Source organism: Pantoea sp. NSTU24 (genome assembly GCF_050157905.1).
In the GTDB taxonomy this organism is placed as follows: Bacteria; Pseudomonadota; Gammaproteobacteria; order Enterobacterales; family Enterobacteriaceae; genus Pantoea.
The window spans coordinates 1-115343 of sequence record NZ_JBKIWZ010000002.1; the positions used below are offsets into that span (position 1 = coordinate 1).

Sequence of the window (115343 nt, forward strand, 5' to 3'; positions counted from 1 at the left end):
TTTAACCAACAGCACAGAGTCATCAGATAATAGGGATTTGAAGTGTAATTTATTAGTGTGTTGTAACTAATAAACTGTCCGGCTGGATGGCTGGAAGACAAGAGGATACGGTCCTGTGAAAGAACTCTGTATCAGCCGCAGCCAGGCGTTCTGGTGTCGGATAGCAGGCCCACCTTATGCCGTGAGAAAGCAATTGTTATAAAGTCCGGTTAACTGATTCCTTTCCTCGTCTTATTCCAGCAACAGATTATAAAACGCTCAGAAGAAGATCCTAAGCGCCGGTTGACATGCCCCTAGCAGAAAATAACGATGAGCACAGCGCGATTAACGGCGGGCAGTCTTTCACGCGATAAATGCACCTGAAGACAGGCGCATAAAGACGCCCCTATCGGCTGCCTGACCCGGAATGTAAGGGTGGACCAGCGCAAAATCTGGCTCAGCAACTTCATGTCTACAGAAGGGAGACTACAGACAGCGGTCCGGCCTTACTCCCCGGCCTGAGCGGTTCAGGCTTTGCTCCGGACTAAACAATTCCTTATCAGGTATCCGGCTCCGCTGATAACCCGTTCTCTCTCTGCGAAGGATTGCGCTGTCGTCGGCAACGTTCCGAGCAGTACATCACTTCGTCCCAGCACCGTTCCCATTTTTTTCGCCATGTCATCGGTTTTTTGCACGTTTTACAGTAGCGAACCGGTAACGACTTTTTATTACCTTTAAACACGTCAGCTTCCCCGTAATAGCCTCTTTACTGCACATTTTCTGTAAGTGTAGCTCATCGCCTGTTGCGGTAAGCGAAAAGGAGGATAAAACAAAGCCAGCTTCAGAATCTCTGTGTCGGCGTTCGCAGATGGCACTTTTAACAGGCCCCGGTACGCTGAGATAAAAAACATAATGCGGAATCCTCAGGACAGAATGAATAAACAGCGACAATACCGATGACGCAGACGCTTTAAGATTGTTACCCTCTCTGAGAGGATTACTTATGGTCTTCACAGCTGAGAATTTAAACGCAGCAGGATGACACTTGTCAGCGAAATGTTGTCAGAAAGATTGTCCTGCTACCGTCACATAATCCATGCAGCAGCCTCAGGGCTTGTACCTCAATGTCGAGAGATAAGTTCATCCATCTGGTCTGCAAAGTAACAGGTGTCCTCATTTGCTCACTATGGTTAAAAAATGCATGACATACGTAAATAATTAATCTGAGCATGGAGAAACAGGCCGACAGGGTGACGAGATTCTGTGCATATATTTTTATCCCGGCTCAGCCTGAGCGGCAATTTTCTGAAAGTACAGTACCGTGTACGGATTCCGGATTTTAACCACTGACAAAATAAATAATTATCAGCATGTTACAAATAACCATTATTAATGAGCAACCTGTGAATTATTTTTCCCCATGTAGCCGGTTGCTTTCTTTTTCTCTATTCCCCTCAGCGCAGTGCTCTGCAGACCGGGCACGGTGCGCATGGCGGGCCATTTAACCTGCAGAGTAAAGGAGGCCGGGATTAGCGAAGCGTGGGAGTCAGAAAATCTTCCGCAAGGGACGATAATCCATCACGTGACTAAATTATTCAGCACATCAGGGGAAGCATTCTTTTGACATTTTGAGCGACGACCGTAAAAAAAGAGTAACTTTACTTTTGTTTAAGGTGAATACGTTAATCAGAGTTTAAACTCTCAGAAAAAGAGATTAATATGTCAGCGTTGAACTCCCGGTTCTGTATTATGATTGTTCGAAGGCAAGCATTTAAAACAGCAGGTCTGACGAAAAGCATCAGCGTGAACCCGCTCTTCTGTATTTTATTATCTGAACATGACTATGGTGACTTTGATGAGTGACACTCTCAACAGCTTGAATAATATCCGCACCCTTCGCGCCAATGCTCGCGAGCTTGACCTTGCTGCTCTGGAAGAAATGCTTGAAAAACTGTCGGTTGTCGTCAGTGAGCGTCGTGAAGAAGCACAGGCTTCCGAAGCGGCTAATCGTGAAAAAGCAGAAAAACTGGCGAAATATCGTGAACTGCTGCTGCAGGAAGGTATCGATCCCAATGAACTGTTAAATGGCATGCAGGCTGCACCTACAGAGAAGAAAAAACGCGCACCTCGCCCTGCTAAATATCAGTACACTGATGAAAACGGCGAGGTTAAACAGTGGACTGGCCAGGGCCGTACGCCTTCAGCCATTAAAGCCGCGATTGATTCAGGTAAATCGCTGGACGATTTCCTGATCTAATACCGGCTGCTATGATGACAACCGCCAGCGTTCCTCTCTGGCGGTTTTTTACATTTTTTATTACTCATGCAGACCATTCCTGATTTCAGGACATCCGGTTAACACTGCGCACTGACTTACTCCTGAAGTTTTTCGCTTTTAACCTGATTACGCCCTGCCCGCTTAGCCCGATATAACGCCTCGTCTGCCCGCTCTATCAGCGTTTTTTCTGCCTCTCCTGTTTCAGCGGCGAGATATACGGCGCAGCCTGCACTCAGAGTGACATGCTTTTGTGGCAATTCCGTTGTGAGATGCGGAATTGCAAGCTGACTGACGGCGGCAATGACAGACTCTGCAAGAGTCATCGCCGCAGCGAGGGGCTGCTCCGGCAGAATAATGGCGAACTCTTCACCACCATACCGGGCTGCAAGTTCCTTTTTACGCCGTACTGTATTTTTCAGTACCGTGGCCACTTTTTTCAGACACTCGTCACCAGCAACATGGCCATAGGTGTCGTTGTAACGTTTGAAATAATCGATATCGAACAAAATTAACGACACTGGCTGTCCACGCCGCTCTGCTCGCTTCAGGCTTTCAGCCAGCCTTTCATCGAAATGACGCCGGTTGGCGACGCTCGTCAGCCCATCGTTTTGAGCCATGTTTTCCAGCGCACGATTCGCCGCAGTCAGTTCATCGTGTAACCGGGTCAGCTCCAGCTGATAACGCAGCGTATGACGAGCCTGGCGCAGTACAAATGAGCCCAGTACGAGAATCATCAGCAGCAGTGCCGCATTCAGAATCAGATCATGTACCCAGCTTTTCAGCCTGTGAGTGAAAAGTGCATGCCTGTCATAGCCCGCAGCAACCACCAGAGGATAACGCTGTGAGCGGACAAAACCGAAGATGCGTTTTTTGCCATCCAGCGCGGCGGTCCACTGGCCGCTGCCTTTATCCGAGTTCGCCAGCATTCTGAGAAACAGCGGACTGACTGAAAGATTTTTACCGATGTAACTCTGCGACATCGGACGGGCATAAAGTACCGTACTGTCGGCCAGCATCAGTACCAGCACATCGCCATCGCTGAGTTCATAATAGCTGTAGAAGCGGCGAAAATAGTCCACTTTGATAGTGGCCAGTAAAACACCCCGGAAGCTGTTAAAGGCATCGTTCACCCGAAGCGTAACCGGGATGACCAGCTCGTGAGTCGTGCGGCTGCGCAGCACAGGACCAACGTGAAGATTATCGCGCGGACTGGCGCGATGATAATCGAAATACTCGCGGTCGGAATTATCAATGCCTGGCGGTACGCTGCTCATGGAGGTCGCGACCCAGGTTCCCTGAGCATCATAGTAAAACAGACCGTGAAGCTGCGGCAGGCGGCTCTGCAACAGACGCATCGTCTGGCTGAGCGCCTCACCATCCACCTCAGTCGCGGCCATCTGCTTTTCCAGCTCGCGCTGAACTTCGCGTAACGCGATTTCAGTCTGCAGGAACGTATCATCCGCCTGACGCGCCTGAGATAACGACAGATTAACGGCCATATCTTCAGCTTTACCCACGGTTTCATACCAGTCTTCACGCAGCATCCACAAATTCAGGCTGACGACCGTTGCAGTGAGCACTACCCCTGAGAGTATGATGCTTCTCAGCAAGGGTGAGATAACAGACGGCGGACTATCGTTTTTATGGCGGAACTTCATGCCAGTCCTTAATAAACTCTTTGCACGATTTAAACACAGTCAGCCAGAAGTAAAAGTGCTCCCGCTTTGATCGCGTGTCTGTCGCGCTGATTTTCATTCAGCCAGCATATTTCGCTCAAATCGCGTCCCTGGCTGGCCTATTCAGTATCTCGCATGAAACTATAGTAGCGAATAAAGTTGTGCCGACGCTTCAAATTTCAGGCAGGGTAATGTTACCCTTGCCTGCTGAATAATTTGCACTTGATTGATTGGCTTGAGTATTTGAGGAATTTTATGAGTAAGAACCTGAACAACCTGAACAATATCCGCACCCTCCGTGCTGAGGCGCGCAATATTGAGCTGGCTGTGCTGGAAGAATTACACCAGAAATTTAAGACCGTGGTAACCGAACGCCGTGAAGAAGAGAGTGCGCGGGAAGCCGAAGCACATAAAAAAGCAGAAAAGCTGGCGTTTTACCAGGAGCTGTTAATGGAAGAGGGAATTAACCCTGCGGAACTGGTCAATAGCCTCTCTCCTGCCGGGACCGCGAAAAAGAAACGTGCGAAGCGTCCGGCAAAATATCGCTACAGTGATGAGAACGGTCAGGTGCATGAATGGACCGGTCAGGGGCGTACCCCATCCGTGATTAAAGCCGCCATCGATAACGGCGGATCGCTGGATGATTTCCTGATTCCGGTGCCATAAGTTTCTGCCGGGCGGGTAATACGCGACACCCATGTGACAGTGGATACGCCGGGAACGAATCTGCTGGCTGAAAAGGAAAAAAATGCCGCAGCGTGCTGCGGCATTTTATGTCCCAGGGTCGTCAGAAATCGGCTTTCAATACCACACGGTAATTCGCTTTACCGGCACGGACATGATCCAGCGCGTTATTGATGTCTGACATCGGGAAGAACTCAACCTGCGGCGCAATATCCGCGCGAGCAGCAAGTTTCAGCAGCGACCGCAGCTGACCCGGTGAGCCGGTTGATGAACCGGTCACGGCTTTATCGCCCATGATCAGTTCAAACGCACTGACTTCAATCGGCTTGAGCACTGCACCCACCGTGTGGAATTTACCGTGCGGAGCCAGCGCCGCAAAATAAGGTTTCCAGTCCAGATTGACTGCGACGGTGCTCAGGATCAGATCAAAACGGCCCGCCTGCTGCTTCAGCGCTTCAGGATCGCGGCTGTTAACCACTTCATCCGCACCCATGTCCAGAATGGACTGTTTCTTCTCCGGCGTAGAGCTGAATGCCACGACTTCTGCGCCCATTGCGCGCAGAATTTTGATCGCAATATGACCCAGACCACCGATACCGATCACGCCGACGCGGCTGGAGATCGAGATGTTGCTCATCAGCAGCGGTTTGAAGACGGTGATCCCGCCGCAGAGCAGCGGGCCTGCCGTCTCGGCGTCCAGTTTTTCGGGTAACGGAATTACCCACTGCCAGTCTGCGCGCAGCTTCTCGGCGAATCCGCCTTTGTTCATGATAGTAGGGATGCTGCCCTGATGGCAGTTAACGTGCTCACCATTTATACAGGCATCGCAGTGCTGACAGCTTTTCGCCGTCCAGCCAATACCTACACGCTGCCCCACAGAGAGACCTTTGTTTTTAGCCGCTGCGCCCAGCGCAGAAACGCGGCCAATCACTTCATGTCCTGCAATCACCGGGAACTGCGAGATGCCCCACTCGTTGTCGATCATCGACAGATCCGAGTGGCAGACACCACAGTACTCGACCTGGACTTCGACTTCTTCGGCTGCCAGTTCAGCGGCATCGTATTCGTAGAGTTCAAGGGCCTGGCCAGCCTGCATGGCTGCATAACTTTTAATTTTCATTCTTACCTCTGCGTGGTTAATCACCGACAAGTGTAACAACCTGACGACTGCTTTGCCTGGCCGTTACGCTTAGACCGCATTTTTTTGTCACTTTATTCAGTTAAATCAGGCCTTAACCTGTGCGCCGGAAAGCGTTTGTAACACTTTAAGCTGTGCGACGGCCTCCTGCATCGCGTCCATCCCCTGGGTCAGTTCGCGCAGGCTGCCAAGATGTTTCGCGATATCGGCGCGCTCATGGCGGGTCTGCTGACTCATGACAGCCAGCGTATCGGCTGCACTGATGCTGCGTTCTGCCATCTGTGCCGCAGTCTGAGCTGAATCGCTGGCCACCAGCCGGATACGTGAGATGGTTGAAACCGCCTCACCGATATTGCTGGCTGTGGCTTCAGCCTGCTCTTTTGAGGAGTGCGCCAGTCGACGGACTTCCCCTGCCACCACCGCAAATCCCCGCCCCGCTTCACCGGCACGTGCCGCTTCAACAGCGGCGTTCAGCGCCAGAATATTGGTCTGGAAAGCAATGTTACTGATGCCGTGAGTAATCTCGTTAATTCCGTGAGAGATCTTTTCCAGATCGTCCAGTCCGTCATCCAGTCGCCCCTGCGCCTGCTGACTCTCAGTGGCAATGTGGCTGATGTTACGGATGCTGCTTTCGGCCAGGCTCAGCGTTTCCCCCTGGCTCTGAGTTGCCGTTTCCAGCACCGGCAGTGCCTCCATCAGCGGCGTCAGGGCCTGCTGATAGTTAATGACCCGGTCCAGCACGCGTGTCTGAATACTGTTCAGGGCTTCCCAGCGGCGTAACGCGCGCTGCGCATAGTGGGCGGCATAGCCGGCATACTCAACCGGGAATTGACGCATCGCTTTGACATCATGGTTAAAGAACACCAGTGCAGAGAGTGTCTGATTAATCGGCACACCCAGAATTTCGCCAAAACTGGAAAAACCGGCGGCCGCGATCCCCTTAAAAAAATGGGCATTGTGCAGCTGTGCGGCATTTCCAACCCGACGCAGAATACAGTCGTTCATCAGGATGGCCGCCGGTTTGCCATGCTGAGCAGTAAAAGCCTGCCACTCCTGCTGCGTTGTCTGACGGAAATCCTTCTCCTGCATCAGGTAAAGTCGATCGCCAAACTCAAGATCGCAGAAGAAGGTTACGCCGCCTGGCTCAATTTTGGCGATAGAGCGAATAAAGAACTCGCCACCGACTTTCACGCCGAAGGTTAACCCCTTCAGCCGGTCAGTCAGTTGCGCTTCGGTACAGCTAAGATAGTCACACAACGTTGCAACAAACGGTTGCTGCTGCCCCTGGCTGTTAAATACGGAGGTAACACTGCGTGCAACAGGATCGGCCTCCGCAATCAGCCAGCTCTGATCGCGGGGCGTAAAGTTCTGGCTTTTGAAAGGTGCAAATGATTTTCCGGGGGCCATCTGGCAGAAGACAATCACGGCTTTCCCCTGCAGTACCCGGCCACCGGTACCGATCCAGGTCCCATCAAATGTGACTTTTCCGCCCGCTGAACCCCCAATCGCCAGGCAGGGAAAGCGTCCGCTGTTATACCAGGCCTGCATCAGAAAGCCCTCTGAGGCTGACAGTCCATCGCAGTAAATCATCGCGAAGGTGTGCTCGGCCGACAGCGGCATCCGGACCGGCAGTCGCATCAGCTCCTGCTGTATGGCGGTAATGCGCTGACTGGCGGTCTGCGAGTCATTAACGTGCAGATCGACGATATGCATCTCATGACGGGCTATCAGGCTGTCTGGCAGCCAGAGATAGCTTCCTTCCGGACCATTGCCGTCGCAGTAGGTACTCTCCGCGCGGCTGCTGCTCAGCGCACCGTTTGAGGAGAGCGTCAGCACCGTCAGGCTGGTGGAGTTAAAACGCTGCCATGCCTGGCTGACGCGATGGAAATCCGCTTCGGGCGGAACGAACGTCATCAGGATCCCCCCGCGCGTGAGCTTAATCCAATCGCGCTGAGTGAAGCCGGCAAAGCACGGCAATCCCAGGTGCCATTGGCTGGCTGACTGCCCTGCCGGAAAGAGGAAGCAGCCAGAGATCTTTTGATCGTCTTCAGGATGGACATATTATTATTTTCGCTTTTATTTAAGTAATCTGCGCTGAATCAGCGCTTTCTGGTGTGTGTAAAAGGAGGGCTAAAGGCAGGTCCGTTCGCATTCAGAACTCGGCGCTGAAGGTCAGATTCATCAATGATCGACCTGTTCAGCGCCAATGGATTATCGCCAGCAGTGTAAAAATCTTTAGCGATTGCTGTAATGAGTTTACTCCGTTATTTTGTTGCAATTATGTAGCGTAAAATAAGCTGTATCGGCAGTTGTACAGAGTATGATAGTCCATCTGAGTTACACTTTTTTACATCCTGCGTGCCAGACGAAATGTTACCTGTCAGGATTTGCAGAAGCAGATTTGTTGACGGTTTGCTGAGCGCAAGCGGAGGCAGGTGAAGGCTGATTCGGAAAGCGGGCTGAAACCCTTTTTCACTGCGTCAGGATGAGAATCGGAACGGGTATTTGGTGCCGATCCTCTTTGCCACACACCGACGCTTCCGGTGATAACGACAGTGGCAGAAGGGAAAAAAAACGCGTACGGTGGGGGGGTTACCGTATCCGTACGTACGGGCAATCGCGGGCAGATTTAATGCTTATGCTGCTCATGCCAGTGCCTACCGAAGCGCGCGCGCTTCGGCAGCCAGATCACGTAAACCGGGCAACGTATCGCCGGAACCGTAACCCATCGATCTGGTCGCTTTCTGCTGCTCATCCTGCGCAGCAAAGGTAAGCGTCTCCGCCAGCGGCTGCCAGTCACTGCCCTGCTGCCGGTAAATCACCGCATAAGCGGGCGTCTGTGCATCCTCACCATAGATTTCATATTTCTGCTTCTGATTCTCAGAACCCAGCTCTACTGTGTCGATCAAGGTCGCGTCAGCTATAGCCTTCTCCTTTTTCTTCAGGCCTTTGAGCGTAGTTTATCCGTCGCTCTCCTGCCGCAAAGAAACCAGGGCGAGAAATAAATTGCCCGCTTATCAACGATGTCGCGTCCTGTATTTGCATAACCGAAGCGGAGGGCTATGCTTCCTGCTGTGACTAGCTAGTCCTTTTTATCTCACGGAACATTGATATGAGGTCTTCCTATGACACAACAGAAATACAGAGGTGGCGCCGGCAATTTTGCCAACGATCCCGAACGAGCGAGTGAAGCTGGCAGTGCAGGAGGCAAAGTCAGTGGGGGCAATTTCAAAAATGATCATGAAAAAGCCAGGGAAGCCGGTCGGAAAGGAGGCAAAGTCAGTCGACGTCCTTCTAAGTAATTCTGAATAAAGCGCTTTAGGACGTTTTACGCCATGGACAGGCATTTTCCATATTCCCTCTCCTGTTTGTTAACTGAGTGCTTTTCTGGGCAGAATCCATGCCTGTGTATTAATGACCTCGCGATACAGAGTGAATCTGATAATAGGCTGACCAAAATGCCGATACCTGACTATCCTGATATTCAGGACATGAATCAGGAGAGAATAATGAAATTTTTTTACTTCGTTTCGCTTATCGGCTCTGCACTCTATTTATTAATCTTTCTGCCCAAACTGCGTACCCGTCGTGAACCTATAGCCTATTGGGGATCCTGGGTATATCTTGGTGCAAATGCGATTTTCTGGGCTGTGTATGGTGTCCTGCATTATATTTAGCCCGGAGGGTTAAACCGAACCCGCAAAGCCATTCCTGTGTGCCGACGTGCTCCTCAACACAATATAACGCCGTTATAGTGTGTTAGGCGTTATCGCTTCGTTATTTCACCTTCACTATTATGAGCCTCTGCCAGCCGGAGGCATGACGGAAAGCAAAAGGGCATCAGACGTTATGCAGCGGGAAGCAATCATTTCTCCTTCTGTTCCGTTGTGGGATATAGTGGCCGCCTTATCGTAAACATCTTTGCATAACAGGTAACATCAGCAATGGCTCTGATCCCAAAAAACTATTCGCGGCTGGAAAGTGGCTACCGTGAGAAGGCGCTTAAACTCTATCCCTGGGTCTGTGGACGTTGCTCACGCGAGTTTGTCTACTCCAACCTGCGTGAACTGACAGTGCATCATATCGATCACGACCATACTAATAATCCGGAAGATGGCAGTAACTGGGAGTTACTCTGTCTTTACTGTCACGATCATGAGCACTCGAAGTACACCGAGGCCGATCAGTATGGCACCCGCGTAATTGCAGGTGAAGATGCTCAGAAAGATGTCGGTGAAGCAACCTACAACCCTTTCGCTGACCTGAAAGCGATGCTGAATAAAAAGAGATAACGCTGGCACCTGCAGCCTGTCAGAGACGTGAGTGCTTTGTGCCTGGATCCGTCCTCTTCTGAATCGGGGATATCGCATCCTGTGGCTGACATGCTGGCGCGCAACCTTTTTTTCATAACGTCAGCGCGACTCAGGCATCTGACCTGATGAGCAGCCCGGCAAGAAGACAGACTCAACATTCAGCGATAAACACGGAACAGACGCATGATTTCAAAGAAGAATGCAGAACATTATAACTGGGGAGAAGGATGCGACGGCTGGTACCTGATGAACCGTCCGGATATGTTAATTATTCACGAGAAAATGCCACCCGGCACCTGTGAAAAAAGACACTTTCATGCTTCCTCCAGGCAGTTCTTCTTTGTTCTTCAGGGGGTGCTGACGATGGAGCTGGATGGCACATTCCACGATATCGCTGCGCATCAGGGTATCGAAATTCCGCCACAGGCCAGTCATCAGGCGCAGAATAAGCGCGATGAACCTGTCGAGTTTATGGTGATTTCACATCCCACGACGCGGGGAGATCGCACTGACGTTTCATGATCGTTAATCAGCCTGGATCATCCCTCCCGCAGATAATGCCCGGCTCTCTGACCTGAGCGGCTATCCGGTTTCCGGACAGGGGAACAGAAGGGTTAAATGCTATGTCAGATCGGCCGGCTTACTGCCCGATGTGGCAGGTTAACAGAGGCCGGTTTCATCTGCTGTCAGCGCGACTGCACCTCAGCCTTCGTCCATTCCGGTCAAAGCAGGAGTGATGTTGCGCAAAGCCAGTAAGGATAAGGCGAGGTCGGGACAATCAGCTTCATCCGGGAGTGACTTGCTCTGCTGAACAGAATGTGCGGTCATCACCTGCCGTTATTTACGATTAAACTTCTGCATCATCCGGCTTTTGAAACGTTAATGATGCTTTGCGAGTGACCGGCTCACACTGGCCCAGAGACAACAGCAGGCTAACATAAAGGCCGCATTATTTTCCGGGCAAGGTTATTACGCTGACTAAGCTTTAAAAAAGCGGGTTACTTATCTCAGGCCGTCGCATTTGATGACAGCGCATCTGTTTCTGAACCATTTACTGGCTGGCCTTTCCGGCTGTCTTTCCCTTATCCCCCATGCGGTGTTTCTTATTCGGTTCGTTAATCAAGCCAGTCAGGGTGTATCGAAACATTTTGAGAAAGATTTTCAGTAAATACCTGCCAGAACCACCGTCGCTCTGCGTTTTTATGTACCAGGATTATCCCACAACTAAATAGAGACAATGTGGGGCATTATGAAAGAGCAAAATCGCACAAACGGCATCGCACCCTATGACGGTGCGGCTGGCGGCTGGGGCGCCTTAAAGGCCGTTGCCGATGCGATCCGTGGCCAGATGGCGGTAAAACAGGATGTGATCGCCCTGTTCAAAGTCAATCAGCCTCAGGGCTTTGACTGTCCGGGCTGCGCCTGGCCCGATCCGCAACACGCTTCTTCATTTGAATTTTGTGAAAACGGTGCAAAAGCCGTTTCATGGGAAGCTACCAGCAAGCGCACCACACCGGATTTTTTTGCCGCACACACGGTGAGCGAACTGTGGGAACGCAGTGCCCTGCATCTGGAGGGAGAAGGCCGGCTGACCCATCCGATGAAATATGATGCCGCGACCGACACCTATCAGCCCATCGAGTGGGAAACAGCCTTCCGGGAGATCGGTGAGCATCTGCGCAGCTACGATGACCCGGATAGCGTGGAGTTCTATACCTCAGGCCGCGCCTCGAATGAAGCGGCATTTCTGTGGCAGCTCTTCGCCCGCGAGTATGGCACCAACAATTTCCCCGACTGTTCGAACATGTGCCACGAGCCGACCAGCGTCGGACTGCCGGAGTCGATTGGTGTAGGGAAAGGCACGGTCGAACTGGAAGATTTCGATCACTGCGACCTGGTGCTCTGCATTGGCCATAACCCCGGCACCAACCATCCGCGCATGCTTGGCACGCTGCGGGAAGTCTCTAAACGCGGGGCCACTATCGTCGCGATTAACCCGCTGCGGGAACGTGGCCTGGAACGCTTTACCTCACCACAGAGCCCCATCGAGATGCTCTCCATGAGCTCGACCGAGCTGGCTTCGACCTACTACAAAGTGCGGGTCGGTGGTGATGCGGCGATGCTGAAAGGGGTGATGAAGATCCTGCTCAGCATGCATGAAGAGGCGCTGAGCGCGGGCAAACCGGGTGTTATTGATGACGCATTTATCCGTGAACACACGGAAGGCTTCGATGCGCTGAAAGCGGACCTGGAGAGCACCGACTGGGCGCATATTCTGAAAGTCTCCGGCATGGCGCGTGAAGAGATCCAGCATATTGCCCGTCTCTACGCCAGCGCAGAACGCACCATCATCTGCTATGGCATGGGGATTACTCAGCACCAGTACGGCACTCAGAACGTACAGCAGATTGCTAACCTGCTCCTGATGCGCGGCAACATCGGCAAGCCCGGTGCAGGCATCTGTCCGTTACGCGGTCACTCCAACGTGCAGGGCGACCGCACAGTCGGTATCACCGAGATCCCGCCACAGTCGCTGCTGGATAACCTGGAAAAAGTGTTTGGCTTCCGTCCGCCGCAGAAGCATGGCCATGGCGCGATTGAGGCGATCAAGGCGATGCGCGATGGCAAGGCGAAAGCACTGCTCTGCCTCGGCGGTAACCTGGCGGAGGCAATTTCCGATCCGCAGGTGACCTTCCCGGCCATGCGCAGCCTCGACCTGGTCGTGCACATGGCAACCAAGCTGAACCGTTCACATCTGCTGCTCGGTAAGCACAACTATCTGCTGCCGGTACTCGGCCGGACCGAGACTGACATGCAGGCAAGTGGTGCACAGAGCGTTACCGTGGAAGATTCAATGTCGATGGTGCATGCCTCGCGTGGCTCACTGAATCCGGCGTCGCCGCATCTGAAATCTGAACCGGCGCTCGTCGCCTCACTGGCAAAAGCAACCCTGCCGGACAGTGTGGTTGACTGGTCAGCCCTGGTTGCCGACTACAGCCGCATCCGCGACGCAATCGAGGCGGTTTTCCCGGCGTTTGAAAACTTTAACCAGCGTATCCAGCATCCTGGTGGCTTCCGGCTCTATAACGCGGCGTCTGAGCGCGTCTGGCTGACGCCTTCCGGTCGTGCACAGTTCAAAGTGATGCAAGGCATCAATGAAGACCCCCGATCGTTTAAGTGTCATGATCTGGTACTGACCACGCTGCGCAGTCACGATCAGTACAACACCACGCTTTACGGGCTCAATGACCGCTATCGTGGCGTAACGGGCCGTCGCGATGTGCTGTTTATCAATGCCCAAGAGGCAGAAAAACGACAGCTGCAAGTCGGCGATCGCGTCGATCTGGTGGCGCTGGACCCGGAGGGTAATCCCACTTCGCGTCAGATGAAAAACCTGACTATCGCGATTATTGATATGGCACCGGGTTCAGTGGGGACTTACTACCCGGAAGCGAACGTGATGGTTCCGCTTGACAGTCACGATACCAAAAGCGGCATTCCGGCTTACAAAAGCATACCGATCGCCATGACGCGCGTTACTGATAAAACCGAAACCACTTCGGGCGTATTACGGTAACCTGCGGCGTTAACACGGCTGCTTTCAGCATGACCGGCTAACCGGTCATGCTGTTTCAGGTGTCTGCCTTTCGTCTTGTTCTTCCGCTTTCTCTTCCAGCATGCCTCTCATGAAGCACTGCGCGTAAAGCATCACCTGCTCTGGCATCGTATACACTACAAAGCGAAAACCGCTTTCATAAACGATCATCTCTTAACTGCCTGCGCTGACGCTCAGCGCCCTACCGGAAGATTGCCATGTTTCACCTGATTTTCAGCCTACCCAGCTGGTATGTTATTGCGCGCGTTATCATTCCTTTGTCTCTGCCTCTGGCCCTGAAAATCCTGCTCTCCGCCCTGGTACTGCTGGCTTCGCAGTATCTGCTGGTGAGTCGCTTCACGTCGGGCGGCCTCTTTTCCGCTGAAATGCCCCGCATCATCATCATTCTGTTCAACTGGGCCTACAGCACTGTTCTGCTGCTGGCGATATTGCAGATGCTGATGGATGCCGTGATGCTGCTCGCCCTGCTGCTGCGTCATCCGCTGGAGCTGTCACCCGGCGTGCGTTATCTGGCCGCTGGGCTGGCGATGGTGCTGGCGGTGATCGGTGTTCAGCAGGCCATCCGGGTTCCCCCCGTGAAAGAGGTGACGCTGGTGTTGCCCAACCTGCCCGCGGCGTTCGAGGGTTATCAGCTTCTGCAGCTCACGGACCTGCATATCACCCGACTGTTTAATGCTGCCTGGACCCGCGCAACGGTGGCGCGGGCGATGTCCCTGAATGCCGATCTGATCGTGGTGACGGGCGATGTGATCGATGGCAGCCTGGCGCACAGGCGGCAGGATGTTGCGCCGCTGAGCGGGCTTGCCGCCCGTGACGGCGTCTGGGCGATTACCGGCAACCACGAATATTTTTTTCATCAGGCCATCTGGACAGCGCATCTGGCGTCGCTGGGGCTGCAGCCACTGCTTAACAGCCATACGGTTATCCGGCGCGGCAATGCAAAACTGGTCATTGCCGGTCTGCCGGATGTTTCCGCGAACGGCAGAAATGCGACCGGGCCCGATCTGGCGCAAGCGCTGGCTCAGGCGCCGGACGACGCGCCGGTGATCCTGCTGGACCATCAGCCCCGTAATGCCCGACAGAACGCAGCGCAGGGCGTGGATGTTCAGCTCTCCGGCCATACGCATGGCGGCCTGATTATCGGACTGGATCGGCTGTTTGCGAAGCCCAATGGCGGATTTGTCTCCGGGCTTTATCAGGTCGACGGGATGCAGCTCTATGTGAATAACGGCACAGCGCTCTGGCCAGGGATGGCGGTCCGGCTGGGCCGCCCCTCGGAGCTGACACGGATCACCCTGCGTCGTCAGCCTTAGTGGCTCATGTTAAGCGATCGGTGGGCGGTTTTTGCCGGGCGGCATAAGCTTAAGTGAAATAAAGGAGATCTTTATGACGATGTTGTGTACTGCCTGCGGCACCGCCTACCCTCTTCAGGCCACCTATCCGCACTGTAAAATCTGTGAGGATGAGCGTCAGTATATTCCGGCCAGCGGTCAGCACTGGATCGCGCTGGATGCGCTGCGCGCCAGCCATGCCAATCAGTGGAAGGCTCATAGCGATGCGCTGCTGAGCATTAAAACCGTGCCTGCGTTTGCTATTAACCAGCGTGCCTTTCTGCTGCGCACCGCGCACGGTAACGTGCTCTGGGACTGCATTGCTAATCTGGATGACGCCACCTGCACTCTGATTTCGGCGCTGGGCGGCATTGATGCGATCGCGATTTCGCATCCGCATTACTACACCACCATGCAGGAGTGGGCCGAAGCTTTTGACGCGCCCATCCATCTGCACGCCCGCGATCGGCAGTGGATTGTGCGGGAAAGCCCGCATATCCGCTTCTGGGAGGGCGACTCACTGACGCTGATGCCGTCCGTAACGCTGATGCGGCTGGGCGGACATTTCCCTGGTGGCTGCGTCCTGCACTGGGATGAGCATGGCGGAGTCATGCTGGCAGGTGACATTATCCAGGTTACGCCAGGCGCACACGGTGCGTCGTTTATGTGGAGCTACCCCAATATGCTACCGCTGTCGGCCGCGACGGCAGGCAATATTCTGCATCGGCTTGCCGGCGTGACGTTTGATCAGCTCTACGGCGCTTTCGAAGGGCAGGATATGCGTCAGCAGGCTAAAGAGAAGGTCATGCGATCGGGAGCGCGCTATCTGGCCTGTCTGCAGGATCGTCAGGTGTAGCGGGGTATATGGACAGAAAGAGAACAGCCACCTGCGGGTGGCTGTTCGGTACAGTTATGCTGTCTGGAACACGGCAACCATCGTACGTAGCTGCCCTGCCCGCGCGGCCAGTTCCTCCGCCGACGAGGCCGACTCTTCAACCAGCACGGCGTTCTGCTGCGTCACCTGATCCATCTGGTTTACCGCAATATTAACCTGCAGGATGCCACTGCTCTGCTCTTCCGATGAGGAGGAGATATCGCGCATCAGCTGAGAGGTCTGCTCAATGGCGCTGACGCTCTGCTTCACCTTGTCGCCAGCATTCTGCGCCATCGCAATCCCTTCCTGCGCATGACCCACCGACTGTTCAATCAGGCCCTTAATCTCTTTTGCAGCACTGGCTGAACGCTGTGCCAGCGCCCGGACTTCGGAGGCGACGACGGCGAACCCCTTGCCCTGCTCACCGGCTCGCGCTGCTTCAACCGCCGCATTCAGCGCCAGAATATTGGTCTGGAAAGCGATGCTGTCGATGACTGAGGTAATCTCTTCGATTTTACCCGAGCTGCCCCGGATTTTATGCATGGTCTCCATCACGGAATCCATCGCAGCGCCACTGGAAAGTGCCGCCTGCGTCGCGGACTCTGCGCGATCTGAAGCAAAGCGGGTGTTATCCGCATTCTGCTTAATGATGGCCGCCAGCTGCTCCATGCTGGCCGCGGTTTCTGCCAGTGACGCCGCCTGCTCTTCGGTGCGTGACGAGAGATCACCGTTACCGCGCGCGATCTCTTCTGAGGAGTTAGCAATCGTGGCGGCGTTACCTTTGATATCCGATACCAGCTGGGAAAGGCGTTCCTGCATGCGCAGCAGTGCATTCAGCAGTGCCGCCATTTCATTGCTGCCGGAGATAGTCATCTGCGTGGTCAGATCGCCTGCCGCTACGCGGCTGGCCACGTCGACCGCTTCCTTAACCGGACGGGTAACGGACCGGGTGATCATGACGGCCATGCCAACAGCCAGCAGCGCCACTGCCAGCAGTCCTGCCAGCAGCAGATATTGTGAGTATCGCTTCTGATCGATCTGAGCGTCCATCATCTGCTCCAGTCGGATGCTGCTCTGGTTGCCCAGTTCGGCATAGCGGTTAATCGCCTGCGTAAAGACCCTGACATATTCAACCGACGCCACGCTGGCGTGTCCGCTGACAAAAATGCTATCCGCCAGCTGCAGCGCATCCTGAGCCTGCTGACTAGCGTCCTGAGCCAGTCCGGAAAAGGCACTCTTCAGCCTGGGCTCAATGGAAAAAACTTTATCCATGTTTTTGCTGAACTGCGTCAGGGCCGTTTTGCCATTGTCGATCTGGAATGCAAGACGACTGCGATCCGTATCCGATATATTTCCGGCTGCAATCAGCGAGGTGCCATTCGCCCGAATCTGGCCAAGCGTTTCAGTCAGCAGCGGCAGACGACTGTAAATACTGACAATCAGCTGATAGGTATTTAAATCTGCATCCAGCGACAGCTGATAGAAGTCGAGCACATCCTGATTCATATCCAGCACACCCTGAATCAGATGAGCATGGCGCGCCAGACTGGTTGCCAGCGTCAGCTGACCTCCATTGATAGCATTCTGCAGATCTTCCCATTCCTGAGTGATCCGCTGCAGCGACTTCAGCGGAGGCGCCTGCGCATCATCCCTGTGCAGATCGTCCCCGATGGTCCGGGATAACGTGTTGATTTGCGCCACCAGCGCCATACGGGGCGCGTTATCCGCCTTATTAAGGGAGATGGCGATAGCGCTCTCTGCACGATGGCGCTGTAACAGGTTGAGAAGTTTCAGGACTTTTTGCTCTACCGGTATACCGGATAGTTCGACTTTTTTCGTATCGACAAGCTGATTACCCGTCTGAATGAACAGGAAGGTAGGGAGAATAAACAGTATCAACGCAAAAGACCCCAGCAACAGGAACTTCGCAGGTAAATTAATCCGGTCGAGTATTTTCTTCATTCTTTCCGCTCTGATGTGTGTGAGGAGTGCCAGGCACTAAATGTGTCATGTGATTTTATTTTTAACCTTTCTGAGACATAGCCACACGCGCCTCATCCGGCGAAATATCGCTATGAAGAAAGGTTTTCTTTAAAGGTTCAGAAATGTGTATCACAACGAAAAGAAGTATAGTTTGCGCCCTGTTATTTTACAGTGAATAAAATGACAATATTTACTGCAACTTTCGCCTAAGCCAAACCCTTAAATAACATTAAAAATCAATTATATTAATAAGTTTTTCCACTCAGGACCAATGAAGCCGTTAGCCTGGCTTCAGCATAACGGATTTGAAAAAAATAAATTCAAGATAAATAATTCGCTGCCGATAACAGAGCTTCGCGCTGTATCTGATTAATTATTAGTTCGCTATTAATCGCTGCGCTTCTCCCTGGCTGAAATGTTATTCACGCAGGCTATACCTCTAAAGAGGTAATCTATTCCTTCCTTTTTAAAAATGAAATCGTTTTCATCTTTTTTTAAATCATCTGTGTTAATTTTGTCATCCGGCTAAAATAAAAAGCCTCCAGAGTATGGAGGCTGTTATATTACTGCTCAGCTATCAGAAACGTTCCCAGTTTGCCTGCGCCATGTCCATGCTCTGGCGCTCAGGCTGACGGGGCTGGAATGACGGGCGACGCACAGCCGCCGCCTGCGGCTGAGGTACGGCACGCCTGTTGCTCTCCAGCGTAAAGTTGGCGACCAGGCCTGACAGTGTTTCCGCCTGCTCCTGAAGCGATTTTGAAGCAGAAGAGGCTTGTTCTACCAGCGAGGCGTTCTGCTGCGTAACGTCATCCATCTGACCAATCGCCTGATGCACCTGTTCAATGCCTTTGCTCTGCTCGGACGTTGCCGCCGCAATCTCATTGACCAGGTCAGCAACCTGCTGAATCGCCTGACGAACATTTTCACTGTTTGATCCGACACCGTTGGCCTGTTCTGATCCATGTCCGACCTGCGAAACGGAAGTTGAAATCAACTCTTTGATCTCGCGCGCTGCTGAAGAGGAGCGCTGAGCAAGGTTACGGACTTCTGAGGCGACCACCGCAAAGCCGCGGCCATGTTCACCGGCACGCGCTGCTTCAACCGCCGCGTTCAGCGCCAGAATATTGGTCTGAAACGCAATCCCCTCGATCAGGCCGGTAATTTCAGAGATTTTTGCCGAGCTGGCGCGGATATCATCCATCGTCGTCAGCATCTGTTTCACCGCCGCGCCATTCTGGATCGACATCTGATTGGCGTTATTTGCCAGCATACTGGCCTGATTTGCCCCTTCTGCATTCTGTCGCACTGTATCGCTCAGCGTCGCCATACTGGCGGACGTCTGCTCCAGTGAAGCCGCCTGTTCTTCGGTACGGGCTGAAAGATCTTCGTTGCCCGCCGCAATCTGAGTTGAACCGGCACTGACCGACTGTGCTGCGTGACTGACGGAAATAAGCGCGCCGGACACCCGTCCCAGCAGCTGGTTAAAAGCTGACGCCGTTTGACTGATTTCATCCCTACCGCGGACCTCAGCCGTGTGAGTCAGATCAAGAGTCTGGCTCACCTGCGTCATGGTATTAACCATGTGTGTCAGGCTTTTTCTGATGCCGAGAATGACTCTGGCGGAGAACGTGGCCAGTATCAGAATAAGCAGCAGCGAACCGCCCGACATCGCCCACAGTGTCCGGCTGTAAACATGCTGGTTCTCAGCGCGGAGCTGTTCGCCAATATCGATATTGAGCTGAATCTGGCGGGTATAGTCAGCTTCCATCTTACGGGCAGCGGCCCCTATACCCTTCTCACCCTGCAATAGCGGCAGCGTGATGCTGTCATCATGGGCACGCGAGGCAGCCAGAAAAGCCGGAAGTGCACGGCGCACGGCATCCAGGTTTTTTTCAGCCTGCTCAGTTAATACCTTATCTTCTTCATTCGAGATGTCGTTTGCCATGTAATAGTCATTGAGTGACTTGATCTGCTGCAGAATATGCCCGATACGCGCTTCAGCATCCGCAAAATTTTCCGCATCACGCGTGCTGTAATGGCGATAAAGCGCAATACCCAACTGATTGGTCACGCTGATTGATTTGTTCAGGTCGCGAATGCTGGGTATGGCATTTGTCTGGACATATTCGAAACGGGACTGAAATCCCGAAATCACGGACAAAGAGAAAATCACTAATGCAATCAGCGATATCGCAAGTAGTGACAAAATCAGCACAAGACGCTGCGTAATAGTCATGGAGTGGCCCCTGGAAGAAGATAAAACTATAAATGGCTAACATGCCGATCGTTCTTATCGGCGGCTGAATGCGGGGCTTTAACAAATTGCGGGCCCGATATTTTTTTATTTTTTCGTGCATTTATCGCAAAGTGGGCTACGCAAGAATCTGTGCTGGCAATGGATTTTGTCCGACGTCTGTGCCTGCCAGAAAGTCTTTCCCGCCGTGTCACCGGACATCTCACCACTTTTTGCTACAGCGCGGCCCTGCGTATCCAACGTTATTCCGCCCCTGACCATTCCCCTAACGCAGAGCGCACGGTCGATCTTAAACGTGGTCCGCAATTCGGGCTTCACTGATGCAATAACCCGCCGGATTCAGCCAGGACGGGATGAGGCAGCTGAACAGTCACAGAAAACAGACGTATCAGTATGCCGCCAGCCTGCGCATTCTCGCTAAACGGCGGCTTCAGCGGACGGCCTGTTGACCGCGGCCGGTTAAGATTTTAGCCATTTGTGGCAGGACCAGATTAAATCAGTAAATCGACTGGCAGAATGCTGATTCTGGTCTATGCTCACTGGCCCGACCAGGTTTATGCCTGTCAGGTAGCAATAACGCTTAAAATAAAAAAAGGTCGTCGTCATGAATTTAGCTCAATTTGAAACCAGAACCGGTCTTTGGCCACACATGCAATTTACAGACGTTGAATATGAAATATGTAGCAGAGGCGTGGAGATTTATGCCATTGATGTCAGCCGCCAGACCAAGAGCAAGCTGTTCATCTGCCGCGTTACCAGTGAGCAGCAGGCCGCGTCGCTGACAGCACAGTTCAAAGAAGGGTTGCCGAAGATAAAGCTGAAAAAGCGCAAAAACGCAATGAAGCGGGCCGGCATTGCCTGCGAGAAAAGCCCTGTCACCGATGCAGGCTATCAGGATCGCACAGCCCTCAGATCGTCAGCTTCCAGACTCTGATCGTCAAATCAGTCTGCGTTTTCTGCGACGAGCCGCCTGACATGTTGCCTGTGCACGTCAGTTCAATCCTGCAGGGCGTTTAACCGTGCACTGCAGGAACCTGAAACAGACGGCACTCACCCGTTTCAACGGAGATGTCACGAAAGGTGGAGATATGTATTTCAATCCACTGGTTTGCTGCCCACAGTGAATGCGGTACGTTGTGATGCTGAAGGGCAGTCACAAAATCGCGGGTACTGACCGAGTAATCGCCTGCGTCATCGCGCCGTATCGCTTCTCTGAACGCAATCCAGATTTCATCATCCTGCGACATATCATTGACTCCGGAACACCGTCTGAGGGGTACAAAGCTGTATATATAAACAGTATATCTCTTCGCTGGCAGGGTCAAGTCAGGGTACTCAACCGGTAACTGTCGTATAAAAAAAAGCAGATTATGGCCATTCATAGTCGCAGCGGCAGGCTGGAGCAGACTTTAATCCAAATCTTAGAAATCGTTTTCATAAAAATTTAAGTCAATGATTTTATTAAAATTAATCTCTGGTTAGTTGTTTAATGATTTGAATACTCATTAAATAAAAGACTAACCGTAGCGGCATCACATGCTGTTTTGCCCTATCTTTAAGTGGCGCGGTAAAGAAATCCACATCTTTTACAGCGCATTCTGACTCCTACCCTTGCCCCCTTTAAACAGGGGGCACTTTTTAAGACAAAGCAGTAAAAGGCTGTATTGTTTCACCGCTTACTCTTCATACCCTAAGCGTTATGTTAAGACGCTATATGAAAAAATGGCTGATTTGTAACCCGATGATTCACAGGCTTCACCAGCGAAGTCCCGGATGGTGCGTAAACGCATGAATGATAATGAATTTCCTCAATGGCTCAGGAAGTTTAACGCAGCCTGCTTTTCAAGCCAGCCAGAACGCCATGGCAGGGGGCATAAAAAGTGGGTAATAATCAGTTCCTGCCCGATTAACCGGCGCCTCACCAGGGATGCCGTGACGTGACAATAATGAGTTGTATCCACTTTTAGCCCCCGTTTTTACGGGGGCTTTTCTTTATGCCTGCGCTTTTGATCGGCTGTTTTACACCTGGCGACCAGCCTGACTGAATGACTGCGCCAGTTAATGCCGCAAGCAGAATCACATAATGGCCGCAGTTATGCGCTAAGACCGCGATCGTTCTGTGTTATGTTGAGTCGGCCATTATCTGCCACGTGAGTCCGCTTATGCTCTCCACCCTGATCTACCGTAGCCAGCTTGCAGGTTACGTTTCGCCAGCACAGCTAAAGGCGCTGGTGGAGTGCGCCCGTGTTAAAAATGCTAAAGCAGAGGTCACCGGGATTCTGCTCTGCGACGGTCAGCATTTTTTTCAGGTACTGGAAGGCAGTGTCGATAATGTTCAGCAGGTTTACCAGCGCATCAGCGCGGACGATCGTCACTTCAACCTGATTGAGCTGATGTGGGACTACGCACCTGCACGCCGCTTTGGCGATGCCGGTATGGCTTTGTTCAACTTAGGTGATTATCCGGAACATGCTGTGATAGATGCCCTGCTCAAACGGGTTACACTGAATGAAGAGCGGATCAGAGATGACAGAGTCGTGAAGTTCCTGCGATCCTTCATCAAAGGGCGGGACAAAGAGACTTTTATCGAAATCGAACCTGCCAGCGAATGGACGCTGATCACGCCATCACTCATCCCAGCACAGCCTGTCTTTCAACCAGCGGTGGACCAGCACTGCGAATTTGCATTACAGCCTATCGTGGATGCCACAAACCGCCAGATTGTTTCCTGTGAAGCATTAATTCGCGGTCAGCGCGGGGCATCACCCGCAGATTATTTTGCACAATTGCCTGTAGGTGAGCGTTATCAGGCCGATCTCAACGCCAAAAGTTACGCTTTTCAGCTTGCGCAGCATCTGGGACTGGGGGAGCAGACACTTTCCGTTAATCTGCTGCCAATGACACTGGTGATGATTGAAGATGCCGTCGAGCACCTGATCGCTCAGATCAGGCAACATGGTCTGCGGCCAGAGCAGATTGTCGTTGAGGTGACGGAAGATGAGACCATCTCTCGCTTTGACGCCTTTCATCAGGCAGTCAGGCAACTTAAAGCGGCCGGGATCAGTCTGGCGCTTGACGACTTTGGCGCGGGTTTTGCCGGTTTATCTCTGCTGGCCGACTTTCAGCCCGATAAAGTGAAGATTGATCGTAAGCTCATCACCGACATCCATCGCAGCGGCCCGCGTCAGGCCATTGTACTGGCGATTCTGAAATGCTGTCAGGCTCTTGAAATTACCGTAATTGCGGAAGGCGTTGAAAAAATTGAAGAGTGGCTCTGGCTGGAAAGGGCCGGCGTTCGCTATTACCAGGGCTTTCTGTTTGCCCGTCCAGCCCTGAACAGTCTGCCCCAGGTATGCTGGCCAGCACGTCGCTCTGCATAATACAGACAAAGAAACCCCGTCTCTGTTGCACTTTTGTTGAGAGTTTGATGCCGCTCACACCGCTTTGCTGCAAAAAGCAAACCCTGTGCCATGCTTGATCCATCTGACAGCCATCAGGCAATACAGATATTCATCAGGTCCCTGGACTAAAAACGTAATCAGGAGAATCACCATGAACGAAGATCGCATTGGCGGTAACTGGAAGCAGTTCAAAGGTAAGGTGAAGGAAAAATGGGGTGATCTCACGGATGACGACATGACCGTTGTTGAAGGGAAGCGTGACCAGCTGGTCGGCAAAATTCAGGAACGCTACGGCTACGAGAAAGACCGTGCCGAAAAAGAAGTGAAAGACTGGGAAGATTCTAACAAGTACCAGTGGTAATGCGTTTCCTCCCGCCGGGCGTTTGTGTGCCCGGCAACTACTCTGCCCGCCGCTGCTTCTGCCTGCCCATCATCACACCCTGCACCACTTATTTTAATAAAAAATATTTTGGAAATGATGGTTTCTTTATTTAACCCGCGCGCGCATAATTCGCTCATCTTCCCTGGACAGGGGATCGTTAAGTATTCCGGATATCCACTATGCCTCATCACTCTACCGACACAGTTTGTGGTCTCGTCGGTGTTCTGCCTGAAACTCTGCGCCGCTGGCGCAGAGCCGGATTGATAACGCCGCCGGGAGCGAACGGCTATTCCGATCAGCAGCTTACGCGCGCGCTCTGCGTACGCGAAATGACGTCAGGCGGCCATACACTTTTTGATATTCACGCGGCGCTTAACTGGCCTGGTGTGACACTGCCCGGAGGCTGGGCCTGTCGCGAGGAGGATATGTTGCAGCTGCTGGACGCTCATCCGGACGCCGACATCGAACGTGAACTGCAGATGATGAGCACGGACTACTGTGGCGATGATTATGTTAACCGCTATCTGCGGCCGCTCAATCTCTGGCTGCGCAGTGACCTCAGCGAAGGCGCAAATCAGCGTCAGGCGCGCTTTCATCAGGCGGTACTCAGGCAGTGGGAACGTATGGCGCTGGCTGCCCGACGCCGCAGCACTGTTCCGCTGTTTCTTGAGGCAGTCAGCGTTAGAGATGAAACTGAAATCTGGATGGAGGCGATCCGTCTGAATGGGCAGGGATTTCGGGTGGAAGTGGCTGCGGAAGCCTCCGGCATTCCTGCCAAAGCACAATGCCGCTTTGAGCATCATCTGATGTGGTGTGGCGATGGTATCAGCGCATCCATGAAAGCGGCCTTTCACGCCAGTCTTGAGGCGGGCGAGCCGATTATGCTCATCGGCACCAACACCACTTTGCGAACGCGGGTTGAGGTTGAGTCTGCCAGCGCCTGACCGCTGTTTCCCTGTGCCCTTTTTCTGTTTAAAACGGGCGGTAAGGCCCCAGCCGTTTCCGCCCGGACAGGATTAGTGATGTTCAAGCGTACGGGCACCGTCAGTCACAATCGGGATGCGACGCGGTTTTTCGCTCTCCGGGATCTCCTGATACAGGTCAATTTTCAGTAAGCCTTCCGTCAGCGTGGCCCCGGTTACTTTCATGTGCTCGGGAATCGAAAAGCTCAGCTGGAAATCGTGTCGGGCGATGCCGCGATGGAGCCAGCTATGCTCCTCCTGACGAGAATCGCCGGATGTCTCCTGACTTTCTTTCTCTCTGTGTCCCGACACGGAAAGCCGTCCTCCGCGATGCTCAATCTCCAGCTCCTGCTCTTTCCAGCCCGGTACGCTGAGGGTCAGGGCATAACGCTGACGATCAAACCGTTGCAGATCGTAAGCAGGCGCTGCGGTGACCGGGCTGTCGCCAGTCAGCTGACTGAATAATTTATCGATACGGCTGAAGCGGTCTGAGAATACAGAGTCCGCCAGCGAAGGAAATGCTGAGAAAGGTTGTAATGACATAGTGATAATCTCCTGAACAGATTCATCCAAAAGTTCATCCGACCGGTTGATACATGCCGGTCATCACCTTAAATAGGGGCGCGCTGTCAGCTTTCAAGTCAATAAAACGCACTTTTTTGACCAGCAGCTGATAGTCATGATCCTGAGCGCGATTTCAGGCTTTTACACAGCCCTACTTCTTATTCTGCGGCGCCAGAATGTAATGCGGATGACGCCCGGCCAGCAATAGCAACAACTCATATTCACCCTGACTTAATAAGGCCGGATTACCTGCGGCCTCTTTTGTTTGCCAGACGCGCAGACTGAGATCAAAGCGCTCAGCCGCACTCTGCTGAGACAGTCCGGCGGCCAGGCGAAGTTCACGCACATTACTCTGAACAACCACAGGCGGTTGGGGGGGACGGTTAACCAAACAATGCTCCTTCAATAGGGTGAAACCGCCAGCGATCACAGCATCATCATGACGTAAAGCGAAGCGATCCGAAAGCGGGCAGAGAAAAGACCTGTGAATAATTAACTATTTTAAATAATTGTCAAATTTCAGATCCATTATTTATACATAATCCTGACACAAACGAAGCGGTATATTTTGACATAAAGAGGACTTTCCTATTTTTTTGAGTGCGTTATCCCCCGGACCAGGAATTATCCTGTTATTCCCCCTGGACGCCATTCAGGGATTAATCCGCTACCTCGCAGCATCTTTCTTCATCAGGATAAGCGCTTCGCCTGAAGCAATTTTTCCGGCGAATCATTGCAACCTGAGGAGAAAAATAAATGAAACACGCTATCCAGCGTCGGTCGCCCGACGATTTGTCGCAGGTCGACATCCGTGAACAGTGGCAAATCACCTACTGGACACAGGAGCTGGGCACCACACAGGAAAGGCTGACGCGTGCAATTCGTGAAAGCGGGCCGCAGATTGAACAGGTACGTGCGTGGCTGGAGCAGAATCCGCCGCCTCGTCGTCCGGCCCAGCCTGTGAATGGTATGAAACGCTAAACAATCCGCTGACTGATACGCTGTTTGAATGACAGCCTTACTGTGGATTGACCGCTTTCAGCCGGGTTTACGCTGACAGAACGTTTTCGCTTTTCTCTGTCCCTCCCCGGCTTTTTCCTGATATTTTAATAGGTTAACTTTTCAGAACAATACTGTCAGCGTTCTGCGGTCTGACTTACGCAGATGACTGCTGTCTGAACCGGGTTAATATCACTATTAATCTGTCCAAATGTTAAATGTTCATGGAAGAAAATAAATATTCACGATACTGAACGCTTAGTCTGAAATATAAAATCAGCGACGACGCGTCGTAGCTCCGTGCTTCAATTAAATTTTCGAATCGTAAATCCCTTTTTTATGCGTTAAAGAAAATAATAAGAGACACCTGCCGCATAGTCACCTATCATCTGGATGAAAATAAAATATAAGCTTTATTTCCTGCCGCCCGAATGAAATTTTGCTCCGGACAGTTTTCTTTTTCGCTCCGTAATCAGCCGGCGCGGGAGTTTTACACACATGCTCAACCATTTAGACGGCGACAATGAACGCCGAAGCCGTGCCCTGCAAGCGCTGCGTGACCCGGATGAGAGTCGCGATGATGTGCTGCGCAAATTTGTCCGGCTGGCCAGCCAGGCTCTGGGGATCCCGGGCAGTTTTATCTCAGTGCTGGATGATGAGTTTCAGACCATCCGCACGTCACACAATTTTGATCTGCAGCGCTCAACGCGCGCGGATTCACTCTGCCGCCATGTGGTTGACAGCGACAGCGCGGTGATTGTCCCGGATACCTATCACGATGCGCGTTTTGTTACCCACCCGCTGATCACCGGTGCGCCCTTTATCCGCTTTTATGCAGGGGTGCCCCTGAAGACCCGCGACGGAATCATTCTTGGCACACTCTGTGTTACCGATACTGAACCGCATGCCTTCGCTGATGAAAAGATTACCACACTGAGGCTGCTATCGACCCTGGTGATGTCCTTTCTGGAGGCCTGGCACTCGGCAGGCTTTACCGATCCGGTGACCGCATTGCCTAACCGGCAGCGCCTGATCCGCGACTTGCAGTATCTGGCCGTTGCCGGAGATACTGCGCCACGTCGCTTAATTCTGATCGATTGCATTGATCTGTCGAGGGCTTATGAGATGGCCCGCACCATGGGCATGAGCCGGGTCGAGAGCCTGCTGAAAGATATGGCGACGCTGCTGCCGCTGCGCCTGCGGCCGGCAGTAGGAGAAATGATCTATACCGTGGCCACGGGCCGGTTTGCCATCCTCACCCGGGCAGATAGCCGGCTCAGCGCGGCCTGGGTTGCCGGTCGTCTGGAAGGGATCAGCGCAGACATCGATGAAGGGCTCTCTGTCGCCCTGACGCCGCATACCGGGGAAGCCAGCTTTGTAGCTGGCAGCCTGCCAGCGTCTGAAGTATTACGCCGCGCAGGCATGGCGCTTAGCGAGGCAGCAGGCCGGGGAGTGCCTTCACAGCGCTTTGATGAAGAGGCAGAAACACAGCGATCAGCAGATTTCCTGCTGATGACCGATCTTAAAACCGCGCTGCGTGAGAACACCGGTCTTTATATGGTCTATCAGCCGAAAATCTGTCTGATGAAGGGTAAGCCGGTCGGCCTGGAAGCGCTGATCCGCTGGAAGCATCCCTGCAGGGGGGAACTTTCTCCTGGAGCGTTTATCCCACTGGCTGAGCAGACAGATCTGCTTTCTGTATTGACCGTATGGATTATCGATCAGGCCATCGAACGTCTTAGTCGTTTGCGAAACCACTGCATTCAGCTGCCACTGACGATTAACGTCAGCGTCAAGGATTTTGCACGCGAAGGATTTGCCGCCGAGCTGGAAAGTAAGATGCAAAAAGCTAAGCTGCCGACCTCTCTGCTGGGCATAGAATGCCTGGAGACAGAACGTATTCTGGAAAGTCCGACGGCCCTGCGCGGGCTGGAGATGCTCAGAGAACGGGGATTTACGATTTCACTTGACGATTTTGGTTCTGGCTACAGCAATATCAGCTATCTGCACCGCATGCCGCTGGATGTCATTAAGCTGGATCGCTCCCTGATCAGCGAGCTTTCCTCCGATACGGCTTCACGTATCATTGCCCGTAGCATTATCGCCATGCTTAAAGAGCTGGACTATACCGTGGTGGCTGAGGGTGTCGAGTGTACGGATACAGTGACCTCACTAACGGAATATGGCTGCGATCAGGCGCAGGGTTTCTTCTATTCGAAACCGTTAGGTGAAGAGGCTCTGGACCAGTGGCTTCACTGGAAGCTGCGTGATGACTGTTATTAATAAGACCCGCCACCTTTGATTTCCGTAACGCAGTTGATCGCTCTGCGGACGTCGTGACCCTCCTTCCTTTCCTGTTTTACGATCCACTTACCGCCGCCCCGGGTGGTGCAGGCAGTGCGGGTTTTAGTAAAGAGAGATGAAACATTTTTTGAACAATGTTAGCGTGTGCGCAACAACCATTTGAACAGGAGCTGCCCATGTTAACTACCATAATTTATCGCAGCCATATTTCAGATGATTTTCCTGTCAGAACCCTGCCAGAAATGGTCGATAACGCCAGTAAAATCAATACGTCTCACGACGTGACTGGCATTCTGCTTTTTAACGGTACGCACTTCTTCCAGCTGCTTGAGGGCCCGGAAACAGGCATCCTCGCGGTCTATGAGCGAATCTGTGCTGACCGCCGGCATCATAATATTGTGGAACTGATGCGTGACTATGCGCCCTATCGCCGCTTCGGTAATGCAGGCATGTCACTGTTCGACCTGCGTGAACATGATCGCTCATCACTGTTACAGGCGGTGCTGGATAAGGGAACGTCAAAATACCAGCTGACCTATGATGATCGGGCACTTCAATTCCTGCGGACATTCGTCGAATCCCGTGAGAAAGAGAACTATTATGAAGTTCTCCCGCCAGGTTACTGGGAATTTATTTCCGAACACAATGAGGTGCCCGCGTCGTGTCCGGAGACAGAAGGCGTCAGCTTCCGCCCGGTGGTTGACCCACTGGCGCGTCGTGTAACCGCGATTGAAGCGACCCTGATCCGGCCAGCGACGTCTGATGAAGTTTGCGACGATGCGCTCTACATCGAAGATCTGGAAACGCTCAAGCAGACATTCACGCATGCCGGCAAGGTCTGCCCGGACGGCATGACACTTTACGTCAGCCTGCTGCCGATGACGCTGGCTATCGTTCCCAATGCTGTCGGACAGATCCTGACCGCGATTGAGCAGGCAGGACTGGTGCCTGAGCAGGTTGTGATCGGCGTGAGTGAAACTGCTGTGATTTCGCAGCTGGAGGCTTTCTCTGAAGCCGTACGCGCCTTGAAAGCAGTAGGTATCAGCCTGTCCATTGACAATTTTGGTGATGGCTCAGCCGGATTATCTCTGCTCACTCATATTCAGCCTGACCGCATCCGTATCGATGCCGGTATTACACGCGACGTTCACCGCAGTGGCCCCAAGCAGGCAGTGGTTCAGGCGATCATCAAATGCTGTTCAGCGCTTGAAATCACCGTCATCGCGGCGGGCATCGTTCAGCCTGAAGAGTGGATGTGGCTGGAAGCGGCGGGAGTTATTAACTTTCAGGGCACGCTGTTTGCGGCTGCGGGCCGCTATGAAGCGAAATCTGTCGCCTGGCCGGAATACAGGGAAGCGATGTAGACTTCGCTTTGCACATTACAATAAAGCGGCACCTCTGAGTGCCGCTTTTTTTGCTATAGACGTACCGACAGGCTGCCTCACGCACGCCGCTGCCCAGCGATATCGCCCCCATTTGCTGATTCTTTCCTGCGCGATTACAGCGCGAAATTCAGGTGGACCTGTAACTGCAGCACAGCAGCCATTTTGTTGATATCCACTATAGCGAGTAATCCTGCCAGCAGACTACATGGATCCTGAAAGTCTGTTCATGGCTCCATGTTGCATAATGCGCCAGATATCCACTGTAGCGAGTGCGCTTCTGCACTGTTCGTTATTAGCCGAACTGATGCAGAACAGAGGTCAACGCGTATCAACAGGGCTTTGCACCCGTTCTGGCAAGCTGATAGTTCAGCCGTCAGCCTGACTGACTTCTGCGATAACCACTATAGCGAGAAGACAAGCAATAGATACGGTAAAAGCCTGATTAGGCTCGCTGTTCCGCAAACAGTTGTCTGAACGGCGCTAAGCAGAGCCTGTAGTAATGTTGGCAATGATTCAACTGACGTCAGTCCTCTCCCTGCTAACCACTGTAGCGAGTAGTTAACATGCCTAGCAAAAAGGGGATAGCCGGGAAAGAGCCATATCATTAAGGGTTTATAATGATAGTAAGCACTTACATAATAGATTTGATTGGTAATCAAATCATAGCGTGCAAAGGGTGACAACCACTATGGCGAGCAAATTGTTCTTTTTATATTCTCATCTGATAACCACTGTAGCGAGAATGTAAGCTCTTGCAGCATGGAAATGGGTGTATCAGACAGAGAATTGAGAAAAAATTGAACAACTAACCACTATAGCGAGTAGTGAAAAGGTGATAATCAAGCTGGGACAATGGGTGTAGCCGTTCTGAAAAGAGAGAAAACCACTATAGCGAGTAAACACGACTGAACGCAGGCTGAATTGTGACTTCGGAATCTTGCAAAGTAGTGCGCGACCCGGGCCATAACCAGGGTAACGAAAAAATAACCACTGTAGCGAGTAAACATCAGAAGCTCTATGGGCCCTCTGTCTGCTGATGATAGTAAGCAACCACTGTAGCGAGTAAATGTCATTTATCTCTGTCACGATGCTACGCCCCGAACACCGGATGAACTCTCACGTAGTAACAGTGCATCCCGGAGGTAACTTTCACTGATAACCACTGTAGCGAGTAGTGTACTCGCTACAGTGGTTACTGAAGTGTGCCGGTTTCGTTAAACGTTTTCTCAGATAAAAGATAGCAAAAATGCTGCTGCAAACCGGGAAAAAGACGGCATATACGCCTTATGTATCACTGCTTTTTTTGTCTTCGGATTTTATTCAGTAACTCTTTTTCTTCGCGTGAAACCATGACCAGCTCACTGCTCTCCTCATGAATTAACGGTTCCGGCAGGCTGATGTCCATTACGCCGGCATCAATATCCAGATCATCAAATTCATCCATCTCATCATCGATAAGACCTGACTTGCTGATCGGTAGTTCGGCGGGACGCAACTTTGGATGACGATAGTGAACCCAGAAGTAGACAGATGAGCCGCGACGCGTTTCGGTATAATCAAGATAACCAATCTCTTTTAACTGCTCCATAGCCTTTCTGACGGTGGCATTCTGAGTAATTACGCGCGATGTCAGGTTCAGCCGGGCGCGCAGACGGGCCATCGATATCGGAGCTGGCTTTGGCGGCAGACTTTCAATAAAGGTGTAAAGCGCCTGAGCAGACTCTTTGCGTGCCAGTTCATTGATCGCTTTCAGCTGCAGCAGAACCTTTCTGTCAAACTGATAGAGTTCAAAAATTTTAGGATCGGCCTGTAACGTGACCGTATCCTTCTTGATACTGTATTTAGCCGACTGCACCAGATGCGTGGTGTAGTTTTCTCCGCCTTTGCTGGTAAAAGTGAGGGTATTAGAAGCAATACGCGTCAGCGACGCATCCAGACGGCCTCTGAGCTTTGAGGAGAGCCTTGCAGAAGGTATGCCACAGAGTTTGGCAAATTCAACGAATGAGAGCGTTACCGTGTCTCCCAGACACTCATGTGTAGCAAATGCCCGAATGATCCCGACCCAGGTTTTAAAATCATTATCCATATCCAGGCGCGCGCCCAGAATTTTGATGTTGTCATAGCCTTCTGACCTGACAAGGGATAACTGTTTGAGATCCTGGGTCACATCCATGGCATTCATCTGGTTTTTCTGACTGCGTGCGGTGGATTTAAGCGTGGGAACAAACAGGCCGAGTCGCATCAGCGCTACCGGCTGCACAGTGTTATTACTGTTAGGAGTCAGCGTAACAACTTCACCGGTGCGTTTATCCGTTTCGCTAAACGCGTCCGCTATGTTCAGGATATCTGGTTCTTTTCTTGGCATGGTGAAGATCCGTGATGTGAACAGGCAAAAACCGCCGCTACTCGATACAGTGGATACTATCACTCACTATAGCGGTTGATCTACTTACCATAGTGGTTAATTGGCTCGCTACAGTGGATGTTTTACTCGCTATAGTGGTTGGCCACACGGTCCGAAGGCAAGCATACCAGCGTCTCGCAGCATGGTGGGATCTCCCTGGAACTATCAGGGATCTTATGAGGATCTGTTATTGGATCGATTCAGTGGATAACCCAGCATATCTGACTGAAAATTGCGTCACTCTCTGACACACCTGTTTTTATTTTTATCTGTTCCTCTGGCCTGATCCTATAAAAGTACCTGAGTAATACCTGACATAACTTACTCACAGTCTGAAAAGGCATTTACTCGCTACAGTGGTTATCAGTCACTCGCCAGCGCGGTTGCTTAACTCGCTATAGTGGTTGTTATGCTCGCTACAGTGGTTATTTTTCTCGCTATAGTGGTTACTGATCCCCTCTGATGCCTTGTGTGGCAAGGCCTGGAACGCTATGGGGATCTATTTAGGATCTCATTTTGATCTATAAAGGATCGAACGATTGGATCTGGCCTGTGGATAACGGGGATAAGAATGAGACGCTTTGCCTGCGTTACAGGTGCAGCCCATCTCATAGGACCTGCAGAAATCAGTCTGATAAAAGAAGAGCAGGTAGAGTTGAAAATAGGCTAAAAAGGGTGATAACGATGAGAGAATTGGTCATCTGCCACGGCATCCTCGCTAAACTAAAACAAGGCCTCAGTACGCTAAACCAACACTGAGATCTTTAAACTGTTTTCACCGTAAAGAAATTTTAATTAACTAATTGATTATAAATAGTTAAATACTAAAATTTCATAATGAAAACACCATTGGGAAAGTTTCTGTTAGCTTTATTCATGGCGATTAACAAACAAAAACAAACATGTAAGGCACGACATTTCCGACATCACCTTTTACACCTGGCGTAAGAAATATGGCGGTACGGAGATGCCCGGGGTTAAGCACCTGAAATCACCTGAGGAGGAGAACGCAAGACTAAGGAAGCTATTTGCCAAGACCATGCTGGACAGGGAGGCACTTCAGGTGGCTCCGGGGCGAATGTACTGACGACAGACCAGAAGCGGGAAACCGTTGAGTTTATGTGTGATGCGACCGGTCTGTCGCAATGTCGTGCCTGCAGGCTTACAGGTTTGTACCTGCCGACATGCCGCTATAAGGCTCAGCGCCCGGCGGTTGATGCGCAGCTATCTCTAAGCATCACAGAGCTGGCACTGCAGCTCAGGCGTTTTCGCTACCGCCGCATCTGGCAGTTACGGCGTCGTGAAAGCCTTCTGGTTAATCACAAGCGCGTGTACCGCCTTTATCATCTCAGCCGGCTGGGCGTAAAAACACAGACGGCATTGTAAAGGACTGGCAAAGGAACGTCTGCCGCAGCTCTGCCCGATAACGCCCAAGCTGACTTGGTCGATGGATTTTGTCATGGATACACTGGCCAGCGGTCGCAGGATCAAGTGCCTGATCTGTGTGGATGATTTCACGAAGGAGTGTCTGACGATCACCGTTGCTTTCGGCATTGCAGAAGTTCAGGTCACGCGTGTTCTGGACAGCATTGCGCTCTTTAAGGCTATCCGGCGGCAATAAGAGCTGATCAGGGCCCAGAGTTTACCTGCCGCGCGCTCGATCAATGGGCCTTTGAGCATGGTGCGGAGTTAAGACTTATTCAGCCAGGTAAGCCAAAGCAGAACGGATTTGTTGAGCGTTTCAACGGTCGCTTTCGGAATGAATGTCTGAATCAAAACGGGGTCAGCGATAATCTTCATGCCCGGAAAATCATTGATGACTGGCGGCAGAACTATAAGGAGTCCAGACCTCATTCATCGCTGAAATACCAGACGCCGGCTGAATTTATAGCAAGCTGGAGAAATGGAAAATTAGAAGGTAAACAAACCGACATTACTAACTGAGCGTTGTATCTAATACTGGGGACAGGTCACCATTTTGATAAACCTGGACCAAGAAGTCGCAGGACATTTTTGCCATACGTATACAAATGTAAGAGAATAAAAGTTAATGCAAATCAGGCCAATCGCAGAAGGCCGACGCATTGTTTAACTCGATAAGGCAGGAAGCTTAATGGACTTAAACCAGCTGAGAACATTCGTTACCGTCGCTGAGACATCGAGCCTGACCCGGGCGGCCAAGCAACTGTTTCTGAGCCAGCCGGCGGTAAGTGCTCATATCAAGTCACTCGAAACTGAATTTAATGTACGGCTTTTCAAACGTACCCCACGCGGTATGGAACTTACTGCATCCGGTCTGATTATGCGGGACGAAGCCCACATTGCACTTGATGCTGCCAGTAAATTTTTAAGTCGTGCTCGTTCAATTAATACTGTCGGAACCTGTGCACTCGGCACTATTTCCGTTCCTGTAATACTTAATCTACCGCAGGTTCTTTCTCAACTGCGTCGGCGGCATCAGAACGTCAGCTTGACAATCAGGCAGAATATTTCTGGTAATATAATTGATAGCCTTCTTGCGGGAGAGCTTGATGCGGGTTTTATTATCGGAGAAGTACAGGAGAACCGGCTGGGTGTGATCGCGATTTCTCCAATTACTCTATGCATTGTTGGCCCCTATTCCTGGAAAGCTCAGCTTGAGGTTTGCGGTTGGGACACACTTGTGGAATTTCCGTGGATTGCTACACCGGAAAAATGTTCGTTCAGTTCAATAGCTCGTGATTTTCTACAAAGACATGGTGTGAGTGTCCAGCCGGTAATTGTCGCTGATCAGGAAAAAACGCTGGCCGAACTAGTTGCCATAGAGGCCGGCATAACTCTAATGCGTGAAGATATGGCTTTGGTTTACCAGGATAACGAAGAGCTTTATATCTGGCCTGGGGAGAAAGCGGTGAGCCAGCTTTGCTTTGTCTGGGATCGTGAAAAAGAGTCATCTCCCGTAGTGGCAGCACTGATTGATTCGGTGAAAGACATCTGGCAGGTTACGGTCTGATTGTTGAAGCCCCCCCCGTTGGGAAAGGGCTCGGAATATTAACGGCGGACGGTAGAGACTTTCAGCACAGTATCTGGTACGGCCTGCCGTAACATTTTGCGCTGGCTGAGATTGTTGAGCACCAGTGCGGTGGCGGTGAGTGCGGCACCGGCAATCTGTACATGCGTCGGCACCATGCCGTTCAGCGCAGAGACAATAAAAGCTGTGACAGGAACGACATCCATAAAGAGCACGCCATTTGTGGGCGTGATTATACGGTTACCAATGTTCCAGCACAGTACCGCCATCAGGCCTGCAATCAGAGCCATGTACAGCAGATGCGGGATCACTACTGTGACTGCCGCAGCATCCGGTACCGTAATCAGACCAGTTCCTATCAGCACCAGGTCTGTGGCAGACACGCTCGTCATACCCAATAGTGTGGTCAGCGTAGTGTACCGTAGCGGACTCCAGTCGGGAAAATAACTCCCACCGATCGTATAAATAACCCAGCAGAGTGCACCGGCAATCAAAAGAAGGTTTGCAGTTAAACTAGCCGGAGAGTTCAGGATTGCAGACATATCACCGTTTGTGATTACAAGCATCACGCCGCTAAAGGATAACAGAATGAATCCGAATGTACTGGCATGTGGGCGGACTTTTTTGAGCGCCCAAATCGTGAGAAGGCCTAGCATAGGCATGGTGGCCATCATGATGGATGCGGTCAGTGCTCCGCTCGGGCCCGCAAGATGCTGACCAAGGAACACAAGAAAACCGAATCCTGCAAATCCCAGAGTTCCGAACAACCAGGCTAAGCCCCAGCGTTGGTTCTTCAGCTGGAAAGCTGGACGTCCTTCACGGAACAGCAGCAGCAGAGCAAAAGCAATTCCCGCAATACCATAACGGAGTGTGGTAAAGTTAAATGGATCTATTCGGGTCAGTGCATGTGTCATAACTGGGAACATGGCTCCCCATGACAAAGTGGCTAGCAAGCAGCAGAGCAGCCCTTTGATATAAGTATTCATAAGTACATCTTCCTTTTATATTCAAAATGTCATGACAAATAGTGGGCCTTAATAATTTCATGGTCATTGAAAAATGACTATTCGAGAGTATTTATTTTGCTATCAGAAATTCTGATAGGCATGTGTTATGCCGCATCCAGAATTTGTACTATTTCACTGAAGCGCACTTTCCCACTCGGGCTGTAGGGTATTTTATCTACCGGATGTGCTGAGAAATTAATGACGCCTGTTGTGAAAGCCTGCTCATTTATTTTTTCAATCAGACGCATAAATTTTTGTTTGTTGCTCTGGCAAGTGCTAAAAATACATTTGACATGGTTGACCCCTTGAAGCTGCACGGTAACTAGTGCCACATCCCTGATGCAGGGTAGTAAACGAATTTTTTCTTCAATGAGGTAAATATCATGGTTACTGTGGATTTCACCGTTGCGGTTCATCAGAAACAGCCTGCCACTATCATCCAAATAGCCATAATCGGCCATCAGAAAATAACGTTCATCGCCTATCATAATGAACGGCCTGCTTCCGTCACTGTACTCATCCATGAGCATATAGCTTGATATGGCTACTCTTCCTTTGTCACCCGACTTGCGCGGTTCATTGTTCTCATCAAGGATAATTACTCGGTTACCGTCAAAGGGGCGGCCAACACTCTCAGGACAGACTTGCATGTCGTCCGGCTCTGAAAGTACATTTACTCCGGTTTCTGTGCAGCCGTAATACTCACAGAAAATATTACCAAAGGCTGTACATGCGGCGTGTTTGCTTTTGACAGGGAAATAACTGCCTCCGACAAGCACCCAGCGCAGGTGATGGCTGAGGTTGATTCGAGCTGCAAGACCTGTCATTCGGGCGACAAGATTAGGTGTCATTACCGTGGCTTTCACGCACTCCTGGGAAAGCGTTCGCACAAAGGCCTGTTCATCTTCCTGGTCTACCAGATGAAGGGAGGCCCCTAGTCCCATAAACATTCGTGCCCAGCCGTTACCGGCAGCATGATAGAGAGGCAGAATGAGCATGAACCCATCCGCGTTGTTAAAGCCAAACTTTTCGGTAAACCATGCGAAACGGCGTGTATCAAATGACTGGTAGCGCAGGGCTATTTTGGGTATAGAGCTGGTTCCTGATGTCAGGGAAAGACCACGATATGGCGACGGAGTGCGCGTTAATTGCAGGCAGTTCAGTTCCGGGAGGTGACGTTCTCCTATACTGTCGATAACTTGATCCGCTGAGGCATCAACGTCCAGAATGTTTGTGCCAGCTATATTAAGATAGCTGAGTTCATCGCCAGTAAAGAGATCGAAGGAAACCAGCAACAAACCGGGTTTTATCCGTCCTAAAAGCGTGTTGAGTGTTTTCACAGAAAGTGAGTAATCCAGCCCATTGGCTGGAATGCCGAGCGTTATAAACGCAGCAAGCCAACAGACCAGTTCTGAACTATTTTTAGACACATAGCAAACCGAGCGTAGTTGCTCCTCACTGAAAGTGCGACGCAGGAATACTATGCGGGATTCGGTCTGTCGAATAATCTCATTCCATGTATACTGTCCATTATTATCGGTAATACAGGTTTGATTGCCACGTAAGGCAGCAATCTCAGTCATTCTGCTGAGCGTAATCATGATATATATCCGATTAAAAAAGATTAAATTCAGGCTGCAATAATTAGGAAGCCATTTTTGCGGTATTCATTTATTTTATTTCTTATAGCGTCATCAATGATTTCTCCTGGAAAAACAAGCGGCACACCGGGAGGATAAGGGATGATAAAGCTTTCCGAAACTTCCATTTCGGAAGGCGTATTTACAATTTTACTTTGGCTTATTTTATTCAGTGCTGAAAGCAGCGAATTGACTGCCTGATTATTGATGCCTATGTGAAAATTAAAGAGGAGCACGTTATTCAGTAATCGCTTTACATATATATTTTCTTCACAGAGGTACTTTTTAATCTCTGCACCTGTACCGAGTGAAGAGACATTAAGCATCACTTTTGTCGGATCATAATGAATGTGATTGTGTGAGCTGAAAAAATGTGGGCATACTACTTCAATACCAGCAATTTTAAGTGAAGACAGGCCGTTAAAAAAGTTGCTTACCAGATCGCGTGCATGCGCAGCAAGCTCACTCCCGTGCTCGGCCATTACTGCCTGTGCGGCATCGAGTGAGGCTATTATCGGGTAGCTCGGTGAAGTGGTATGGATGCGGTATTTTGCTGTTTCAATTCTGTCCGGCAGACCGGGGGTACCGCGACAGTGGATAATAGAGGCCTGCCGGAGACAGAAAAGGGATTTATGCGCGGAGTGTGTACAGACAACGTCCAGGTCAGGATATTTATCAAGTAGCGGAGCGATATTCATTGTAGTCAGGGGACGGGTGTCTTCGCTGAAATAATTCAGACTCCCCCATGCCTCATCAATAAAAAAACGTCGGGTGCTGATGCCGGCGGCCAGAAGTCGTTCAAGAACACTTGGAATATCATAAATGATCCCTTCATAGGACTGCGCGGTGAGGATAACCATATCACAGGCTTTACCGTTCTGCTGCAGCGTAAGAAGAGTCCGTTCAAGATGTTCATAAGACCAGGCGCTAATTTCACCATCCTCTGTTCGAAGATCCGGGTAGAGATAATGGACTTCAGCATCGCTTGACTGCGTGTGGAAATGAACTGACTGGTGACAGTTGCGGTCAGCCAAAATAATATAATCCTTCTCGCAGAGAGCTGAAATGGCGATCTGATTAGCGGTACTGGTTCCCCCGGTTATGTAGAATGATGCATCCGCATTATAAAGTCCGGCAGTCAATTTCTGTGACTCTGAAATAATACTTGTAGGGAAAAGAAAGTGTCGAAAATTTCGCCTGTAAATGAGGCTTCAGGGCATTCAGAAATATCAGTTGTCAGGTCACCGATAATGTCGCTATCCCCGTAACTGGATATCGGAAGCGCATGGAAGGAAAAGATTTTCCTATTACTAAGAGATTGAAGTCTACTAAGGACTGGTGTGGAACCGGTCATGTTCACTAGTCTGGCGTTCATTTCCTTCCCCGACGTTATGTTGTGTGGGTAAAATATGCGGTCATTATTTTTCAATGAATATTTGTTTTTTTTGATTGTGCTATCAGGATAAGTGATATTGCTTCTTTCACTGTCCTGGTCTGAGGGGGGATATACTGTAAGAGAATTTTTCGAGCAGATGATAAATTACACCACTTGTAGGGTTTCTTTTCTAATCGCGAATTTCTATTTAAGGATTAAAATAATTATCATGATAATTATTTTTCTGCCATCAATTGTATCCTGCTCACTTCTTTACAGTTAATTTCCTAAAGTCTGGAAAGTGTTATGTTAGAAAATTAACAGGCCGATAATTAGTAAATTCTGAAAGGAAGGCACCAGTGATAAAATGCCTGAGGGGTAATGCCCGATATGGGTCAGGCGGTGTTGACAGTAACCGTCAATGGGCTTTGTTGAATAAATCGAACTTTTGCTGAGTTGAAGGATCAGATCACGCATCTTCCCGACAACACAGACCGTTCCATGGCAAAGCAAAAGTGCAAGATCACCAACAGGCCCACCTACAACAAAGCCCTCATCAATCGTGGCTCCCTCACCTTTTGGTTGGATGATGAGGCTATTCAGGCCTGGTATGAGCCAGCAACGCCTTCATCCCGGGGAAGACCTCAGCGTTATTCTGACCTTGCCATCACTATTGCCCTGGTGATTAAACGCGTATTTGGGCTGACCCTGCGGGCTGCTCAGGGTTTTATTGACTCCGTTTTTACCCTAATGGACGTTCCGTTGCGCTGCCCGGATTATACCAGTGTCAGCAAGCGGGCCAGGTCGGTTAATGTCAGCTTCAAAACACCCACCCGGGGTGAAATCGCACACCTGGTGATAGATTCTATCGGGCTGAAGGTTTTTGGTGAAGGCGAGTGGAAAGTCAAAAAGCACGGCCAGGATCGCCGTCGTATCTGGCGAAAGCTGCATCTGGCAGTCGATGGCAAAACACATGAAATCATCTGCGCAGACCTGTCACTGAACAACGTAACGGACTCAGAAGCCTTCCCGGGTCTAATCCGGCAGGCTCACAGAAAAATCAGGGCAGCAGCGGCAGGCGGGGCTTACGACACCCGGCTATGTCACGATGAACTGCGGCGTAAGAAAATCAGCGCTCTTAACCCACCCCGAAAAGGGGCAGGTTACTGGCCCGGTGAGTACGCAGATCGTAATCGTGCAGTAGCGAACCAGCGTCTGAGCGGGAGCATTGCACGGTGGAAATGGGCAACAGATTATAATCGTCGGTTGATAGCGGAAACGGCGATGTACAGAGTAAAGCAACTGTTCGGAGGTTCAATGACGCTACGGGACTATGATGCCCAGGTTGCAGAGGCTTTGGCCATGGTGCGTGCGCTGAAAAAAATAACAAAGGCAGGGATGCCAGAAAGCGTGCGTATTGCCTGACAGCAGCAAACAGCTATAGGTATGTTTACCCCAAATCTGATTTATTCAACAAAGCCGTAGCTATCCTAAAAAATAAAAAAAGTGTTTGAGAACCATGAACTCTGTATTAGAGAGACAACACTGATTGTGGGACATGCAAAAACAATCAAAAGGAATATTTTTACTTATTCAGACAGAGGGTTATTGGAGATCATACCAAACGGGCATCTCAGGGAAATGATGATTACGCCTGCATGCCTGGCAAATCCAATAATATCAAAATGCTAAAGTCTCATGGAGGTAACGGTGAAGTCAGGGACATGCCGCTAAATGAAGCCTAAATTCTGACTCAGAATGTGATTTTAACTGGTAACCTGAAATCAACCCTAACCAAAATCCCAGCTCCTTTCGCGAAGAAAATCAGAGGGCTAAGACTTTGGCGCCCGCGCAAATTGCTGACAGCTTTGCATCAACAGTTTCTCAACTGGATATCGGTCAGTAGCTTAAACAGAGACCGCGGATTTTCCCGACCCGGATGCACCAGCAGAAAACTCCACGAAAGGATATTGAAACATGAAATGGCCATCATACTTGTTCAGCTGTATTGTCCAACTGGCCGCTACGGCGTCCCGCGCCAGCGCTGCGACTTATGAGGAAGCCGCACGTCTGGACGATGCGTATCCACCGGGAAGTACAGCGGTCTGTATTAAGAACCTGCCCGGAGACGGAAAGAACATCCTGCCGACCCGACTTTAAGTCAGGGCGACGATTGTCAGCCGGACGGCAGACCTGACCACAGGACGGGGTGTCGCTACCTGGATAACGCATGGTAGCACCGCACCCGGTCTGACGCTCACATACACGTTCAAGTAAAGGAAAAATGGGACGGGTTACTATTCACGAATCGAACCTGTCAGTATGGCCGTCTTAATGCCCGCTGTCGGGCCGGAAGGGGAGAAAACCGTTCTTGAAGGTTTTCGCAGGCGTCTGCCCGCGGGAGAAGAATTCAGCCTCTATAGCATTGTGGAGATTACAAATTTTCCTTCTTATGTAACTCACAAGCCTGGCGAGCCTCCTTCCTCCTGTCATAAGGAAAATCAGAAATGACCATGACGTTGTCTTCACATTATATCCGGGCACCCGCTCTGCAACTGCCGATTGCGATTTATTATCCGGCTGCGCTTGCATTGCGGCAGATGGCTTCATAGCATGATGAGTATCCGCAGTATTTGCTGGCTCCCGAGGTCAGCGCCTTTCTCCATTACGTGCCGGATCTGCACCGCAAGACGCGGTTCACTACCCTCTGAAATACTGGCGTGCGTTTTAATGAAGCGCTGGCGTTGATGAGAGGAGATTTTAGCCTGGCACCGCCCTACCCTTACGTGCAGCTGGCCACGCTCAAGCAGCGCGGCGAAAAGGCCGCCCGCGGTCCGGGACGCGCTCCCGCCGGTAGTGTGCCCCACCATCTGGTGCCGCGGTCCGATCAGCAGTACGTGGCCCAGCTGGAGATGATGGTCGCCACGCTGAAAATTCCGTTTGAGCGCCGCAATCCGGAAACGGGGCGGACCGAGAAGGTCAGGCTGTGGACCGTGACAGACAGGACGGTGCGTAACTGGCTGAACAAGGCCGTCGCCGCAGCTGCCTGTGACGCATTCACGTTCTCAGTGCCAGTGACGGCGCATACCTTCCGCCACAGCTATGCCATGCACATCCTCTATGCCGGGATACCGCTGAAAGCGCTGCAGAGCCTGATGGGGCACAAAAGCATGAAGTCCACCGAAGTTTACACTAAAGTGTTTGCGCTGGACGTGACAGCCCGGCACAGGGTGCAGTTCCATACGCCGGGCAATGAGGCGTTAGCAATGCTGGTTGGCTTCATTAATAAACATGTTTGTTGGCGTCATGTTCGAAACGAGATAGCCGCGAACTTATTCATTGAAATCTTTTGCTGCGGTAAATACTGAGCAAGTATGAGACACAACATCTGGCTCCATTCGAAAAGGTCTGAGAGGTGAAATGAAGACATCTGCTGCCATCAATTCACTACGCATCTCAGCGCTGTCACGCCCTGCACAATCGGCAATAACAAAGTCGTAAGTTTTATAATGCTCTTTCAGCATTGCTTTTATGTTACCTGTGGCCTGTAAGCCTGCAGGCACGACGTTGCGACAGACCGGTCGCACCACACATAAACTCAACGGCTTCCCGCTTCTGGTCTGTCGTCAGAACTTTCGCCCCGGAGCCACCTGAAGTGCCTCACTGTCCAGCATGGCTTCGGCAGGCAGCTTCCTGAGTCTGGCGTTCTCTTTCTCAGGCGACTCCATGCGCTTGACCCCGGGCACCGCTGTACCGCCATACTTCTGACGCCAGGTCTAAAAAGTGGCGTCATGAATGGCGTGCTTGCGGCAGAGTTCACGGGCAGAAACCCCGGCTTCAGCCTCGCGGAGAATACTGATGATCTGTTCGTTGGAAAAACGCTTCTTTATGGGGGAGTCCTCATGTGACTCATGAAGACATTACTAACATCTCGGTGTGTTAATCAACGGGGAGCGGGTCATAACATCGCTACCACAACTGTTTAAAACGGACTTTTCACCAGAAGATTTCTTTATCAAGCTTATGATTTTAATGTTATTTTTTTATATTTTCAGGCTGAAAACACCATAGGAAAGGCCTGCATGATGTTGACCGGGAACTCAGCCATAGCAACTATAAACGTTTTCTGCATAAAATCAGTCACGCGGTTTAAATAGTCATCTTTTTGCAGCTCTGTCTGTTCAGATTTTAAAAACAAAAAAATCCTCCCACCCTGTTATCCCTGCCTCCATTTCCCTCTCTTCACATCACTCCCTGACGAAAAATCCAGGTTTTTAGCTTTTTTCTAAAAAATTGGCAGGTCCCTGCTTTTTGTGTAGTATGCCAAAAACATTAATAAAGAGGGGCTTATGAAGCGCGATTATGGTGGAGTGCTGGAGATGGCAACCCGTGCCAACTCCATGTTGCATGGACTCAGCGATCATATTGAGCAGCAGCGTCAGGAGTTTAATCAGACCGGCTTTTATCAGACGTTTTCCCGTAACGCGGTCGCTAATATGCCCCTGCTGAGCAAGCATGCTGTGGTTGCTGCAATCAGCGATATGGAAGCCGCAGGCTATCAGTTTGGTAAGAAACAGACAGGCAGTACATCACAGTACGCGCTGACCATTCAGAATGTGGTCGACATTTATCAGCATCGTAAAGTCCCTAAATATCGGGACCGCCACGATGGCCCTTTTGTCGTGTTTGTCGTCAGCCTTAAGGGTGGTGTATCTAAAACCGTAAGTACTGTCACCCTTGCACATGGCATGCGCGCGCACCCTTCTATGCTGCACAATGATCTGCGCATTCTGGTTATTGACCTTGATCCTCAGGCTTCAAGCACCATGTTCCTGAGCCACACTAACAGCGTCGGTTCCGTACTTGAAACTGCCGCGCAGGCAATGCTCAACGATCTGGATGCCGATCAGCTGCGTGAGCAGTTTATTAAGCCGACCGTGATGCCGGGTGTGGACGTCATCCCGGCCTCAATTGACGACGGTTTTGTTGCCAGCGACTGGGAAGAGCTGGTGGCTGAACATCTGCCTGGCGTGGCACCTTCAGAAGTATTACGCCGTAATGTGATCGATCGTCTGGCGGGTGACTATGACTTTATCTTTCTGGACACCGGCCCTCACCTCGATTCCTTTATGCTGAATGCGATTGCAGCCAGTGACGTCCTGCTGACCCCGACACCACCCGCGCAGGTCGACTTCCATTCCACCATGAAGTACCTGACACGTCTGCCTGAAATGCTGGAGCGGATTGAATCGGAAGGCGTCGAGCCTCGCCTTAAGGCGAATATCGGTTTCATGTCCAAGATGACCTCCAAGCACGATCACCTGACTTCCCAGAGCTATGCACGTGAGGTCTTTACCAAGTCGATGCTGGACTGCGGTTTACCGCGCCTGGATGGATTTGAGCGATGCGGCGAATCTTTTGATACCGTCATCAGTGCTAACCCGGCTTCATATCCGGGCAGTGCTGACGCGCTGCGCAAAGCCAAACATGAAGCCGAGCAGTTCTCCAGGGCTGTTTTTGATCGAATCGAATATATCAGGAGTACCCTGTGAGCAAACCTATACAGCGTATCGGCCGAAAATTCGGGGATTCTGCTATTGCCAGCATGATAGACAGCAGCAGCCAGTCACGCACTTTTACGCTGAAGTCGGGAGCAAAGGCCACCTTTGTTCGCCAGCTGATCCCGCATGATGACATTGCAACCCGAACCAGCGTTGACCCCGGGATTAACGGGCGCGACCAGAGCACGCTGACGCCCGAGTCGCTTCAGGAGATCACCCGGACCATTACGCTGCAGCAGTTTTTCCCGGCCATTGGTCGCGTAAACGGAAACCAGATTGAGATCATGGATGGTTCGCGCCGCCGTGCTGCCTGTCTGCTTTCTGGTGCCAGTCTTGAAGTGCTGGTCACGGCTGATGCGCTGAGTCTTAGTGATGCGCGTCAACTGGCTGCAGATATTCAGACGGCTAAAGAACATAACTTGCGTGAACTTGGTCTGCGCTTCAAACTTATGCACGAAAATGGCATGAGTAAAACAGAGATCGCCAAAGCTGAGGGGATCTCGAATGCTAAAGTCTCCCGTGCTTTTCAGGCGGCCGCGGTGCCTGCCGCATTTATCGAGCTCTTCCCGGTCGTTTCTGAGCTGACCCTGCAGGACTATCAGTTGCTGCTCGACATCGGGGAAGAGGCGAAAGCAGAAGCTATAGAGATCAGTGAACTGGTGGATGAGATCCGTCAAAAACTGAATGACGATATGGCGCTGCAAAACGCGGGTATGGATGAGAAGAAAAATGTCATTCTGAACGGGTTTAAAACTGCCCGCCGGCAGTTAAAGAAGCCGGTACCTGCCAGCAAAACGGTCACGGAAAAACTGGCTACGTTCAGCACGGCAAACGCCTATGCGCGTCGTAAAATTAATGATGAAAAGCGTACGATACAATACGAATTCAGTCGCCTGCCAAAAGAAATTGCCGAGCAGATCGATGCTTCAATCAGGCAGATACTCTCCACCCTCAAATAACCTGCCTCTTTCTCTGAATAAAAGAACCGGCCCTGTGTCGGTTTTTTTGTACAGGAAGAGGCTGGCCGTCATATCGTGCTGACCTGATCAGAACAGGTTTCTGCGCAGTTTCTGTTAAGCACGCTCCAGTTCAGGCGGGTTTAGCTTGAAGTCGTCACCATTTAGCGTTATAGCTAAATCGGTTTAGCTTTCCGATTTAATCAGAGGAGTATTCTATGTCTGTTCGCGTATGGTGCCTGGGAGATGCCGTGGTGGATTTGCTGCCCGAAGCGCCAGGCCGGCTGATGCAGTGCCCGGGCGGGGCGCCCGCCAATGTGGCGGTAGGTATCGCCCGCCTTGAGGGAAACAGCGGTTTCATTGGCAGGGTCGGGGCTGATCCCTTTGGTGAGTTTATGCGGCAGACGCTCAGAGAAGAACAGGTTGATACCCGGTACATGGTAGCCGATCCGGCGCACCGCACTTCAACGGTTGTGGTCGGACTGGACGATCAGGGAGAACGCTCTTTTACCTTTATGGTGCGGCCCAGTGCCGATCTGTTTCTGGTGTCTGCGGATTTGCCTGCCTTCCGTTCCGGCGAGTGGCTTCACTGCTGTTCAATTGCCCTGGCTGCTGAGCCTTCACGCACTACGACACTGACAGCGATGCAGCAGATCCGGGCTGCAGGAGGGCACGTCAGCTTCGATGTAAACCTGCGGCAGGATCTCTGGCCCGATACGACGCAGTTGCATGCGGTGGTGAATGAGGCGCTGAACCTTGCTGACGTAGTAAAACTTTCGGATGAGGAGCTCGAGTTCCTCTGTCCGGATCAGGCGCCCTCAGTCAGCATGCCGCAGCTGGCAGCGCAGTTCAGCATTGAATTGCTGCTGGTCACCCGGGGCAGGGAGGGGGTTATCGCCTGTTTTCAGGGCCAGATTAAGCACTACGCTACCTCGCCAGTGAACAGTATCGACACGACAGGCGCAGGTGATGCGTTTGTGGCGGGACTGCTCTGGAAACTGGCACAACACGGTCTGCCAGGCAATGAATCGCAGTTAGCCCTCTGTCTTGCCAGCGCACAACGCTGTGGCGCACTGGCGACCACGGCTAAAGGCGCGATGACGGCGCTTCCCTGGCGCCACCAGCTGGACGATCCCACTGGCTGACGATCCTGCATTCCCCCTGTTTTGCGAGCTGACTCACAATCACTAAACCGGTTTAGCTATTTTCATTGCGAAGGGAAATTACCCATGGCTATGATTTACGCCTAAACCGGTTTAGCAACATCCGGTGATGATAGCCTCTCTCCTCAGGGACATAAAAATGAAAAAAAGCACATTGGCAGTGACCCTCTCTACGCTTTTGCTTTCCACCCCCGCCTGGGCCGATCCCAGCATGAGCAGCATTGAAGCACGTCTGGCAGCGTTGGAGCAGCGGCTTCAGGCGGCCGAGCAGCGGGCAAGTGCCGCTGAAATCCGGGCAGAGAATGCCGAAAAGCAGGCTCAGCAACTGGCGGCGGTGCAGCAGCAGAATCAGGCGGCTGCCGCTCAGATCACAACGAACACCGCAAAAGCGCAGCCGCGACCTGTGGATAACGGCGGCTTCGAATTTCACGGGTATGCCCGCTCCGGCCTGCTGATGAACAGCTCAGCCGCCCGGACGCAGGGCGGGCCAACCGTCACCCCGGCTGGTGAAACCGGCGGTCACGTCGGGCGTCTGGGTAACGAACCAGACACCTATGTCGAACTCAATCTGGAGCATAAACAGACGCTGGAGAACGGGGCGACGACCCGTTTCAAAGCAATGCTGGCGGACGGTCAGCGCACCTACAATGACTGGACCGCTGCCAGCAGCGATCTCAATCTGCGTCAGGCGTTTGTCGAACTCGGACAACTTCCAACCTTCAGTGGCGCCTTCGATAACGCCACGGTCTGGGCGGGTAAGCGCTTTGATCGGGATAACTTTGATATCCACTGGATCGACTCCGACGTGGTGTTTCTGGCGGGAACCGGCGCGGGTATCTACGACATGAAATGGAGCGATCAGGCGCGCAGTAATATCTCACTGTATGGCCGGACCTTCGGCGATATTGAAAACAATGAAAACACCGCACAGAACTACATTCTGTCGCTGAATAACTTCGCCGGACCCGTGCAGCTGATGGTCAGCGGAATGCGGGCGAAAGATAACGACGATCGCCGTGACATTGATGGCTTCAAAGTGAAAAGCGATGCGGCAGAAACCGGCGTTCATGCCCTGCTGGGACTGCACAACGACAGCTTTTACGGGCTGACAGAAGGGACCTCAAAAACCGCGCTGCTTTATGGTCATGGACTGGGTGCGGAAGTCAAATCCATCGGCTCCGATGGGGCGCTGTTACCGGAGGCGAATACCTGGCGTCTGGCGAGTTATGGCATTACGCCGCTGGGCGGCGGCTGGCACATTGCACCTGCGCTGCTGGCACAGCGCAGTGACGATCGGTATGTCAAAGGCGACAGCTATGACTGGGCGACAGCTAACCTGCGTCTGATACAGGAGATCACGCAGAACTTTGAAATGCAGTATGAGGGATCGTATCAGTACATGGATCTGCGCCCGGCGGGCTACAACAACCGTAACGCAGTCAGCGGCAGTTTTACCAAACTCACCGTCGCCCCGACCCTGAAAGCGGGGGATGTGGGGGACTTCCTCAAGCGGCCTGAAATCCGTCTTTTCGCCACCTGGATGGACTGGGATCACCGGCTGGATAACTACGCCAGTGACGACGCATTCGGCAGCAAAGGCTTCGATGCCGGCGGCGAATGGAACTTCGGCGTTCAGATGGAGACCTGGTTCTGAACAGACGGCCCCGGCATACGGGGCCATCACGCCATGCGGATAAAAACATAACAAGACTGAGGTATCTATGGATTACGTAAAAATCGCCCGGGCACTCCTGCCGCTGATGGGAGGCAGGGAGAACATCGCCAGTGCCGCCCACTGCGCCACACGCCTGCGGCTGGTACTGGCAGATGATGAGAAAGCGGACACTGCCGCTATTGGCCGTGTTGAAGGTGTCAAAGGTTGCTTCCGCAACGCCGGTCAGCTGCAGGTTATCTTCGGCACCGGCGTGGTGAACAAGGTGTACGCGGCCTTTATCGCCGAGGCGGGCATGAGTGAATCGAGCAAGTCTGAAGCCGCTGACATTGCCGCCCGTAAGCTCAACCCTTTCCAGCGTATCGCCCGCCTGTTATCCAATATTTTCGTGCCGATTATCCCGGCAATTGTGGCATCAGGCTTGCTGATGGGCCTGCTGGGTATGGTCAAAACTTATGGCTGGGTCAATCCGGAAAACGCGCTCTATATCATGCTGGACATGTGCAGCTCGGCGGCCTTTATTATCCTGCCGATTCTGATTGGTTTCACGGCAGCCCGTGAGTTTGGCGGAAACCCGTTTCTGGGCGCGACCCTGGGGGGCATCCTTACGCATCCGGCACTGACTAACGCCTGGGGCGTTGCTGCCGGATTCCACACTATGAACTTCTTCGGCATCGAAGTGGCGATGATAGGCTATCAGGGCACGGTGTTCCCGGTACTGCTGGCCGTGTGGTTTATGAGCCTGCTGGAAAAGCAACTGCGCCGTTTTATCCCGGATGCGCTGGATCTGATTCTTACGCCGTTCCTGACAGTCATCATCTCCGGGTTTATCGCGCTGCTGATTATCGGTCCTGCCGGACGCATGCTGGGCGATGGGATCTCGTTTGTCCTCAGCACCCTGATTACGCACGCGGGCTGGCTGGCCGGACTGGTCTTTGGCGGACTCTACTCGGTGATAGTGATTACCGGTGTGCATCACAGCTTTCACGCTATCGAAGCGGGGCTGCTGGGCAATCCTTCGATTGGCGTAAACTTCCTGCTGCCGATTTGGGCGATGGCGAACGTCGCCCAGGGCGGCGCCTGTCTGGCCGTGTGGTTTAAAACCCGCGATGCAAAAATCAAAGCGATCTCGCTGCCCTCTGCGTTTTCCGCATTGCTGGGGATCACCGAGGCGGCCATTTTCGGTATCAACCTGCGCTTTATGAAGCCCTTTATCGCCGGATTAGTGGGCGGTGCGCTGGGCGGTGCCTGGGTCGTGTCGGTGCATGTTTATATGACGGCGGTAGGGCTGACCGGTTTGCCAGGCATGGCAATTGTTCAGGCCAGCTCTCTGCTGAACTACATTATCGGTATCGTCATCGCGTTCACGACTGCGTTCGTGATCTCCTATCTGCTGAAATACAAAACGGAGGCAGAATAATGGCCTCATCAACCCATCTGGCCGCTATCCTGCAGGCGGTCATGCAGGGGATGCCAAAGGCGCTCAGTGACAGCCACTATCCTGGCTGGCATCTGGCACCGGTCACGGGGCTGCTCAACGATCCCAATGGCTTCATCCACATCAACGGTGCGTATCATCTCTTCTATCAGTGGAATGCGCTGGGCTGTGCACATCAGCACAAATGCTGGGGGCACTGGCACTCAGCCGATCTGCTGCACTGGGAGCATCAGCCTGTCGCCCTGATGCCGGATGAGGAGTATGACCGCAGCGGCTGCTACTCCGGTAGCGCGGTGGATGACGAAGGCATTCTGACGCTAATCTATACCGGCAACGTGAAGTTTGAGGATGGCTCGCGCACCGCGTGGCAGTGCCTGGCGCAGCAGAATCCCGCAGGCGGCTTTGACAAGCTCGGGCCGGTCATCGCGCTGCCGGAGGGCTACACCGGCCACGTCCGCGACCCGAAAGTCTGGCGGCATGACGATAACTGGTACATGGTCCTGGCCGCGCAGACGATGCAGCGGCAGGGCAGGGTGCTGCTGCTGCGTTCACAGGATCTGCGGAGATGGCAGAATCTCGGTGAGATTGCAGGCAGCGAACGCGGAGGACTGGCTGACGCAGGCTACATGTGGGAATGCCCGGATATGTTCACGCTGGACGACAGCACTTTTCTGATCTGCTGTCCGCAGGGAGTGCCGCGCGAAGAGAAGCGCTATCTCAACAGTCACGCCTGCGCCTGGCTGAGCGGTTCGCTGGATTATGCGCAGCCTGCCTTCCTGCACGGGCCGCTGAACGAGATGGATGCCGGATTTGAATTTTATGCCCCGCAGACTACGCTGACTGCTGACGGCCGGCGTCTGCTGGTGGGCTGGATGGGCACCCCGGACGGGGAAGAGATGGCCCAGCCAACTGTCGCTCAGGGGTGGATCCATCAGATGACCTGCATACGCGAGCTGAGCACGCGCAATGGCCGGCTCTGCCAGCAGCCAGTTGCCGAGCTGCAGGCGTTGCGTGAAAAGGAGCAGCACTATCTGGGACGCGCCGGTGATGCACCAGCAATCTCTGCGCGTCGACTGGAGCTGATACTGGAGAGCGAGGGTGGCATCGAAATCAGTTTCGCAGATACGCTGATCCTGACGTGGCAGCAGGATGAACTGCGGCTGACACGTCGCAGCCTGGTGACGGGCGAGTGGATGACCCGTTACTGGATTGGGGCTGCCCGCCGGTTGCAGATCCTGTGCGACCACTCCAGCGTTGAGATCTTCATTAATGACGGGGAAGGGGTGATGAGCAGTCGCTACTTCCCGGAACATCCGGCGCGGCTGACCCTGCGCGGAGACGCAGAACTGCAGGTGCTCTACTGGTCGTTACGTCGCTGCATGGTAGACTAAGCGTCTGTTTCCTTAACCGATGCCTTGTCGTGCGAAAAACAAAACGCGTTACCATCAGTGACATTGCCGGGCTGGCCGGGGTGTCAAAAGCCACGGCCAGTCTGGTGCTCAATGGTCGGGGTGAAGAGTTACGGGTTGCGAAAGAGACGCGTGAGCGGGTTCTGGCCCTGGCCCGGGAGCACCATTACCAGCCCAGCATCCATGCCCGGATGCTGCATGATGCCCGCAGTCATACGCTGGGACTGGTTGTCCCGGAGATCACGAATCACGGTTTCGCCGCCTTTTCTCACGCGCTGGAAAATCTCTGCCGTGCGGCGGGTCTGCAACTGCTGATCTCCTGCACCGACGAAAATGCCACTCAGGAGCGCGTCGTAGTCAATAATCTGGTATCACGGCAGGTTGACGGGTTAATTGTCGCTTCCAGCATGCTGAACGACAGTGACTATCTTAGCCTCAGTGAACAGATGCCGGTGCTGCTGTTTGACCGGCACATGAATAATACAACGTTGCCCTGGGTAATAACCGATTCCGTCACGCCAACCGCTGATCTGGTCGAAAAGCTGGCACGTGCCTCTCCGGAAGAGATCTATTTTCTGGGCGGTCAGTCAGCGCTCTCGCCAACGCAGGATCGACTGGCCGGATTCAAGAAGGGCCTTGCGCAGGCAGGGGTGACAGCGCGGCCGGAATGGATAATTCAGGGCAATTATCACCCCGGCAGCGGCTATGAGATGTTTGCTGCGCTCTGCAGCCAGCTGGGGCGTCCGCCGAAAGCCATGTTCACCGCCGCCTGCGGCCTGCTGGAGGGGGTGCTGCGCTACATGAGCGAGCATAATCTGCTTAACAGCGACATCCGTATCGCCAGCTTCGACGACCATTATCTCTATGATTCACTCTCTATTCCCATCGATACCGTAGAGCAGAATGTTCCGGAGCTGGCGCAGGCCTGCTTTTCTCTGCTGACCACCATGATTGCGGGTGAGGAACCACCAGCCAGCCAGCTGATACTGCCTGCCACGCTGCGACTGCGCGGATAGTGGCCAGATTGTTTTCCGGCCACCGGCACAACTATGTCTGGCGCTGAATACGGGCAAGTGCGGTCACCAGGCTGGCTTTATCGGCCTCACTGAGGTGAGGCGCTGCCAGCGCCGCGATCAGCCCGCGTCGATCCGACGCCGTCAGCGGGCCTGTCTTCAGGCGCTGGCCGATCGCGGTAAGCAGTTCGGTATCCAGCCGTTCGATCTGTTGCCGGGTTTCTGTCAGGTCGGCGGGCGCGCGGGAACGTTCAGGCGTGGAGAGCCAGTCTGCCAGATAGCGATACTGAATCGCTTTACTGGCGTTCATCAGCGCATGAATGAACGGCGCTACCGACTGCGGTTCAAGCCCTGCCTGCTGCGCGTTGCTCAGCATCTTATCCAGCACGACCTGCTCGCGAGGCAGATCTTCCACAGGCAGATGCTGCCGGGCTTTATAACCGGCAACGGCCTTCATAATCTGCATACGTTCATTCAGCGCTGCTGAGATAGCATTGGATGACACCGATCCCGCGAAAGCGTTGCTGCATATAAACAGTGAAGAGAGAAAAACGGCTACAAATTGTGTCATCTGCCTGCTCCGTTAATGAAAACTGACACTGATTCAGGCATAAAAAAATAACTCAGTGTGATTATTTTTTTTTTCAAAATGTGAACAACCACCCTGATACAACATATTCTTCTATGTCGTTAATCAGGTTGTGTTTTCCTGCCTTTCGTTCATTAAAAATTCATCTGTGAATGCCAGACTGGCAGATTGTTTCAGCGCAGTCTGACGCCGGATCCGGTCGTTTTCCGGGCCGTATGCTTTCTGGTCTTCAATCGCTGCGCAGATAAACAGGTCCGTTGTCAGGAGGGTGGGACGGCCGTTGACCGGAGAGAAAAGGGCAGGAGGAACAAAGCGGGTGAGATCGCGGGCGAAACCGGGGTGCAGTTAAATAGCGCGCCGGGCAGTGCGCAGATCTGCAGGCGTAAAAAAGTGATATTTCAGCAGACAGCGCCGCCCGGCATTCTGCGCGCTGCGAAGAGAGGGAAGATTGCCAGGCAGGATCGTGCCGGTCAGGAGTGCCGCCGGACCGTATCGCTGACTGAGCTGCTGCTGCAGGCAGCGCTGTGCGCGTGCGGCCAGCCCGCGGCCCTGAAACGCAGGCGTAATCACCTCATCCATAATCTGGAATCCCTCCATAAAGGCCAGCCGCCGCGGCACGCAAATCATCAGCCCGGCCACGCGGCCCTGCCAGACGATCAGACAGACATGCCCTCTGGCAATATCGTCACGCAGCTCCTGACTGCTGGATGCCAGCAGCTGGCCGCGCAGGTGAGGCAGCTTGTGCCAGCTGGTGCGATAGGCACGGTTAATCGCCGTCATACAGACCGCATAATCTCTGCGGCTGGCCGTCACCAGCGAAAGCGCCGGATCGTCCGGTCCGCAGGATGATCCGGGATCGCTGACGAAAACCAGCTGATCGGTGACGCCAATATCAGGCGCAGAGGCAGGCAACAGGATACGTAGCTTCAGGGGGCTCAGCGCCTGCCAGGCCTGCATGATGGCGCTGGCAACGGTATGGTCCAGCTCTCCGTCCCGCGCCACGATATCAATAAATGGCTGGGCGAGATCGCCACCCAGATAACGGGGGCCGGTGAGATAACGCTGACCGTTAATCGTCAGTTCACGCTGCAGAAAGGTGTGCTGGGGCAGGCCGGTTTCGCGCCAGGGAAAAGCCGCGGAGAAATGATGATCGTGACATCTTAACGTCTCCTGTGCCAGCCAGCGGGTCAGCCAGTCGCTGAGGCATGCAGAAGAGACCGGAACGGTACGATAGAGCGACACCATATAATTCAGCATAAGGGTCCTTATTTGGCCGCCGTCAGTGATCGCCCGCTTCTCTGCCGCTCAGCCGGAGCGCAGAGGGGCCGATGTGGCTGCTGAGAGTGTAAACGAAGTGCCTGCTTTTTGACCATCACAAACGCATCGGTTCCGCAGGCCGTCCGGTTCACTCCGCCCGTAAGGTTGTGATTAAAATATGAGCAGCGTATCGCAATCAGCGCTCCAGGGTAACCCTGCTGAACCTTACTCCGTCATTCCACGCTGGCGATGGGGGCCGGATTAACCCGGCATGGTCAAATTAATTGATGATATAAGCCAGACTTGCACAAAAATATAAAGAATGTTGGGGTGGAAAAACTTTTACGAAAATATGACGGAATCAGATAATCAGCCAGCAATAAATGGCTTATGCTTTAGGGGCTGTCCGATAATTATAAAGTGTTCTGTTTTTTAACACCCGGGGGTTTTTATGGTTCATATTGATTTATGTACCAAAGAGGGCGTAATGAAAGCTTATGCTTTTCAGACACCTATGCAGGCAATGACTCTGTTAGATAAAATAAAAGATGATGAATTTCAGTGGTTTAATCTGGAGTGGGACGGGCAGCGATTTACCTGTCCCTACCATTTTATTAAAAGACTCAGCAGCCGTTCTTATATCAAGTCGTTCTGGCGTTAACCGCATCCAGATTGATTAGCCGATTGAATCTTTTACCGGCCTGCAGTCCTGCGAATCAGGATCGGTCTTCACTAAAATAATGGAGCGATGTTTGCTCCATTATTTATTTTCAATGCTTACGAAGACAACGCACCCGAATGCGCGAGCCGTCTGCCGCACGCTCTGGTAGTTAAATGCTTAAAGCATTTTATTTGCCGTTTCACTAATAAAAAGTCAGAAGTTATAGTCCGCTGTTTATATCGTTAATCTCTTTTTCTGGTGGAACTCTTATTGTCCTTGCGGATTGAATGAATCAGAGAAAAGCGGCCAGGCAGCATTACCTCACTCTGTCGCTCACATAAAATAAACCAGAATTTAACCGACTGATAATTTCAGATGAGAATATTCACTTTTCATTGTGAAAGAAGCAGTCGTCTGCCTGTGCGGCAGAGTGAGACCGGTATCACGGGTAACCATCCTGTGGTGTTTATGTGTCATCTTAAAAAGTCATTCTATATCAGCTATATGGCGTTAAAATAATCTGTATAAATAAAAGCTGGCACGCTATCCGCAATTACTGCTCCGGAAACCCACATGGAGCAGGTTATATGCGTTATAAAATTCTACTTCCACAGGAAATTATGCAGGAAGGACGAGAATATCTGGAAAGTCGTGGCTATGAACTCATTACGGATTCAGGTAGGGAAGAGGACGATATTATCCGGGATATTCCTGACTGCGATGGCATTATCGTTGGTCTCTCAAAAATGTCGGCGCGCGTGTTCGAGGCGGCCAGCAAGCTTAAGGTCGTTGCCCGCCACGGCGCAGGCTATGACACGGTGAATTTGCAGGCTGCCAGACGTCACGGCGTGACCGTCCTGAACACGCCCCTGGCTAACAGCATGTCAGTGGCGGAACTGGCGATCTTCTTCATGCTGCACTGCTCGCGCAATTTCATGCTGGTCAGGCAGACGATGCTGGAGGATGACTACCACGCAAAACTCCGGACGCCAAAAGTCGAACTGGACGGCAAAACACTGGGGCTGATCGGCGTCGGGAATATTGGTTCACGCGTGGCCCTGAAAGCCCTGCACGGCTTCAATATGAAACTTATTGCTTACGATCCCTATAAAACGGCTAAGCTGATGCCGGAAGGGGTCGAATTAACGCAGGACTTTAACCGGATATTTAAAGAGAGCGATTTTTTTCACTGCATTGTCCGTCAACAGAGGAAACGTTCGATTTTATTGGCGAGAAAGAGTTTTCACTGATGAAGCCAACGGCTTACTTCATTAATACCGCGCGCGGCAAGCTGGTGGATGAAAAGGCGCTTTACCATGCGCTTTCCACGTCACGCATTGCGGGCGCTGGTCTGGATGTCCCGAAAAAAGCCATTCGATCCGGCCGACCCCATTTTTGCACTAAGCAACCTGGTTATTGCGCCTCATATCGGTGCTGCGACGCAGAAAGCGACCGACCGCGCATCGCTGCATTCCGCCATCGGGATTCATGAAGTGTTATCGGGTAAAAAACCATCCTGGCCGGTGCCGGGCTTTTAAGGAGAAAAGTATGGCTATTAGCAATCGAATTTTTATTCTGCGTCCCGCAGGCGATCATAAGGACAGGCCGCGCGCTGACCCCGGCGCGCGGCTGCAAATACAGGTAATGTAATTATGCTTTATCTTAAACTCTTACCCATCATCTTCTTTCCCGTTCTGTTCTGGATCATTCCTCACCCTGAGGCGCTCACAGCCCAGACATGGCATATCGTCGGCATTTATCTGGCGATGCTGTGTGGCTGGTGCTGCGGCCCTTTACCGACGCCGTGATAATGCTGCTTATTCTGGGTTTTACCTCGCTCTGCCATCTCGCCTGTATCACCCGCGAGCCTGACGCCTGCTCTCTTAGCGTGGACGATGAGGTGGATTTATTCAGCAGGCAGAAGCAGAAACTGATTACCGCCGTGATAGAAAAGACCGCGGGCGATCGCGCCAGAGCGGCCGTGATGCTGGGTATCAGCCCGACCACGCTATGGCGCAAAATGAAACGCTATGGCGTCGGCAGTGCCTGACGGTACCAGCCCGTCAGGCCGTACAGCGGCACGAACCGGCGCTCCCTGCGATTGTCATCGTTCATAACGGCAGTGAAATCGCTTTCTGTTTTTGCCTTTGACCCGGGCATCAGCTGTTACACTCAGATTAATCTCAATACGGGTCCCCACTTTAATGTTTCGTGAAAAAATCCGTCTTCGCTCACTGCTGACTTTACTTTCAATTGGCGGGGTTATACTGACCTCGGGTCTGCTGCTGGGCGCGCTGCTGCTGTTTCAGAAGGCCAACATCGAAGAGAGCCTGCTGGAAGGCAACATTGCTTATGCCAGTAAACTGGCAGACACCACCGATCGCTACCTGGCGACAGCACAGCGTGAACTGGCGTGGAGTGCTAACCAGATCAGGGGGCTCAGCGACACGCAACTGCTGAAAGCGGAAACCGAGCGGCTGCGGATGCAGTCAGGCATTTTCAACTCGGTACTGGTGGTCAACAGTCATGCCATCGTGACCGCCATCTCCCCCGAAAGCCTGAATCTGAAGGGGGTCAGACTCGACTCACCCGCCAGTCAGCAGGCCATTGCGACGCAAAAGCCCTTTATCTCCAATCCTTTTACCTCGGCCTCCGGAAATTATGTTGTGTTCCTGTCTCAGCCGCTCTTCAGCCCGGAAGGGCATTATCTCGGCTATGTGGGCGGGACGATCTACCTCAAAAAACACAGCATACTGAGTGAGATCCTGAGCCAGCATTTCTATACCAAAGGGTCGACAGTCAGCGTGGTCAGCAATGACGGGCTGGTTATTTTCAGTCACGATCCGGCGCGCGTGGGCACAAAGATGCCCCTCAGCCCGGCGCTTCAGAAGCAGCTCGCATCGACCGAGAACGGCCATTTCACGCTGGAACGAGACGGACGGGACTTTCTGACCGGTTATGGAACGTTGCGCAGCACGGGCTGGAACATCTTTGTGACCGGCTCCTCTGAAACGGTCAGAACGATTCAGATCAAGTCAGCCGAGAATGCCCTCTGGTTCATTCTGATCATCATCGCCCTGACAGCAGCGATTATTGCGTCACTGGCCGGGCGAATCGCTGCACCCCTCGAAAAGCTGGCGGACCAGGTTCGCAACGAGGACAACGATCCGCAGAGCGGATCTCTCTCGGCGGTGAAAACCTGGTATTACGAGGCCGATCGGCTGAAAGAGGCCGCGGAGGAGTACCGCTATATCGTTGCCCGGCGTCTGGCGGCGCTGAACAACGAGGCGATGACCGACCCGCTGACGGGCTTGTGCAACCGGCGCGGTTTTACGGCGCTGGCGACAGTCTCAGACAGCCAGCATGAGCAGTGCGTAATCGCGATTGATATTGACCATTTTAAAAAGATTAACGATCTCTACGGGCATGATGCCGGCGATGCGGCACTGGTCAGGCTGGCTTCGTTACTGCGTCAGGCTTGTCGCACAGGCGATGTTGTCAGCCGGTTCGGCGGCGAGGAGTTTATTCTTTTGCTGCCACATACCAGCCTGGCTGACGCCGCCGGTATCGCGGAACGTATCCGTGAAACCGTCAGCGCCACGACCTTTCCGTTTGCCGGCACGATGACGATCTCTGCTGGGGTCGCCTCGCTGACTGAGGGGGAGAGTGACCGTGAGTCTCTGATACGGCGTGCCGATGAAGCGCTCTACAAGGCCAAAGCCGCCGGACGTAACAGGGTAGTAATGGCGAGGCCTGAAGGGTTCAGCGCCTTTGCCCCGGCCTGATAACGCTTCAGGGGATGAGGGGGCTCAGCACTTACTGCGTAGTCGCCAGCCAAGCCACTCATCCAGTGCCGTTTCCGGCAGCGGTCGTGCATAGAAAAAGCCCTGCGCCTGATCACAACCAAAGTCGGTCAGTGCCGTTTCGGTTTCTGCATTTTCTACGCCTTCGGCCAGGACTGTGTAATCCAGATCCTTCAGCATGGCAATAATGCTGCGTGCAATAACGCGCGAAGCGGTATCCGATGAAATTTCGCTGATCAGCGAGCGGTCGAGCTTAATCACGTCAAGTGGCATCCGCCGCAGATAGCTGATATTACTGTAACCAGTGCCGAAATCATCCAGCGAAATACCAAATCCACGCAGTTTCAGCATCTCAAGCCCCTGCATCGCCGCCGGGCTCTCCAGGATCCGTTCAGTTTCCAGACACTCAATACCCAGCAGCGAAACCGGCAGCTTCGCTCTGATCATCTGCTCTTCCAGTTCGTCGGCAAAACTGTCGCGGGAAAAATCGCTGCTGCTGACGTTAATGGTGACAGGCAGCTGAATATAACTGTCGCGAAGCCGTGAGAGCCGGGCTATGGCCCGCTCTGTCACCCAGGCTGTCAGCTCACTGAGCAGTTCGGTCTGGCCGGCAAACGGCAGAAACTGAGCTGGCGAGAGCTCGCCGTGCTGCGGATGCTGCCAGCGGATCAGCGCTTCCAGGCCGATGGGTTTGCCGCTATGCAGACAGATTTTAGGCTGATAGGCCAGCCATAGCCCCTTATCCTGACGGATGGCTGCGGCCAGGTCGTGCATCAGGGTGAAATCACGGGTATGGCGGGTATCGGTGTCCTCGCTGAAAAGCATGGAGGCAACATTGCGTGTGATCGCCTCATGCAGGGCACTGACGGCACGTCGCAGGATCTCCTGCGCTGGCAGCTCGCCGGTCCTGAACCCGGCCTCCCCGGTATGCGTCACCAGCGCAACCGACAGCCCGTCGCCGAGGTCGGCGCTGATCCCTGTCAGCTTGTCTGCCACCCAGCTGGCTGTCAGCCTGCTCTCCTGGCGTGTCAGCAGAGCAAAGCGCCCGGTTGCCACAGTGTAGAGCATTTCACCTGGCGCAGGCCGCAGACGCAGCGGCAGCAGGGTCGCCACATCTTTCAGCAGACTTTCGACCGGCCCCATACCCATTGAGCGCGCAAGCTCATAGGCGCGCGGCATATCGATGCAGTCAATCAGGACCAGGCGCCGCAGCGTGGTGTCGCCAGAGGCGGCCAGAAACTGCAAATCGCGAATCAGACGCTGACGGTTAGGCAGACCCGTTACCGGGTCAGCAAAGCCCGCTGAATACCACGCTTCGAGAAATGACATCACCAGCGCCGCCAGCATGGTGAGCATCGCGATTTGCTCACGACTAAAGCGATGAGGCACTACGTCAGTTACGCATAGCGTACCCAGTATCAGACCAGCGCTGCTTTTCAGTGGTACACCCGCATAGAAGCGAATAAAGGGCGCACCGAGAATCAGCGGATGTTCAGCAAAGCGGGTATCGAGCAGCGTATCGGGCACCACCACGATGCTGTCACTGTCTACGGCGTGACGGCAGAGCGAATCCTGCCGGGTGGAGTGCGTCAGCGTGAAATTGTGAGCCGCCCTGACGTGCTGCATCTCATCATCCAGCACGGAGATAAAACTCCCCGGAATACCGAGCGCCTGGCTGGCCAGCCGGACAAACTGCCGCAATACCTGGTCACGACTTTCGTCATAACTCAACAGCGCATTCAGTGTGCGCGCGCGGCAATCGTCGTCGCCGCCAGAACGTGTAAACATGGATCCCTCCGCACCGGCTGGTTACGGAGCGAAATTAAACAGATAACTTTAATAATATGGCGTGATAACTACAGGCAATTTCTGAAAAAGGAAAGAGCCATGACAGTTTATTTTTTTAATTCACTGCGCGCCAGTCCTGACCAGGATAGCAGGGCTTTTTTCTTTGACGAAATAATTTATTAATCACGATTCTATTATTTTGTCGTCAGAAACTTTTAATTTTTGAAATACCCTGCCAGGATAGAAGGCATAAAAATAGTGCGCTATATAATAACGCATTAAAGTAGATGACAAAACTCATTATTGCCTTTTTTAACTACACCAAAACAACATCAGGGAAACCCTCATGAACTCACTCAGGCATTTCACTATCCGCCGCGTTGTGCTGTGGTTGATGATCGTATCCGTCGGCGTGATCGCGCTGGCAGGCGGCTACAGCAATCAGGTCGTGCGTGACATCTTTCGCCAGATAGAACGCTCTGACGTCCTGACGCAGCAGCTGAGCGTGCTGGCGAAGAGTGCTCTTATCATGCAGAGCGGCCGTCCGGCGGATAAAGACGCGCTTATTGCTGCTATTCCCGCCGATCCTGAATGGGATAGCCTGCGTGCCGCCCTCACGGCCGCTCCTGCAGACTTCCCGTCCGCTGCCCGCGAACAGCTGAATCAGCTGACGCAGCAGCTGGCACAACGTCAGGCTCCGCTCAGGGCTGACCGCCGTGAACTGGAAGGCGCACTGCTGGCCGCGCTGCTAATGTCCGTGGCGTTGCTGCTGTTCTGTGACCGCTATCTGGTGGTTCATCTGGTGCGTCCGGTGGGTAAGATCCGCGCGCACCTGAAAGTGATTGCGGACGGCGATCTGACCCGTGAGCCTGAAGATCTGGGGCGTAACTGTGTTGGTCAGCTGGTGCCGCTGGTGAAAGAGATGCAGCACAGTCTGCTGGAAACGGTCAGTGCCATTCACGACAACGCGGCGATTCTCCATCGCGAAGCGGGTGATATTGCCGCAGGTAACGCGGACCTTTCCGACCGGACCTCGACGCAGGCCGCAGCGCTGGAACAGACGGCAGCCAGCATGGAGGAGATCACCGTCACCGTGCGTAACAACGCGCAGAATGCCCGCGAGGCGCGTGAACTGGCCGTCAGCACCACAGATACCACTCGCCAGGGCGTGGCGCTGGTGCAGACAGTTGCAACAGCCATTGCCAGCATTGCGCAGGGCTCAGAGAAAATCCGTCAGTTTACCGCCACCATTAACGGCATCGCGTTTCAGACCAATATCCTGGCGCTGAATGCCGCCGTCGAAGCGGCCCGTGCGGGTGAGCAGGGCCGTGGCTTTGCGGTGGTCGCCAGCGAGGTCCGTTCACTGGCGCAGCGCAGCGCGGCCGCCTCTAAAGAGATTGAAGAGCTTATCACTGAGACGGTTGCGCGTGTCGAAGACGGCAGGCGCGCGGCAGAAAGTGCAGGAACCACGATGGAGGCGGTACTGCACGGCGTCGGCGGTGTCAACGACCGCATCGGACAGATTGCGCTGGCGTCGGATGAGCAGAGCAAAGGGATTGCTCAGGTAACGGTGGCCGTGGCGGAGCTTGACCGCGTGACTCAGCAAAATGCGACTCTGGTTCAGCAGGTTTCTGCGACGGCAGACAGCCTTAGTGGACAGACCGAAACGCTGGGAAGCGTGATTACGCGCTTTACCCTGCCCCAGCAGCCTGCTGTCGCGGTCAGCAAACCTTTAGCGTCAGTGCAACAGCCGGGTGGCTGGGCTGCGTTCAGTCAGGCATAGCGTGTATCACTTTTAATCTGGTTCGTGCTGGCCGTACGCACATCAACAGCGGCCAGCTTTCCCGCTTTAATAACGATGAATAAAAGGGGCATTTATTTTAAGTCATATTGACGCCGATCATCGCAAAGCCCTTTTTACTATTAAGAATGAAAATACTGCTTCAGGCCGGACAGAAATTGTCCGATGAGAGAAAAATATAATTTCACTTAATTGTGGTCTCTTTACTGGCCTTTTACGCTTTTCTGACGCGAATAATACCCGGGGTTTAAAACTTAACTCAAATTTATCGGTTGGTCGTGGACAGGACCTTCTGACTGGCCATCCTGTCGGGGCACCGTATGCGGAGCGTTCAGATGAGAAAACAGATTTTACAGCAGCCGGTCGTTGTGCAGCACAACGTGCGCGAGCTGCGTATGGCAGCCGGACTCTCACAGGAGATTGCGGCAGAACGGTTTGATCTCAGCCAGCGGGTCTGGCAGACCAAAGAAGCGTCAAAAAATCCTGCGCTGCTTAGTCAGGGGGAATATGAGCTGCTGATGCTGCTGGCCGGAGAGCATCCTTACTATCAGCTGGTCCCGAAATCGAAAAAGTAAGGTATTCAGCCTTCATTTTCGCTGAAGTAAAGTTATGTCAGGCCGATATTACTAAGCGAATCGCATTATTCTGCTTGTCTGATATACCCCGGCCAGCTTCAGGCCGGCGCGGTTCGCGAAAAGACGCAGCTGCGATGCGGCCTTTCAGCCGGACAGAACGTATTAACTGGCAATCCGCTTCCAGCGACGCCAGCTTTATCGGGCTCCGTGCAGCAACCTGTTGCTGCCGGGCTCACTGACGGGCCTTTCTTCCGGCAGCGGGGCGGCAGCGTAATCTGTCCGTCCTGTCTGATTGAACGAGTCCTCTTTATGCTGTGTCATGCCGGCCACAGCAGATAACATCAGAGGGGAATAATGTTGAAACGACCCGTTTATCACGATGCCGAGGTGGCTCGCCTCGATGCGCTGAAACAGTATCATCTGATGGATACACCGCCGAATGAAGCGCTGGACCGTCTCACTACGCTGGCCGCACGCCTGTTTAAGGTGCCGGTCGCTTTTGTGTCGCTGATTGATGAGAAGCGGCAATTCTTCGCCTCCCGCTACGGTCTTAATATCTCAGGCACTGCGCGTAACGTCGCCTTCTGCCACCATACGCTGGCGAAGGGCGACATTCTCTGCGTACCCGATACGCTGAAGGATCCGCGCTTCCGTGACAGTCCGCTGGTGCATGGCTATCCGTTCATCCGCTTTTACGTTGGTATCCCACTCTCAACCCCGGATGGCCATCACATTGGCACTGTCTGCCTGACCGACAGTCATCCGCGTGAGCCGCTGACGGCGGTAGATCGGCAGCATCTGGCCGATATCGCTGCCCTGGTGATGGATCGCATGGAAATGCACCGTCTGGAGTTACTGCGTTACACCAGTCAGCAGCGGCTTCAGGCGATCTCATCGACCTCGCCAGACGCCATTATCTGCACCGACCTCCGGCGCGGCATCATCTTCTGGAATCCGGCCGCGACGGCGCTGTTTGGTTACACTGCAGAAGAGATGCAGGGCCAGTATATCAGCGAGCTGATTCCGGCGCGCTGCCAGACGGATTATCGCACTGAACTCGCGCGCATCACTGCTGATGAGGCGGCAATCTCCCTGCCGCGCTCGCTACAGATCTGGGGCGTTACCCGGGATGGTCGCGAGTTTCCGGCAGAAGTCTCATTCTCCGGCTGGTGTGAAGAGGGCGAGCGGCTGGTGGGAATGATTATTCGCGATGTCACGGCTCGTTATGAGAGCGAGGCACGACTTTGTGAACTGGCATCTCTGGATATGCTGACGCGACTCGCCAGCCGCAGCGCCTTTATGGAGCAGGTGGCTCAGCTGACCGAAGCGGGTGTGCCCTATACATTGCTGATGACCGATCTGGATGGATTCAAGGAGGTCAACGACACGCTGGGACATGCTGCCGGGGATGCGCTGCTGTGTCACGTCGCTGAACAGATCCGGGCGGTTTGTAGCAGCGCCGTCACGGCTGCGCGTCTGGGCGGTGATGAATTTGTGATCCTGTTAGCAGGCGGCAGTACCGAAGCAGCAATGATGGCGGAAAAATTGATTGCGGCCATACAGACGCCGTTTCGTTTTCACGACTCACCCGTTGTGGTGGGCGCCAGTACCGGCATCGCCTCTTATCCTGAGCATGGCCGCGATCCCTCTTCGGTGATGTCTGCCGCAGACCTGGCGCTTTATCGCGCCAAGGCTTCCGGCAAAGGCTGCAGCATTCTGTTTATGCCTGCTTTCCGTGATGCGGAACAGCAACGCCGTCGTTTTGAGCGTGAACTGGAAACGGCAGTGCGGCAGCAGCAGTTTACGCTCTACTATCAGCCACGCTACGACGTGGAAAGCGGCAGACTTGTGGGCTGCGAAACGCTGGTACGCTGGCAGCATCCGACGCGGGGGTTGCTGTTACCTGCCGAGTTCATCGGTATGCTGATTAAAAGTCCGCTTTCTGTCACGCTCGGAGAGTGGATCATCCGTAGCGCGCTGGCTCAGGTCCGGCAGTGGCAGGTGCGTTTTCCACAGCTTCGCGTCAGCATTAACCTGTTTCCGCGTCAGCTGACAGGACATACTCTGGAAGCGGTGATTCGTGAAAGTGCGGGAGGCGACGCCAGCTTTGTCGATCTGGAGGTGGATGAGCCGCTACTGGCTGTGCTGGTACAGGATATGCCTGCACAGGTTGAGGCTGTGCGCCGGACGGGCGCCTCCTTCGTGATCGATCACTATGGCCGGACGCTGGGCGCCCTTAATCTGCTGCGTTATAGCTTTGTTTCGGGATTTAAGATTGATAAGTCGCTGACGCTGGAACTGGATTCCAGTGTGCGGGTGCGGATGTTGTTTCGTGCCATGACTGCTCTGGGAAAAAGCCTGGGCATTCAGGTCGCGGCAGAAGGTGTGGAAGAGAAAGATCAGATCGCTTTTGTCACGACTGCCGGCTGCAACGTTATGCAGGGTAATGGTTTGTGTCAGCCACTGACGCCAGATGACTTTGAGGCCATCCTGTGTCAGGAGACCCCTGCACGGCCTGCTGTTGCCAGCGGTTACGGCGTCACGCCACGCTGACTGATTTGGCTTGCCTGGCGGCTGTACACGCTCAGTGACTGCGCGCCAGTCGCTCATCATCGTGATGCTGACCGGTATTCCGCTTTCAGCAAGCCGAAGATCCAGTCATCCTGCCATCTGCCGTTGAGAAAGAAGGTCTGCCGCAGGGTGCCTTCCTGAATAAAACCGGCCGAGAGCAGGGTCTGGCGTGAAGCTACATTACCGGCTGTGACGGTGGCGATCATTTTGCGGTAATGCTGCTGCTCAAAGCAAAAGGCGATCGTGGCTCGCAGCGATTCACTGCCATAACCTTTGCCCTGGGCCCCGGCGGCCAGCAGGAAACCCACTTCCGCAATATCCTCTCCGCGATCGATAAACCCGCAAAGGCCAACAGGATGGCCGGAGGTTTTTTCTTCTATTACCAGACAGAGCCAGTGCGGGCAGCCCCTGTACCAGGCAGGCAGCCGCACATCAAACGACTGTGTTCTGATCTCATCTGCACTGCGCGGGTCACTAATGTATCTCATCACCGTTCGATCCTGACTGACGGCCAGATAGAAGGGCCAGTCCTGCTGGCACAGCGGGCGATAGGTGAGGCGTGGTGAGATTACCTGTGGCGGCGTTTCAGGCGACGCGTCCATTGACATGCTGTCACTCCGTGCGGGTCAGTCAGGGCTATGCGGCAAAAATAGCAGGTGTCGCCGACGAGCGTGAAGCGATTTTTTTTTGCTGTGAGGCTCCCGTGATACCGGGAAATTTGCCTGTTTCCCGCCTCTGTTCGCTGTTTACGCTGTGTATGGCGCTGTTCAGGGGGGGGCTCGCAGGTCATCCTGCCGCTTCGTTGCTACGCTTAGCCGATAACTGAACGTTAAGCAGAGAAATACGCCTATGGATTTAAGATCGTTTGAAGCCGCTGCCTGGTCGGGACTCATGGCTGCGGCCGCCGACCCACACGCCGGATTCCGCTATGTAACGCTCTGCACGGTCGATGCCGCACAGCGGCCTCAGGCGCGCATTGTGGTATTGCGTGAATGTGATGATGCGCGCCGGATGCTGACTTTTCACACCGATGTTCGCAGCCCGAAATGGCAGGAGATGGCGGCAAATCCCCAGGCCACCGTGCTGGGATATTGCCATGAACATCATCTGCAACTGCGCCTGGCCGGGCAGGTTCACTGTTATGCAGCAGGCAGTGAGATCGCCCGGGAAACCTGGCGTGCGCTACCGTCGCATACCCGCCAGACTTACAAGGGTGGCCCGCCTGGCGAGGTGCGGACAACGGCGCCTCTGCCAGATGAATCAACGGGTCCGGAAGCCGCAGAGTCCCGCTTCGGCGTGGTAATCCTGCAGGTCAGCTCGCTGGACGCTTATCAGCTCCAGCGGAACGACAACCAGCGCGCACTGTTCCGCTATACCGCTGACGGGGTATTGCAGGCAAGCGCGTGGATTAATCCGTGATAAGTTGCCCGCTTCTTTCCCTCAGACATCACCTCTTCGCGTTGTCCATACCGGGATCCCTGACTACCCTTGCCAGGGTGCCGGAGCGGGTTGCATCGCCTGAACACCCGCCAGGCCATCACCACTTTCAGCGACTATCGGCAGGCACCCCTTAGCCTGCCGGAGATGATCAAACAGGGACATCATGAGACAACCGAATTCAACCGATACTGACCGCGCTGATGAGCAGATTGACCCTGATATCTCGGTTCAGGGTGCCAGAACACACAATCTCAAAGAGGTGTCGCTGCGGTTCCCCCGGAATGCGCTGGTGGTGTTTACCGGGGTTTCAGGCTCCGGTAAGTCTTCACTCGCTTTTGATACCCTCTACGCGGAAGCGCAGCGCCGGTTTATTGAGTCAGTTTCGCCGCATGCCCGCCGTCTGATCGATCAGGCCGCCGCGCCGGATGTGGACCATATCGACGGGCTTCCGCCCGCAGTGGCGCTTCAGCAGAGCCGCACCGGAGCACAGGAGCGTTCTACGGTAGGCAGCCTGACCCGCATTTCCGTCACGCTGCGCCTGCTGTTTTCCCGTGCGGGCGCAAGGCCAGAGGGCGTGCCCTTTATGACGGCCGACTATTTTTCCCCCAACCATCCCAAAGGCGCCTGTCCGCATTGTCAGGGACTTGGCCGGGTGCACACCGTCAGAACCGAAGCGATGGTGCCGGATGAATCACTCAGCATTCGCGAGGGGGCGATTGCCTCATGGCCCAGAGGCTGGCACAACAAGAACCTGCGCAGCATCCTGGAGGCGCTCGGCTATGACGTCGAAGCGCCCTGGCACACGCTTTCCTTCCGCGATCGGCAGTGGATACTGCTGACCGATGAACAACCTTCAGTGCCGATTTTTGTCGGGCTGAACGCGGTGCAGCGGGAAAAAGCGCTGGCGGCGGGCGAAGAGCCCGCCTATACCGGCACCTACACCAGCGCGGCAAAAATCGTGCTGCAGGGCTATGCGGGTGGCAGCGAAACCACGAAGAAACGGCTGGCGCGCTTTGTGACGGTCGCGCCCTGTCCGGAATGTCACGGTAAAAGGCTTAACCGGGATGCGCTCTCTGTCACTTTTGCCGGTGAGGATATCGCCAGCCTGAGTGAACGCCCGGTCTCTGAACTGAACGAACGGCTGAAACCCTACGCTCAGGGCACATCACCGGACATGCCCGCCGAAGCGGCGCTGCACGAGGCGGTAATCCGGATGGCCTCCGATATCTGCACGCGGCTGGGGCAGCTTGAGACGCTGGGGCTGGGGCATCTCGCGCCGGGGCGCCGTACCACGCTGCTGTCCTCTGGCGAACTGCAGCGCGTGCGGCTGGCCACCCAGCTGATTTCCCGTCTGTTTGGCGTGCTCTACGTGCTGGATGAGCCGTCTGCGGGCCTGCATCCTGACGATGTCCGTTCGCTGCTGGCCTCGCTGAAAAATCTGGTTCGGGCAGGCAATTCGCTGGTTGTCGTCGAGCATAATACAGACCTGATTGCCGAGGCTGACTGGCTGGTGGAAGTCGGGCCTGGTCCGGGCAGTCATGGCGGCACGATCGTCTATAACGGGGAGCCAGCCGGATTGCAGGAGGTCAGTGCCTCTCCGACCGCAGAGTACCTCTTTGCGCGCAGCTACAGCGGGCTGCGTCAGCGTCATCCTGCTGAACAGTGGCTCAGGCTGGCGCAGATCGTCTGTAACAACATCAACGGGATGGATATCGCTATCCCGCTGGCGAGAATGACGGCAGTTACCGGGATTTCCGGCTCAGGGAAATCCACCCTGCTGAATCGCGTATTGCCCGAAATGCTCGGACGTTTTGATACCCCACCTGACAGCGAAGAGGGCGAGGAGGAAGAACCGGTACCGGACGTGACGGGGCAGATTGTCAGTGGCGGTGACGCCATCGGCCGGCTGGTCAGGATCGATCAGCGCCCGATCGGTCGGACCCCACGCTCAAATCTTGCCACCTATACCGGATTTTTCGACATTATCCGCCGACTCTTTGCCGACACGCCTGCCGCCAAAGCCAGAGGGTTCAGCGCCAGCCGGTTTTCATTCAACCTGTCCGCCGGACGCTGTCCGGCGTGTGAAGGTCAGGGACAGATCTCCATTGAGCTGCTCTTTATGCCAAGCGCGACGGCAACCTGCTCGGTCTGTGGGGGAAGCCGTTATAACCCCGAAACGCTTGAGGTGACATGGAATGACCTCACGATCGCCGATGTGCTGGCGCTCACCGTCGATGAAGCCACCGAGCGGTTCCGGGAGTACGACGGCATCCAGCGTTCCCTGAAGGCGCTGACGTCGCTGGGTCTGGGTTATCTGACACTGGGTCAGCCCGCCACTGAACTCTCCGGTGGTGAGTGTCAGCGCATCAAGCTCGCCTGGGAACTGCAGCGCGTGCAGCGCACCGCCACGCTTTATCTGCTGGATGAGCCCTCTACAGGCCTGCATCCAGCGGATATGGATAAGCTGCTGATCGTACTGGATGAGCTGGTGATGCGCGGCCATACCGTGGTGATGGCGGAACACACCATGCGCATTGTGGCTGAGGCGGACTGGGTAATCGATCTGGGCCCCGGTGCTGGTCTGCAGGGCGGGCGGGTTGTCGCTGTCGGTTCACCGGAAGCGGTCAGCCGCGCGGAACAGAGTCTTACCGCCCCCTGGCTTGCTGCGCAGCTGAAAAAGCGGGCGAGCGATCCGGCGTAAGCTGATTGCACGGGATGCCGCTGCGGCTGAGACGTCTGAACACTCAGGGCTCGGGCCTCCGCTTCTGAGCCCGTCACTCAGGCGATGAACACGAGGCCGTCTTGACGGCATAGGTCACCCGGTCACGCTGCCGCCCCGGTCAGGGAAGGGGGATATGTTATCAGCGCAGCGGTGCATTACTCTGCAAGCCAGCCAGTTCGCGCGCGTCGTGACTGCAGAAAAAGGTAATCTCGCCGCCGTGCTGGCAGGAGAGTTCCCGCAGCCGCTGTTGATTATGTCGTCTGGCCGGGTTATCCATTCCCATCATCCACTGATAAAAGCGCAGCCCCGGCGTGCAGTGCCGCGTCAGCTGCCGCATCTCCCCACGATAGAACCAGGCATCGCCGCCGTGCAGCAGCCAGCCATCGGACAGCCGGATGGCGATACCCGCATGTCCCGGCGTATGACCTGCCAGCGGCACCAGCAGAATCTCTGGCGGCAGGGCACGCAGCCGGTTAACGGCCTTAAAACCAAACCAGGTTTCTCCCTGCGGCGGATAGGTCTCCCCCTGGCCGATCCCGCCCCATTGACCGGGGCGGTAACGTTCACGCGACAGCCAGCTATGACGCCGGTGAGAGGTATCGACCTCCTGCTGTAACAGATGGAGGCGCGCCTGCGGAAAATCGGTTAGTCCACCGGCATGGTCAAAATCGAGAGGGGTCAGAATAATATGCCGCACATCTTCCGCCCGGAATCCCAGTGCCGTGATCTGCGCCAGCGCGGTGAGATCATCACGTCGCTGAATGTTGTTCAGTACACGGAAAAAACCGGACAGACGGCTGCCGGGCGTATGAATATCCTGTCACCCGAAGCCGGTATCGACCAGCATTAGCCCATCGCGATCGGTTTCGATCAGCAGGCAGTGGCAGACCAGGTGCACCCTGAGGCCTTTGCTGAATCCATCGTAGAACGCGCCGCTCAGCGGGCACATACAGCCACAGTTAAGATGGTGAATCTTCACCGGGACCCCACAGCGTTAACAGAAAATGACCAGAGGCTGGCACCGTCCGGCACGCAGATCGCAGGCTGGCTATAGAGTGCAGAAAGGGTTGAAACAGTAGGCGGAGCGGTGAAGCGGATAACCGGGCAAATAATCGGTTATCCGCCAGAAGTTGTAAATTAACGATGGAACAGCGGGAAAGCGCCGGTCAGCAGGCCACCGGCCATCAGGACCAGACTGACCAGAATTCCCCACTTGATGGCAAAGCGCTGGTGATCACCGATATCCACCTTCGCCAGACCCACCAGCAGGTAAACGGATGGCACCAGCGGGCTCAGCAGGTGGAACGGCTGGCCGACAATGGAGGCGCGGGCAATCTCTTCTGCGGTAATGCCGTAACTGGCCGCCGTCTGCGCGATAACCGGCAGAATACCAAAGTAAAAGGCGTCATTAGACATAAAGAAGGTGAATGGCAGGCTGATCAATGCGGTAAAGAGCGCCAGGAAAGGCCCGAAACTGTGTGGGATCACCGCCAGCAGGCTCTTTGCCATCGCATCAACCATGCCGGTTCCTGAGAGGATCCCGGTAAAAATACCGGCAGCAAAAATCAGCGAGGTCACCGCCAGCACGTTTCCGGCATGCGCGCTGATGCGGGCTTTCTGCTCCTCCAATGTCGGATAATTGAGCATGACCGCAATCGCAAACGCCAGCATAAACAGGATCTGAATCGGCATTAAGCCAATGACCAGCAGTACCAGCAGCACGGTGGTCAGAATGAAGTTCGGCCAGAACATCTTTGGACGCCGGTTGGCGGCGCACTCTTCAGCATCGCCCAGACCCAGCCCGATATCATCCAGATGATGCTCTTTTATACTCATCACGCCTAAACGCTTGCGCTCACGCAGGCCAAACAGTACCGCCATTGCCACCAGGCTGGCGCACGCCAGCAGCATGGCGGGCAGCATCGGAATAAAAATGTCGAGGGCGTCGATGCGCAGCGCTGCAGCGGCGCGGGCCGTCGGTCCGCCCCAGGGGGAAAGGTTCATGATGCCGCTGGCGAGGTTGACCAGGCAGGTCATCATCAGCACGTTCATGCCCAGCCGGTGATAGAGCGGCAGGAAGGCGGCGATGGCGATCATATAGGTGGTTGAGCTGTCACCATCCAGCGAAACCAGCAGGGTTAAAACTGCGGTGCCGACCAGCACTTTAAGCGGGTCCCCGCGCACCAGGCGCAGAATAAAGCGCACCAGCGGATCAAACAATCCGGCATCAATCATCAGACCGAAATAGAGAATGGAGAAGGTCAGCATCACACCGGTTGGGGCCAGTTTTTTGACGCCATCCAGCATCATGGCACCCAGGCCCGCGTGAAAACCGCCGACCAGCGCAAAGAGGGTGGGGATCAGGATCAGCGCAATCAGAGCGGACATGCGCCTGGTCATGATCAGGTACATGAAGCAGACCACCATGGAAAAACCCAGTATCGTCAGCAAATTAACAGCCCTCACAATGGTGTAAAAGTTATAAAAAAGTTGTTTTCAGGCAGGAGAATTCAGGTAAATACTTAGTCTGGTAACGATTAAGTTCTTGTTTTAATTAACCCCCGCTCAGAAAGCTGATAGTAAAGTGTTGTCCGGATTTAGCATTTATTTAACAAAGAAAGGTGATCGTCGTCATTCTTAAACGGTTCTTAAACGAGAATGTGTGATCGGGATCAAACGGAACGACAGCGTTGTCCGGCATTCAGGGCCAGAACAGCATGGGATCAGAAGAGGTAACGTGGGCGGAAAAAGAGGGCTGAGAGGGAATGCTGAGCCCTTTCAGAAGGTTAACTGCCTAACAATTGGATGATCATCTCCGGCGTTTTATTCGTCATTTTGCTGACGGCCGTCTGGCCCTGCTGAATGATCTGGCTGCGTGCCAGCTGGCTTGCTTCTTCAGCATAATCGGCATCCTGAATACGACTGCGCGCGGCGGCGGTATCCACACCCTGCTGCGCTAACACGTTACGGTTCGACTCGTAGCGATTGATTTTAGCGCCATAAAGGGACTGGTAACCGCTTACTTTCGCCAGCGCGCCATCCAGCGCCTTCATCGTGACAGTGATATCACCACTGCTCAGCAGCGTAGTGTTGTTCAGTCCCAGCGCTTTGGTGTCTGACGGTGTGGCGGGAATGCTATCCGACTGCACCGGCTGACCGTAGTCGGCGCTGGTGATCACCTCCAGCGGGCGGCTCTCATGGGGCGGAGTGGCGAGCACGCCTTTAGGCTCCGGCAGATTTCCCCAGGTCAGATTGGCGGTGAAGGAGCCATTACCGACAACAACCACAATCAGATCTTCCGTAACGGTATCCAGCGAAATGCGCTCCAGCCGGGTACCGGTGTTGGTGCCGTTATTAAAGTCGCCGCTGGCGACATCTTCATAACGATCGCCGTCACCGCTGTAGGTGATGTTCATGCCGTTGTAGCTGCCGCTGTTACTGCCCGCCAGCGCCCAGCTTGCGCCTCCTTCCAGCAGCTGTGAGCTGTCATAGGTCGCGCCGGGGGCGAAACCATTGTTGCTGGTCAGCAGGCGGGCGTCTGCTGTTGCCGCATCATGGATGCCCTTGCTGGTCCAGGTGTAGTCGGGTGCTGTGCCGTCCAGCGGTGTTCCGGCCAGATGCTTCCCGTCACGGGTAAACAGCTGAAGGTCATCATCCTGTCCCAGCGAGTCGATAGTGATGGCGATCCCCGTCGATCCTGCCGGGATATAGGCCAGCGGGATAACGCCCGAGGTAAACGAGTAGTTTTTGCCCGCTACCGGAAATTTTGTATTTATCGGATCGACGTTGCCCAGCTTCGCGGGGGGCAGATCGGGATTATTGGTCGCCAGCGGGTAGCGGCCAAAAATTTCGGTCTGATCGGCGATGTCGTTAATGCCAGCCAGAATCTGCTGATACTGGTCGTTAACGCTCTGTCGATCGGCATCGGAAAGCGTACCGTTCGCGGCCTGAACGGAGAGCGCGCGCGCCTGGACCAGCATATTGACGATGCTGTTCAGGCCGCCATCGGCGGTCTGAGCATAGCTGATGGCGTCATTAAGGCCCCGCGCCACCACCGCATCGGCATTGACGTTAGCTGACATGCGGTTGGCAATCGCCTGGCCCGCCGCGTCATCTTTTGCACTGTTAATCCGCATCCCTGATGATAAGCGCTCAATCGTTCGTCCCAGAATCGAGTCAGTGCCGGACCGGGCATTGTTCACTTTAGCGGCGGCGTCGTTATGATTAATGGTTAACATGGTCGCTTCAGTCAGGGAAAGGAGTCTCTGTTTTATCGGCAGGGTGATAAGCAGCTTTAATCGCTGTGGCGGCAGAATGCGCAGAAAAAGGGCAACATGCTGATGGATAATCGATTTTCAGATAAAAAAAATTAAAGGTTTATCCGACTGGAAAAGTGCCTGCTGCGCCAGAACGCAACAGGCGATAACCCCTCAGTTAAACACCATCCCCCCATCGATCAGCAGTGACTGACCGGTCATATAATCGGCGTCGGGACTGGCAAGATAGGCCACGCAGGCGGCCACATCCTCCGGCTCAGAGAGGCGGCCCAGCGTAATGCGTTTTGCAAACGCTTCGGTGCCATAACCGGCCGGTTTCCCGGCTGCTTCGGAGATCTGCCGGTCTATCTCTTCCCACATGGGCGTTCTGACAATGCCCGGACAGAACGCATTGACCGTGATACCGGCCGGGGCCAGGTCGCGGGCAGCGGTCTGTGTCAGGCCGCGCACCGCAAACTTACTCGAGCTGTAAACCGCCAGATCCGGGTTGCCGACGTGACCCGCCTGGGAACAGGCGTTGATGATCTTGCCGCCGTGGCCCTCTGCGGCGAAGGCCTGAATCGCAGCCTGCATACCCCAGATCACCCCTTTAACATTGACGTTGTAGACCCTGTCGATCACCGCTTCGGTGATCTCCGCTATCGGCGTGGAGGGGGCGATACCGGCATTGTTGACGATCACATCAAACCCGCCTAACGCGCGGCGCGCCTCTTCGACGGCGGCCATGACCTGATCACGCTGGGAGACATCCACCTTCAGGGCGATCGCTTTGCCGCCCTGCTGGTTGATCTTCTCCGCCACCTGGCGGGCGGTTTCCTCGTTGAAATCAGCCACCGCCACGGCCAGGCCATCTTTCGCCAGACGCAGGGCGATCGCTTCGCCGATTCCCTGGCCTGCGCCAGTCACCAGTGCCACTCTGTTTTTCATCATTCTTTCCTTATTCACATGAGATTAAAGAAGCTGGCTCAGATGCAGCTGACCCATCAGGAGCGGGTTGTCGGCGTAATCGACCGGCACGGCCACGACCGCAGGGCCCTGAACATCCATCGCCTGTCGCAGCATCGGCTCCAGCTCGGCTGCCCGGGTTACCGCAAAGCCTGCCGCGCCAAACGCTTCTGCGTAGGCTTTGAAATCGACCGGGCCAAAGCTGACGCCTGACACGCGCTGATACTTTTTCTCTTCCTGCATCGCCACCATGTTGTAGGCGTTATCCACCCAGACAATATGCAGAATATTGGCTTTCAGCCGCACGGCCGTTTCCAGCTCCATGCTGGACTGCAGGAAGCCACCGTCACCGGACACCGACACCACCTTGCGCTGCGGATCGACCAGCCAGGCCCCAATCGCCCACGGCAGCGCAACGCCCATCGTCTGCTGACCGTTGGAGATCATGATCTGACGGGCGCGGAAGCTGTAAAGGTAGCGGGCGATCCAGATGTGGAAGCTGCCCATATCGACCGTCAGGCTGACGTCGCTGTTGATGATGTCCTGCATGGCGCGCACGATGCGCAGGGGATGAAGGGCAAACTGGTTAAGGCTGGCCCCCTGCATCGCCAGTAATTTACGCTGCTGCTGCCGATCCTCCAGGATGCTGGCTGCTTCCGGGGTCAGCTGCAGTGGGGTGATGATCCGTGCTGCCAGCTTGCGCACCGTAGCGGCGATGTCGCCCACCAGTTCGGCATCCGGCAGGTAACGGTTATCGGTCTCTGCCGGGATGACATCGATATGGATCAGGGTGGCGCTGCCGCTGTTCCACATCGCCGGTTCATATTCCACCGGGCTGTAGCCGATGGTGATGATCAGGTCAGCCTGTTGCAGCAGCCGGTCGCCTGCCTGATTGTTAAACAGGCCGACCCGTCCGGCGAAACGTGAGAAGTGCGCCTGTCTTATCGCTCCGGCCGCCTGGTAGGTGCTGGTCACCGGAATATGACTGCGGGTCAGCAGGTCGTGGATCGCCTCGCTGTTTTCAGGCTGACTCGCCATCAGACCCAGCAGGATGACCGGATTTTTCGCGCCGGCAATCGCCCGGCTGACCGCGTCAATCATCGCATCGGGCGCGGCACCCAGCACCGGACGGCCTTTGCTGCTCAGCGCTTTGCCGGTCACCGGCTGATCCACAATATCCTGCGGCAGGCTGATAAAGGCGCCGCCGCCCCGGCCGTGCTCGGCGTGACGAAACGCGTTCGACAAACACTCTGAGAGTGCCGAGGGATCGGTGACCTCAACAGCATATTTGGTGACCGGGCGAAACATCGCCACCGTGTCCATGCTCTGATGCACCTGTTTGGCACTGTCGGAGCGTCTGACCTGGCCGCCGAGGGCGACCACCGGATCCCCTTCGCTGGTGGCGGTGGCCATGCCGGTAATCAGGTTGGAGCAGCCCGGTCCGGAGGTGACCAGCGCCACGCCCGCATGACCGGTGAGGCGGCCTGTTGCTGCGGCCATAAATGCAGCGTTGGCTTCATGGCGAACCGGAATGGTCCGGATAGAGGAGTCCAGCAGCGAGTCAAAAACCTTGTCGATTTTTGCACCGGGAATGCCAAAGACATGCTGAACGCCCTGCGCTTCCAGTTGCGCGACCACCAGGTCAGCGCCGCAGGTCCAGAGTGTGGTATCGGTTGGCGTTTTCATCATTATTCCTCTGTTTAGCTTTCTACCGCACGAATCGCGGCGTCAAGATTGGCGGGGTTGAGGTCGGCATTCAGAAAGTCGCTGTCCTGTGGTAAATCCACGACCAGCTTGCTGATGGCACCAAAGGTCAGGGTGCCCCGTTCCAGCGCATAGTCGAGAATGTGCCCACCTCCCTGGCGATCGTCGGTAATGAAATGTTCGTGATAACCTGCGACGTTAATTCCCTGCATATACTGCGGCGTGCGGAATCCAATCAGCTCGCCTGCGCGCTGGCGAAAAGCAAAGGTGGGCTGGTCACCGAGAACCTCCGGCATTGCGCGATAGGGACGGCACTGGCACGGCACGGTGCGGGTGTCGACGTGGCTGAAATGACCGCTGATGCGTAACGCACAGAACTGGTTATCGGAGGTGATCTCGCGGTCGATCACCTGATGAATGGCCTCACGCGACAGCGGCCGGTCAAACTCATAACGGTACTGCGGTCGGAAAAAGGTCATCACCGCAAACGGGGTTTTCTGTGCCGGGTCGGCCGGATGAGCGCTGCCATCGGCATGCAGCTGATAGACCTTGCTGTCGAAGGCAATCATTTCGCCATCCAGCCGGTTAAACGTGCCCAGACCGAAGTCACCTTTACGCAACAGGTCGGCAATTTTGACATTACCGTCGTATACGCCGCTCAGCAGCGCACTCATCAGAGAGGTCTGATAGATAACGCTTTCTGGTGCATACTGAGAAAGTTTCAGGACGGTGTTTTTGAGCTGATCCTCACAGGAACAATCAGTTACATAATTGCTCATTTGATTCCTCATCGAATAACCGTTAAGCCGTGTTAACCTAATGGTGAACCGATTCCGCAGTCGGGTCCAATAGCGAAACCTGTTAACTTTGAGACGTTTTTGATATGGAATTGCGCCATCTGCGTTATTTTGTTGCCGTTGCCGAGACGCTTCACTTTACCCGGGCCGCCGAAATGCTGGGGATTTCGCAGCCGCCCCTGAGTCAGCAGATACTGCGGCTGGAGCAGGAGATTGGCACGCCGCTGTTAAAGCGGCTGACACGCGGGGTGGAACTGACGGAAGCGGGGGAGGCCTTTCTGGCGGATGCGCGGCAGATCGTGCAGCTCGCCGATCAGGCGCTGGAGAATGCGCGCGGAATCGCGCGTGGGATCAGCGGTCAGCTCTCGCTGGGATTTGCCAGCTCCGTGGCGTTTAATCCGCGCATTTTTACCCTGATCCGGCAGTTTACGGCACGTTATCCGGCGATGACGCTGCTGACGCGGGAAGAGAATATGGCCCTGCTGATGCAGGATCTGCAGGAGGGGCTGCTGGATGCCGCCTTTATCCGGCTGCCGTGTGAAAGCAGCAAAGCGTTTAATCTGCGCGTTATTTCCACCGAAAAAATGCTGATTGCCCTGCCGCGCAGCCATCCTCTCAGCGGCACGCCTGTGCTGGCGCTCTCTGCACTGGCGGATGAGACCCTGATCATCTTTCCACGCGACGTCTCACCCAGTCTCTATGAGCTGATCGTTACGGCCTGTCTGCGGGCTGGCTTTTCCCGCCACTCTTTTCAGCAGGCACCGCAAATCACCACTTCACTGGGGATGGTCGCGGCAGGCTGCGGCATCGCGCTGGTTCCGGCGTCGATGTGCTGCGTCGACAATCCTGAGGTCTGCTTCAGTGATATTGAAAACAACACGCTGTTTACGGACGTTGCCTTTGCCTGGCGTCGCCATCATCCGTCAAAGGCCGTTATGCATCTTCTGGCGTTGTTGCCGGACTCACCGGCGGCGCCGGGCGACACCGGTTGATAAGCGGCAGCTATCGTACTGAAAACAATAACCAGCTGGCGGCAGGGGGCCCGGATGCTAATAATCGGGGCATGACAACATACCGCGTAAGAGTCGGGTTTCACAACCCTTCAGCCCTGACATTCAGGCAACTGGACGAAATTCTCGAGCCGCAGCGATTCTGGCGAACAGACTCTGCCGGTGGCCGTTTCCGCTATTTCATGGAGTATGAGTACCAGTCTGACGTGCGCGACCTCTGTTCGGTCTGCTCGCTGGCCTACAGCCAGGCCTGCAAAGTCAGAAAGTGCCCGCTGATTCTGGTCGAGGTGATGAACTGACTGCCTCCGGCGTTCCTGCCGGAGGCAATTTACCGCGCACGGCGCTGCAACAGCAGGCTTAACGCCGCGGGCAGCACCGTGAGCGTGACCAGGGTTGCGCTGATCAGCCCGCCGATAATCGCCAGCGCCATCGGCCCCCAGAACACCTGATGGGCAATCGGGATCATGCCGAGGATGGCTGCACAGGCGGTCAGCACAATAGGCCGCGCACGGTGATGCGCGGCCTCCCTGATCGCGTCACTGGCGGGCAGCCCGGCCCGACGGTTGGCATCCACTTCACCGATCATGATCACCGCGTTGCGGATGATAATGCCTGCCAGCGCGATAATGCCCAGCAGCGCCACAAATCCCAGCGGCGTCCCCGCCGGAAGCATTGCCAGAACGATACCGGGCAGGCCAAACGGGGCCATGCTCAGCGCCAGCAGCATGCCGGAAAAGCGCTGCAGCTGGATCATCAGCAGAAGCAGCATAACGCAGAGCGTGATCGGCAGCAGAGCAAACACCGAACCGTTGCCTTTATCCGACTCTGCTACCACGCCGCCCTCTTCGATGCGGTATCCGGCGGGCAGCGCGACGCGCAGTGTGGCAATGGCCGGAGCAAGCTGCTGTGAAACCTGTTCCGCCCGCTGGCCGGGCGCAATATCCGTCTGGACGGTGATGGCGGCCAGCCGCTGGCGCCGCCAGATGACCGGATCATCCACGCCCCAGTTCAGGGTCGCCACCTGCCGCAGCGGGATCTTTTTTCCGCTGGCATTGGTAATCATTAACCCTGCCAGCGTGTCAGTGTCCTGCCGCTCTGCATCGTTGCTGCGCAGTATCACATCGATCAGCCGGTTGCGATCGCGCAGAGTGGTCACCACGCTGCCGGACAGCAGGGTGTTCAGCGCCTGGGCTATCGTGTCGGAGGAGAGTCCTGCGGCGCGCGCGGCGGTCTGATTGACCGCCAGCGTCATGACCCGTTCCGGCTCGCCCGCGGTAAGATTGACGTCGCGGGTCAGCGGAGAGCGGGCGAGCCGCGCCGCCAGCTGGCTGGCAACCTGGCGCACCCGGGCATTGTCCGGCCCGGTGATGCGATATTTCAGCGGCCAACCCACCGGCGGGCCCAGCTCCAGCGGCGAGATGCGGGTGGTGATGTCGCTGAAATCTGCCGCCAGCGCCTGTTCCAGCCTGCTGCGCAGCCGATCGCGCGCCGCCAGATCTTTCGCCACCACCACCAGCTGCGCGATATTTTCATTGTCAGACAGCACATCCATCGGCAGATAGAAGCGTATCGCCCCTGATCCCACGTAACTGGTGAAGTTCGCCACATCCTGATCTGCACGCAATATCTGTTCCAGCCGGGCGGTGCGGCGGGTGGTTTCCGCCTGGACCGCGCTGGCAGGCAGCGTCAGACTGACCAGCAGTTCCGGCCGATCGGAAGCAGGGAAAAATTCACCCTGCATAAAGCGGGTGGCGTAAAGGCTGATCAGCAGCATCGCCAGGGCCGCGCCAATTGTCACCAGCCGGTGGCGCAGGATCTGCTCAAGCAGACGATGATAGCCGCGCATCAGCCAGCCCGGCTGATGGGCCCTGGTCGCCTTCGCGGACAGCAGCCAGCAGCCGGTCAGCGGAGAGAAGATCACCGCGACGATCCAGGAGCAGAGCAGCGCCAGGGTAATCACCACAAACAGTGAGTAGCAGTACTCGCCCGCGCTGGAGGCGGCGAACCCGACCGGAATAAAACCGGCGATCATCACCAGCGTACCCGTCAGCATTGGAAACGCGGTGGTTTTAAAGGCAAAGGTCGCGGCCTGCCATCGGCTGTCGCCCGCTTCCCGCCGCGCCACCATCGTCTCGACGGTGATCATGGCATCATCCACCAGCAGCCCCAGTGCGATAATCAGCGCGCCCAGCGAGATCCGCTGCAGGCCGATGCCTGCCAGTAACATGCCAGTGAAAGTCATCGCCAGCACCAGCGGAATGGCCGCGGCGACTACCAGCCCGGCACGCAGACCCAGCGAAACAAAGGAGACGGCCAGGACGATGACCACCGCTTCGCCCAGGATCCGGACAAACCCGCTGACCGCGCTCCTGACCACAGAAGATTGATCGGCCACGCGGGTTACGGTGATGCCGTGCGGCAGCTGATCGGCCAGCGTCTGCATGCGCTGATTAAGCTGTTTGCCGAAATCGAGCATGTTGCCGCTGGCGGCCATGGCGATCGCCAGCCCGATAGCGGGCACGCCGTTGACCCGGAACGTCGGTGTCGGGGGATCGGCCGGTTGCAGGCTGAGGGTGGCGAGATCGGTAAGCGGTATAAAGCGGTCGCCGATGTGCAGGGTTATCGCCTGCAGACTCGCCACCGAGGTCAGGGTGCCGCTGACCCGTAACGCGATATTGTCGCGATCGGTGCGCAGGCTGCCCGCCGGCACGACGTCGTTCTGCGCTTTGATAGCGTCGCTGACCTGCTGTAAATCCAGCCCCATGCCGTTAAGCCTGCGCGGAGAAAAGGCGATGACGACCTGCTGCTCCTGTACGCCAAGCAGACGGGTTTTGCCGATGTCGGGCAGGCTGGCAAGGCTCCGGCGCACTGCATCGACCCGGTCGCGTAACTCTCTGTCGCTGAATCCGTCAGCCGTGAAGCCATAAATCGTGCCGAAGGTGTCATCAAATTCGTCGTTGACCGCCGGACCCACGACGCCCTGCGGCAATGAGGGGGTGACATCCTGCATCTTTTTGCGCAACTGATACCAGATGCCCGCCACCTGCGAGGGGGGGTGTCATCGCGCAGGTTGACGTAAATGACCGTCTGTCCGGCGCGGGTTTCACTCTCTACCGCATCCAGTGAGGGGATCTCCTGCACCTTCTGTTCCAGCACGTCCGTAAGCAACTGCACGGTGGTATTCACATCCGCGCCGGGCCACTGCGCCGAGATGACCGCCGTTTTGATGGTAAACGCCGGATCTTCATTGCGTGACAGATGCGCATAACTCAGCACCCCGGCGGCCATGATCAGCAGCATCAAGAAAATCACCAGCTGCTGATGGGCCAGCGCCCAGCCAGAGAGATTCACGCCAGCCGGTCTGTTCATTGCGCCTCCTGCATTACTTTCACTTTTTCACCAGGCTGCAGCGTGCTGATGCCGGCGGTAACGATGCGTTCACCGGGCCGCACTCCCGAGGCGACAAAGATCTGCCGGGCGCTGAAGCGCGCCAGCACCACAGGCCGGAGCTGCAGGCGTGACGCGGCATCAACCACCAGCAGCGCGGGCTGGTCCGCTGAGCGGGTCAGGGCGCTGGCGGGCAGGGCGATAACCGGGGGCTGCGCCTCGGGCAGGCTGACGATGACCGAGGATCCAGGCGCCATCGCCTCAGGTGGCTGATGCAGGGTGATTCGCAGCCGCCAGGTGCGGGTCTGGGGGTCGGCCTGCGGGCTGATGTCGCGCACCGTGCCACTGGCCTGAACGCTGGGATCGGCGAGCAGCGTGACCCTGAGCGGCGCGCCCTCTTTCGGACGTGACAGGGTAGGGGTGGTCAGATCAAATACCGCATCACGCGCATCATCCGCGGCCAGCGTCATCACCGTTTGTCCGGCGCTGACCACCTGACCGGGCTGAATGGAAACCGAGGTGATCCGGCCCGCTGCGGGTGCATTGATTTGCGTCCAGCTGAGGTTATCCCGGGCATTATTCAGCGCGGCCTCGCTGCTGATACGGCGCGACTGCGCGCTCTGCCAGTCTGCCCGCGCGCTGTCCAGCTGGCTGCGGGCGATGGCACCGCCCGGCATCAGCAGCCTCATGCGGTGCAGATTAAGCGCGGCGACCTGTTCGGCGGCTCGGGCGCTGTCCAGATCGGCCTGCGTACTGCTGAGCTGATTACGCGGCTGACTCTTTTCCAGAGCTGCCAGCGGCTGGCCGATGCTGACGCGATCGCCCAGCTCCACCGTGCGGCTGACCACCCGGCCATCCAGCCGGAACGCCAGCGCAACCTCCTCATGAGCGCGGATTTCGCCGGTCAGCACCTGTGACGCATCGGTACTGAGCGGCGGGGCGATCACGGTTCTGACGGGGCGGATCGGCGCGGCAGCTGGCGGCGGATTATTATCCCGACAGCCCGCCAGAATGAACACGCCGGGCAGAAGAAACACCACGGGCGCAATGATGTGAATGGTGAAGAGATGACGCCACACCTGACGGGCAGCATCCGATAAGAAGTCTGTCATAACCGGGTTCCTTCAATGCGTTGTGCTCATTGAACCCGGCTTGTGTCCAGAAACGTGCCATGAACCATCAAGAAACGGTCAAGCCAGAACGCTTTATTCCACTGGCAGCGTGATCTCAATCAGCAGTCCGCCGTCGGCAGGCAGCGTGGCCTCAAGTGCCCCGCCGTGCGCCTCGACAATCGCTTTGGCGATCGACAGGCCCAGACCGCTGCCGCCGGAGTGACGGGCGCGGGAGGAGTCGGCGCGGGTAAATCGATCAAACAGACGGGGCAGAAATGCCGGCTCCACACCCTGACCGTAATCCCGGAAAGTCATCACAATAGCCCTATCGCGCGCGCTGGCCGTAATCTGCAATGCGCCACCCTCTGCCGCGTAGCGCAGCGCATTTTCAATGAGAATGGTGACCACCTGACCCAGGCGGAAAGCATCACCGTAAAGCAGCAGATCCTCCGGCGAGGTCACGCTGATGCTCACGCCCGCCTGTTCCGCCTGCGGCAGCAGCCAGCCGCTGCGCTCGCGCAGCAGCTCGCCGGGATTAATCCACTCGCGGTTCAGGGTCAGCTGCCCCGCATCCGCCAGTGAGAGCAGATGCAGTTCGTCGGTCAGGCGACTGAGCTGCGTCAGCTGCTTCATGATCATCGCCAGCTGCTGCGGCTCGGCCGGGAAAACGCCATCCAGAATGCCCTGCAGACGGCCCATCGCGGCAGTCAGAGGCGAGCGGAGTTCGTGGGCCATCGCCACATGCGAGGTGCGCAGCTCACGATCATAGCGGGCCAGTTGCTGCGTCATCTGGTTAAAGTCTTCCGTAAAACGCACCAGCTCCTGCGGGGCCTCTTTCACCACCGCGGCCGTCCGGCCAAATTCGCCTTTCGATACGGCCCGCGCCGCGCCTGCCAGCTGGCTGAACTGCACGGATAGCGGTCGGGCAAACCGCAGCGCGATCAGCACCATAAACGGGATGGCCACCATGACCAGCACCAGCACGGTCAGCCAGTCAGAAGAGGCCAGCGAGGGATCGGAAAAGGTAATTCCCCACCAGCGATCGACAATCTGGTGAAAGCGCGCCGGATCGCTGGCGGGATTGACGCGCAGCCGGGTGAACTCTTCTGCGACCGCCGCCGGCATCCGCTGATACACCCAGAAGGCCTGCACCGCAAAGCGCAGCCACATGCAGATGGCGATCAGGATTACGCTGCCAATGGCCAGAAACAGCACCCGCAGGCAGATCCAGCGCCACAGCGATGTATGGGTATCGTTCTTCATGGCTGTCTGAACCGGTAGCCGACGCTGCGTACCGCCGGTAAAACGTCTGAGATACCCGCGGCTTCCAGCTTGCGGCGCAGGTTATAGACATGGGTATCGACTACCCGCTCCAGCGCATCGCTCTCCGGCAGGCACTGCTCCAGCAGGAACAGACGGGTGAACGGACGCGTCGGGGCGCGCATCAGGGTGACCAGCAGAGAAAATTCGGTGGGCGTCAGATCCAGACGGCGCGGCGCAGCACTGCCGCTGTTAACCACGGCGGTAAGTGCCACGGGATCAACCACGAGATCGGCCCAGCGCAGGGTCTCGCTGACCGGTGCATGACTCTGGCTGCGGCGCAGCACGGCCTGCACGCGCGCCACCACTTCGCCCGGATGGTAGGGTTTGACCACATAGTCATCTGCGCCATACCGCAGGGCACCGATGCGATCCGGCGCATCACCCATCGCCGTTACCATGATCACCGGCGTGTCATCGCGGCGTCGCAGCGCAGCCAGCACTTCGGTGCCGTTCATGCCCGGCAGCATAATATCCAGCAGGATCAGATCAGGCTGCCACCGCCTGGCTATCTCCAGCCCGCCAGGACCGTCACCGGCAATCGTAACCTCATAATTTTCACGTTTCAGGTAAGCCTCAAGTACGCCTGCGGCATCGGCGTCATCTTCAATAATCAGTACACGTTTTGACTGCATTTCCGGATCACCTTGACTGTTTCTTCATAAATCCCTGGCCGTTCATTGACACTCGCCGCGCATACTCCGGGCAGTGATGCGGCACTGGATCCCTCAGCTCCGCCCCTGATGTGATAATGAGGAGATGTGATGATAACCGGAAAAATAACGCTTCACATGGTCTGTTTTTCGCTGGGCTGTTTGACGGCTGATGCGGTTGCAGATGCGTCAGTAACGCCGCCTTCGAGCGTGACGCTGGGCATCGCCGCAATCAATGCACCGCGCTACAGCGGCGCAGATAAACAGCACTGGCAGCTGATGCCGCTGGTCCAGGCACGCGATGGCGCACTCTTTTTCGACTCGCAGAAAGGGGTGGGTTATGACCTGCAGACGGACAATGGCTTCTACCTGGAGCATACGCTGGGCTACGGGCTGGGGCGTTCTGACCGGAATTCCTCCTGGCGCGACGGTGACGATCGGCTCAGAGGAATGGGAAAGATCGACCCGACGCTGAACACGTCACTGGCGCTGGGATGGTCAGTCACGCCGTGGCTGGTGCTGGAGGAGAAAGCGACGCTGCCGCTAAGTGACAGCCAGGGGGTTCAGTACCGGACATCGGTCACGCTGATTCCCTTACAGACCAGCAGCGACACCCTGGCCCTGCAGGTCGCGGCATTATCAGGCGATGGACGCTATATGAACACCTGGTATGGCGTGAGCAGCCAGCAAAGCGCACAGAGCGGGTTTCTGCGTTATGACGCGGCGAGTGGATTTTATGGCACCGACAGCAGTCTGACATGGAGCCATCAGTTTACGCCCGCGTGGGCCGCCAGCGTTATCGGTGATTACACCTGGCTGGATAAACACGCTTCGGACAGCCCAATCGTTGCCCGGCGCAACAACGCATCGGCGACGCTGGCTCTGAGCTACACGTTCTGATCGGTTTCATGACCTTATCAGAGCGCACTGCTGTCAGGCTGCTTCTGCCGGTTCAGTGTCGAAGAGGCGCTGACGAATTTGCTGAAAGATAGTCGTTAATGTGACAGGGCAACGCTGCCAGACTGTCTCGCCTCTTTATTCATGGCCATTGGTTTCCCCCAGGGTATTGACGCTGAAAAACTATTTTTTCTGACTGAAGAGTCAGCGGACCAGGGCGCTTTCGTTCGCGAACGCACACAGCGATTACCACAACATGGAGATACAGTGATGACTATTGCACAGCCGCTTCGGCAGAAAGGCGCTGATGTCGGGACTGGAAAAGGCATCGAAAAAGGGCGCGCAGATGGTGAACGCGAAGCCACTCTGAAAATTGTGCGCAATGCTTCACCGTGGCCCTGAGCATAAGCCTGTTATGGCGATAACAGGCCATGCGTCAGACAGGCTGACAACACTGCAGCGCTGAACTTAACGCGGACCGGTTGTCCCGATGCCGGTATGCCAGCGCTGAACACCTTTCAGCCTTCGCTGGGGGAATGGCGCTGCAGAAAATGCCAGCTGGCCCCCAGCATGCCGGAGTCATTGCCATAAGTTGCCGCATCAATATGGATATCAAGATCATATTTTGCCAGCTGCTCACCAAGCTCCCCCATAAATGGCTCGCGGGCGGTAATTCCTCCTCCAATAAAAATCATCTGCGGATCAAAAACGCTGAACAGGTTATATAAACAGGCCGCAAGGTCCTGATAGAACTGAGTGACGACCTTCTGCGCAGCGTCTTCGTTTTGATCGTACGCGTCGAAAACGTCTTTGCCGCTAACGTCATCAATGGGCACGCCTCGCATCTGACTGTAATTTCTGCGCAGGGCTGTCATGGTGCAGCTCTGGCTCATCGTATGGCGTTCGATGTCGCTGCTGGTGGGACGTGACGTGAGCAGACAGCCAAACTCGCCTGCCCGATTGCGGCCTCCCCGGATCAATGCGCCGTTGCAGAAAGCTGCACCACCAAGTCCTGTGCCGATCGTCAGCATGAGAAAATCATTCAGCTTTTTGGCTTTTCCCAGCCACTGCTCGGCCAGTAAGGCACAGTGTGCATCGTTTTCCACGGTGACAGGCAGCGACGTTTTCTCTGACAGCCACTGGCTCAGATGAAAATGATCGAAGTCCCGAATCGTGCCGCCCATAGCAATATATCCGGCGTCGGCGTCGATATAACCGGGTGTACTGACAGCGATTCCCGTACAGCCTGGGTTCTTTTCCAGCCAGGTCAGGATTTCTTTAAGTATCGCGTCGCGCCGGTTATGTGAAATATCACTACTGTCGCTGACAAGAATATTTCCCTGATTGTCAACGACGCCCATTTTTAATGAGGTGCCGCCAATATCGAAAGCTGCAATTTTCATTGATGTCCCCGGAGGTGATTTTCTCCCGAATAAGTGTAGTGCTGCTGAGGATCGTCAGACTGCGCTTTACAGGCTATTTTTGTCAGGACAGATGCAGATTAACAGAGAATCTTCGCTGCCGAATCGCTCTCCGGCACGACGGCAGCCGCCCGTTCCGGCACCATGACATTCACCGGGCAGGAGAGGGCGTTACGCAAGAAACTGTCAGATTATTGAAATAATCCTCCCCTGAACGCGTCGGCAGCCCTGAGTCCGGACGGGATGTCAGTTTCTGACAGGTAAAAAAACGTTATCTGGCGAGAATAGCGTCACAATTGTCGATACTGAATCAAATAAATAATCCAGAATGCCACACTGACCTGAACACAGGGTTCCGACACCGGCAGAGCTGAATGATCTCCCTGGTGCTTCTTTATATAAGCTGAATTATACTGTCGCAAATGAGCATATATTCAGTGAATTCTTAATGATTTACATCATCGACGACCAGATTGCTTACAATTCTGATGACTGTACGCTCAGTCATATTCCCACTCAGGAAACGCTGAGTCTGAGCATCTCATCCGGCAGATTGTTTGAACAGCTACTGAATTCACAGGGGGACATATTGTCACGTGACGCTCTGCTGACCGAGGTCTGGGATAAGTATGGTCTGCGTGGCTCAAACAGTAATCTGAATCAATATCTGAGCGTTCTTCGCAGAGCACTTGCAGCTTATGGTTGTGAAAATCTTATCATCACCATTCCAAAAATTGGTATTCGCCTGAATACTGAAATCAGCATCAAGCGTCAATCCTCATCTTTGCACACGCCTGCAGAAGTGCCGGACAATGAAGGACTGTCAGAAGTCATCGTTGAAGAAAATAAGAATCCGGCAACGTTGCCTGCACCTGATATCAGTCATAACGTTACCAGACGAATGACCCTGACGGCAGTGCAGGTTGCCATCCTGTTTATCATACTGGCTGCGACGGGAGCGATTTTCTGGTATTTCAATGCGCAATATAGTGCTGAGAAAAGATCACCCATGAGCACGATTAAGCTGGCAGGAGGATGTGAGGCCGTAATCCTGCAGGGGCTGGATATTTTTGAAAAAAATTCGGTGAGTAAACAGATGCTTGAAATACTCAAAGAAAATAATCAGTCCTGTGTTTCAGGAAAGCGTTTGTACTTCGACAAAAACCCTTCGATCGATACTGATAATTATGGCCGAACCATTCTTTCTGCATGTAATCTGGATGGCCAAAACCATATCATTTCCTGCGAAAACTTCTATTATCTGGACTGGAGAATGTATTGAAGCGTAATGTCAGCCTTATAATAATTGTCATACTTAGCACACTGGCAGCAATAGTGGCCAGCCTGCATTATAAAAAACAGGATAACGATTATTCGTTTCGTTGCTCTGCCTTCAGTCGGTATGATCTCAGCCGCCGTGAAGGAAAATCTCTCTATTTCTATGTCTCCCAGGATTTGCGATTTATTAACCAGAGCACGGGTTATTTACTGATTAATGGACAGGCAACGTCGGGAGGGGATGTTACAGTCGTAAACCGGCGTATTGCATTACTTCAGGGAAGGAAAATAGATAGCAAAACGTATGGTTATAAAATCAGTAATGTTATCACGTCGTCAGATGATACGACGCCTGATGATATCTTTAATAAGCTTCTGGCAGAGATTACGCTTGATCCCCAGTCATTACAGATAGGCGTTTCTCAAATTGACAACAATATGTATCTTATCAGAGGGCCGCTATCGTATCTCTTCACCTGTAAACGATACTGATGGCTTTATTTGTCAGATTTCATCTTTATTATTGGGGGCCGTGACGCGTCCGTATGGCCTGCTGAAATATCTGCTGATCTGGCCGCTGCGTCGAAAAACAGCCTTTAATACTCCTTTCATTAAAGCCGTGCCCCGTATTTTTCAGGGCACGGCTTTAACCTGTCTGATGTTAGGTTTTCTGCGTGCAACGCACCTTTCATAAATCAGCTTTCCCGCTTTGCAGGGCGCGTTCCATTTATTGCAAAAAGTCATCAGTCTGTCACGCTCACAGTTAAAATTTGATGCAGGGATGATCTGATGATGGCATCTTGTTAACTGTAAATTCGACCTCTTTCAACAGCTGAATGCGATGTGCTAATTCTGGTCTCACCGCTTTACCTTAACCTGGCTTATAGCTGTCTTTTTTTCCCGACAGACGAAAAAAGCTGTAAATTATGGCCGTCAGACCAGCACCGCTAAGTTATTTTAAATTTTCCCTGTTGATGATTCTGCCTTTTTTGAAAGATACATTTGAGCGAAAAGAAAAAAGACAGGATTTACAGCACGTCTTGCTCGCGGACTCTGTACGTCAGCAACCATACTACAATTCAGGGCGACCCTTTCATTCTCGCTCATTAGCAATATTTATTATGCTATGTGCTGGTGCCTCTGTCAGACGTCGATATGAAAATCGCATGTTTAGCGAATAACCGCATCAATGTGGCTATGTGCTAACTAAAGCATCATATTTTAACGCAAAATATTGAGGCTGTGATTGAAAAATGGTGAAAGTGTTACTGTTAAAGTCATTCCTGAATAAGACCCTCAGTAAAACAAAAACTCCCACATCAGTTCTTTTATCTAATTTTTATGTAAATGACGATATATAAAACTAAATAATAATCGATTTGTAACTTAAGTGTCCAGTGTGGGTCCGTTGTGATTTAATTCATTTCACATTTTATTGCGTTGGCTGATTACCTTCGCTAAGAGGAAATTAACAATGGTTCCAAATTGGTTCTGGTTTTTTAAGCATAAAAATTTTTTATTATTTTTTTTGGCACGAAGGGTCTTTATTTAGCACATTTATAACATTGGATATCAAATGAACATGACAGATTGCATATTTAGGAAAAAAGTTATAACACCATCAGTTAGTTGTCACATGCTAGATTGATATACTGATTATATTTGATTTATAGGGTGTAATATCTGGTTGTATGGCCATTGACTGGTTTTGTTGTCTTTCTTTTTGCGTGTTTGTGGTGTTGAATTTTAATGTGACGGTTTTATTATAGCAAAACCTATATCATATTAATTTTTTGTTCACACTCTGGAGGGAGTAAAACTCTGCAGTACACCAGGAGAAAGAAGAGACTAACAACAAACAGATTTTACTAATTTTATTACTGATACTAATTTTGTATTGGTCAGATTGAGTTTATTATTATGTACAGAGTGATCGAAAACCATGAACGCGTTATCAGTGCATTAGCCGAACATGCGCAAATTGCAGACCCCGATGAGATTTCACGTGGTAAACGTCGTTATCATCTCACACGGGACAATGTAAGACGTGTCATGTTCATTCTTGATGGTGATTTTTTACTTAAAATTAAAGGTGAAAACAAGGTTCTGAATATCTTATCTGCTCCGTTCGTCGTTGGTGTCACGCCAGCATTAGATGAGCAGCCCGTTTATCTTGAGAGGATTGATTACGGAAAGGTGAGCTTTATTGAGTATGACCTTTTCTGGCGACTCATTTTTGAAAAAGATATTTTTAACGATGCCATGTCAATTCTGTCGGGACAGTATTCAGATCTCATGAACTACATCCAGCTCTCGAAGAAAAACTCGCATGATGAAGTCATTTCTCTGATTGAGAGATGGAAAAAGCTGCCGCCACATTTAAAGAAGCGCTTTTCTGCTTTGTATCTGATTGAGCATAGCTCTCATCTCTCTAAAAGCTCGATTTGCAGGGTGCTGAAGGAGCTTAAAGAGAAAGGTGAACTGGTACTGATTAACGGTAAGTTTACCTGATTGTTTTGTTTTTATTTTTGATATGCCTAAGGGAAAAAATGGACTTTAATGTTGTTTGCACAGATGATAATTATTTCTTCAGGCTAGGCATTTCAAAAGTAATTGAAGAGGTGCTCCTGTCTGAAACCCGCGTAAATTTTTTATCGGGTTTCGACAGCGAGTGTCTGAAACAGGCCGACTTTATTCTGGTTAATATGTCGCAATGGCGCCTGTACATGTGCCAGCCTGCTTATCGTGAGCGAAAGCCAGGGAGTATCATCATCGCATTTACTGAGGAACCAGAGGATATCATCAGAACACAGCTTCCTGTCTGTTACCGTTCGCTAATCGTCATTTCCCGTCATGACTCAATCAGGGTGATTTTTGAAAAGATCCTGCGGGCATGGCTGGCCTTTCATGCTCGGGCAAGGGCGTTTTCGCCGTCTGACTGTGAGCATTGCGGATATGCCAGAATCACAGTTGTCCAGTTGCAGGTCCTGAGCTTTTTAAAAAAAGGTTATGGTGTAACTCAGGCAGCAAAACGTCTCAATATATCAACGAAGACAATATATGCACATAAGTACAATGTGATGAAAAAATTCGGGTTGCGGGGTGATAAAGAATTCAATGCGTTTATTAATGATCTCTCTTTGATTGAGCTTTATAAAGGCATAATCAGTTAAGGTGATAATGTATTAAAAGCCAGCATCGATAAATCATGAGCTTATTCGTATAAATATTAGCTGTCAGTAAACAAGCGAGAGAGTGCTATGCTTAAAAAAATTCGTCAGAAACGTAACTATCCACTTGTTCCGTTCAACATTGTGACGGCAGTGATACTGGGTGTGGTTTTTTTACTGTTCACCTATCTGTACGTTAACTATTTCTCTTCTGAGACTATGGCCCACGCGTCCGGCATTGCCTGGCATGATATTGGTCCTGATATTCACTCCTGAACTGGCTGATCAGGTTTTCAGCCGTGCAGTGAAAACCTTGCCTTACTCATCTCAGTTACTGTTCTTATTTAGCGCAGGACCTGCGATTAGATCTTCTCTGTGAAGGTAAACGCATCATTGTGTGACTATCAGGGATGTTCGGGTCAGCAGGTCAAATTTTTGTCAGTTCTGTGTACGATTTTCACATCGCAACATCATCTGGACTTCAGGCGCAATACTCCGCAAAATGATACGTGAACCAAACAGGCGTGATGTATCTCATACTCGCTGGTCAGGCGAAATATTATCCCTGGTTGTGAACGACATATTCTGTTCACAATTCCCCCATTTTCTCAGTTTCTCACTGTCAGCCCGGTCTGACGTATGACTTTTTAAAAGCGAGCTACGCAATTACTGAGCTTTGTTTTATCAGGGCCAGCTGCTTTCTGCTATAAATGTGTTTTATTGCGATGGCACGGCTGCCTGTTGAATGGAGAAAATGCGTTTCTGACATAAAAGGTGGATACCGCATTATCGCTCTGCATTCCCTGACCACGATTGCCGTCTTTAACACGCCGCTTTCAAAATAGCATCACACTCTTATTTTTGTCATTACGTGCTTTTAGCCGCTTAGTAAAGGGATTAAAGCGTCTTAAATAAGAGTGGTTATTAAATTTTTATTAAATTTTAATATTTAAGTTAATTCTGTTTGTTTTATTTTTTTGTAATTAACGCATTGATTTGCTGTGATTTTTTGAGTGAATAAGGCTTGTTTATTGATTTGCATCAATTTTTAAAGCTGCGCTGATTTTAAGCGTTGATTACCCCGATGTTAGAATTTAATTAAAGGTTCTTTTAATGATTAAATGCTATGGGGACAATCCATTGAAATATTTTGGAAGCGCAGCGCTATGCTGCACCTTCTTTATCTGCACGGATTCGTATGCCGGTATCATGCTTAATGATATTGATGTTCAGGAGTACCGTGATTTTGCAGAAAATTCAGGAAATTACTCTGCAGGCAGAATGCGCGCGCCTGTTTACAAAAAGGATGGATCACTTTCCGCCTATCTGGATTTTCCCATGCCGGATTTTGGCGGTGTTGCCTCACTGGGATATGCAACGCTTGTTGCACCTTCCTATGTTACCAGCGTAAAACATAACTCCGGCTATAAAACGGTAACATTTGGTAATGGCGCGCTCTATGCGAATACCTATAACCTCATTAATCGCAATGAAAACAGCACTGAGGATTTTCATTTGCCGCGCCTCAACAAGGTCGTCACTGAGGCTGCCCCCTATCCTTATGTGAGCAGAGCTGACTATCTGGCAAACTATAAATCGAACTATTCCTGGTATACCCGGCTAGGTACCGGTACTCAGCAGCAAATTAATGACGATCAGACTGAGCGGGTTCTGCTGGCAGGCGCTTATGCCTGGAAGAGTGGGGGACTATTAGCGCAACCAGTGTACGGGACACGTCTTACTGGGCTTATCTGCGTTATTACAATCTTGGACCTGATGATAATGGAACCACGCCTCTCTCAATCGGTGCTAATGGCGGGGACAGCGGCAGCCCGGTATTCGCGTGGGATGATAGTGACCAGCAATGGAAACTTGTTGGCGTCCATGTCGGCTATGACGCGGATGAAGGTCTCTACAGAAAACGTGCAGCGGTGGGCTATATGCCCGGTGACTTCATCACGTCGGTTCAGTCTGGCAACGCCTCACCTGATGTCGCAGATGTGGCGGATAAAGGGCCGATACTTTGGGATGAGAGCGGTATAACCCAGGGAGGGTCCTCATGGTCGTGGACTGGACTGGGAGAAAGCTATGCCTCTGTTCTACCTTCAGCCGCCTCTGATAAAGAGCTTGATGCGACAAAAGACCTGCGTTTTAACGGGGCGGGGAATCTTATCACCCTTGATTCAGCCATCAACATGGGGGCAGGTAAGCTCCGCTTTTCAAATAATTATACCGTTTCTCCTTTAACGAATGTGAATGCGACGTGGGTTGGCGGTGGTGTTGAGGTTGATGCCGGTAAAGAGGTCCTGTGGCAGGTCAATGGCCTTGCTGGTGATGCTCTGCATAAAATTGGTGAAGGTACATTGCACGTCAATGCCAGGGGAGTGAATCCGGGCGCGCTCAATGTGGGTGAAGGTACGGTTATCCTCGATCAGCGCACAGATGACTCTGGCAAAAAGCAGGCTTTTTCTTCGGTCACTTTAGTCAGCGGCCGTCCTACCGTTATTCTCGATGATGAAAACCAGGTTCCCACGGATCAGATATTTTTTGGATACCGCGGCGGAAAACTTGATCTGAATGGCACTACGCTCGATTTCAAAAAAATAAATCATACTGACAGCGGCGCCCGCCTGATCAACAGTAGCCAGAATCCATCAACGCTCAATCTCAATGGTTTTCAGGCGAAAGATATTCCGATTAATAAACTTAACTCTGACGATCGCAACGGTACGCCAGGATCGATATATATTTACAAAAAAAATAACAACCCTGCGGAATATTTCCAGCTTAAAAAAAGCAGGTATGTCTATTTTCCTCGCTCTAAAACGTCAACATCGGACTGGCAATATCTGGGCACAGATCTGAATCAGGCCATCAATTATCGCCTGTCCCAGCTTGATACCAACGTGTTTCGTGGTTTTCTGGGCGAAACACGAGAAAATGCATTCAATGGTGTAATGAATGTCAACATCCGGAATCCAGGCACATCAGCAATCACAGCCCTGACCGGTGGTATGAATCTGAATGGTGATCTGAACGTGTCTGATGGCACCACCGTTCTTTCAGGCCAGCCAGTCGCTCATGCCGGAGGGGTGGTAATCGATGACGACTGGAACACGTCATTGTTTAAAGCCCGGCAGATAAACGTGGGCAGTGGCGCGCATTTTCAGGTGGGAGAATATGCTGGCGTTAACGCTGATATTGTAGCGGCGGATTCTGCCACACTCTCTTTCGGCTATAACGATAGCCAGCTGGCAGCGGAAAAAAGCTGGCGTTGTTATGCTGTGATCAATTCTGATAACGTTTCGTGCACGCAACCCGTGCGCAGTACTGAAACACTGGCGGCGCTGCCGGCCAGTGAAGTCAATGGCAATGTTCAGCTGGCTAACCAGTCCTCACTCTATCTTGGAAAAGTAAATTATCAGGGCGCTGTCATCTCCACAGGCAATAGCGCAATGACGCTGGGTTCAGATGCAAACTGGACCATGACGGACAACAGTAATGTGACGTCTGTGATGGCACAGCGTGGTTCGCGGCTTTCAATGGTACCTGACGGCAGCTGGCATGCTAAAACCTTACATGTTGATACGCTGAATGCGACTGGGATGAATCTGCTGTTAGGCGTTAAACCTTCAACACTGGAAAGTGACAAGCTGATTATCAGAGAGTCTGCAAATGGCGGAGATAACCTGCTGGATGTGAGTCTGCTCATGAATAAGAAAGAGCCGGTCTCGCTGTCTCAGGATCTGGTGATGGTGGATGCACCAACCGGAACATCTGCCAGCTACTTTACCTTTGCCAGTAACTACAGCGGTTTCAGCGTTTATACACCGAACTATCAGGTAAAGGAAAATAACGACCGCGTGCAGTGGGTGCTGAAAAGTAATCACTCTTCTGAATCTCTGCCAGAAACGGATGCGACCGCGTCTGAACCGGCCTCTGTTCCGGAGGAAACTTCAGCGCCTGAATCGGCGCCGGTTTCAGAGGTCACCACCGCATCTGAACCGACTTCTGCCTCAGAAACTATTTCTGCGCCTGAATCCGCGCCTGCAACAGATTCCGTATCTGCATCATCAGAGGGGCAGGCGGTAAGTCAGGAGGTGTCATCAGACACAGCGAAGGATAAAACTGCAACAGAAGCCAGAATGCAGGACAGTGCAAAAACTGAAGAAAAACCGAAAGCCAGTAAAAGCGCGGTCGGGGAAACCGAAAAGGCAGAAGCCGATGCCCGGTCAGTAGTGGCATTCAATCCGGATGACTGGTTCACGGTTCATGACAACCAGCCACTCATCCAGCATACCCGTGCCCTGCTTGCTTCACGCCAGTACATTTTTAGTGAAGCCGTCAGCCAGCTGCACAATCGCATCGGGAGTCTGCGCATGTCACCAGAGCGCAGTGGATCATGGGCTACCATTGAGCAGCGAAACGGGCATTTTATGGGGCTGAACGCCCGTCAGCAGACGCTGAACGCAGGCTGGGATATGCACAGTGATACGCAGACAGCGGGTATCAGCGCCAGCTACACACAGGGTAAAGTCAAAGGCGAGGGGCAGGAGAAACACTGGCTGGCCACAGCCGGGGCATATTACAGCTGGCAGTCTGAATCCGGATGGTTCATTGATACTGCCAGCCGCTACATGTACCTGAACCAGACGTTATCGCTGGACCCGGGCCTGAACATCAATCGTAGTAACCAGGAGAGTCAGATGCTCGCTGGCAGTCTCCGCAGCGGCTACCAGTTCAGAATGGCCGACGATACGTTGTCAATTTCACCCTACGTGGGTGTCAGCGGCGGCGTGATATCAGGTTACTCGCTGAAAGGAAAAGATGCAGAAGTATCGTTGAGCTCATCAGCGCCTTACTTTACGACTACCGGTATCCTGGCTCAGAAACGCGGGCTGGGAAGCGCTCTGCTTGGTGTAAATCTCAGCGCGAGTCTTGAATACCAGTACTCACCCGGTAAAAACGGCTCCACTACCTCGCTTTCAGATCGGCAGTCAACCCGTCAGTACAGCGCCTGGTCTGATAACCGATACCGCAGCAGCGTGAGTCTGCAGGGCGTTATTTCACCTGACCTGTCGCTCGTTGCGAAAGTCGACACCAGTTTTGGTGGGGAGTTTAAAACGGATTACAGTGGTCAGGTTGGCTTCGCCTGGCACTTCTGACAGCCAAAGCGCGATAGTAACGGAGCATCACTCCTGTCCGGGGTGATGCTCTTTGTTTTTAACCATCTGTCGATAAATGCTGCAGCGACTAGCCCTGTATTAAATGGCGTTGCAGAACTTTCCCGACGGCCTTCCTGTGTTGCAGATCACTCTCCCCTCTGCCTGACAGCACTTTACTGCGGGTTTTATGCCCGGCATGACCCGTAACATTTTTACGCTATAAATCAACGCACAATCGATATGAAAACCTTGTCTGGATCCCGTAACAATCACCAGAAGATCGGCTGACGCAGCGTACCTGAACAGAGTCAGAACTGACGCTTTTTACGTCAGTGAAGGGGGGGGAAGTGATGACATGATTATCACTGCGCGATGAAAGCGGACAACCCGCCCCTGCATCCAGTCAGTGCAGACCAGTATGGACTTCGTTATACGTGTCAGGGGGCCCGTGAAAACCCTGCTTTTCAGACCAAGCAGGGCAAACGAGGAAAAATTTTATTTTTTATCGAATAGAAACCACGTCTGAGCTGTTTACTACAGAGTGCTGCTCCAGCGCACTGTATACGGCGGGCGTCAGCGCCTGCCCCCATAGTTCCGATGAGGATACGTTATGATGACGCGCTCTGATCTTTTTCTGTTTGCTGTCCCTGTACTGTTATTGATGCTGCATGCCCCGCTGAGCATGGCGATGGGCAATGATGACAGTGAGAAAAAAATGCCGGACTGCCCTAAAGGCCAGGTCTATGACAGTCAGAGCAAACGCTGCGTGCCCGAGAAAACCAGCAGGCTGAGTGACGGCGATATAACGCGCTATGCATATCATCTGGCGAAAAAGGGCGACTATCAGGCGGCCCTGAACCTGCTGGATACGCTGAAAAATCCCGACACGCGCGAAGCCTGGAACTACCGTGGCTATGCCACCCGCAAACTGGGTCGCACGGATGAAGGGATTGGCTATTATCAGCGTGCGATTGCCCTCGATCCCCGTTACGCTAAGGTACGCGAATATCTGGGAGAAGCCTGGCTGATTAAAGGACGCCCGGACCTGGCGCGCGAACAGCTGAAAACGATTGCCGGAATCTGTGGCACCGGGTGCGAGGAGTACCGCGATCTGCAGGCCGCCATTCAGGGCCATCCTGAGGTCTGATACGGCAGGGAGGAGCGTAAAATCACTCACAGCGACATCCGTCAGCATCTCGCAGAGCATCTGACCCGGCTCTGGCGTTACGGCTATGTGCTGTCACACGATCGTGACCTGGCAGAAGAGCTGGTGCAGTCAACCTGCGTACGCGCGCTGGAACGCAGCGCGCAGTTCACGCCAGGCACACGCATGGATCGCTGGCTCTTCTCGATCCTTCACTCCATCTGGATCAGCGATCTGCGGGCGCGAAAGGTCCGCCAGGGGCAGGGATTTGCAGACCCCGATGCACTGCTGGCCAGTGACACGCACGCCCTCAGCGACGACAACCGCCAGTTCCGGCGCATTATGCAGCAGGTTAACGCCCTACCGGAGGCGCAGCGAAACGCGCTGTTTCTGGTTTACGTTGAAGGACTGACCTATCAGGAGGCGGCAGAAACTCTCGCCGTCCCGATTGGCACCATTATGAGCCGTCTGGCCGCTGCCCGGGCCACGCTGGCCAGGCAGACGGCGACCGCCCCCGCACCGCAGGAGAAACGGCGATGAGCAGAGAAACGTTTACGCCAGCCTGGCGCGATGAGGCCATCGTCGCCTGGCTGGATGGTGAGATGACCCCGCAGGAAGCCGAACTGTTTGAGCAGGCGCTGGCTGACAATCCCGATCTGAACCGGCGGCTTGAGCAGTTCCGGCACAGCAGCCTCGACTTCGGGCAGGCGTTTGCCCCGCTGCTGGCGCAGGCGCCACAGGCCAGAATGGCCGAACGACTGGCGGCCATCACGCCACCGGCACCAGCCAGAACCTATAGCCGCCGCGCCCTGATTGCCGCTTCGGTAAGTTTTCTGCTGGTGGGCAGCGGCATCGGTCTGCTGGCCAGACCGGGCGAAAAGAGGGAGGATGAAAGCCAGAGTATTCGCGATCTGGAGGCACGGTATATGTCGCTGTACAGTGCTGAAACACTGGCCGATCTGCCGGATGATGGCGTCCTGTTGCAGAAGGGGCTGGATCGGACCCGGCTCGACTTAGGGTTACAGCTGCACCCGCAGCAGTTGCGCCTGCCGGGTGCTGAACTAAAAATGGTCCGGATCCTGCGCTATGAACGGACTTCAATCGCGCAGATCGCCTGGCTGCACGCGGATTACGGCCCGATGGCGCTCTGTATCTCACCGGCCTCGCACGGCCCGGAGCCGATCGCCCGTGAACGGCGGCATGGAATGGAGCTGGCCTGGTGGAACCGGGATAGCTTCCAGTATGTGCTGATTGGCCGCAATCCGGCTCACCAGCTGGCGGCTATCGCCACTACCCTGCAGACCGCGCTGGCGTAGTCTGGCTACGCCTTCAGCGGAGCGGGGCGTTCACCTGCGCGGCAATCGCCAGCGCAATGTTCACCTGGTCATCCACCACCCCGACCAGCCGATCCACCCGGAATGCGGTGCGGGAGATCGCGGTTGATGCATGCAGGGCCAGCGAGCGTGAAGCAGGATCGATCGCTTCACCGCTGTCGAGCGAGGCAAGCATCATCACCGGACGGCTGACCTCTTTCACCGTCAGCACGCCAAAAATCCGGTACTGACCTCTGCCCAGCGCGACAACGCGGCTGCTGACGAAATGAATCTGCGGGTAGTGCTCAGCATCAAAAAACAGATCGCTCTTCAGTTGCCAGGTGAGCAGGCTGTTTGACGCCACCAGCGTGCCGACCGGGATACTCACTTCGACATGGTTATCACGGTCGTCATCCGGATTCAGTATCACGCTTCCGGTCACGCCCTGCAGTCTGGCCTGTGAAAAATCGTGACCAAAGGCACGCCAGGAAAGACCAATGGTTGTTTTATCCGGAATAATGGCATAAGTCATTGGTGCGGCATAAAGCACCGGGCTGAGCAGGGCAAGCAGAGCGCATAAACAGGCGGCACGGTTCATCTCTATTTTCTCTTTTTCTGGCAGACCCAATGTTAACGCCTGACTCCGCGATTCTATTCAATTTTTAGCACTGTTTTTACGTTTCAGGTACATTTTATCGTAAAAGATAATAACTACGCGCTACCTGATTTCACAACAAATAACCGGTAATCTGGATTCAGAACAGGCGTGGCCGGCAATATTAAGATTGCATTAAGATTATTCTTTGTAATCGGTTTTTTATGAGTGCACGTTGCTGCCAGCTTCAGCTGACAATAGAGTTCCACTCTGGAATGAGCTATTAAAATCATGGGGTTAATATTAATTCTCTGCGTATCCTGTTTCACGGGTGCAACGTTTGTGGCAGCTGTGGTCACCCACACCTTCTGATTTTTAAACACATTTTCAATGAAACTTAAATAACGGCTATTAAGCATAATATCTGCGATCTGAAAGTGAACTTTTCCGGAAATCCTCAAGTTATCCTCTTTTTAATTTTACGGTTATTCACGTCATCCATTTAATGTTCAGTTAACTTTTGTGAGGTAGTTTGTATTAGCCGTCCGGCAACCTGAATTGCATAACGGGAAATCAGGGCGTTGATAACGCTATTGCCGGATGTAAATAAACCGCTATTTAAATTCTTTTTCCGGCGTTGTGCCTGATTAAAACGCGCGACAGCTTACAGGTTGATCTGCAGGAGTTTTAGCATGGATTTTTTGCCCTTTTCCCGCCCTTCGTTCGGTGATGAAGAGTTGGCTGCTGTTAAGGCCGTATTTGACTCGGGATGGATTACCACCGGAGCAAAATGCGCCGAACTGGAGCAGGCTTTTGTTCAGCTGACCGGCAATCAGCACGCCATTGCGGTCAGCTCTGCCACGGCGGGGATGCATGTGACGCTGATGGCCATGGGGATCGGGCCTGGCGATGAGGTGATCACCCCTTCCATGACCTGGGTCTCTACCCTGAACCTGATTACGCTGTTGGGCGCGACGCCGGTCATGATTGATGTCGATCCTGACAACCTGATGGTGACGGCGGAACAGATTGCCCCGGCAATCACTTCCCGGACACGCGCCATCATTCCGGTACATTACGCTGGTGCGCCCGCCAATCTTGCGCCAGTTTATGCGCTGGCTGAACAGCACGGCATCGCCATCATTGAGGATGCTGCTCATGCGGTGGGCACCCTCTATCATGGCCAGCCGGTGGGACATCGCGGCACGGCGATATTTTCTTTCCACGCCATCAAAAACATCACCTGCGCAGAAGGCGGCCTTGTCGTGACGGATGACGCCACGCTCGCCGATCGTATTCGCAGTCTGAAATTTCATGGCCTGGCGGTAGATGCGTTTGATCGCCAGACCCAGGGACGGCTGCCTCAGGCAGAGGTGATGATGCCTGGCTTCAAATACAATCTGCCAGATATCAGCGCAGCTATCGCGCTGGTTCAGCTGCAGAAACTGCCCGGCTTTATTGCCCGCCGTCGTGAGATCGCGGAACGCTATCTGGCGGCACTGCGCACGCTGCCGTTTACGCCGCTGTCACTGCCTGACTGGCCCCATGAGCATGCGTGGCATCTGTTTATTATCCGGGTGGATGAACAGCGCTGCGGCCTGTCACGCGATGCGCTGATGCAGGCACTGAAAGAGCGAAACATCGGCAGCGGCCTGCATTTCCGGGCAGCCCATACCCACAAATATTACCGCAACCACTATCCGGATCTGTCGCTGCCCGCCAGCGAACGTAACAGTCAGCAGATGTGTTCGATCCCGCTGTTCCCGTCGATGACGGACCAGGATGTTGAGCGCGTCATTCAGGCTTTACATGACATTGCCGGGGCCTGAGATGCGCGATATTCAACCTATCAAGATGCTTTCCGTCGTGATCCCGGTCTACAACGAAGAAGAGAGTCTGCCGGAGCTGTTACAGCGTACTGGCGACGCCTGCGACGGAATCGGCCTGGCGTATGAAATTCTGCTGGTGGATGATGGCAGCAGTGACCGGTCAGCCGAACTGATCGAACAGGCTGCCACCCTGCCCGATAGCCGGATAAAGGGCGTGCTGCTCAACCGTAACTACGGTCAGCACTCTGCCATCATGGCCGGATTCAGCCAAGTGCGTGGCGATCTGATAATCACGCTCGACGCTGACCTGCAGAACCCGCCGGAAGAGATCCCACGTCTGGTAGACGCCGCCCGTCAGGGTTATGACGTGGTGGGCACCATCCGGCAGCAGCGCCAGGATACCTGGTTCCGTCGTAAGGCTTCACGCACGCTCAACCGGCTGATCCAGCGCGTGACCGGCAAAGCGATGGGCGATTACGGCTGCATGCTGCGCGCCTACCGCCGTCATATTGTCGATGCGATGCTGAACTGCCATGAGCGCAGCACCTTCATTCCAATTCTGGCCAACACGTTTGCCCGTCACACGATTGAGCTGCCGGTGCTCCACGCCGAGCGCACCTTTGGCGATTCGAAATACAGCTTCATGCGTCTGATTAACCTGATGTACGACCTGGTGACCTGCCTGACGACGACGCCGTTGCGATTGCTCAGCGTGGTTGGCAGCCTGATTGCGATTGCTGGTTTCGCCTTCTCGCTGGTGCTGATCATCCTGCGACTCTTTTTCGGTGCGGCCTGGGCAGGGGATGGCGTCTTCGTCCTGTTCGCTGTGCTGTTCATGTTTATCGGTGCCCAGTTTGTGGGTATGGGACTGCTCGGGGAGTACATCGGGCGCATTTATAACGACGTCCGCGCGCGTCCGCGCTATTTCGTTCAACGCATTGTTCAGGCTCCTGAAGAGCCTTCAGTACAGGATACTCAATCATGAAGACCCTCGTTTTCGCCTATCACGACATGGGCTGTGTCGGCATCAATGCGCTGCTGAACGCAGGCTACGAGATCACCGCCATCTTTACGCACAACGATGTGGCGACCGAAAATCCCTTTTTCGGCTCGGTAGCCCGACTGGCGGCAGAGCACGGCATCCCGGTTTATGCGCCGGACGAGGCAAATCATCCGATCTGGCTCGACCGCATCCGCACGATGGCGCCAGAGATGATCTTCTCCTTCTACTATCGCCATCTGCTGAGCGACGAGATCCTGCAATGTGCAGAGAAGGGCGCTTTTAACCTGCACGGCTCGCTGCTGCCGAAATACCGTGGCCGCGCCCCGCTGAACTGGGCGCTGGTGAACGGCGAGCGCGAAACAGGCGTGACGCTGCATCGCATGGTGAAGCGCGCCGACGCCGGGAATATTCTGGCGCAGCAGAAGGTTGCCATTGAGGAGCAGGACAACGCGCTGACGCTGCATCGTAAACTGACACAGGCTGCGGAGCAGTTGCTTGCCGACGTGCTGCCACGCCTGCGTCAGGGCGATGTAGCAGAGTGGGCGCAGGATGAGAGCCAGGCGACCCGCGTGGGCCGTCGCACGGCTGAAGATGGCCGCATCGACTGGAATCAGCCAGCTGAAGCCATTCACAATCTGGTCAGGGCGGTCACCGATCCCTGGCCTGGCGCGTTCGCCTTCGCCGGTTCGGTCAAATTTATCGTCTGGAAGAGCCGGGTTCATCCGCAGCAGCATCAGGCGAAGCCGGGCACGGTGATCGCTAAGCAGCCTTTCCTGATCGCCTGCGGTGAGGGCGCGCTTGAAATCCTGACCGGGCAGTCTGAGCACGGTGTTTACATGAACGGCAGCCAGCTGGCGCAGAGCTTAGGCATGGTGCCGGGCGCGCTGCTCTATTCCAAACCGCAATCGGTTCTGCAGCGCCGTACCCGTGTGCTGATCCTGGGCGTGAACGGCTTCATCGGCAATCATCTTACTGAACGACTGCTGCAGGATGAGCATTTTGAGGTCTACGGGCTGGATATCAGCTCCGATGCTATCAGCCGCTTCCTCGATCATCCGCGTTTCCACTTTGTGGAAGGGGATATCGCAATCCACTCAGAATGGATTGAGTATCACATCAAGAAGTGTGACGTCATTCTGCCGTTGGTCGCGATCGCCACGCCGATCGAATACACCCGCAATCCGCTGCGCGTCTTTGAACTCGATTTCGAAGAGAACCTGAAAATCATCCGCGACTGCGTGAAATACCAGAAGCGTATTATTTTCCCGTCCACCTCTGAGGTGTACGGCATGTGTACGGACGACAGCTTTGATGAGGACACCTCAAACCTGGTGGTGGGACCGATCAACAAACAGCGCTGGATCTATTCGGTCTCCAAACAGCTGCTGGACCGCGTCATCTGGGCCTACGGCGAAAAAGAGGGGCTGCGTTTCACCCTGTTCCGTCCTTTCAACTGGATGGGACCGCGTCTGGATAACCTCAATGCGGCACGCATCGGCAGTTCCCGCGCGATTACGCAGCTTATCCTGAACCTGGTGGAAGGCTCGCCCATCAAGCTGATCGATGGCGGCAAACAGAAACGCTGCTTTACCGATATCCGCGATGGCGTTGAAGCGCTGTTCCGCATCATCGAAAACAAACAGCAGAACTGCGACGGGCAAATCATCAACATCGGTAATCCGGACAATGAAGCCAGTATCAAAGAGCTGGCCGAGCAGCTGTTGTCGAGCTTCGAGCGTCATCCGCTGCGCAGTCAGTTCCCGCCGTTTGCCGGTTTCCGTGAAGTGGAGAGCAGCAGCTACTACGGCAAAGGCTATCAGGATGTGGAGCACCGTAAACCGGCAATCCGCAACGCCCGTCGCTTACTCGGCTGGACACCAACCGTCACGATGGATGTCACGATCGACAATACGCTGGACTTTTTCCTGCGCACCATCGAGCAACAGGCTGATAAGTGATGAAAAAGATTGGTCTGCGGATTGACGTCGATACCTGGCGCGGCACGCAGCAGGGTGTGCCGACGCTGCTGGCGCTGTTTCAGCGTCACGCGGTGCGGGCCAGCTTTTTCTTCAGCGTCGGGCCGGACAACATGGGCCGCCATCTCTGGCGGCTGATCAAACCGGCTTTCCTCATCAAGATGCTGCGCTCCCGCGCAGCATCGCTTTATGGCTGGGACATCCTGCTCGCCGGAACGGCCTGGCCAGGCAAGCAGATGGGGCGCGGTCTGCGGCATATCATTCAGGATACTGCCCGCTATCACGAAATGGGGCTGCACGCCTGGGACCATTTTGCCTGGCAGACCTGGGCAGGTGTCTGGCCGCAGGATAAGCTGGTTGAGCAGATCGCGCGTGGCACTGAAACGCTGAGTGAGATCCTGGGCCATCCGGTCAGTTGCTCAGCGGTGGCCGGCTGGCGCGCCGATGGCCGGGTGCTCGCGGCCAAGCAGGATTTCTGCTTTCACTATAACAGCGACTGTCGTGGCACCGGCCCCTTCCGGCCCCTGCTGCCGGACGGGCAGGTTGGCACCGTTCAGATCCCGGTGACGCTGCCGACATGGGATGAAGTGGTTGGCCGTGAGGTCAGCGCAGAAGGCTACAACGACTATATTCTGGCGAAGATGCTCGCTGCGGATGATGGGGCGGTTTACACCATCCATGCTGAAGTGGAGGGCATCGTTGGTTCCGCGGACTTTGACCGGCTGCTGACGGCGGCTGCCCGTCACGGCATTCAGTTCTGCCCGTTAAGCGAGCTGCTGCCGGATGACCTGGACACCCTGCCGCTGGGCCGGGTTGTCAGAGGTGAAATCGCCGGCCGGGAAGGGTGGCTGGGTTGTCAGAAACTCACAGAAGAGGCGAACTAGTGCGGATACGTAACAACACGGCGTGGTTACTTTTTTTCAGCTTTTTTATCCTTTATTACCTGATCCCGCCAGTATTCCGCGATCTCTGGCAGCCCGATGAGACCCGCTATGCGGAGATCAGTCGGGAGATGCTGGCAAGCGGAAACTGGATCACACCTCACTTCTTCGGCCTGCGCTACTTCGAAAAACCGGTGGCCGGTTACTGGATTAATTCGCTGGGCCAGTGGCTGTTTGGCCATAACAATTTCGGCGTGCGGGCGGGGTCGATCGTCTCCACGACGTTCACGGCTGTCATGATTTACTGGCTCGGCAGGCGGCTATTTGGTTCTGCGCGTACCGCCGCTGTTGCCAGCGTGATTTTCCTCAGTTCGCTGCTGGTCTATGGCGTCGGCACCTATGCGGTACTCGACCCCATGCTGATGCTCTGGCTGGCGGCAGCGATGTGCAGTTTCTGGCTGGCGACAGAAGCCAGCGGGCGTGCCGGACGGGCAGGCGGTTATCTGCTGCTGGGCCTCGCCTGCGGTATGGGTTTCATGACCAAAGGTTTTCTGGCGCTGGCGGTGCCGGTGCTGGCGATCCTGCCATGGATGATCTGGCGACAGCGGCTGTGGGAACTGTTCTGCTACGGTCCGCTGGCGCTGCTCTCAGCGGCGGCGATCAGCGCCCCCTGGGCGCTGGCGATTTATCATCAGGCGCCTGATTTCTGGCACTACTTCTTCTGGGTGGAGCATATTCAGCGCTTCGCAGAGGAGAATGCCCAGCACAAAGCGCCTTTCTGGTATTACCTGCCGATTCTGCTGCTCGGTTCGCTGCCGTGGCTGGCGCTGCTGCCTGGTGCATTAATCAGCGGCTGGCGTGAACGTCAGCAGCATCCCGGCGCGCTCTATCTGCTGAGCTGGACGGTGATGCCGCTGCTGTTCTTCAGCCTGGCGAAAGGCAAGCTGCCGACCTACATCCTGCCCTGTTTTGTACCGCTGTCGCTGCTGATGTCGCACTATGGCCTGAACGCGGCACAGCGGGCAGGGCGGGTATTAACCATCAACGGCTGGATTAACCTGATTTTTGGCATCCTGACCGTGGCCACGGTATTGCTGGTGCTGGCCCCGTGGAGTGTGACGCATCATCCGCTGTTCGCCCCGGAGGAGACGCTGAAGCTGGGACTGGCGGCACTGGCATTTCTCGTCTGGGGCGTGGCGGGCGCCTACAGTTGCCGTGCTTCCCGGCGCCGCTGGCTGGTATCTGCGCTGTGTCCGCTGGGGGTAGCGCTGCTCATCGGCGCTGTAATCCCGCAGAAAATTCGGGATGCTAAGCAGCCGCAGAACTTTGTCTCGGTCACAGGCAACCGGCTGGCGGCCAGCCGCTTTATCCTGGCGGATAACCCTGGCGTGGCCTCCGCCGTCGCGTGGCATCTGCACCGCAGCGACATCGGGTTCTATGATTCTAAAGGCGAACTGGAATATGGGCTGAGCTATCCCGATGCGCAGACCCGCTTCGTCTCTGCGGCGGACTTCAGTCACTGGCTGGCGGAGCATCGCCATCTGGGCAGCGTGTCGCTGATGCTGCTGGTCGACTCGGTTCACAGCGATATCGGCGAGGACGTCCCGGTGCCGGATGCGGTCTATCGGCAGGGCCGGCTGGTCAGCCTCTACTATAGCCAGTTGAAATGATGCTGCTGCTGATTGTCCTGGTCAGCCTGCTCAGCTGCAGCGCGCAGCTCTGCCAGAAGCAGGCCACCCATACGTTGTCACGTCAGGGGAGTGTGTGCTGGATTGCGCTGAGCATGCTGCTGTTAGGTGCCGCCATGCTGCTCTGGCTGCGGGTGTTGCAGCAGGTGCCGGTGAGCCAGGCCTATCCGATGCTGAGCCTTAATTTTATTTTCGTCGCGCTGGCCGGACGCATCCTCTGGCGCGAGCGGCTTACGCTGCGCCAGATAGCGGGCACGTTGCTGGTGGTGACCGGCGTGGCCCTGATGGCGAGTCAGCTATGAAAGGCTACGGATGGGTCGCCTGTAGCGTGCTGCTGGTTTCCGCCGCGCAGTTGATGATGCGCTGGGCGATGCCGCGGTTGCCTGAGTTCAGCAACCTCCTGTCGCTGCCTGCCATGGCGATTCTGCCCGCCCTGATGCTGCTGGCCGGGCTGGGGGCTTATGGTGTCTCGATGCTCTGCTGGATCCGGGCGCTGCACTTTTTCCCTCTGAACCGGGTTTATCCGCTGCTGAGTCTTAGCTACGTGCTGGTGTGGCTGGTGGCGGTCAGTCTGCCGGTATTTCAGGAGGCGTTCAGCTGGCACAGTCTGATCGGTGTGGTGATGATTGTCGCCGGTCTGCTCTGCATTGTGATTAAACCCTGAGGGATCACTGATGTTATTGTTTTCGCATCAGTCTGCCGTTTGATTATCATTTTCGTGCAGTCGTTAACGCTTTCCCGATAGCGAAATTAACGTTTTCGTGATAAATATCCTTTCTGTTATCGTTTTCATTCGACAGATAAAGGATTCATAATGCTGGTTGGCTTCAGCGCGCTGCGCGAACGTTATGCCATTGAACTGGCGCAGCCGCTGCGCGTGAAATCGGCCATCGGCACGGTACGGTCCCATCACGAAAGTCAGGGACGGGTAGAGAATTACTACCCACCTGGCTATCAGCCGGAAGACTCCTTTGCCGGCCACTTTGCCTTTGGCCTTAAATATGAAGAGATCCATCTTGAGTTCTTTGCCCGGCTGTTTACGGCGGTCGGGCCTGAACCACTGGAACAGTGGTGCCGCCAGGAGCCGTTCGGCCAGTATGCGCGCCGGGCCGGATTTCTCTATGAATGGCTGACCGGCAGCCCGCTACAGGTGCCCGATGTGACCAACGGCGGTTATGTCGGAGTGATTTCATCCGATGCTTATCTCACCCGCACCACGCTGAAGCGTAACCGACGCTGGCGCATCAACGACAACCTGCCGGGATCGGTGGATTTCTGTCCGCTGGTGCGCAGAACGCCCGCCGTTGAGCAGGCACTGGCCTTCGATCTGAACGATGCTCTGAGGGACCTGGATAACGCGTTTGGCGCAGATATCCTGATGCGCACCGCCAGCTGGCTGACGTTTAAAGAGTCGCGTGCCAGTTTCCTGATTGAAAAAGAGTCTGACCAGGGCGATCGTATCCAGCGCTTTGCTCACGTCATTGCACAATATTGCGGTCAGCTTGACGATCCGCTCAGCGAAGAGAGCCTGCACATCCTGCAGCAGGGGATTCTGGGTCAGGATGCGCTGGGCCTGGGGCTGCGACGTTCGCCGGTGTTTGTCGGGCAGTCGACGATGCGCGAAGATATCGTCCACTATATTGCACCGCACTATGAAGATGTCCCGCGCTTTATGCAGGGGCTGAAAGCCTTTGAGCAGGCGACGCAGGGCGCTGCGCCGCTGGCCCGGGCGGGCGTTATCGCGTTTGGGTTCGTCTATATTCACCCGATGCGCGACGGGAATGGCCGCATCCATCGATTTCTGATCAATGACATGCTGAACCGGGATGGCGCAATACCGGATGGCGTGATCCTGCCCGTTTCCGCCACCATCACCAGCTCAATGAATTTCCGGGTCGGCTACGATCGCACGCTGGATCTTTTTCTAAAAAACTGATGCGGCGCTATGCAGGCTGCTATCGCTTTGGCGAGCTGAAAACCTATGAGGATGGCACACGAAGCAACTTCATTTTCAGCGACTATGAGGATGCCCGCTTTGCCTGGCGCTATCCCGATCTGACCGAGCATGTCCTTTACACGAGCAGAGTGGTCGAACATACCGTGCGAACCGAAATGGCGGATGAAGCACGGGTGCTCGTCATGTTTCAGCGCGCCCAGCAGCAGCTGAAGGAGGTGGTTGAGATGCCGGATCAGGATGCCAGCCGCATCATCCGGTCGCTGAAGGAGAACGGCTGGCAGATCTCGGGCAAGCTGAAAAAAACTTCCCGCTGTTTGAGGATGACGCCATGGCCCGGCGCATCGTCGGAGCGGTCAGATCGGCATTTGAGACGGAACAGTGAGTGAAGTGCATCACTGCATCCGGCATGATGCAGTTCAGCTGAGCGGTGTGATCTCTGCGGCCAGCGCAGCGATATCATCGATAACATAATCCGGTGACGGCGCCAGTGGATAAAGCGCCTGACCTTTACGGGCGACGAAGGCAGTTTTCATCCCTGCACGTTTAGCCCCGTCGACATCCCAGCCATGCGCCGCCACCATCATGCAGGCGGACGCGGGCTGCCCCATCTCATTCATCGCCCACTGATAGACTCTCAAATCGGGTTTATAAACCTGAACCTGCTCCACGCTAAGTATACGGGTGAACAACGGTGCCAGCCCGGCAGATCTCAGCTGCTTTTCCGCCAGCGCGGCAGAGGAGTTGGTAAGCGCGACCAGCGTATAGCCCTGCTGTTGCAGTGCGGTCAGCCCGCTGGCCACATCCGGATAAGCAGGCATCGCGGCGATAGTTTCAGCCAGCGGTGTTGCCGCCTCCGGCAGGGTGATGCCATAGCGTGCGGCCGTCATCTCCAGAACGGCTTCCGCGATATCGCCAAAACTGTGGAAGCTGCCAGTGACGGTCCCGACCAGTGAATGATGTAACACTGAGGTGAACCAGGCTTCGGCGCGTTCAGGTTTGTTACCAAGCCGCTGCGTCACCGCCTGATTCAGTCCGGTCGTGTCCAGCAGGGTCTGGTTAACATCGAAAAATAGCGTGCCGTTGCCAGGGGGGAGAGGGTGACTGTTTGGCATCTGAGCTCCGGTTGTGTTGATGCTTATGAGAGGTGTAGCGTCAGGGAGAGTGATAGAAGGTAGGTTACTGTCCGGGATTTCTCAAGAAGAGCGGAATTGCGGTGCTTTCCGGCATAGTCAGAAGCGTTTCTTAGCCTGAAGTCTGATGTTCAAAAAGCGGAGGCAGAGGCTTTCACATCTCAAAGCGGATAATTGTCTGTGGCGACCACTGTTTCAGTCATAGCACCATCGCCTGGCACGGACTGACTCGATCAGCATCCCAACGGTAAGAGGGATGGCTTCGTGCGGATCTTCTGGATAGTAGAGGCTGAAAGTCACCTGGTCAGAATCCATTTCAAAGGCATCAAAGACGTTCTGAAGGCATTCCGCAGCGTCTTCCGGATCAAGCTTCATGTCCAGATTTAGCGACGTTTCTGGCGTGAGTGTTCTTTTCCGGAACGAAAGAAAGGAGCGGCCGTTCCACGGCTCAATGAGAGCCATTACGCGTGTCTGGGTGGCATCTACCATAACTTATCCTTCCCTCGGGCGATGGTGTTATAGAGTCTGACTGAATTGTAATTGATATCAATAACATCTTTGGCCAGTATCACCCGGCCCACAACAGGAATGGCTCGTCCTACAAAGGTGCTGAGCTTATGTGTAAACAGAATACGCGCTGTCCGAGGCGGGTATCCCCCTACGATCATGGGGAGCTGAATGCCGAAAGGAAATTTGGCGTCAGGGAATACTCTGCGCGCTGCCTTAGAGGCATAGGACGTTCCCTTGAGAGCATCGCGCGGTTTGGTTCGGGTAGTCAGGACATTACGTCCAGACAGGATGGCCACGATCGCTCCGAAGTCATCAATGCCAAGTTGCTTAGCGACTTCTTCACAGAAAATCATGAAATAAAGCTCACCAGCGTTGAGATTCGGTCTGCCTGCGTAGAAATAGGTATTATTAAGATCTTCAGTCGTGTCCACTGCCAGCTCCTGCGGGTTTATCTTCATCTGTCATCCTGACGATTTGTGAACAATACCTCCTTCATTCAAGCCAGACAACCTGTCAGATGCTGGATAAAAAGATACGATGATTCCACCGCATTTTTCTTCAGGTTAAAGACACCAATGCCACTAGCCAGGAAATGCCGACATGCCTGAGGAAACACGTCTTACTTACCATCATTATGTAGAAGCCTGGTAATAGCCCGTTCAGTGTTGCGGGTCTCAATAATATGCGTGCAATGCTAGTTATGTTAAATTAATTATCCGGTTACCCACTCAGCCAGCCCATTTATGCCCTATTCACGTTCGCTTAGTGATATGCACTTTTATTGAAGAGGCAAAACTGAGCTTGCCTCTTAAGGTTGAAGCTATGGCATTTCATTTTTGCAGTAAAAGAGTCTGTCACTATAGGCTTTGTACCAGGATCATTTCGATAGCGTAATAACCCTTTCTGCTGACAAGATTGTACTCTCTCTGTGCGCAATAATAATTCTGGTGATTCGCAGCTTCTTTATCGCCTGATTTACTTGGTTTTCGCTTTCAGCGTCAAGCGCGCTTGTTGCCTCATCCATAAACAGAATCTTCGGTCTTTTATATAAAGCCCTGGCAATAAATAGGCGCTGCTTTTGACCACCGGATAGGCCTTCACCCAGTTCTCCAATCATAGTTTCGTAACGCATTGGTAGTTGTATGATGAACTCATGCAGATAGCTTGTTCTGGCACACTTCAGCATCCAGTCTTCATCTACGTTTTCAGAGAAACTGCAGATATTCTCCCTGATTGATCCCGAAAACAGTCTATCGTCCTGCATCACGCACGCGATATATTTCTGATAGTTATTGATACCCAGCTGCAGGATATCAACGCCATTTACTTCAACCGTACCATCGTCAGGAAGAATAAGTCCGCAAAGCACCTTTATCAGCGTTGTTTTACCCGATCCGGATGGTCCTGTTATCGCGACGCTTTCTCCCGCAGCAATGCTCATACTCAGATTATGAAACACAGGCTGAGTATGAGTGTCGAAGCTATAGGTTAATGATTTCACCGACAGGGAGGCCGGTTCTGCAGTCGGAAATGCCACCAAATCTGCTTTACGCGGCTCTCTGGGATGAAGGGCAATATCAGCCACGCGCTCATTATGAAGGCTCATCATACGCATCTGAAGCAGAAAACTTATCAGGGAACCGACGCGATCGGTAAACTGACTACGGAAAGCACCAAAGGCGATAAACATTCCAATGGTCATCTGATTAGCAATCACAAGACTGGCGCCTAGCCACAAAATGATGACCTGATCAAAAGCCGTGACCAGACCGCTCACACCTCCAAGCAGCATTTCTAATTTAGTCACGCGAATGGACGTGTTGATGGCGTCAACTTTGAGGTTAAGCCACCTGACAATCCGCAACTCTGCCATACCCTGAATTTTTATCGTGGAGATACCGTAGAGTGTTTCCATAAAATATGAACCAGCCCGCGCATTTCTGATCAATGACTCTTCCGTCAGCTGCCGGTAATAGGTGTAGGTAACTAAGCGAATAAGCACGTACATGCCAGTAAACGCGATAACAACCCACGTCAGCCAGCCACCGTAAAGGATCAGCATGCACAATACTCCCAGAACCACCATGCTGTCGATGATGGCGCCGACGATGCTTGTTGTGAACGTACTGCGAAGCTCATCAAGTGAGCCGAAGCGTGACTGGATATCACCGAGTTTACGTCGCTCAAAGTATCCCAGTGGCAGATGCATGAGGTGAGAGACGAGGCCTGACTGCCACTGGACATTGATTGACGCAGACATAATCAGTGATGTCCAGCCCCTGAACAGGCTAAACAGCATATGCAGCAGTATAAAGAAAATCAGGCCGCAGCAGATTAGCGTCAGTAGTCCAAGGTCTTGGGCAAGTATCGCATGATCCATTATCAGCTGGGTACCCACTGGCATCACCAGGCTGATAGTTTCAATGACAAGTGAGAAACACAGAATTTTCCCCAGCGTTTTTCTGAGGCCATGTACGCTGCCGGCGAGCGTTCTGAAGCTGAACCGGTTAGCGGATTCTCCTGTGGTAAAGGTACTGTCAGGCCAGACCTCGAGCGCTATGCCAGTGAAACATTTTGACACCTCGTTCATGCTTACCTGACGTCTTCCCTGCGTCGGATCGTGTATCAACACGCCATCCCGTCCGGCTTCAACCAGGACGACATAGTGATTAAACTCCCAGTGCAGCATGCAGGGCAGCCTGAGCGCTTTAAGTTCGTTTAGATCGAGCGTAACGGGCCGTGTTGTCAGTCCGAGCTGCGTCGCCATCCTTGTCAGCGCAGTCAAGGTCGCTCCCCGAGCTGACAGGTTAAACTCCCGACGCAGGGTGGCCATATCCACGTTCTTACCGTAGTGCCCTCAGATCATGGCCAAACAGGCAAGGCCACATTCAGAAGATTCAGTCTGATGGATGAGCGGAACATGACGACGAAAGCCCAGATCTAGCCGGGAAATCAATATTCTGAGAGAGTTTCTAATCATTTATCGGTCCTGTCGCGCTGTGTTTCATGTCATAAAAAGGTGAAAGCATCCACTGGTATATTCTCCGCTTTTCAAGGAAAAGCGTGGTCTGCGCTTTCATTCCATTTTCGAGACCCAGGTTTTTTTCGCCGTAGGAAATGATCAGATTCGCTGGGTTTATGATGACTTTGTAATAAGGAATAGCTGCTGCCAGATTTGCGGCGCTGGGAGCACCCTGGTAGGTCAGCATTTCTTGGTGAGACGCAGGCGTTTTCGAAATAATGGAAATTAAGCCGGCAAATTGGCCAAATTTTTCAGACGGAAACGCCTCATAGCGAATGTTTACCTTTTCTCCGCGGCTGAGATAAGGAATAGCGTCATTGGGTACCCACGTCACGAGATCATAACGGTCAATTTTTTTCGGCATTACCTGAAACAGACTGTCTCCTGGACTGACCATTTGACCAAGGGTGACGCTCAATGAGTTCATATATCCGTCTGAAAGCGCTCTAACAACGATCGTTCCGCTGGCATCAATACCGGCCAGCTCTTTGTACAACTCAAATCGCTGTAATTCCATCTGATTGATCTGATTATCATAATCTGCAGCCTGCACCTGAATCTGGTTGTTCAGCGCCGTAATCTGCAAAGTGTTCTGTTCGTTCTGACCCATTAGTCCCAGCAGATTATTTTGTTGTTGATAGTATAGTGCTACGTGATTTGATAGCTGGTCCTTAGTAATGAGGCCTTTAGCCTGATAGCTCTGATAATTGACCATATTCCTTTTCATTAAGCTAATGCCTTCCTTTACCCGCTGAATAATTTCAGTTGAGCTAACCAGCGCCGCGCTATATAACTCCTTCTGCTTTCCCAGCATATTAAGCGTGTTTATTTTACTGGCGTTCAGTCGGGAAATTATCTCTTTAACGCGCTGTATCTGGTCTTCGATATCTTTACGCTGATTAACGCTGACAACTCCCTTGACCGTACTTTTACTGACGTCAATCTGATAGACCGGGGAACCCGATGTTATTTCCTGTCCTTCAGTGACAAACCGGTCGGTGACAATGCCCTGCACAGATGAGTAAACGTTTGCAGGTCTTGGATAGGTTGCTATCTCACCTGACACGCTGACTCTTCGCGTATAGGTGCCTTCAATAATAAAGGTAAGGAAACACGCAAAAAAAAATAGGCTGGATGATGCAACAACCCAGAAGGGGACGCCCGGGAGGAGAAGTGCCCGA

Annotated in this window: 88 protein-coding genes and 11 pseudogenes (1 of these 99 running past the window's edge); 60 read left to right on the forward strand and 39 right to left on the reverse strand. The window is 53.8% G+C overall.

What is annotated here, in order from left to right:
• Positions 1 to 538: 538 nt before the first annotated feature.
• Positions 539 to 721, reverse strand: coding sequence for a DUF2256 domain-containing protein (locus ACLHDD_RS18075; protein WP_427105242.1), 183 nt, complete (start codon positions 719 to 721; stop codon positions 539 to 541).
• Positions 722 to 1834: 1113 nt separating this feature from the next.
• On the opposite strand from ACLHDD_RS18075, the gene ACLHDD_RS18080 reads away from it, so the two are divergent.
• Complete coding sequence (locus ACLHDD_RS18080; protein ID WP_427105243.1) at positions 1835 to 2236, forward strand: H-NS family nucleoid-associated regulatory protein; 402 nt, start codon at positions 1835 to 1837, stop codon at positions 2234 to 2236.
• A 116-nt stretch (positions 2237 to 2352) separates the two neighbouring features.
• Here the strand turns inward: ACLHDD_RS18080 and ACLHDD_RS18085 are convergent, their stop codons facing one another.
• On the reverse strand, positions 2353 to 3915 hold the full coding sequence (locus ACLHDD_RS18085) for a sensor domain-containing diguanylate cyclase (protein ID WP_427105244.1): 1563 nt from the start codon (positions 3913 to 3915) through the stop codon (positions 2353 to 2355).
• 273 nt (positions 3916 to 4188) lie between these two features.
• Here ACLHDD_RS18085 and ACLHDD_RS18090 point away from each other — a divergent pair, with 273 nt between their 5' ends.
• The gene (locus ACLHDD_RS18090; RefSeq protein ID WP_427105245.1) at positions 4189 to 4599 is read left to right on the forward strand and encodes an H-NS family nucleoid-associated regulatory protein; all 411 of its coding nucleotides are present in this window, start codon (positions 4189 to 4191) and stop codon (positions 4597 to 4599) included.
• A 121-nt stretch (positions 4600 to 4720) separates the two neighbouring features.
• Here ACLHDD_RS18090 and ahr read toward each other — a convergent pair whose 3' ends face one another.
• From ahr to ACLHDD_RS18105, 3 genes and pseudogenes are all read right to left on the reverse strand, one after another.
• Positions 4721 to 5737 (reverse strand): NADPH-dependent aldehyde reductase Ahr, encoded by a 1017-nt coding sequence (ahr, locus tag ACLHDD_RS18095; protein WP_427105246.1) that lies wholly within the window; start codon positions 5735 to 5737, stop codon positions 4721 to 4723.
• A 105-nt stretch (positions 5738 to 5842) separates the two neighbouring features.
• Positions 5843 to 7815 (reverse strand): annotated as a pseudogene (locus ACLHDD_RS18100) (methyl-accepting chemotaxis protein).
• Positions 7816 to 8412: 597 nt separating this feature from the next.
• Positions 8413 to 8664 carry a hypothetical protein gene (locus ACLHDD_RS18105; RefSeq protein WP_427105247.1) on the reverse strand — a complete coding sequence of 84 codons (252 nt, stop codon included), beginning with the start codon at positions 8662 to 8664 and terminating at the stop codon, positions 8413 to 8415.
• 216 nt (positions 8665 to 8880) lie between these two features.
• Here ACLHDD_RS18105 and ACLHDD_RS18110 point away from each other — a divergent pair, with 216 nt between their 5' ends.
• The 4 genes from ACLHDD_RS18110 (at position 8881) to ACLHDD_RS18125 (ending at position 13645) form a co-directional block, all read left to right on the forward strand.
• The gene (locus ACLHDD_RS18110; protein WP_111138321.1) at positions 8881 to 9057 is read left to right on the forward strand and encodes a general stress protein; all 177 of its coding nucleotides are present in this window, start codon (positions 8881 to 8883) and stop codon (positions 9055 to 9057) included.
• Positions 9058 to 9699: 642 nt separating this feature from the next.
• On the forward strand, positions 9700 to 10047 hold the full coding sequence (gene yajD, locus ACLHDD_RS18115) for an HNH nuclease YajD (RefSeq protein ID WP_427105248.1): 348 nt from the start codon (positions 9700 to 9702) through the stop codon (positions 10045 to 10047).
• A gap of 204 nt (positions 10048 to 10251) precedes the next feature.
• Entirely contained in the window at positions 10252 to 10590 is a 339-nt protein-coding gene (locus ACLHDD_RS18120; protein ID WP_427105249.1) for a cupin domain-containing protein, read from the forward strand.
• A gap of 727 nt (positions 10591 to 11317) precedes the next feature.
• A complete protein-coding gene (locus ACLHDD_RS18125) occupies positions 11318 to 13645 on the forward strand; it encodes an FdhF/YdeP family oxidoreductase (RefSeq protein ID WP_427105250.1) in 2328 nt (775 codons plus the stop codon).
• A 45-nt stretch (positions 13646 to 13690) separates the two neighbouring features.
• Here the strand turns inward: ACLHDD_RS18125 and ACLHDD_RS18130 are convergent, their stop codons facing one another.
• The gene (locus ACLHDD_RS18130) at positions 13691 to 13834 is read right to left on the reverse strand and encodes a hypothetical protein (protein WP_427105251.1); all 144 of its coding nucleotides are present in this window, start codon (positions 13832 to 13834) and stop codon (positions 13691 to 13693) included.
• A gap of 47 nt (positions 13835 to 13881) precedes the next feature.
• Between ACLHDD_RS18130 and ACLHDD_RS18135 the strand changes: the two genes are divergently transcribed.
• Both ACLHDD_RS18135 and ACLHDD_RS18140 read left to right on the forward strand, forming a co-directional pair.
• Positions 13882 to 14997 carry a metallophosphoesterase gene (locus ACLHDD_RS18135; protein ID WP_427105252.1) on the forward strand — a complete coding sequence of 372 codons (1116 nt, stop codon included), beginning with the start codon at positions 13882 to 13884 and terminating at the stop codon, positions 14995 to 14997.
• 73 nt (positions 14998 to 15070) lie between these two features.
• Positions 15071 to 15871, forward strand: coding sequence for an MBL fold metallo-hydrolase (locus ACLHDD_RS18140; RefSeq protein WP_427105253.1), 801 nt, complete (start codon positions 15071 to 15073; stop codon positions 15869 to 15871).
• Positions 15872 to 15925: 54 nt separating this feature from the next.
• On the opposite strand, the gene ACLHDD_RS18145 is transcribed toward ACLHDD_RS18140, so the two are convergent.
• Both ACLHDD_RS18145 and ACLHDD_RS18150 read right to left on the reverse strand, forming a co-directional pair.
• A complete protein-coding gene (locus ACLHDD_RS18145; RefSeq protein ID WP_427105254.1) occupies positions 15926 to 17851 on the reverse strand; it encodes a methyl-accepting chemotaxis protein in 1926 nt (641 codons plus the stop codon).
• Positions 17852 to 18449: 598 nt separating this feature from the next.
• Positions 18450 to 20108, reverse strand: coding sequence for a methyl-accepting chemotaxis protein (locus ACLHDD_RS18150; RefSeq protein WP_427105255.1), 1659 nt, complete (start codon positions 20106 to 20108; stop codon positions 18450 to 18452).
• Positions 20109 to 20730: 622 nt separating this feature from the next.
• Here ACLHDD_RS18150 and ACLHDD_RS18155 point away from each other — a divergent pair.
• Positions 20731 to 21060 (forward strand): hypothetical protein, encoded by a 330-nt coding sequence (locus tag ACLHDD_RS18155; RefSeq protein ID WP_427105256.1) that lies wholly within the window; start codon positions 20731 to 20733, stop codon positions 21058 to 21060.
• A 79-nt stretch (positions 21061 to 21139) separates the two neighbouring features.
• Here ACLHDD_RS18155 and ACLHDD_RS18160 read toward each other — a convergent pair whose 3' ends face one another.
• Entirely contained in the window at positions 21140 to 21373 is a 234-nt protein-coding gene (locus tag ACLHDD_RS18160; protein ID WP_427105257.1) for a DNA polymerase V subunit, read from the reverse strand.
• 915 nt (positions 21374 to 22288) lie between these two features.
• On the opposite strand from ACLHDD_RS18160, the gene ACLHDD_RS18165 reads away from it, so the two are divergent.
• From ACLHDD_RS18165 to ACLHDD_RS18175, 3 genes are all read left to right on the forward strand, one after another.
• On the forward strand, positions 22289 to 23506 hold the full coding sequence (locus ACLHDD_RS18165; protein WP_427105258.1) for a diguanylate phosphodiesterase: 1218 nt from the start codon (positions 22289 to 22291) through the stop codon (positions 23504 to 23506).
• Positions 23507 to 23678: 172 nt separating this feature from the next.
• Positions 23679 to 23888 carry a CsbD family protein gene (locus ACLHDD_RS18170; protein ID WP_111138333.1) on the forward strand — a complete coding sequence of 70 codons (210 nt, stop codon included), beginning with the start codon at positions 23679 to 23681 and terminating at the stop codon, positions 23886 to 23888.
• A 200-nt stretch (positions 23889 to 24088) separates the two neighbouring features.
• A complete protein-coding gene (locus tag ACLHDD_RS18175) occupies positions 24089 to 24853 on the forward strand; it encodes a MerR family transcriptional regulator (protein ID WP_427105259.1) in 765 nt (254 codons plus the stop codon).
• 72 nt (positions 24854 to 24925) lie between these two features.
• Here the strand turns inward: ACLHDD_RS18175 and ACLHDD_RS18180 are convergent, their stop codons facing one another.
• Together ACLHDD_RS18180 and ACLHDD_RS18185 are read right to left on the reverse strand one after the other, a co-directional pair.
• Positions 24926 to 25414 carry an Hsp20 family protein gene (locus tag ACLHDD_RS18180; RefSeq protein ID WP_427105260.1) on the reverse strand — a complete coding sequence of 163 codons (489 nt, stop codon included), beginning with the start codon at positions 25412 to 25414 and terminating at the stop codon, positions 24926 to 24928.
• 172 nt (positions 25415 to 25586) lie between these two features.
• Complete coding sequence (locus ACLHDD_RS18185; protein WP_427105261.1) at positions 25587 to 25826, reverse strand: transcriptional regulator; 240 nt, start codon at positions 25824 to 25826, stop codon at positions 25587 to 25589.
• 365 nt (positions 25827 to 26191) lie between these two features.
• Here ACLHDD_RS18185 and ACLHDD_RS18190 point away from each other — a divergent pair, with 365 nt between their 5' ends.
• The 3 genes from ACLHDD_RS18190 to ACLHDD_RS18200 all read left to right on the forward strand — a co-directional run bounded on the left by ACLHDD_RS18190 (position 26192) and on the right by ACLHDD_RS18200 (position 30102).
• On the forward strand, positions 26192 to 26416 hold the full coding sequence (locus ACLHDD_RS18190; RefSeq protein WP_313656002.1) for a DUF3606 domain-containing protein: 225 nt from the start codon (positions 26192 to 26194) through the stop codon (positions 26414 to 26416).
• Between the two features lie 516 nt (positions 26417 to 26932).
• Positions 26933 to 28717 (forward strand): EAL domain-containing protein, encoded by a 1785-nt coding sequence (locus ACLHDD_RS18195; protein WP_427105262.1) that lies wholly within the window; start codon positions 26933 to 26935, stop codon positions 28715 to 28717.
• A 197-nt stretch (positions 28718 to 28914) separates the two neighbouring features.
• Positions 28915 to 30102 (forward strand): diguanylate phosphodiesterase, encoded by a 1188-nt coding sequence (locus ACLHDD_RS18200; protein WP_427105263.1) that lies wholly within the window; start codon positions 28915 to 28917, stop codon positions 30100 to 30102.
• Between the two features lie 1312 nt (positions 30103 to 31414).
• On the opposite strand, the gene ACLHDD_RS18205 is transcribed toward ACLHDD_RS18200, so the two are convergent.
• On the reverse strand, positions 31415 to 32488 hold the full coding sequence (locus ACLHDD_RS18205) for a RepB family plasmid replication initiator protein (RefSeq protein ID WP_427105264.1): 1074 nt from the start codon (positions 32486 to 32488) through the stop codon (positions 31415 to 31417).
• 946 nt (positions 32489 to 33434) lie between these two features.
• Between ACLHDD_RS18205 and ACLHDD_RS18210 the strand changes: the two are divergent.
• A pseudogene (locus ACLHDD_RS18210) lies at positions 33435 to 34471 on the forward strand (IS3 family transposase); the annotation flags it as partial.
• A 169-nt stretch (positions 34472 to 34640) separates the two neighbouring features.
• Entirely contained in the window at positions 34641 to 35519 is an 879-nt protein-coding gene (locus ACLHDD_RS18215) for a LysR family transcriptional regulator (protein WP_427105265.1), read from the forward strand.
• A 38-nt stretch (positions 35520 to 35557) separates the two neighbouring features.
• On the opposite strand, the gene ACLHDD_RS18220 is transcribed toward ACLHDD_RS18215, so the two are convergent.
• The 3 genes from ACLHDD_RS18220 to ACLHDD_RS18230 form a co-directional block, all read right to left on the reverse strand.
• On the reverse strand, positions 35558 to 36523 hold the full coding sequence (locus ACLHDD_RS18220) for a DMT family transporter (protein WP_427105266.1): 966 nt from the start codon (positions 36521 to 36523) through the stop codon (positions 35558 to 35560).
• A 125-nt stretch (positions 36524 to 36648) separates the two neighbouring features.
• A complete protein-coding gene (locus ACLHDD_RS18225; protein WP_427105267.1) occupies positions 36649 to 38145 on the reverse strand; it encodes an AMP-binding protein in 1497 nt (498 codons plus the stop codon).
• Positions 38146 to 38174: 29 nt separating this feature from the next.
• Positions 38175 to 39326: a lysine decarboxylase gene (locus ACLHDD_RS18230; RefSeq protein ID WP_427105268.1), complete on the reverse strand. Its 1152-nt coding sequence runs from the start codon at positions 39324 to 39326 to the stop codon at positions 38175 to 38177.
• 689 nt (positions 39327 to 40015) lie between these two features.
• On the opposite strand from ACLHDD_RS18230, the gene ACLHDD_RS18235 reads away from it, so the two are divergent.
• A complete protein-coding gene (locus ACLHDD_RS18235) occupies positions 40016 to 40984 on the forward strand; it encodes an IS5 family transposase (RefSeq protein WP_427105269.1) in 969 nt (322 codons plus the stop codon).
• Positions 40985 to 42066: 1082 nt separating this feature from the next.
• Positions 42067 to 42837, forward strand: a pseudogene (locus tag ACLHDD_RS18240) (tyrosine-type recombinase/integrase); the annotation flags it as partial.
• Here the strand turns inward: ACLHDD_RS18240 and ACLHDD_RS18245 are convergent.
• Both ACLHDD_RS18245 and ACLHDD_RS18250 read right to left on the reverse strand, forming a co-directional pair.
• Positions 42829 to 43104, reverse strand: a pseudogene (locus ACLHDD_RS18245) (division plane positioning ATPase MipZ); the annotation flags it as partial. The pseudogenes ACLHDD_RS18240 and ACLHDD_RS18245 overlap by 9 nt on opposite strands.
• Positions 43103 to 43449, reverse strand: a pseudogene (locus ACLHDD_RS18250) (transposase); the annotation flags it as partial. The pseudogenes ACLHDD_RS18245 and ACLHDD_RS18250, both read right to left, overlap by 2 nt.
• A 459-nt stretch (positions 43450 to 43908) precedes the next feature.
• Here ACLHDD_RS18250 and ACLHDD_RS18255 point away from each other — a divergent pair.
• The 7 genes from ACLHDD_RS18255 to ACLHDD_RS18285 all read left to right on the forward strand — a co-directional run bounded on the left by ACLHDD_RS18255 (position 43909) and on the right by ACLHDD_RS18285 (position 52774).
• Positions 43909 to 45111, forward strand: coding sequence for an AAA family ATPase (locus tag ACLHDD_RS18255; protein WP_111138342.1), 1203 nt, complete (start codon positions 43909 to 43911; stop codon positions 45109 to 45111).
• Positions 45108 to 46079: a ParB family protein gene (locus tag ACLHDD_RS18260; protein WP_427105270.1), complete on the forward strand. Its 972-nt coding sequence runs from the start codon at positions 45108 to 45110 to the stop codon at positions 46077 to 46079. Before ACLHDD_RS18255 ends, ACLHDD_RS18260 begins: the two co-directional genes overlap by 4 nt.
• Before the next feature lie 215 nt (positions 46080 to 46294).
• The gene (locus ACLHDD_RS18265; RefSeq protein ID WP_427105271.1) at positions 46295 to 47221 is read left to right on the forward strand and encodes an aminoimidazole riboside kinase; all 927 of its coding nucleotides are present in this window, start codon (positions 46295 to 46297) and stop codon (positions 47219 to 47221) included.
• Between the two features lie 157 nt (positions 47222 to 47378).
• Complete coding sequence (locus ACLHDD_RS18270) at positions 47379 to 48893, forward strand: carbohydrate porin (RefSeq protein WP_427105272.1); 1515 nt, start codon at positions 47379 to 47381, stop codon at positions 48891 to 48893.
• 67 nt (positions 48894 to 48960) lie between these two features.
• Complete coding sequence (locus ACLHDD_RS18275) at positions 48961 to 50331, forward strand: sucrose-specific PTS transporter subunit IIBC (protein ID WP_427105273.1); 1371 nt, start codon at positions 48961 to 48963, stop codon at positions 50329 to 50331.
• Positions 50331 to 51740, forward strand: a complete 1410-nt coding sequence (locus ACLHDD_RS18280) for a sucrose-6-phosphate hydrolase (RefSeq protein WP_427105274.1) — start codon at positions 50331 to 50333, stop codon at positions 51738 to 51740. Before ACLHDD_RS18275 ends, ACLHDD_RS18280 begins: the two co-directional genes overlap by 1 nt.
• Positions 51741 to 51769: 29 nt before the next feature.
• A complete protein-coding gene (locus ACLHDD_RS18285) occupies positions 51770 to 52774 on the forward strand; it encodes a substrate-binding domain-containing protein (protein WP_427105275.1) in 1005 nt (334 codons plus the stop codon).
• Between the two features lie 31 nt (positions 52775 to 52805).
• On the opposite strand, the gene ACLHDD_RS18290 is transcribed toward ACLHDD_RS18285, so the two are convergent.
• Positions 52806 to 53342 (reverse strand): chorismate mutase, encoded by a 537-nt coding sequence (locus ACLHDD_RS18290; RefSeq protein WP_427105276.1) that lies wholly within the window; start codon positions 53340 to 53342, stop codon positions 52806 to 52808.
• Positions 53343 to 53705: 363 nt separating this feature from the next.
• A complete protein-coding gene (locus ACLHDD_RS18295; RefSeq protein WP_427105277.1) occupies positions 53706 to 54617 on the reverse strand; it encodes an N-acetyltransferase in 912 nt (303 codons plus the stop codon).
• Between the two features lie 451 nt (positions 54618 to 55068).
• On the opposite strand from ACLHDD_RS18295, the gene ACLHDD_RS18300 reads away from it, so the two are divergent.
• The 5 genes and pseudogenes from ACLHDD_RS18300 to ACLHDD_RS18320 all read left to right on the forward strand — a co-directional run bounded on the left by ACLHDD_RS18300 (position 55069) and on the right by ACLHDD_RS18320 (position 59063).
• Positions 55069 to 55278 (forward strand): hypothetical protein, encoded by a 210-nt coding sequence (locus ACLHDD_RS18300; RefSeq protein WP_128084311.1) that lies wholly within the window; start codon positions 55069 to 55071, stop codon positions 55276 to 55278.
• A 587-nt stretch (positions 55279 to 55865) separates the two neighbouring features.
• Positions 55866 to 56816, forward strand: a pseudogene (locus tag ACLHDD_RS18305) (hydroxyacid dehydrogenase).
• Positions 56817 to 56930: 114 nt separating this feature from the next.
• Positions 56931 to 57118: pseudogene (locus tag ACLHDD_RS18310) on the forward strand (anion permease); the annotation flags it as partial.
• A gap of 60 nt (positions 57119 to 57178) precedes the next feature.
• The gene (locus ACLHDD_RS18315; RefSeq protein ID WP_427105323.1) at positions 57179 to 57328 is read left to right on the forward strand and encodes a helix-turn-helix domain-containing protein; all 150 of its coding nucleotides are present in this window, start codon (positions 57179 to 57181) and stop codon (positions 57326 to 57328) included.
• A 154-nt stretch (positions 57329 to 57482) separates the two neighbouring features.
• A complete protein-coding gene (locus ACLHDD_RS18320) occupies positions 57483 to 59063 on the forward strand; it encodes a sensor domain-containing diguanylate cyclase (protein WP_427105278.1) in 1581 nt (526 codons plus the stop codon).
• A gap of 24 nt (positions 59064 to 59087) precedes the next feature.
• On the opposite strand, the gene ACLHDD_RS18325 is transcribed toward ACLHDD_RS18320, so the two are convergent.
• Positions 59088 to 60869, reverse strand: coding sequence for an EAL domain-containing protein (locus tag ACLHDD_RS18325; protein WP_427105279.1), 1782 nt, complete (start codon positions 60867 to 60869; stop codon positions 59088 to 59090).
• Positions 60870 to 61215: 346 nt separating this feature from the next.
• Between ACLHDD_RS18325 and ACLHDD_RS18330 the strand changes: the two genes are divergently transcribed.
• The 3 genes from ACLHDD_RS18330 (at position 61216) to ACLHDD_RS18340 (ending at position 65798) form a co-directional block, all read left to right on the forward strand.
• Positions 61216 to 62652 carry a methyl-accepting chemotaxis protein gene (locus ACLHDD_RS18330; protein ID WP_427105280.1) on the forward strand — a complete coding sequence of 479 codons (1437 nt, stop codon included), beginning with the start codon at positions 61216 to 61218 and terminating at the stop codon, positions 62650 to 62652.
• A 353-nt stretch (positions 62653 to 63005) separates the two neighbouring features.
• Entirely contained in the window at positions 63006 to 63245 is a 240-nt protein-coding gene (locus ACLHDD_RS18335) for a transcriptional regulator (RefSeq protein WP_427105281.1), read from the forward strand.
• A 423-nt stretch (positions 63246 to 63668) separates the two neighbouring features.
• A complete protein-coding gene (locus tag ACLHDD_RS18340; RefSeq protein WP_427105324.1) occupies positions 63669 to 65798 on the forward strand; it encodes a sensor domain-containing phosphodiesterase in 2130 nt (709 codons plus the stop codon).
• 56 nt (positions 65799 to 65854) lie between these two features.
• Here ACLHDD_RS18340 and ACLHDD_RS18345 read toward each other — a convergent pair whose 3' ends face one another.
• The gene (locus ACLHDD_RS18345) at positions 65855 to 66424 is read right to left on the reverse strand and encodes a GNAT family N-acetyltransferase (protein ID WP_427105282.1); all 570 of its coding nucleotides are present in this window, start codon (positions 66422 to 66424) and stop codon (positions 65855 to 65857) included.
• A gap of 241 nt (positions 66425 to 66665) precedes the next feature.
• Between ACLHDD_RS18345 and ACLHDD_RS18350 the strand changes: the two genes are divergently transcribed.
• Together ACLHDD_RS18350 and ACLHDD_RS18355 are read left to right on the forward strand one after the other, a co-directional pair.
• Positions 66666 to 67235 (forward strand): pyridoxamine 5'-phosphate oxidase family protein, encoded by a 570-nt coding sequence (locus ACLHDD_RS18350; protein WP_427105283.1) that lies wholly within the window; start codon positions 66666 to 66668, stop codon positions 67233 to 67235.
• 184 nt (positions 67236 to 67419) lie between these two features.
• Positions 67420 to 69957 (forward strand): excinuclease ABC subunit A, encoded by a 2538-nt coding sequence (locus tag ACLHDD_RS18355; RefSeq protein ID WP_427105284.1) that lies wholly within the window; start codon positions 67420 to 67422, stop codon positions 69955 to 69957.
• A 160-nt stretch (positions 69958 to 70117) separates the two neighbouring features.
• On the opposite strand, the gene ACLHDD_RS18360 is transcribed toward ACLHDD_RS18355, so the two are convergent.
• The 7 genes from ACLHDD_RS18360 to budA form a co-directional block, all read right to left on the reverse strand.
• Positions 70118 to 70792 carry an MBL fold metallo-hydrolase gene (locus tag ACLHDD_RS18360; RefSeq protein WP_427105325.1) on the reverse strand — a complete coding sequence of 225 codons (675 nt, stop codon included), beginning with the start codon at positions 70790 to 70792 and terminating at the stop codon, positions 70118 to 70120.
• Positions 70793 to 70798: 6 nt separating this feature from the next.
• Positions 70799 to 70957: a hypothetical protein gene (locus ACLHDD_RS18365; RefSeq protein ID WP_427105285.1), complete on the reverse strand. Its 159-nt coding sequence runs from the start codon at positions 70955 to 70957 to the stop codon at positions 70799 to 70801.
• Positions 70958 to 71115: 158 nt separating this feature from the next.
• Positions 71116 to 72429, reverse strand: coding sequence for a CitMHS family transporter (locus ACLHDD_RS18370; RefSeq protein WP_427105286.1), 1314 nt, complete (start codon positions 72427 to 72429; stop codon positions 71116 to 71118).
• A gap of 335 nt (positions 72430 to 72764) precedes the next feature.
• Positions 72765 to 74216, reverse strand: coding sequence for a flagellin (locus ACLHDD_RS18375; protein WP_427105287.1), 1452 nt, complete (start codon positions 74214 to 74216; stop codon positions 72765 to 72767).
• 192 nt (positions 74217 to 74408) lie between these two features.
• Complete coding sequence (locus ACLHDD_RS18380; RefSeq protein ID WP_427105288.1) at positions 74409 to 75182, reverse strand: (S)-acetoin forming diacetyl reductase; 774 nt, start codon at positions 75180 to 75182, stop codon at positions 74409 to 74411.
• A gap of 24 nt (positions 75183 to 75206) precedes the next feature.
• On the reverse strand, positions 75207 to 76886 hold the full coding sequence (alsS, locus tag ACLHDD_RS18385; RefSeq protein WP_427105289.1) for an acetolactate synthase AlsS: 1680 nt from the start codon (positions 76884 to 76886) through the stop codon (positions 75207 to 75209).
• A 14-nt stretch (positions 76887 to 76900) separates the two neighbouring features.
• On the reverse strand, positions 76901 to 77683 hold the full coding sequence (gene budA / locus ACLHDD_RS18390; protein WP_427105290.1) for an acetolactate decarboxylase: 783 nt from the start codon (positions 77681 to 77683) through the stop codon (positions 76901 to 76903).
• A 104-nt stretch (positions 77684 to 77787) separates the two neighbouring features.
• On the opposite strand from budA, the gene ACLHDD_RS18395 reads away from it, so the two are divergent.
• The gene (locus ACLHDD_RS18395) at positions 77788 to 78693 is read left to right on the forward strand and encodes a LysR family transcriptional regulator (RefSeq protein WP_427105291.1); all 906 of its coding nucleotides are present in this window, start codon (positions 77788 to 77790) and stop codon (positions 78691 to 78693) included.
• 71 nt (positions 78694 to 78764) lie between these two features.
• On the forward strand, positions 78765 to 79010 hold the full coding sequence (locus ACLHDD_RS18400; RefSeq protein ID WP_111138264.1) for a hypothetical protein: 246 nt from the start codon (positions 78765 to 78767) through the stop codon (positions 79008 to 79010).
• Positions 79011 to 79039: 29 nt separating this feature from the next.
• On the opposite strand, the pseudogene ACLHDD_RS18405 reads toward ACLHDD_RS18400, so the two are convergent.
• The 4 genes and pseudogenes from ACLHDD_RS18405 to ACLHDD_RS18420 all read right to left on the reverse strand — a co-directional run bounded on the left by ACLHDD_RS18405 (position 79040) and on the right by ACLHDD_RS18420 (position 85165).
• A pseudogene (locus tag ACLHDD_RS18405) lies at positions 79040 to 82080 on the reverse strand (efflux RND transporter permease subunit).
• A complete protein-coding gene (locus ACLHDD_RS18410) occupies positions 82077 to 83210 on the reverse strand; it encodes an efflux RND transporter periplasmic adaptor subunit (protein ID WP_427105292.1) in 1134 nt (377 codons plus the stop codon). Before ACLHDD_RS18410 ends, ACLHDD_RS18405 begins: the two are co-directional and overlap by 4 nt.
• A gap of 93 nt (positions 83211 to 83303) precedes the next feature.
• On the reverse strand, positions 83304 to 84473 hold the full coding sequence (locus ACLHDD_RS18415) for a sensor histidine kinase (protein ID WP_427105293.1): 1170 nt from the start codon (positions 84471 to 84473) through the stop codon (positions 83304 to 83306).
• Positions 84470 to 85165, reverse strand: a complete 696-nt coding sequence (locus ACLHDD_RS18420; protein ID WP_427105294.1) for a response regulator — start codon at positions 85163 to 85165, stop codon at positions 84470 to 84472. Before ACLHDD_RS18420 ends, ACLHDD_RS18415 begins: the two co-directional genes overlap by 4 nt.
• Positions 85166 to 85294: 129 nt before the next feature.
• On the opposite strand from ACLHDD_RS18420, the gene ACLHDD_RS18425 reads away from it, so the two are divergent.
• Positions 85295 to 86083 (forward strand): MipA/OmpV family protein, encoded by a 789-nt coding sequence (locus ACLHDD_RS18425; protein WP_427105295.1) that lies wholly within the window; start codon positions 85295 to 85297, stop codon positions 86081 to 86083.
• A gap of 267 nt (positions 86084 to 86350) precedes the next feature.
• Positions 86351 to 86482, forward strand: coding sequence for a hypothetical protein (locus tag ACLHDD_RS18430; protein ID WP_427105296.1), 132 nt, complete (start codon positions 86351 to 86353; stop codon positions 86480 to 86482).
• A gap of 116 nt (positions 86483 to 86598) precedes the next feature.
• Here the strand turns inward: ACLHDD_RS18430 and ACLHDD_RS18435 are convergent, their stop codons facing one another.
• On the reverse strand, positions 86599 to 87483 hold the full coding sequence (locus ACLHDD_RS18435) for an ROK family protein (protein WP_427105297.1): 885 nt from the start codon (positions 87481 to 87483) through the stop codon (positions 86599 to 86601).
• 466 nt (positions 87484 to 87949) lie between these two features.
• On the opposite strand from ACLHDD_RS18435, the gene ACLHDD_RS18440 reads away from it, so the two are divergent.
• The 11 genes and pseudogenes from ACLHDD_RS18440 (at position 87950) to ACLHDD_RS18490 (ending at position 99574) form a co-directional block, all read left to right on the forward strand.
• Positions 87950 to 88783: a winged helix-turn-helix domain-containing protein gene (locus ACLHDD_RS18440; protein WP_427105298.1), complete on the forward strand. Its 834-nt coding sequence runs from the start codon at positions 87950 to 87952 to the stop codon at positions 88781 to 88783.
• Positions 88780 to 89271 (forward strand): FidL-like protein, encoded by a 492-nt coding sequence (locus ACLHDD_RS18445; RefSeq protein ID WP_427105299.1) that lies wholly within the window; start codon positions 88780 to 88782, stop codon positions 89269 to 89271. The genes ACLHDD_RS18440 and ACLHDD_RS18445 overlap by 4 nt, the downstream gene beginning before the upstream one ends.
• Before the next feature lie 1428 nt (positions 89272 to 90699).
• A complete protein-coding gene (locus ACLHDD_RS18450) occupies positions 90700 to 91290 on the forward strand; it encodes a helix-turn-helix domain-containing protein (protein ID WP_427105300.1) in 591 nt (196 codons plus the stop codon).
• Positions 91291 to 91328: 38 nt separating this feature from the next.
• Positions 91329 to 91952 carry a helix-turn-helix transcriptional regulator gene (locus tag ACLHDD_RS18455; RefSeq protein ID WP_427105301.1) on the forward strand — a complete coding sequence of 208 codons (624 nt, stop codon included), beginning with the start codon at positions 91329 to 91331 and terminating at the stop codon, positions 91950 to 91952.
• 87 nt (positions 91953 to 92039) lie between these two features.
• Entirely contained in the window at positions 92040 to 92225 is a 186-nt protein-coding gene (locus ACLHDD_RS18460) for a hypothetical protein (RefSeq protein WP_427105302.1), read from the forward strand.
• Positions 92226 to 93158: 933 nt separating this feature from the next.
• A pseudogene (locus ACLHDD_RS18465) lies at positions 93159 to 93611 on the forward strand (S6 family peptidase); the annotation flags it as partial.
• Between the two features lie 140 nt (positions 93612 to 93751).
• Positions 93752 to 93799: pseudogene (locus ACLHDD_RS18470) on the forward strand (hypothetical protein); the annotation flags it as partial.
• 402 nt (positions 93800 to 94201) lie between these two features.
• Positions 94202 to 97114: an autotransporter outer membrane beta-barrel domain-containing protein gene (locus ACLHDD_RS18475; RefSeq protein ID WP_427105303.1), complete on the forward strand. Its 2913-nt coding sequence runs from the start codon at positions 94202 to 94204 to the stop codon at positions 97112 to 97114.
• A gap of 610 nt (positions 97115 to 97724) precedes the next feature.
• A complete protein-coding gene (locus tag ACLHDD_RS18480) occupies positions 97725 to 98261 on the forward strand; it encodes a tetratricopeptide repeat protein (protein ID WP_427105304.1) in 537 nt (178 codons plus the stop codon).
• An 87-nt stretch (positions 98262 to 98348) separates the two neighbouring features.
• Positions 98349 to 98798, forward strand: a complete 450-nt coding sequence (locus tag ACLHDD_RS18485; protein WP_427105305.1) for a sigma-70 family RNA polymerase sigma factor — start codon at positions 98349 to 98351, stop codon at positions 98796 to 98798.
• Positions 98795 to 99574, forward strand: coding sequence for an anti-sigma factor family protein (locus tag ACLHDD_RS18490; protein ID WP_427105306.1), 780 nt, complete (start codon positions 98795 to 98797; stop codon positions 99572 to 99574). The genes ACLHDD_RS18485 and ACLHDD_RS18490 overlap by 4 nt, the downstream gene beginning before the upstream one ends.
• 13 nt (positions 99575 to 99587) lie before the next feature.
• On the opposite strand, the gene ACLHDD_RS18495 is transcribed toward ACLHDD_RS18490, so the two are convergent.
• On the reverse strand, positions 99588 to 100169 hold the full coding sequence (locus ACLHDD_RS18495; protein WP_427105326.1) for a YceI family protein: 582 nt from the start codon (positions 100167 to 100169) through the stop codon (positions 99588 to 99590).
• A gap of 689 nt (positions 100170 to 100858) precedes the next feature.
• Here ACLHDD_RS18495 and arnB point away from each other — a divergent pair.
• The 9 genes from arnB (at position 100859) to ACLHDD_RS18540 (ending at position 109886) form a co-directional block, all read left to right on the forward strand.
• A complete protein-coding gene (gene arnB, locus ACLHDD_RS18500) occupies positions 100859 to 101995 on the forward strand; it encodes a UDP-4-amino-4-deoxy-L-arabinose aminotransferase (RefSeq protein ID WP_427105307.1) in 1137 nt (378 codons plus the stop codon).
• 1 nt (position 101996) lies between these two features.
• A complete protein-coding gene (arnC, locus tag ACLHDD_RS18505; RefSeq protein WP_427105308.1) occupies positions 101997 to 102980 on the forward strand; it encodes an undecaprenyl-phosphate 4-deoxy-4-formamido-L-arabinose transferase in 984 nt (327 codons plus the stop codon).
• Positions 102977 to 104956, forward strand: a complete 1980-nt coding sequence (arnA, locus tag ACLHDD_RS18510; RefSeq protein ID WP_427105309.1) for a bifunctional UDP-4-amino-4-deoxy-L-arabinose formyltransferase/UDP-glucuronic acid oxidase ArnA — start codon at positions 102977 to 102979, stop codon at positions 104954 to 104956. Before arnC ends, arnA begins: the two co-directional genes overlap by 4 nt.
• On the forward strand, positions 104956 to 105858 hold the full coding sequence (arnD, locus tag ACLHDD_RS18515; protein ID WP_427105310.1) for a 4-deoxy-4-formamido-L-arabinose-phosphoundecaprenol deformylase: 903 nt from the start codon (positions 104956 to 104958) through the stop codon (positions 105856 to 105858). The genes arnA and arnD overlap by 1 nt, the downstream gene beginning before the upstream one ends.
• A complete protein-coding gene (gene arnT, locus ACLHDD_RS18520; protein ID WP_427105311.1) occupies positions 105858 to 107525 on the forward strand; it encodes a lipid IV(A) 4-amino-4-deoxy-L-arabinosyltransferase in 1668 nt (555 codons plus the stop codon). Before arnD ends, arnT begins: the two co-directional genes overlap by 1 nt.
• A complete protein-coding gene (arnE, locus tag ACLHDD_RS18525; protein WP_427105327.1) occupies positions 107525 to 107845 on the forward strand; it encodes a 4-amino-4-deoxy-L-arabinose-phosphoundecaprenol flippase subunit ArnE in 321 nt (106 codons plus the stop codon). Before arnT ends, arnE begins: the two co-directional genes overlap by 1 nt.
• On the forward strand, positions 107842 to 108207 hold the full coding sequence (gene arnF / locus ACLHDD_RS18530) for a 4-amino-4-deoxy-L-arabinose-phosphoundecaprenol flippase subunit ArnF (RefSeq protein ID WP_427105312.1): 366 nt from the start codon (positions 107842 to 107844) through the stop codon (positions 108205 to 108207). Before arnE ends, arnF begins: the two co-directional genes overlap by 4 nt.
• 150 nt (positions 108208 to 108357) lie before the next feature.
• Entirely contained in the window at positions 108358 to 109479 is a 1122-nt protein-coding gene (locus ACLHDD_RS18535) for a Fic family protein (protein WP_427105313.1), read from the forward strand.
• Positions 109479 to 109886 carry a hypothetical protein gene (locus ACLHDD_RS18540; protein ID WP_427105314.1) on the forward strand — a complete coding sequence of 136 codons (408 nt, stop codon included), beginning with the start codon at positions 109479 to 109481 and terminating at the stop codon, positions 109884 to 109886. Before ACLHDD_RS18535 ends, ACLHDD_RS18540 begins: the two co-directional genes overlap by 1 nt.
• Positions 109887 to 109916: 30 nt before the next feature.
• On the opposite strand, the gene ACLHDD_RS18545 is transcribed toward ACLHDD_RS18540, so the two are convergent.
• The 5 genes and pseudogenes from ACLHDD_RS18545 to ACLHDD_RS18565 form a co-directional block, all read right to left on the reverse strand.
• Positions 109917 to 110612, reverse strand: a complete 696-nt coding sequence (locus ACLHDD_RS18545) for a haloacid dehalogenase type II (protein ID WP_427105315.1) — start codon at positions 110610 to 110612, stop codon at positions 109917 to 109919.
• Positions 110613 to 110825: 213 nt separating this feature from the next.
• Positions 110826 to 111119 (reverse strand): DUF1493 family protein, encoded by a 294-nt coding sequence (locus ACLHDD_RS18550; protein ID WP_427105316.1) that lies wholly within the window; start codon positions 111117 to 111119, stop codon positions 110826 to 110828.
• Complete coding sequence (locus ACLHDD_RS18555) at positions 111113 to 111571, reverse strand: STM2901 family protein (RefSeq protein ID WP_427105328.1); 459 nt, start codon at positions 111569 to 111571, stop codon at positions 111113 to 111115. Before ACLHDD_RS18555 ends, ACLHDD_RS18550 begins: the two co-directional genes overlap by 7 nt.
• Before the next feature lie 446 nt (positions 111572 to 112017).
• Positions 112018 to 114120, reverse strand: a pseudogene (locus ACLHDD_RS18560) (peptidase domain-containing ABC transporter).
• Positions 114113 to 115343, reverse strand: partial view of an HlyD family secretion protein gene (locus ACLHDD_RS18565; RefSeq protein ID WP_427105317.1) — the 3' portion only. It continues 47 nt past the right edge of the window; only the last 1231 of its 1278 coding nucleotides appear in the window; its start codon lies off the right edge, out of view; it ends in the stop codon at positions 114113 to 114115. Before ACLHDD_RS18565 ends, ACLHDD_RS18560 begins: the two are co-directional and overlap by 8 nt.

Excerpts from the sequence above, each read along its gene's own strand:
- ACLHDD_RS18080 (WP_427105243.1), top strand. The coding sequence starts at position 1,835 with ATGAGTGACACTCTCAACAGCTTGAATAATATCCGCACCCTTCGCGCC.
- ACLHDD_RS18085 (WP_427105244.1), bottom strand. The coding sequence starts at position 3,915 with ATGAAGTTCCGCCATAAAAACGATAGTCCGCCGTCTGTTATCTCACCC.
- ACLHDD_RS18090 (WP_427105245.1), top strand. The coding sequence starts at position 4,189 with ATGAGTAAGAACCTGAACAACCTGAACAATATCCGCACCCTCCGTGCT.
- ahr (WP_427105246.1), bottom strand. The coding sequence starts at position 5,737 with ATGAAAATTAAAAGTTATGCAGCCATGCAGGCTGGCCAGGCCCTTGAA.
- ACLHDD_RS18110 (WP_111138321.1), top strand. The coding sequence starts at position 8,881 with ATGACACAACAGAAATACAGAGGTGGCGCCGGCAATTTTGCCAACGAT.
- yajD (WP_427105248.1), top strand. The coding sequence starts at position 9,700 with ATGGCTCTGATCCCAAAAAACTATTCGCGGCTGGAAAGTGGCTACCGT.
- ACLHDD_RS18120 (WP_427105249.1), top strand. The coding sequence starts at position 10,252 with ATGATTTCAAAGAAGAATGCAGAACATTATAACTGGGGAGAAGGATGC.
- ACLHDD_RS18125 (WP_427105250.1), top strand. The coding sequence starts at position 11,318 with ATGAAAGAGCAAAATCGCACAAACGGCATCGCACCCTATGACGGTGCG.
- ACLHDD_RS18130 (WP_427105251.1), bottom strand. The coding sequence starts at position 13,834 with ATGATCGTTTATGAAAGCGGTTTTCGCTTTGTAGTGTATACGATGCCA.
- ACLHDD_RS18135 (WP_427105252.1), top strand. The coding sequence starts at position 13,882 with ATGTTTCACCTGATTTTCAGCCTACCCAGCTGGTATGTTATTGCGCGC.
- ACLHDD_RS18140 (WP_427105253.1), top strand. The coding sequence starts at position 15,071 with ATGACGATGTTGTGTACTGCCTGCGGCACCGCCTACCCTCTTCAGGCC.
- ACLHDD_RS18145 (WP_427105254.1), bottom strand. The coding sequence starts at position 17,851 with ATGAAGAAAATACTCGACCGGATTAATTTACCTGCGAAGTTCCTGTTG.
- ACLHDD_RS18150 (WP_427105255.1), bottom strand. The coding sequence starts at position 20,108 with ATGACTATTACGCAGCGTCTTGTGCTGATTTTGTCACTACTTGCGATA.
- ACLHDD_RS18155 (WP_427105256.1), top strand. The coding sequence starts at position 20,731 with ATGAATTTAGCTCAATTTGAAACCAGAACCGGTCTTTGGCCACACATG.
- ACLHDD_RS18160 (WP_427105257.1), bottom strand. The coding sequence starts at position 21,373 with ATGTCGCAGGATGATGAAATCTGGATTGCGTTCAGAGAAGCGATACGG.
- ACLHDD_RS18165 (WP_427105258.1), top strand. The coding sequence starts at position 22,289 with ATGCTCTCCACCCTGATCTACCGTAGCCAGCTTGCAGGTTACGTTTCG.
- ACLHDD_RS18170 (WP_111138333.1), top strand. The coding sequence starts at position 23,679 with ATGAACGAAGATCGCATTGGCGGTAACTGGAAGCAGTTCAAAGGTAAG.
- ACLHDD_RS18175 (WP_427105259.1), top strand. The coding sequence starts at position 24,089 with ATGCCTCATCACTCTACCGACACAGTTTGTGGTCTCGTCGGTGTTCTG.
- ACLHDD_RS18180 (WP_427105260.1), bottom strand. The coding sequence starts at position 25,414 with ATGTCATTACAACCTTTCTCAGCATTTCCTTCGCTGGCGGACTCTGTA.
- ACLHDD_RS18190 (WP_313656002.1), top strand. The coding sequence starts at position 26,192 with ATGAAACACGCTATCCAGCGTCGGTCGCCCGACGATTTGTCGCAGGTC.
- ACLHDD_RS18195 (WP_427105262.1), top strand. The coding sequence starts at position 26,933 with ATGCTCAACCATTTAGACGGCGACAATGAACGCCGAAGCCGTGCCCTG.
- ACLHDD_RS18200 (WP_427105263.1), top strand. The coding sequence starts at position 28,915 with ATGTTAACTACCATAATTTATCGCAGCCATATTTCAGATGATTTTCCT.
- ACLHDD_RS18205 (WP_427105264.1), bottom strand. The coding sequence starts at position 32,488 with ATGCCAAGAAAAGAACCAGATATCCTGAACATAGCGGACGCGTTTAGC.
- ACLHDD_RS18215 (WP_427105265.1), top strand. The coding sequence starts at position 34,641 with ATGGACTTAAACCAGCTGAGAACATTCGTTACCGTCGCTGAGACATCG.
- ACLHDD_RS18220 (WP_427105266.1), bottom strand. The coding sequence starts at position 36,523 with ATGAATACTTATATCAAAGGGCTGCTCTGCTGCTTGCTAGCCACTTTG.
- ACLHDD_RS18225 (WP_427105267.1), bottom strand. The coding sequence starts at position 38,145 with ATGATTACGCTCAGCAGAATGACTGAGATTGCTGCCTTACGTGGCAAT.
- ACLHDD_RS18255 (WP_111138342.1), top strand. The coding sequence starts at position 43,909 with ATGAAGCGCGATTATGGTGGAGTGCTGGAGATGGCAACCCGTGCCAAC.
- ACLHDD_RS18265 (WP_427105271.1), top strand. The coding sequence starts at position 46,295 with ATGTCTGTTCGCGTATGGTGCCTGGGAGATGCCGTGGTGGATTTGCTG.
- ACLHDD_RS18270 (WP_427105272.1), top strand. The coding sequence starts at position 47,379 with ATGAAAAAAAGCACATTGGCAGTGACCCTCTCTACGCTTTTGCTTTCC.
- ACLHDD_RS18275 (WP_427105273.1), top strand. The coding sequence starts at position 48,961 with ATGGATTACGTAAAAATCGCCCGGGCACTCCTGCCGCTGATGGGAGGC.
- ACLHDD_RS18280 (WP_427105274.1), top strand. The coding sequence starts at position 50,331 with ATGGCCTCATCAACCCATCTGGCCGCTATCCTGCAGGCGGTCATGCAG.
- ACLHDD_RS18290 (WP_427105276.1), bottom strand. The coding sequence starts at position 53,342 with ATGACACAATTTGTAGCCGTTTTTCTCTCTTCACTGTTTATATGCAGC.
- ACLHDD_RS18295 (WP_427105277.1), bottom strand. The coding sequence starts at position 54,617 with ATGCTGAATTATATGGTGTCGCTCTATCGTACCGTTCCGGTCTCTTCT.
- ACLHDD_RS18300 (WP_128084311.1), top strand. The coding sequence starts at position 55,069 with ATGGTTCATATTGATTTATGTACCAAAGAGGGCGTAATGAAAGCTTAT.
- ACLHDD_RS18320 (WP_427105278.1), top strand. The coding sequence starts at position 57,483 with ATGTTTCGTGAAAAAATCCGTCTTCGCTCACTGCTGACTTTACTTTCA.
- ACLHDD_RS18325 (WP_427105279.1), bottom strand. The coding sequence starts at position 60,869 with ATGTTTACACGTTCTGGCGGCGACGACGATTGCCGCGCGCGCACACTG.
- ACLHDD_RS18330 (WP_427105280.1), top strand. The coding sequence starts at position 61,216 with ATGAACTCACTCAGGCATTTCACTATCCGCCGCGTTGTGCTGTGGTTG.
- ACLHDD_RS18335 (WP_427105281.1), top strand. The coding sequence starts at position 63,006 with ATGAGAAAACAGATTTTACAGCAGCCGGTCGTTGTGCAGCACAACGTG.
- ACLHDD_RS18340 (WP_427105324.1), top strand. The coding sequence starts at position 63,669 with ATGGATACACCGCCGAATGAAGCGCTGGACCGTCTCACTACGCTGGCC.
- ACLHDD_RS18345 (WP_427105282.1), bottom strand. The coding sequence starts at position 66,424 with ATGTCAATGGACGCGTCGCCTGAAACGCCGCCACAGGTAATCTCACCA.
- ACLHDD_RS18350 (WP_427105283.1), top strand. The coding sequence starts at position 66,666 with ATGGATTTAAGATCGTTTGAAGCCGCTGCCTGGTCGGGACTCATGGCT.
- ACLHDD_RS18355 (WP_427105284.1), top strand. The coding sequence starts at position 67,420 with ATGAGACAACCGAATTCAACCGATACTGACCGCGCTGATGAGCAGATT.
- ACLHDD_RS18375 (WP_427105287.1), bottom strand. The coding sequence starts at position 74,216 with ATGTTAACCATTAATCATAACGACGCCGCCGCTAAAGTGAACAATGCC.
- ACLHDD_RS18380 (WP_427105288.1), bottom strand. The coding sequence starts at position 75,182 with ATGAAAAACAGAGTGGCACTGGTGACTGGCGCAGGCCAGGGAATCGGC.
- alsS (WP_427105289.1), bottom strand. The coding sequence starts at position 76,886 with ATGAAAACGCCAACCGATACCACACTCTGGACCTGCGGCGCTGACCTG.
- budA (WP_427105290.1), bottom strand. The coding sequence starts at position 77,683 with ATGAGCAATTATGTAACTGATTGTTCCTGTGAGGATCAGCTCAAAAAC.
- ACLHDD_RS18395 (WP_427105291.1), top strand. The coding sequence starts at position 77,788 with ATGGAATTGCGCCATCTGCGTTATTTTGTTGCCGTTGCCGAGACGCTT.
- ACLHDD_RS18400 (WP_111138264.1), top strand. The coding sequence starts at position 78,765 with ATGACAACATACCGCGTAAGAGTCGGGTTTCACAACCCTTCAGCCCTG.
- ACLHDD_RS18410 (WP_427105292.1), bottom strand. The coding sequence starts at position 83,210 with ATGACAGACTTCTTATCGGATGCTGCCCGTCAGGTGTGGCGTCATCTC.
- ACLHDD_RS18415 (WP_427105293.1), bottom strand. The coding sequence starts at position 84,473 with ATGAAGAACGATACCCATACATCGCTGTGGCGCTGGATCTGCCTGCGG.
- ACLHDD_RS18420 (WP_427105294.1), bottom strand. The coding sequence starts at position 85,165 with ATGCAGTCAAAACGTGTACTGATTATTGAAGATGACGCCGATGCCGCA.
- ACLHDD_RS18425 (WP_427105295.1), top strand. The coding sequence starts at position 85,295 with ATGATAACCGGAAAAATAACGCTTCACATGGTCTGTTTTTCGCTGGGC.
- ACLHDD_RS18430 (WP_427105296.1), top strand. The coding sequence starts at position 86,351 with ATGACTATTGCACAGCCGCTTCGGCAGAAAGGCGCTGATGTCGGGACT.
- ACLHDD_RS18435 (WP_427105297.1), bottom strand. The coding sequence starts at position 87,483 with ATGAAAATTGCAGCTTTCGATATTGGCGGCACCTCATTAAAAATGGGC.
- ACLHDD_RS18440 (WP_427105298.1), top strand. The coding sequence starts at position 87,950 with ATGATTTACATCATCGACGACCAGATTGCTTACAATTCTGATGACTGT.
- ACLHDD_RS18450 (WP_427105300.1), top strand. The coding sequence starts at position 90,700 with ATGTACAGAGTGATCGAAAACCATGAACGCGTTATCAGTGCATTAGCC.
- ACLHDD_RS18455 (WP_427105301.1), top strand. The coding sequence starts at position 91,329 with ATGGACTTTAATGTTGTTTGCACAGATGATAATTATTTCTTCAGGCTA.
- ACLHDD_RS18460 (WP_427105302.1), top strand. The coding sequence starts at position 92,040 with ATGCTTAAAAAAATTCGTCAGAAACGTAACTATCCACTTGTTCCGTTC.
- ACLHDD_RS18480 (WP_427105304.1), top strand. The coding sequence starts at position 97,725 with ATGATGACGCGCTCTGATCTTTTTCTGTTTGCTGTCCCTGTACTGTTA.
- ACLHDD_RS18490 (WP_427105306.1), top strand. The coding sequence starts at position 98,795 with ATGAGCAGAGAAACGTTTACGCCAGCCTGGCGCGATGAGGCCATCGTC.
- ACLHDD_RS18495 (WP_427105326.1), bottom strand. The coding sequence starts at position 100,169 with ATGAACCGTGCCGCCTGTTTATGCGCTCTGCTTGCCCTGCTCAGCCCG.
- arnB (WP_427105307.1), top strand. The coding sequence starts at position 100,859 with ATGGATTTTTTGCCCTTTTCCCGCCCTTCGTTCGGTGATGAAGAGTTG.
- arnC (WP_427105308.1), top strand. The coding sequence starts at position 101,997 with ATGCGCGATATTCAACCTATCAAGATGCTTTCCGTCGTGATCCCGGTC.
- arnA (WP_427105309.1), top strand. The coding sequence starts at position 102,977 with ATGAAGACCCTCGTTTTCGCCTATCACGACATGGGCTGTGTCGGCATC.
- arnD (WP_427105310.1), top strand. The coding sequence starts at position 104,956 with ATGAAAAAGATTGGTCTGCGGATTGACGTCGATACCTGGCGCGGCACG.
- arnE (WP_427105327.1), top strand. The coding sequence starts at position 107,525 with ATGCTGCTGCTGATTGTCCTGGTCAGCCTGCTCAGCTGCAGCGCGCAG.
- arnF (WP_427105312.1), top strand. The coding sequence starts at position 107,842 with ATGAAAGGCTACGGATGGGTCGCCTGTAGCGTGCTGCTGGTTTCCGCC.
- ACLHDD_RS18535 (WP_427105313.1), top strand. The coding sequence starts at position 108,358 with ATGCTGGTTGGCTTCAGCGCGCTGCGCGAACGTTATGCCATTGAACTG.
- ACLHDD_RS18540 (WP_427105314.1), top strand. The coding sequence starts at position 109,479 with ATGCGGCGCTATGCAGGCTGCTATCGCTTTGGCGAGCTGAAAACCTAT.
- ACLHDD_RS18545 (WP_427105315.1), bottom strand. The coding sequence starts at position 110,612 with ATGCCAAACAGTCACCCTCTCCCCCCTGGCAACGGCACGCTATTTTTC.
- ACLHDD_RS18550 (WP_427105316.1), bottom strand. The coding sequence starts at position 111,119 with ATGGTAGATGCCACCCAGACACGCGTAATGGCTCTCATTGAGCCGTGG.